Here is a 114874-nt window from a genome sequence, read left to right as displayed (position 1 = left end):
TCGGTCGGTACTCGGGCATGCCGGCACGCTACCGGCGGTCGGATTTCGTGGGGAAGTGGCTCGGAAACCGCGCAGCCGGCAGTCGACGTGCGTGTGGCCCGGGGACCGTCCCCGGGCCACACCTGCGGGCTACTCGGTCGGTGCCGCGACGTCGAGCGCCCAGATCACACCGAAGCGGTCACGGAGCTGGCCGGCCAGGGGTGCCCAGGCCGACGGACCGAGCGGCTGCCGGATCTCGGCCCCCTCGGACAGGGCGGCCCAGTACCGCTCGACCTCGGCCGCGTCGTCCCCGTGCACGTACACGTAGAAGGCGTTGGTGCCCTGGTCGTACGGCTGTCCCGGCCAGACGTCGAACGCCATGACGCGCAGACCGGCGTCGGTGGCCACCTGGCCCCACACGATGCGGTCGGCCCATGCCGGCTCGTCCGAGGCGCCCATCGCGCCGTAGGTCATGGACGCGACCTGGCCGCCGAAGACCGCGGCGTAGAAGTCGAGGGCCTCGCGGGCCTGTCCGTCGAAGTTGAGGTGGGTTGTCGTCTCGATGCTCATGGGACCAGCATCGACGGCATTGCGGTCAGATCGTGTCCGCTTCTCGATCGATACTGGAACCATGTCCGGACCGTCCTCGCGCATGCTCGCTCTGCTCTCGCTGCTGCAGGTGCACCGTGACTGGCCCGGCGACGAGTTGGCAGAGCGGCTCGAGGTCAGCCCGCGCACGCTCCGTCGCGACGTCGACCGGCTCCGCGGCCTCGGGTACCGCGTGGAGTCCCTGCGCGGCCCGGCCGGCGGGTACCGGCTCGGCGCGGGCGCGGACCTGCCGCCGCTGCTCTTCGACGACGACCAGGCGGTCGCCATCGCCATCGCGCTCGCCGTGGCCCCGGCGTCCGGAGCGGACATCGCCGAGTCGGCGGCCAGGGCCCTCGCGACCGTGCGACAGGTGATGCCGGCACCGCTGCGCGCACGGGTGGACGCCGTGGACGCTGTCACCTCGGCGGGTCGCGACGCGGTCGACCCCGAGGTCCTCGTCGCGGTGAGCGAGGCCGTCCACCTCGGCGAGGTCTTGCGCTTCGGCTACGGTCCCGACGAGACGCCGCGCCGGGTCGAGCCGCACGCCGTGGTCGCCCGGAACGGTCGCTGGTACCTCCTCGACTGGGACCTCGACCGCGAGGACTGGCGCACCCACCGCATCGACCGCATCACCCCGCGGATGCGGACGCGCCTGCCGTTCGTGCCCCGACCGGTCCCGGGCGGTGACCCGGCGGCGTTCGTGGCCGCACGGTTCAAGGGGTCGGGCCGTGACGACGTCTGGCCCTGCACTGGTACCGCGGTGCTCGAGGTGGCGGCGGAGACGATCGCGCCGTACCTGCCCGACGACGCCGTGCTCGAACCGCTCGGCCCCGACCGGTGCCGTCTGACGCGGGGGTCGTGGTCGTGGGAGGGTCTCGCGGCGGCCTTCGCCGCCGCGACCGTGGACTTCACGGTCGAGGGTCCCGACGAGCTCCGCTCGGCGACCGCGGTGCTCGCCGAGCGGCTGTGCGGGGCCTCCGCGCGTTAGTGACGCGCATGCGTGTGTCAGGAGCGCGTTAGGGAACCGTCAGGACGGGTCCGGAGGCGCGGTGCCGGATCCACCATCGGTTCGGCACCACACGTGGTGCCGGTCCGCACCGTCCGGTGCCGGGCCCGTGCAACCTACGGAGTCCCAAGTGTTCGACGTGTTCGTCGTCGCCGGTGTCCTCGCCGTGTTCGGCGTGGTCGCCCTCATCGCCAAGGGGGTCGAGCGGCTGTGATCGGCATCACCATCGCCGCCGCCGTCCTCGGCGTCGCCGCTGTCGTCTACCTGGTCTGGGCGCTCGTCCGGCCGGAGAAGTTCTGATGGGCTCCGCGGCCGACACCTGGGCCGGTATCGCCCAGGTCGCCACCCTCGTCCTGCTCCTCGTCGTCTGCTACCGCCCGGTCGGTGACTGGATGGCCCGCGTCTACGAGGGCAGGAAGCACGCCCGGATCGAGCGCGGCGTCTACCGGGTCATCGGCGTCGACCCCGACGCCGAGCAGTCCTGGGCCGTCTACCTCCGCGGTGTCCTGCTGTTCAGCGTCGTCGGGCTCCTCGTCGTCTACCTGCTGCAGCGCATCCAGGTCGTCCTGCCGGGTGACCTCGGGCTGCCGAACGTCGGGCCGTCGCTCGCGTTCAACACGGCGGCGTCCTTCGTCACGAACACGAACTGGCAGTCGTACTCGCCCGAGGCCACCATGGGCTTCACCGTGCAGATGGCCGGGCTCGCGGTGCAGAACTTCCTGTCCGCGGCCGTCGGGCTCGCCGTCGCCGTCGCGCTGGTCCGTGGGTTCGCCCGTCGCCGGACCGGGACGATCGGCAACGTCTGGGTCGACATCGTCCGCGGCACCGGCCGGCTGCTCCTGCCGGGTGCGTTCGTCTTCGCGATCGTCCTCGTCGCCGGTGGCGTCATCCAGTCCTGGGGCACCGGCGTCGACGTCACGACGCTCACCGGCGGCGCCCAGCACATCCCGGACGGCTTCGTCGCCTCGCAGGAGGCGATCAAGGAGCTCGGGACGAACGGTGGCGGCTACTTCAACGCGAACTCGGCCCACCCGTTCGAGAACCCGCAGGCGTGGACGAGCCTCGTCGAGGTCTTCCTCATGCTCGTCATCCCGTTCTCGCTGCCGCGCACCTTCGGCCGGATCCTCGGCGACGACCGCCAGGGCTACGCGATCCTCGCCGTCATGGGCGCCATCTTCCTCGTGTCGCTCTCGGTCATGTCGGCGTTCGAACTCGCCGGAGCCGGCACCGCCACGCACGCCGCCGGTGCGGCCATGGAGGGCAAGGAGGTCCGCTTCGGGATCCTCGGCACCACCCTGTTCGGCACGACCTCGACGGCCACCTCGACCGGCGCCGTGAACGGCATGTTCGACAGCTTCACGCCGATCGGCGGGATGATGGCGATGCTGAACATGATGCTCGGCGAGATCAGCCCCGGCGGTGTCGGCTCCGGGCTGTACGGCATGCTCGTGCTCGCCGTCATCACGGTGTTCATCGGCGGGCTCCTCGTCGGCCGCACCCCGGAGTACCTCGGCAAGAAGATCCGTGCCCGCGAGATGACCTTCGCCGCGCTGTACATCCTCGTCACCCCGACGCTCGTCCTCCTCGCGACCGGGCTGTCCCTCGTGATCCCGGGCGTCAAGGAGCAGGTCACCGGCACGAGCATCTTCAACCCGGGCAACCACGGCCTGTCCGAGCTGCTCTACGCCTACACGTCCGGCGCGAACAACAACGGCTCGGCGTTCGGCGGCATCACCGCGAACACGACGTGGATGAACTCGTCGCTCGGCGTCGTGATGCTCCTCGGCCGGTTCGTGCCGATGGTGTTCGTCCTGGCGCTCGCCGGGTCCCTCGCCCAGCAGGACAAGGTGCCCGCGACCGCCGGCACGCTGCCGACCCACCGGCCGCTGTTCATCGGCCTCCTCGGGGGCGTGGCCGTGATCGTCACCGCCCTCACCTACTTCCCGGTGCTCGCACTGGGACCCCTCGCAGAAGCGCTCGCACGATGAACGCACCGTCGACGTCCAAGGACACCCCCATGACCACCGCGACCTCCGCGCCCGAGGCGACCAGCGCCTCCAGGCCGACCACCTCGTCCGCGTTCGGACCCCGCCAGCTGGCGGCGGGCCTCCCGGGCGCCCTCCGCAAGCTCGACCCGCGTCTCATGTGGCGCAACCCCGTCATGTTCATCGTCGAGGTCGGCGCCGCACTGACGACCGTCTCGCTGTTCGTCGAGCCGTCGGCCTTCACCATCGCGATCGCCGTGTGGCTGTGGCTGACGGTCGTCTTCGCGAACCTCGCCGAGTCCGTGGCCGAAGGCCGCGGCAAGGCGCAGGCCGACACCCTCCGCAAGACCCGTTCGACCACGAGCGCGCGCCGGGTCCTCCGCTACGACCAGGCCGACCCGGCCGCCACCGACAACGAGACCGAGGAGGTCGCGTCGGTCGACCTCGCCAAGGGCGACGTCGTGGTGGTGGTCGCCGGTGAGGTGATCCCGGGTGACGGCGACGTCATCGACGGCATCGCGTCCGTCGACGAGTCCGCGGTGACGGGCGAGTCCGCGCCGGTGATCCGCGAGTCCGGCGGCGACCGCAGCGCCGTCACCGGTGGCACCCGGGTGCTCTCCGACCGGATCGTCGTGCGGATCACGTCGACTCCCGGCGAGACCTTCATCGACCGGATGATCCGCCTCGTCGAGGGCGCCGCCCGCCAGAAGACGCCGAACGAGATCGCGCTGAACATCCTGCTCGCCTCGCTGTCGATCGTGTTCGTGATCGTCTGCCTCACGATGCAGCCGATCGCCGGACTCGTCGGCGCGACCGTGAGCATCCCGGTGCTCATCGCCCTGCTCGTGTGCCTCATCCCGACCACCATCGGCGCACTGCTGTCCGCGATCGGCATCGCCGGCATGGACCGCCTCGTGCAGCACAACGTGCTCGCGATGTCCGGTCGCGCGGTCGAGGCCGCCGGCGACATCACGACCCTGCTGCTCGACAAGACCGGCACGATCACGTACGGCAACCGTCGCGCGTCCCGCGTCGTCCCGGTGCCCGGTGTCAGCGAGCCCGAGCTGATGGAGGCCGCAGCGCTCTCCAGCGCCGCGGACAGCACCCCCGAGGGTCGCTCGATCGTCGACCTGGCCGCCGAGGCCGGGATCGGCGCCGGGCTCCCGCTCGGCGCCGTCGAGGTGCCGTTCACCGCGCAGACCCGCATGTCCGGTCTCGACCTGACCGACGGCACCGAGGTGCGCAAGGGCGCAGCGGCCGCGGTGCTCGCCTGGGCCGCCGCGTCCTCGTCGGCACCCGAGGCGCACATCGTGTCCGCGATCGACGCGACGGTCGCCGAGGTCTCCGACCAGGGCGGCACCCCGCTCGTCGTCGCCCGTCGCTCGGCGGACGGGGCGGTCACCCTGCTCGGCGTCGTCCACCTCAAGGACGTCGTGAAGGACGGCATGTCCGCCCGGTTCGCGCAGCTCCGCGAGATGGGCATCCGCACGGTGATGATCACCGGCGACAACCCCCGCACCGCGAAGGCCATCGCGGCCGAGGCCGGCGTCGACGACTTCCTCGCCGAGGCCACCCCGGAGGACAAGCTCGCCCTGATCCGCAAGGAGCAGGAGGGCGGCAACCTCGTCGCGATGACGGGCGACGGCACGAACGACGCCCCGGCACTCGCGCAGGCGGACGTCGGCGTGGCGATGAACACCGGGACGACCGCGGCGAAGGAGGCCGGCAACATGGTCGACCTCGACTCCGACCCGACCAAGCTCATCGACGTCGTCCGGATCGGCAAGCAGCTGCTCATCACCCGCGGCGCGCTCACCACGTTCTCCATCGCCAACGACGTCGCGAAGTACTTCGCGATCATCCCCGCGATGTTCCAGGTGACGTTCCCGGGGCTGGCCGCGCTGAACGTGATGGGGCTGCACAGCCCCGCGTCGGCGATCCTGTCCGCGGTCGTCTTCAACGCGCTCGTCATCGTGGCGCTCATCCCGCTGTCCCTGCGTGGCGTCAAGTACCGCGCAGCGTCGGCGTCGTCGATCCTCGGCCGCAACCTGCTCCTCTACGGGCTCGGCGGCGTGATCGTCCCCTTCATCGGCATCAAGTTGATCGACCTCGTCGTCGGTCTCATCCCGGGGTTCTGACAATGGCTTCCTCCTCTCGCTCGTTCTTCCGCTCGACCGGCGTCGCGATCCGGCTCACCCTGCTCTCGACCGTCGTCCTCGGCGTCGCCTACCCGCTCGCGGTGTGGGGCGTCGGCCAGACGGCGTTCCACGACCAGGCGAACGGCTCGATGGTCACCTCGTCCGACGGGAAGGTCGTCGGTTCGTCCCTGATCGGCCAGGCGTCCTCGGGCTCCGCCACGGACGCCGCCCGGTGGTTCCAGTCCCGCCCGAGCGCCGCTGGTGAGAAGGGCTACGACGCGAACGCGTCCAGCGGCTCGAACCTCGGCCCGAACAACCCCGACCTGCTCACGGCGATCGAGGAGCGCAAGGCCGCGATCGCGAAGGCCGACGGGGTCCCCGAGTCGTCGATCCCGGCGGACGCCGTCACCGCGTCCGGGTCGGGCCTTGACCCGGACATCAGCCCCGAGTACGCGCTCCTGCAGGTGTCCCGCGTGGCGTCGGCCCGCGGCATGTCGGAGGCGGCCGTGCGGACGCTCGTGCACGAGCACACCGAGGCCCGGCAGCTCGGGTTCCTCGGCGAACCGGTGGTGAACGTCCTCGAGCTGAACCTGGCGCTGGCGAAGGCGTCCTGACACCACACACCCACCGGGACCACGGACGCGAGAGGATGAACACGTGAAGCGCGGGAAGCTGCGGGTCCTGCTCGGTGCGGCGCCCGGTGTCGGGAAGACGTTCACGATGCTCGAAGAGGGGCACCGGCTGCACGCCGAGGGCCGGGACGTGGTCGTCGCCGTCGTCGAGACGCACGGCCGCGCCGCCACCGCGACCCTCGTCGACGGGCTCGAGGTCGTCCCTCGTCGCATCGTGGAGCACCGCGGCGTCCAGCTCGACGACCTCGACCTCGACGCGGTGCTGGCCCGGCGGCCGGACATCGCCCTCGTCGACGAACTCGCCCACACGAACGCCCCCGGCAGCGCGAACGAGAAGCGCTGGCAGGACGTCGAGGCCATGCGGGACGCCGGCATCGACGTGATCTCGACCGTGAACGTGCAGCACATGCAGTCCCTCGGCGACGTCGTGCGCGAGATCACGGGCACCGTGCAACGCGAGACCGTCCCGGACGCCGTGGTGCGCGCGGCCGACCAGATCGAGGTGGTCGACCTCGCCCCTGCGGCGCTCCGCGAACGACTGTCGGACGGTCTGGTCTACCCGGCCGCCCGGATCGACGCCGCCCTGTCGAACTACTTCCGGCTCGGCAACCTGACCGCGCTGCGCGAGATCGCCCTGCTCTGGCTCGCCGACGAGGTCGACGACGCGCTCAAGGCCTACCGCGCCGAGCACGGCATCGACCACCGGTGGGAGACCCGCGAGCGCGTGCTCGTCGCGCTGACCGGCGGTCCGGAGGGCGAGACCCTGCTGCGCCGCGGTGCCCGGATCGCCGCACGGAGCGCCGGCGGCGAGCTCGCGGCCGTGCACGTGACGACGAACGACGGCCTGCGCGAGCGGCACCCGGGGGCGCTCGGCAAGCAGCGCGCGTTGCTCGAGCAGCTCGGCGGGACCTACCACCAGGTGGTCGGCGACGACGTGCCCACGACCCTGGTGCGGTTCGCGAAGTCGATCGACGCCACGCAGATCGTCATCGGCGTGAGCCGCCGCAGCCGGGTCGCGGCGGCGATCACCGGACCGGGCATCGGCAACACCGTGATCCGCGAGTCCGGCGACATCGACGTCCACGTCGTCACCCACGAGCGTGCCGGGGGCGGCTTCGCCCTGCCGCGGCTCGGCGGCAGCCTGTCCCGCGGCCGGATCGTCGCCGCGTTCGTGCTGTCCCTCGTGGCCGGTCCGCTCCTGACCTGGTTGCTCTCGCTCGGCAAGGACCCGGACGCGATCACCGTCGACGTGCTCGCCTACCAGCTGCTCGTGCTCGTGGTCGCGCTCGTCGGCGGCATGTGGCCGGCCGTGTTCGCCGCCGTGCTGTCCGGGCTGAGCCTCGACTTCTTCTTCGTGCAACCCCTCTACATGGTCACCGTCCAGCAGCCGTGGCACCTGGTGGCCCTCGTCATGTACGTCGTCAGTGCGGTGCTCGTGAGCTTCGTGGTCGACCGCTCGGCGCGGCGGTCCCGAGCCGCCCGGCGTGCGGCAGCCGAGTCGGGCCTGCTGATGGGGATCGCCGGCAGCGTGCTCCGCGGCGACGACGCCCTGCAGGCGCTGCTCGACCGGACCCGCGAGGCCTTCGGCTTCGCCGGCGTCCGGATCCGGCAGGGCGACGAGGTCCCGGCGACCTCGGGGGCGTTCGGCGAGACGCCGGACGCCGCCACGACCCTGGCGTCCGGCGCCGTCCTCGAGTTCGCGGGCGCCCCGGACGACCCGACCCAGCGGCGACTGCTGCGGGTCGTCGAGCAGCAGCTCGATGCCGCGGTCGAGCACCGCGACCTCACCCGGGCCGCGGTCGACGCCGAGCGCATCGCCGCGGTGGACCGGGTCCGCAGCGCGATCCTCGCCGCCGTCGGACACGACGTGCGACGGCCGATCGCGGCCGCCTCGGCGGCCGTGCAGACGCTCCGTGCGTCGGACATCGAGTTGTCGACGGACGACCGGGAGGCGCTGCTCGCCACCGCCGACGAGAGCCTCCGTCAGCTGGCGGTGCTGTTGGCCGACCTGCTGGACGTCAGCCGCGTGCAGGCCGGGGTGCTCGCCGTGGCCCCGGTGCCGCTCGCCCTCGAGACGGTGGTCGCCCCGGCACTCGACGAACTCGAGCTCGGTCCGGACGACGTCGACCTCGACCTCCCCGCCGACCTCCCGCCGGTCCTCGCCGACGCCGTGCTCCTGCAGCGCGTGGTGGTCAACCTCCTCGCGAACGCCGTGCGCTACGCACCCGAGGACACCCGGGTTCGCATCGCCGCGAGCGCGTTCGGCGGCGGGGTCGAACTGCGCGTCGCCGACCACGGCCCGGGGATCCCGTCGGACCGCGTCGACGAGGTGTTCCAGCCGTTCCAGCGCCTCGGCGACACCGACAACGACACCGGCCTCGGGCTCGGCCTGGCGCTCGCCCGCGGCTTCACCGAGGGCATGGGCGGCACGATCGAGGTCGACGACACCCCCGGCGGCGGGCTCACCGTCGTGGTGCGGTTGCCGATCGCCGGACACCTGGGAGTGGAGATCCGATGAAGGGCCGTGCGCGATGAAGGTCTTGATCGCCGACGACGACGCGCAGCTCGTCCGCGCGCTCGCCGTGACGCTCGCCGCACGCGGGTACGACGTCGTCACCGCCCGCGACGGCCGGGTCGCGATCGACGCGGTCATCACCGAGCGGCCGGACCTGGTGCTGCTCGACCTCGGCATGCCCCGGCTCGACGGCATCGGCGTGCTCGAGGGCATCCGGGCCTGGTCACAGGTGCCGGTGCTCGTGCTCTCGGGCCGGACCGACTCGTCCGACAAGGTCGACGCGCTCGACGCCGGTGCCGACGACTACGTGACGAAGCCCTTCCAGATGGACGAGCTGCTCGCCCGGCTCCGGGCGCTCGGCCGCCGGCAGGTCGCGGCGGCGACGGCCGCGGGGGCGACCCCGTCGGTGTCGATCGGCGACCTCGTGGTGGACCTCGTCGCGAAGCAGGTCACCCCGCCGTCCGGCCCCGCGATCCGGCTGACCCCGACCGAGTGGCGGCTGCTCGAGGTCCTCGTGACGAACCCCGATCGGCTGATGACCCGCGAGATGCTGCTCACCGAGGTGTGGGGTCCGTCGCACGGCAGCGACTCGGGCTACCTGCGCCTGTACATGGCGCAGCTGCGACGCAAGCTCGAACCCGACCCGGCGCACCCGCGGTACCTGGTGACCGAGTCGGGCATGGGCTACCGGTTCAGCCCGCGCGCGTGACGGGTCGCGTCGTGCACGTGACGGGTCGCTGTCGTGGACGTTACGGGTCCCTGTCGTGGTGGTCGGTGCCGCCCGGTTCATAGGCTCGGAGCATGAACGAGATGCGGATCGCTGCACTGCGGCGTGAACGGGGCTGAACGCAGGAACGACTCGCCGAGGCGAGCGGGGTCGCCGTCCGGACCGTCCAACGGCTCGAGGGCGGCAAGGACGCCAGCCTCGAGACGCTGAGTGCCCTCGCCCGTGCGCTGGGGGTCCCCGTCCGGGACCTGTTCGCCGGTGCGGAGACGTCCGGCCTGGACCCGGCGGTGCGTGGCCTTGACGAGCGGACGGCGGCCGACCAGGCTGCCCGTGACCGGGCGGTCGCGGGGTTCTGGTCGCTGTACTCCGCGATCGGTGTGGGGTTCGGTATCGCGACCACGCTGCTCGTCGTGCTCCGGGTCTGGTCCCCGCTCGTCTTCATCGCCGTCGGCGGGTACTGGGCCGTCGGGCGCCTGGGCGTGAGCTTCCTGCTCGACTCGGTCGTCGGGCCCCGACTCGACCGCCGGTACCCGCTCGCGAGGAGCACGACCGCGCCGGCACGCTGACGGCGTTCCTCAGGCCCGGGAACTGACCGCGGCGAGCTCCGCCCGGGTCCGGGCCCCGAGCTTCCGGAGCAGGTTCGCCACGTGGTACTTCACGGTGTTCGTGCTGATCCCGAGCCCGTCGGCGATCTCCCGGTTGCCGACCCCGGTGGCGACGAGTCGCAGCACGTCCTGTTCGCGGGGCGTCAGGTCGGACGCGTCCGAGGGCACCGGTGCGCCCGGCGGCGGATCGAGGGGGATCCGGATGTCGAGCACCGACCCCCAGCCTGCCGTGGACGCGACCCGCAGCTCCCCGTCGAGAGCCACCACCCGCTCGGCGATCGGCCGGACGCTGTCGTCGTGCGCGTCGAGTGTGCCGGCGCCGTCGTCGCGGAGCTGCATCAGGAGGTTCCGCCCGTCGCAGTCCCACTGGATCCGGACGCGTCGTGCGGCACCCTCGTCCACGAGGGCGAGCACCGCCGTCCGCACGATCGCCCGGGCGCTGTGGGCGACGTCGCCGGGGAGCGCCCGCCCGGTCGCCGGCGGCTCGACGAACTGCAGGTCGAGGTCCCCGAACCGGACGAGCGGCCGGAGGTCCGCGCGGAGCCGGGAGAACGCCCCGGTGACCGGTTCGAGCAGCGCGCCGCGCTGCCGGTCGGTCACCGTCCGGAGGTCCACGAGGGCCGCCGACGCGATCTCGACCGCCTCGGCGCGGGCGGCAGCGTCGCCGACGCGCGGCGACCGGAGCACCGCGAGCACCGACTCCAGGGTGAGGGCGTGGCGGTCCGCCTGCTCCGCGACGGTCCGCGCGTGGTCGGCGGCGGCGAGACGTCCCGCGGAGTCGCGCCGCGCCTCCTGGACGGTCGACGGAGCCGCCGTCCCGTCATCGCGCACGTTGTCGGTCACGGGACCAACCGTACGACTCCCACCCGAGCGGGTGGGGCCACCCGATCGGGCGGGGGCCCCGCCGTGTCGGGTAGCGGCGGCCGACCGGCGTCCCGACCACGATCGATGTCATGCCCGCCGCCACCGTCACCGACGCCCTCGCCCTGATCGTCCGCGAGTCCGCCGACCTCGCCGAAACGCTGCGGGGCGACACCGACGCCGCCCTCGACCTGCTCAGCGGCGCCGAGCGCGTGTTCGTCCACGGGGCCGGCCGCTCCGGTCTCGCCCTCCGGATGACGGCCATGCGGCTCATGCACCTCGGCCTCGACGTCCACGTCGTCGGCGAGGTGACGACCCCGGCCGTCCGGGCGGGCGACGTCCTGCTCGTCGCGAGCGGATCGGGGACCACGACCGGCATCGTCCAGGCCGCGCGCACCGCGGTCGACGTCGGTGCCGCGGTCCTCGCGATCTCGACGACCGACGACGCACCGCTCGGCGCGCTCGCCGCCGTCACCCTCGTCGTCCCCGCCGCGACGAAGACCGACCGGTCCGGCAGCGCCTCCGAGCAGTACGCGGGCAGCCGCTTCGAACAGGCCGTCGTCCTCGTCGGCGACGCGCTCTTCCACGCCCTCTGGACCCGGAGCGGACGCTCCGCCGACGACCTGTGGCCCAGCCACGCCAACCTCGAGTGAAAGGCACACCCATGCAGATCCAGTTCGCCATCGACACCCTCACCACCGAGGCCGCGCTCGACCTCGCCGCGAAGGCCGCCCCGAGCGTCGACGTCCTCGAGCTCGGCACCCCGCTCATCAAGGCCGAGGGACTCTCGGTCATCACCGCGATGAAGGAGGCGCACCCGGACAAGACCGTGTTCGCCGACCTCAAGACGATGGACGCCGGCGAGCTCGAGGCGGACATCGCCTTCGGCGCGGGTGCCGATCTCGTCACCGTGCTCGGTGTCGCCGGGGACTCCACCATCCGTGGGGCCGTCGCCGCCGCCGAGAAGCACGGCAAGGGCATCGTCGTCGACCTCATCGGGGTGGACGACAAGGCCGCCCGTGCCCGTGAGGTCGTGGCCCTCGGCGCGCAGTTCGTCGAGGTGCACGCCGGACTCGACGAGCAGGCCGAGGAGGGCTTCACCTTCTCCACCCTGCTCGAGGCCGGCGAGGCCTCCGGCGTCCCCTTCTCGATCGCCGGCGGCGTGAACGCCTCCTCGATCGCCGCGGTGCAGGCATCCGGCGCGATCATCGCCGTCGCCGGCAGCGCCATCTACAGCGCGGACGACGTCGCAGCCGCTGCGGCGGAGCTGCGTGCGGCCGTCACCGAGGACGCCTCGGTCTGACCCGGTCCAGGAGGCGCGGGTCGGCCCGACCGGGTCGGCGCGCGCCTGCGGGCGGTAGCGTCGAGGCGTGACGACGATCGCGCTGCGCCGGGTGACGGCGGACGACTGGGAGACCTGGCGTCCGGTCCGGCTCGCGGCGCTCGCCGACGCCCCGACGGCCTTCGGGTCGACACTCGCCGACTGGGCGGATGCCCGCGAGGACCGCTGGCGGACCCGGCTCTCGATCCCGGGTGCGCTCGACCTGCTCGCCCACACCGAGGACGGGGCCGCCGTGGGCATGGCCAGCGGCGTCCCGGGCGATGATCCCGGCACCGCCGAGCTCATCTCGATGTGGGTCGACCCCGCCGCACGCGGCCGGGGCGTCGCGGCAGCGCTCATCCGTGCGGTCGCGACCTGGGCGGCCCGCGCCGGTGCCCACACGCTCGAACTGTCCGTGATGCCGGACAACGCCGGGGCCCGGCGCGCGTACGAGCACTGCGGGTTCCGCGCCGTCGACGAGCTCGGCGACGCGCTGCCGGACGGTCGGCACGAGGTGGTGATGCGGCGCGACCTCGCGGCGGAACGCACCCTCGACGCGTACGAGCGTGCCGCCGACCGGTACGCCGAGCGGACGGACGACCACCGCGCCGGCCTCGTGGACGACCTGCTCGCGCTCGTCCCCGTCGGTGCCCATGTCCTCGAACTCGGATCCGGACCGGGACGCGACGCCCTCGCCCTCGAGGCTGCCGGGCTCGTCGTCGACCGCACCGACGGCGCGCGCTCCTTCGTGGACGCGCTGCGGTCCGCGGGGCACGAGGCGCGCCTCGTCGACGTGCGCTCGGACGCGTTCGGCGGTCCGTACGACGCCGTCTTCGCGAACGCCGTGCTCCTGCACGTCGGCCGGTCGGCACTCGAGGGCGTCCTCGCCCGGCTCCGCGACGCCGTCCACCCCGGCGGTGCGCTCGCCGCGACCCTGAAGCGCGGCGACGGCGAGGCCTGGAGCACCCGGAAGCTCGACCGTGCCCGCCACTTCACGTACTGGACGCCGGGACCCCTCGCCGAGGTCGTCGGGCGTTCCGGGTGGGCCGACGTCGACATCCGGGAGACCACGCGCCCCGGTGCCGACGAGCGATGGCTCACCGTCACCGCACGACGCCCGCAGGGAGCAGGAAGCGCATGAACCGAGTCCTCCGCTGGTCCGCCTGGGTCGTCACCGTGATCGTGCTGATCGCGGTGGTGTTCCTCGTCTGGGCGAACATCGTCATGCAGGGCACCCGGAGCGCGGCCCTGCAGGTCTGGCGGGACGACCGGGTGGCGGTCCGGGACGCGGGCGACTCCGTGGTGATGACCCCGACCGGCAGTGCGAACGGCGCCGGCATCGTCTTCATCCCCGGCGCGAAGGTCGATCCGTACGCCTACATGGCGACGTTCCGGCAGGTCGTGGCCGCCGGGACGACCGTCGTGATCACGAAGCCGACGCTGCACCTCGCCTTCTTCGACACCCGCGGGCTGTCGACGTTCGAGGCCCACGCCCCGGACGTGCGGTCCTGGGCGGTCGGCGGGCACTCGCTCGGCGGGGTGCGCGCGTGCCAGCTCGCCCCGGACGCCGACGGGCTGCTCCTGCTCGGGAGCTACTGCGCGAACGACATCAGCCGGTCGTACATCAGCGTGCTCAGCGTCTCCGGGTCGCGCGACGGGCTGTCGACGCCCGAGAAGGTCGACGCCGCGCGGCACCTGCTGCCGTCGAACGCCACGTTGGTCGAGGTGCAGGGCGCGAACCACGCCGACTTCGGCGCCTACGGTGCGCAGCCCGGCGACGACACGGCCACGATCTCGCGGACCGACGCCCGGCAGCAGATCGCCGCGGCGATCGAGGAGTGGGTCCGGACCCTGCCGTCCGGGTCGGCACTGCGCTGAGCGCCGTCCACGGTCGACGGCACGGACGCGTGCCGTTCCACCCGCCGGACGAGGCGGTCCGACCCCGACGGTCGTCACGTCGTGACGGCCGTCGGGGTCGGCGCCGGGGACTCACGCCACGGCGAGCCAGAACTCCACGTACTGGCCGTCGCCCTGCTGCGTGACGGTCGTGAGGAACTGACCACTGGCCGGGAGCGCGGACGGGCTCGCCGCCGACCAGTGACCGTCGGCACGGACGACCGCAGCGACCTCGACCGACAGGCCGGGGATCGCGACGACGACGCGGGCACCCGGGGTCCCCGTCCCGGCGAACGTGGGCTTCGCGCCGCGCGCGAACCGGGTCGGACCGTCCGATCGCAGGGTGGTCGGGGCGGTGTGGGCGGGGGCGGCGCCGCGTCGCAGGTCGAACTGGACGAGTTGCCCGTCCTGCTGCTGGTACGCGAGGTTCCCGAAGTAGTCCCCCGAGGAGAAGACCTCGGGGCTCGTCGCCGACCACCTGCCGTCGGCCGCGACCGTGGTGGAGAAGGTCACCGGCTTCCCGGGGAGCATGACGAGGACCTCGGCTCCCGGGGTGCCGGTGCCGGTGATCACGGGCCGGGTGTCGGGGACGTAGCGTTCCGGCGAGGTGACGGCGAACGCGTGTGTGGCGCGCTCGGACGACACGGCCGCGGAGGCGTGGGGTTCCGCGGCCTGCGCGGTGATCGCGGGGCCGGTGACGGTGACGGCGGCAGCGGCGACGAGGGCCGCCACGGTGAGGACGGGGATGCGGAGCACGGGGTTCCTTCCGGGGTCGGGGACGGGTCAGTTGAAGACGACGGGATCGGACCAGTGCCCACGGCTCTTCTGCGTGATGCTCAGGCCGCGTTCGAAGCCGACCGGGTAGGCGATCCAGCGTCCGGTGACGTTCGCGGTCGCGGTCACGACCTGGCCGTCGGCACCCTCGATGCGGATCTCGGCGTTCGCGACGCCGAGCCCGGTCACCATCCCCGACGGGCCGTTCGAGATCTGGCTCACGGCCGGGATGTCGACGTCGGAAGGTGTCCCGAACGTCACGGGAGCGGAGGTCCGGCCACCGATCGACTGGGTGATCGAGTACGTGGGCGTGAGCCCCTCGGCGGGGACGAAGAACCAGTTGCCGGACTGGACCACGGTGGAGCGGGTCTTCCCGGCGGCGTCGGTGAGGGTCACGGTCGCCCCCAGGACGCCGGAGCCGCCGATCAGGTCCTTCGGTCCCCAGTGGACCCTGTTGACCGGCGCGACGGTCGAAGCGGCGCTGGACCGCACGGCGGTCGTCGACTGCGCGGGCTCTGCGGACGCCACGGACGCGGTGCCCAGGACGGCCGCCGCGGTCAGGCAGCCGACCGTGACCAGGCGGGTGGTGATGAGGTGTGAACGCATGGATCCTCCAAGGATCGATATTGGAAGATGAAATATTACACGTTTCGAATGTGCAGTCGTCCACACGTCCGTCGCGGGTGAACTCTCTCCACAGATCGGTGATGCGTCAGGGTCCGCGGCGGAGGCCGGTCCTAGACTCGCCTGCATGACCGCACCGGACCGGCGCACCCCCGCGCGACTCGCTGACCAGCGCGCGCTCCTGTTCGACCTCGACGGTGTCCTCACCCCCACCGCCGACGTCCACATGCGCGCCTGGAGTCGGCTCTTCACGCCCTACCTGGCCCAGCACGGCGTCGCTCCGTACACGGAACAGGACTACTTCGCGTACGTCGACGGCAAGCCGCGGTACGACGGGGTCCGGTCCCTGCTCGAGTCACGCGGCATCGACCTGCCCCAGGGCACCCCGGACGACCCGCCGGACGCCGACACGGTGTGCGGGCTCGGCAACCGGAAGAACGCCGAGTTCACCGCCGAACTGACCGAGCACGGCGTCGAGCCCTACCCCGGTTCGCTCCGGTTCCTCGTCACGGCGATCGACGCCGGGCTGTCCGTCGCGGTCGTCTCGAGCTCCGCCAACGCCGTGCAGGTGCTCCGCACCGCGGGGATCCTCGAACGGTTCCCGGTGATCGTGGACGGCATGGTCGCCCGCGAAGACGGTCTCGCCGGCAAGCCTGCCCCCGACACCTACCTCGACGCCGCGAGCCGCTTCGGCCTGACCGCTGCCGAGTGCGTCGTGGTCGAGGACGCCACGAGCGGGGTCGAGGCCGGGCGCAACGGCGCCTTCGGGCTCGTCATCGGCGTGGACCGCGGCGCCGGGGCCGACGCGCTCCTGGAACACGGTGCCGACGTCGTCGTCACCGACCTCGACGAACTCGTCGACGAGCTGCCGGAACCGGCCACGAGCACGACGTAGGCGGTGCGGCCGGGGCGATCCGCGCCTCCAGGCCCTCCCGACCCTCCCCCCACGAAGACCTCCTTTCCCACGGAGCACCATGAACCCCATCACCTCCGACCCGCTCGACCGGGTCCGCTACCCGATCGACGAGTGGGCGCTCGTCGAGACCGAGTACGCCCCCGACGAGCAGGGCGTGGCCGAGACGAACTTCGCCGTCGGCAACGGGTACCTCGGCCTCCGCGGCAACCTCGACGAGGGCCGCGGCGGCTTGCAGTACGGCACGTACGTCAACGGCTTCCACGAGACCTGGCCGATCCGTCACGCCGAGGACGCCTTCGGCTTCGCGAAGACCGGTCAGACGATCATCAACGCACCCGACGCCAAGGTGATCCGGCTGTACGTCGACGACGAGCCGCTGGTGCTGGCCGAGGCGGACATCCTCCGGCACACCCGGCGGCTGGAGTTCCGGGGCGGGTACCTGTTCCGCGAGACCGAGTGGTCGACGCCGTCCGGCAAGCGGGTCCTCATCCGGTCGCGGCGGCTGGTGTCCTTCACCGACCGGCACCTCGCGGTCATCGACTACGAGGTGACCGTGCTCGACGCGGACGCCTCGATCCTGCTGTCGAGCCAGATCCTCAACCGCCAGGACGTGCAGGACGAGTACCACGCCGGCATGCGCGCGGCGGCGAACGCCTTCGACCCGCGCAAGGCCGAGGCGTTCACCGAGCGTGTCCTCGAGCCGAAGCTCAAGCGCAGCACCGGTGGCCGGTCCCTGCTCGGGTACCAGGCGGCGAGCTCCGGCATGACGATCTGCGTCGGCGTCGAGCACCACCTCGAGACCGAGAACAGCTGGGACGAGTCGTCGTCGATCGAGGACGACCTCGCGAAGCACGTCTACCGCGTGCAGGCCCGCGCCGGACAACCCATCCGGTTGACCAAGCACGTGGTCTACCACACGTCCCGCGGGGTCCCGGCGCGTGAGCTCGCCGACCGGTGCGAACGGACCCTCGACCGTTCGCGGGCCGAGTCCGTCGACGCGGCCTTCGCGCGGCAGGCCGAGTGGATGGACGACTTCTGGGCGCGCAGCGACGTCGAGATCGCCGGGCAGCCCGCGTTGCAGCAGGCCGTCCGGTGGAACCTCTTCATGCTCGCCCAGGCCACCGCGCGCACCGACGGGCACGGGATCGCCGCCAAGGGCGTCACCGGGTCCGGCTACGGCGGGCACTACTTCTGGGACATGGAGATCTACGTCCTGCCGTTCCTGTCGTACACGGCACCGATCGTGGCCCGGAACGCCCTGCGCTTCCGCTACAACATGCTCGACGCCGCGCGGTCCCGTGCCCGTGAGCTGAACCAGCACGGTGCGCTCTTCCCGTGGCGGACGATCAACGGCGAGGAGTCCAGCGCGTACTACGCGGCCGGCACGGCGCAGTACCACATCGACGCGGACATCGCGCACGCGCTGATGCAGTACGTCCGCGCCTCGGACGACCGTGAGTTCCTCAAGCGCGGCGCGATCGACATCCTCGTCGAGACTGCACGACTGTGGGAGGACCTCGGCTTCTGGCGGTCGAACGGCGACAAGAAGTTCCACATCGACGGCGTCACCGGCCCCGACGAGTACACGACGGTCGTCGACGACAACCTCTACACGAACGTGATGGCCCGGGCGAACCTGTGGTTCGCGGTGAACGCCTGCCGCGAGCTCGCCGCGGACGACCCCGAGGAGTACGACCGCATGGTGCGGCGGACCGGGCTCCAGGCGCAGGAGATCACCGACTGGGAGCACGCCGCCGAGTCGATGGAGATCCCCTTCGACCCGCACCGTGGGATCCACCCGCAGGACGCCCAGTTCCTCGACAAGGAACTCTGGGACCTCGACAACACCCCCGAGAGCAAGCGGCCGCTGCTGCTGCACTACCACCCGCTGGTGATCTACCGGTTCCAGGTGCTGAAGCAGGCGGACGTCGTGCTCGCGCTGTTCCTGCAGGGGCACGAGTTCACCGCTGCCGAGAAGCGTCGCGACTTCGACTACTACGACGCCCTCACGACCGGTGACTCCACCCTGTCCGCCGTCGTGCAGTCGATCATGGCGGCGGAGGTCGGCTACCACGACCTCGCGCTGCAGTACTTCCAGACGGCGCTCTACGTCGACCTCGCGGACCTGCACGGCAACACGAGCGACGGCGTCCACATCGCCTCGACCGGTGGCATCTGGGGTGCGGTCGTCAACGGGTTCGGCGGCATGCGAGACCACGGCGGCCGGATGACCTTCAACCCCCGGCTGCCGAAGGACTGGGAGCGGATCACCTACCGGCTCACGGTACGTGGGTCACGGGTGCGGGTCGACCTCGAGCAGGAGACCCTGACCTTCACGGTCGAGACGGGCGAGGGCTTCACGGCGTGGGTGCACAACCAGCAGTGGGACATCACCGCCGGTGAGCCGACCGTCGTGCCGCTGACGCACCAGGGCCCGCGGATGTCCGGTCGCGCACCGACGACGGCCGACATCCAGGGCACGCTCCGTGCCGACGGGTCGGTGATCACGGCCTCGATCCCGACGATCTCGCTCGACCGGGATCTCGAGCCCGACGAGGCGACCGCCTGACGGACCCCGTCCCGGAGGCGCGGTGCGGCCCCGGCGCGCACCGCGCCTCCGACTCGTGCCGCGTCTCCGGCGCGCACCGCGCCCGAAGCGCTCAGTCGGCGACGAGTTCGACCTTGAACCGCTCGGCGTCCTCGAGGAAGCCTGCGTGGTGGTCGGGGCCACCGGCGTGCGGGTGGCGGTCCTCGTAGAGTCGACGCCATCCGTGCGCAGGCGCGGCCGCCCAGATCTGGGCGACGTCGTCGATGCCTCCGGCGTGGAACGCGAGGTGGCTCAGCCCTGGTCGACGACGGTCGTTGGCGCCGTGCGCAGGGGCGGTCTCCAGCACGACGTACAGGGCGCCCGACCGCCAGCTCCGCCCGTCGGACCACTGCTGGAAGGGCTCGTAGCCGAGCTCGCCGAGGAGCCAGCCCCACGCAGCTGCGGATCGGTCGAGGTCGGCGGTGCGCAGTTCGACGTGGTGCAGGCCGCCGCGCGTCACAGGAGCTTCCGCAGCGTGTTCACGTTGCGGGTCGTCGTCGTCCGCTTGAAGCGCGCCGCGCCCGCCCGCTTCGCGAAGACGGTGTCCGTGCTCGAGCCCTTCGGACACGACCAGTACACGACCCCGGAGCCCCGCGCGACGCGTTCGACCGTCTCGTCGACGTCGAGGTCTGCCAGCAGGTCGTCGAGGGCGTCGTCGTCCGAGCCGAACACGACGTAGTCGTGGTGGTCCTCGGCGGCGGGGAACGGGAAGCCGTCCACGATGTCCGCCAGGTCGTCGTGCGGGACGAGCACGATCCACGCGTCGTAGCCGAACCGGTCACGGAGCAACTGCTCGATGTCCGTCTTCAGGGCCGCGGCCGTGCCGTCGGAGCCGAACACCACGTTGCCCGACGCCAGCACGGTCCGGACGTCCTGGTACCCGCGTTCCCGGAACAGCGCCGCGAGGTCGGCGCTCGTGATCGTGATCCCGTTAACGTTCACCCCGCGCAGCAGCGCGACCCACCTGGTCATGCCCGAACCGTACCCCGTCGCCCCGACACCGCTTGCTCGGAGCGGCGTGAGCAGCGGTCCGGTAGACGGGACCCATGACGAACGACGCACCGCACGACGACGCACAGGGCCCCGACGAGCAGCACCGCGTGCCCGAGGGGGTCTCGGACGCCACCGTCGAGGCGCTCGGGACGCTGTCCGCCGCCCTCGAGACGATGGAGCACGCCCGCGGGCTGCTGTACGGGTTCCACCGGCTGACGGGGAAGGCGGACCTCGACCTGGGGGAGGCGGTCGACCAACTCCGGGATGCCGGGCACGCCGAGCTGGCGGACCGGATCGACCGCGAGCTCGTCGGGCGCAACGTCATCGGCGGCCGCTGGACGTTCCAGATCGTCGAGGACTACGACGACGGGTACTACGCCCTCGCGAAGGAGCTGGAGCGGACCGCGCGCGACGAGCTCGTGCAGGGCCGCAAGCACCTGTTCGAGGCGGGCATGAAGGAGGACCGGCGCACCCAGGGTCGGCGTCACCACGAGGCGACGCCGACCGACCTGCCGGACTGAGGCCGCGCCTCCCGGCTGCCCCACCGCCGCACAACCACAACCGCCCCGGACCACGGCTGTCCGTGGTTCGAGGCGGCTTTCGTTGTGCGAACGCGGCGCGGCGCGGGGCGGGGCGGGCGGCGCGGCGCCGGGCGACGCAGGACGAACGCGCGCCGCGACGCGCCCCGCGCGCGGAGCCCCGCGTCAGCCGACGCCGAGCAGCGTCTCGATCGGCCCGCGCGCGAAGTACAGCAGGAAGCCCGCGGCCACGACGTACAGCAGCCACGACACCTGCCGACCGCGCCCGGACAGCAGCTTGATGAGCACCCAGCTGATGAAGCCCGCGCCGATGCCGTTCGCGATCGAGTAGGTCAGCGGCATGATCACGATCGTCAGGAACGCCGGCAGCGCCGCCCCGAAGTCGGTCCAGTCGATGTCCCTCACCTGCGCCACCATGAGCGCTCCGACGACGACGAGTCCGGCGGCGGCGACCTCGAGCGGGACGACCTGGGTGAGCGGCGTGAGGAACATCGAGGCCAGGAACAGCAGGCCGGTGACGACCGAGGCCATCCCGGTGCGGGCACCCTCGCCGATGCCGGCTGCGGAGTCGATGAACACGGTGTTCGACGACACCGAGGCGCCGCCACCGGCGATCGCGCCTGCACCCTCGACGACCAGCGCCGACTTCAGCCGCGGGAACGTGCCGTCGGCGTTCGCCACGCCGGCGGCCTTCGCGAGGCCGGTCATGGTGCCCATGGCGTCGAAGAAGTTCGTGAAGACCAGGGTGAAGACGAGCATCGACGCGGCGATCGGGCCGATGCGGGTGAAGGCGCCGAAGACGTCCGCGTGGCCGACGAGCGACAGGTCCGGCACCGCGAACAGGGCGCTGGGGAGGCCCGGGGCGTTGAGGTTCCAGCCGGTGGGGGAGTCGACCGAGGTCGGGACCTTGAAGATCGCCTGCAGGATGATCGCGATGACCGTGGTCGCCACGATGCCGATGAGCAGGGCGCCGCGGACCTTGCGGGCCATGAGCGTGCCGATGATGACGAGGCCGATCAGGAACACGATGGTCGGCAGGGCGGCGATCGAGCCGTCCTCGCCCAGCTGCAGCGGCGGCGAGGCGTTCTTCGTGGTGCGGACGAAGCCTGAGTCGACGAGCCCGATGAACGCGATGAACAGGCCGATGCCGACGGTGATCGCGGCCTTGAGCTGCGCGGGCACGGCCGTGAAGATCATCGTCCGGATGCCGGTCAACGCGAGGATCACGATCACGACGCCGTTGATGACGACGAGCCCCATCGCCTCCGCCCACGTCACCTGGTGCACGACGCTCACGGCGAGGAACGAGTTGATCCCGAGTCCCGCGGCGATGCCGAACGGCAGGTTCGCGATGAGGCCCATCGCGATCGTCATGAGGCCGGCCACGAGCCCCGTCGCAGCGGCGACCTGGGCGTTCTGCAGCCACCCGCCGACGACGTCCTGCGGCGCCTGGTCCTGGCTGAACCCGCCGAGGATGAGCGGGTTGAGGATGACGATGTACGCCATCGTCACGAAGGAGACGAGTCCACCGCGGATCTCGCGGGGGATCGTCGATCCGCGGTGCGTGATCGAGAAGAAGCGGTCGAGGCCGGTCGCGAAGCGGTTCCGGGGTGTGGTGTCGGTCTGCGGGGCGCTCACCGAACAAGCTTAAAGGGCGCTGGGTTTCCGGCACGTCACAGCTTCCTTACAGGGATTTCCGGGAGGCGCGGCGCGCCTGGACGGGGTACGTCTCGCCCGGCGGCCGCTCGCGTTCTGCGGCCAGGGCTGGTGTTGGATGGACGGGTGAACCAACGTCTCGACCGAGCGCGCATCGAGTCCGCCGTCCGCGAGCTGCTGCTCGCGATCGGCGACGACCCCGACCGCGCGGAACTCACACGGACGCCCGCCCGCGTCGCGGAGTCCTACGCCGAGTTCTTCTCCGGCATCGGCACCGACGCGGTGGCGATCGCGCGGGACGGCACCGTGCACGCCGAACCGGCGGACCGCGGCCAGCTCGTGATCGTCCGGGACGTGAAGTTCCGCTCCGTCTGCGAGCACCACCTCCTCCCGTTCCTCGGCGTGGCCCACCTGGCCTACGCGCCGGGGGAGCGGCTCATCGGACTCGGCACGCTCGCCCGCGTGCTCGACGCCGTCGCCTCCCGTCCGCAGCTGCAGGAGCGGCTCGGCGAGCAGGTCGCGACGACGATCGCGGACGGGCTCGCGGCGGCCGGTGTCCTCGTCGTGCTCGACGCGCAGCACCAGTGCGTGACGACCCGTGGCGAACGCCAGACCGGATCGACGACCGTCACCGTCGCGGCGACGGGGAGCCTCGCGGACGCCGCCGGCCGGGCCGAGGCGATCGCCCTGATCGGCGCCGGCGCCGCCGGGACCGGCCACGGGGCGGACGCATGACGACGGAACGTGCCGGGTTGCGCCTCCCGGCCCCCGCGACGGCACCCGGCTGGGTCGTGCCCGCCCTGCGCCAACCGGTGCGCACCATCGGACGCCGCACCTACGACTTCGACCACCGCGTCGCCGTGATGGCGATCGTGAACCGCACCCCCGACTCGTTCCACGACCGGGGTGCCACGTTCGCGCTCGACCGTGCCGTCGAGGCGGCGGTTCGGGCCGCCGAGCAGGGCGCGGACTGGGTCGACATCGGCGGCGTGAAGTTCGCCCCAGGGCCCGAGCTCCCGGCGGCCGACGAGATCGACCGCGTGGTGCCGGTGGTCCGGCAACTCGCGCAGGAGTCGGACGTGACGATCAGCGTCGACACGTTCCGCCCCGAGGTCGCGGCCGCCGCGATCGAGGCCGGCGCGAGCGTCGTCAACGACACGACCGGGCTGTCCGACCCGCGGATGGCGGCCGTCGTCGCCGACTCGGACGCGACCGTCGTCATCACGCACTCGCTGGCCGAGCCCCGTCGTCCGCTGCCCGCGCCGCCGCAGTACGGCGACGTCACGACCGAGGTGGTCGACTTCCTGCGGGAACGCGTCGACCGGGCCCTCGCCGCCGGCATCCCGGAGTCGCGGATCATCGTCGACCCGGGGCACGACCTGAACAAGAACACCCGGCACACGCTCGAGCTCACCCGGCGCCTGCCCGAGGTCGTGGCGCTCGGCTACCCGGTGCTCGCGGCGGTGTCGAACAAGGACTTCGTGGGGGAGTCGCTCGGGCGGCCCCGCGGTGAACGGCTGGCCGGGTCGCTCGCCGTCGCGACCGTGAGCGCGATGCTCGGCGCCCGGATCGTCCGGATGCACGACGTGCCCGAGAGCGTCGACGCGATGCGGATGCTCGAGGCGACGCTCGGCTGGCGCGAACCGGTGGAAGCGCGGCACAACACGTGACCGGCCTGCCGCAGTCGATCGGCGACCTGTCCGACGACGACCTGCTCGAGCTGTACACGGCCGACGCCGTCGCCCCCTGGCTGCGCGTGAACTTCGTGACGACGCTCGACGGGTCGGCGACCGCCGGGAGGGACGGCGTGTCCGGGTCGCTCGGCGGCCCGGACGACCTGCGCGTGTTCGACCTGCTGCGCCGGGTGGCCGACGTGGTGCTCGTCGCCGCCGGGACCGTCCGCGACGAGGGCTACGGGCCGATGGCGCTGCACGACGCCGACGTCGCCTGGCGGCGGTCGCACGGGCTGCCCGACCACCCGGTGTTCGCGATCGTGTCCGGGTCGCTGTCCCTCGAGCCCGCGTCCCGGATCTTCACCGAGGCCCCGGTACGACCGATCGTCCTCACCTCGGCGTCGGCGGCCGGGTCACCCGCGGCCTCGGCGCTCGCAGCGGTCGCGGACGTCGTGCCGTGCAGCGCCGACGACGACCCGGACACCGTCGACCCAGCGCGGCTCCGTGACGCCCTGGTGGCGCGCGGCCTCGGCACGGTCCACTGCGAGGGCGGACCGTCGTTCTTCGGCGTGCTCGTGGCGGCGGACCTCGTGGACGAACTCACCCTGACGATCGACCCGACGCTCGAGGGCGGTGCCGGCCCGCGCATCACGCACGGCGGCTCGAACGAGCTGCGGCGCTTCCGACCGGCCCACGTGCTGCTCGGGCGCGACGGCGTGCTGCTGACCCGGTACGTGCGGGCACACGATCCGGGCGAGTGACCGGCGCCGCGTGCCGGACCCCGGCGAGTGACCGGCGCCGCGTGCCGGACCCCGGCGAGTGACCGGGGCGGCAGGCTAGGGTCGGGCGCGTGATCGACATCGTGGCGTCCGGGGTCCTCTTCGACATGGACGGGACCCTCGTCGACTCGACCGCGGTGGTCGAGGCGACCTGGTCCCGGTTCGGCGAGCGGCACGGCATCGACCCGGCGGAGATCCTCGCGTTCTCGCACGGCCGCCAGGCGATCAGCACGATCGAGCGCTTCCTGCCCGACCTCGACCAGGACGAGCAGGTGCGGATCGCCGACTCGCTCGTCGCCGAGGAGAGCGCGAGCACCGAGGGCATCGCCGAGATCCCCGGCGCCGCGGCGTTCGTCGACCGGCTGCTCGCGGCCGGCGTCCCGGTGGCGCTCGTGACGAGTGCGCCGCGGGACCTCGCCGCCGGACGCATGGCTGCCGCAGGACTGGCCATGCCCGGGGCGTTCGTGCCGTCGGAGGACGTCGAGCACGGCAAGCCCCACCCGGACGGCTACCTGCGCGGCGCGGCGTTGCTCGGCGTCGACGCCGCCGACTGCGTGGCGTTCGAGGACGCCCCCGCCGGGCTCGAGGCCGCGATCGCCTCGGGCGCGACCACGGTGGTCGTCGGCACGCTCGACGCCGACGTCACGGCCGGGCTGTACCGGGTGACGGGGTACGACGGCATCACGGTCGAGCGCGAGGGGACCGCGTTCCGCATCCGCGGCTGAGCCCGACTCCACGGCTGAGCCGTCCTCCGAGGCTGGGCCCGCGGCCTCGGCTGTCCACCTGCGGACGCTTCCAGCCCCCGTGGACGAACGTGGTCGTGCGGCCGGAACGACCGGGCCGCGGAAGGAACGACCATGGCAGCACTCGACGGCAAGAAGATCCTCGTCATCGCGACGAACTCCGGTGTGGAGCAGGACGAGATCGTCGTCCCCATCGACCAGCTCCGCGAGCGCGGCGCGACCGTGACGGTGGCGGCGCAGGAGACCGACCCGATCACGACCCTCATCGGCGATGAGGACCCGGGCAGGTCGGTCGACCCGGACACCACCATCGCCGGTGTCAACGCGGGCTCCTTCGACGCGCTCGTCGTCCCCGGTGGCACCATCAACGCCGACACCCTCCGCACCGACCAGCAGGCGGTGTCCCTCGTGCAGGCGTTCGCGGAGGCCGGCAAGCCCGTCGCCGCGATCTGCCACGGCCCGTGGACCCTCATCGAGGCCGGCGTCGTGTCGGGGAAGACGATCACGTCGTTCCCGTCGCTGCAGACCGACGTGCGGAACGCCGGCGCCGAGTGGGTCGACCGGGAGGTCCAGGTCGACGGCGTCCTCATCACGTCGCGGAACCCGGACGACCTGCCGGCGTTCGTCGACGCGATCGAGTCGGCGCTCACGGCGTAGCCGGCGCTGCGCCCACTCGCCATCGAGTCGGCGCTCACGGCGGAGCCGGCTGGGCCGAGTCTCGGCTCGGCGGACGCAGCGCGGGCTGCGGCGCCGCGGAAGAGTCCGCGGAGCCGAGTCTCGGCACCGCGGCCGGCAGCGAGGCGCGCCGCGGCCGGTCAGCCGAGCGGGACGGGGCGGGTCGTGCGGAGCACCGCGGGCCCGAGGGCGAGGACGCCGTCGGACTCCGGGTCGCACCGCACCCCGCCCCGCCCGCGCATCGCCCGGAACGCCCCCGGGGCCACCTCGTGGTCCATCCAGGCGCACGGGTTCGCCGGCCGGTAGCCACGGAACAGCACGGGGGCGTGGCCGACGCTCTGCAGGGAGAACGGCTCGCCCCGGAGCGCCTCGACGTCCACCCCGCGCAGGAACACGTTGCGTCGGGTCGCGGCCGGGTCGACGTCCGCGCCGAGAGCGGTGCCGACGGCCTCGAGTCCCTCGAGACCGATCACGGTCACCGAGGCGTGCACGTGCGCCCGCGACGCGAAGTAGCGGTCGCCGACGATCCCGAGCCCCGCGCGCAGCTCGACGTGCCTGCGCAGGTCGTCCGGCTCGCCGTCGACCACCGGCAGCGCGCCGTCCGCCGGTCGCCCCTCGTACCGGTGCCGCCGGGACACCAGCAGCAGCGCGATCTCGACGTCGGTCCGGCAGGGCAGGTCGCCGGGGCCGGCCACGTCGTCCACCAGGGTCACGCACCCCACGCTAGCCGCGCCTCCCGGTCCCGTCCCGCGCCGACGGACGTCCGCTGCCGTGTCCGATTCCCGCCAGTCGATGTCGGTGACCCGTGTCAGGCTGGAGGCATGTCCACCGCACCAGACGCCCTGCACGCCGAGCGCCACCGCGCCGTCGCCTCGCGCGACGCCCGGTTCGACGGGCAGTTCGTCACCGCCGTGCACTCCACCGGCATCTACTGCCGACCCTCGTGTCCGGCCCGGACCCCCGGCGCGGCCGGCGTCACGTTCTACCGCACGAGCGCGGCGGCGCACCTCGCCGGCTACCGCGCGTGCAAGCGCTGCCTGCCCGAGGCGACCCCGGGCAGCCCCGAGTGGGACGTGCGCGAGGACGTCGCCGGACGGGCGATGCGGCTGGTCCTCGACGGCGTCGTCGAGCGCGACGGGGTCCCCGGCCTCGCGGCCCGCGTCGGCTACTCGGAACGGCAGCTGAACCGCATCATGACCGCCGAGCTGGGCGCCGGACCGAAGGCGCTCAGCCGGGCACACCGCGCGCAGACGGCACGGACCCTGCTCACGTCGTCCGACCTGCCCGTCGCGGACGTCGCGTTCGCCGCCGGGTTCGCGAGCGTCCGCCAGTTCAACGACACCGTGCGCGAGGTCTTCGCGGTCACCCCGACCGGGCTCCGCGCGCGGCGAACGTCGCAGCCGGTGGTGGACGGGGCGCTGCACGTGCACCTGCCGGCACGGGCGCCGTTCGACGCGCAGGGGCTCCTCGACTGGCACGCCCTCCACGCCCTGGCGGGCACGGAACAGGTCGAGGTCGACGACGCGGGGCGGGTCACGTCGTACGGACGGGTGCTCGACCTGCCAGGAGGCGCGGCCTGGTTCAGCGCGTCGGCCGCGGTCCCGAGCGCGGACGGGCGGGGCACCGGGATCGACCTGCGCGTGCGCGTCACGGACCTCTCCGACCTGCCGACGCTCGTGGCCCGGGTGCGGTCGTACTTCGACCTCGACGCCGACCCGGAGGCGGTCGACGCCGTCCTCGGCGCGGTGCCCGAGCTGACTGGCGCCGTCCGACGCGTGCCCGGCATCCGCTTGCCGGGCGCGGTCGACCCGCACGAGATCGTGTTCCGCACGCTCATCGGCCAGCAGGTGTCCGTCGCGGCGGCCCGGACGGCCCAGACCCGGCTGGTGGCGGCGCTCGGTGCGCCCGTGCCGTCCGCGATCGCGCCGGACGGCCTGCTCTTCCCGTCCGCCGCCGCGATCGCTTCGCGGGGGCACGAGGTCCTGCGGGGACCGGCGGCCCGCGTGGACACCATCCTGCGGGTGGCCGCCGCGCTCGCCGACGGATCGCTGGTGGTCGACGCCGGCCAGTCGCTCGACGAGCTGCGCGCCGGGCTCCTCGCGGTGAAGGGCATCGGTCCCTGGACCGCCGACTACGTGGCGCTCCGGGTCCGCCACCACCCGGACGTCTTCCTCCACAGCGACCTCGCCGTGCGGAACGGTGCACAGGAACTCGGTCTGCCCGGTTCGCCGCGCGAACTCTCCCTATGGTCTGAGCAGGTGGCGCCGTGGCGGAGCTACCTCACCATGCACTGCTGGCGACCGATCATCGACCGCGCGACGGCGACGACCGTGCCGACCAGCACGACGACCGCGGCTCCGGCCGCCCGGAAGGACGAACGATGACCGACGCGACGATCCAGACCCTGGACACCCCCGACGGCCCCTTCACCGTGCTCGAGGACACCGAGGGCCGTGTCCTCGCCTCGGGCTGGACCGACTCGGTCGAGCGCATCCTCGCGCGCCTCGCCGACCGACACCGACCCGACCGCATCGCCGACGGGCGGGTGGCCTCGGCCGATGCCGTCGACGCCTTCTACGCGGGCGAGGTCGACCACGCGATGCAGGTGCCCGTGCGGCAGTTCGGCACGGAGCTCTTCACCGAGGGGTGGCGGCAGCTCCGACTGGTCCCCGCGGGCGCGACGCTCACCTACACCGGCTTCGCGGCGGCGATGGGGCGACCCGACGCCGTCCGCGCCGCGGCGAGCGTCTGCGCCCGGAACGCCCCGGCGCTGTTCGTGCCGTGCCACCGGGTGCTGCGGACCGACGGCACCCTCGGCGGGTTCGCCTGGGGGCTCGACGTGAAGCGGTCGTTGCTCGAGCGGGAGTCGGTGGGGACGACCGCGCTCGTCTGAGCCCGGGCGGGCGCACGGGCGTCCTCCCCCTGGTTGCGGGTGTCGACGCGACGGCGCAGTGCTGTCATGCTCGACACAACCGACCCGCCACGGACCAGACCCGAAGGACCCACGCACACCTGCGGCACACCGCGGTCGAACCACCTTCGAGGACCCCCATGGACCAGCACGTCGACCGCACGGTCGTCTCCGCGGACGGCACGGTGCTCGCCGTGTCCGACGCCGGAGCGGGCCCCGCGCTCGTGGTCGTCGGCGGGGCGTTCGACCACCACGGCACCCCCTTCGTCACCGCACTGACCGCGGCGCTCCGCGACCGCTACCGAGTGCTCACCTACGACCGGCGCGGCCGCGGCTCGAGCGGCGACACCGAACCGTGGTCGATCGAGCGCGAGGTCGAGGACCTCGCGGCCGTCGTCGCCGACGTCGAGGGGCCGATCACCGCGGTCGGCCTGTGCGTCGGCGCCGGGGTGGTGCTGCACGCGATCGCGGGCGGGGTCCGACTCGACGCCGCCGTGCTGTGGGAACCGCCCTACCGCGCCACGGTCGACCCGCACGCCGACGACGTCGTGTTCGCCGATGCGCTCGACGAGCACGTCGCGAGCGGTCGTCGGGCCCAGGCTGTCCGGGCGTTCCTCGCGCACGTCCTCGGCGTCCCGATGGGCCAGATCACGGCGCTCCGGCTGAAGGGTTCGCTGTGGCGCTCCCTCGTCGTCGACGCGCACGTCCTGAGCCGCGACGTCCGGGTGCTCAACGGCCTCGCGATCCCCGAGCGGGTGGCCGCGGCCGTGGGCGTGCCGGTCCTCGTCGCGGCGGGTGGCGACGGGCTCGAGTGGATGCGGCAGGCGGCTCGCGCGGTCGTCGAAGCCGTCCCGGGGTCGGAGTACACCGAGGTGCCCGGACAGGGACACGTCCCCGCCCCCGAGGCGCTCGGCGAGCTGCTCGACCGCCTCACGGTGCGGACGAACGCACGGCGCTGACCACCGGGGCTGCAAGGATGGTCGTCGTGAACGCACCTCGTCTCGGCCTCCTGCTCGACGTCGACGGGCCCATCGCCAGCCCCGTCTCGCGCACCATCGCGATCCCGCGCATCGTCCAGGACCTCGTCGCGCTCGCCGCCGAGGGCATCCCGGTCGTCTTCAACACCGGCCGCAGCGACGCCTTCATCCGGCAGGAGGTCGTCGGACCGCTCCTCGAGGGGGGTCTCGCCGCCGGCGGCCGCGTGCACGCCGTGTGCGAGAAGGGCGCCGTCTGGTGCTCGATCGGGCCGCAGTACGAGGGCGGCATGGGCGAGCTGACCGTCGCCGAGGACCTCGCCCTGCCGAGGGACTACGCCGACGAGATGCGGGAGCTCGTCCGCGACGAGTACGCCGACCTGGTGTTCTTCGACGAGACCAAGCGCGCCATGGTGTCCATCGAGCAGCGCGTCGAGGTGCCGAACCAGACGTACCTCGCGCGCCAGCCGGAGTTCGACGCGAAGGCGATGGCGGCGCTCGAGCGCCGCGGACTCGGGGTCCGACGGCTCGACGACGTCCGCCCCGACGCCGCCGGGGTCGTGCAGTGGCGCATCGACCCGACGATCATCTCGACCGACGTCGAGTCCGACCGCAGCGGCAAGGACATGGGTGCCGAGCGGTCGCTCGAGCTCCTCGCGCAGGACGGCGAGCTGCCGCTCGCGTGGCGGACGATGGGCGACTCCCGGAGCGACTACGCGATGGCGGACTGGCTGCACGCGAACGGGCACGAGGTCGCGCACGTCGACGTCCGTCCGTCCGACGGGGTCCCAGCCACGCCGTACCCGGTCCTCACGGCACCGGACGGCGTGATCCACGACGAGGCCGGAGCCCGCTTCCTGTCGGGCTGGCGCCGATCCGCCTGAGCCGAGCCGCGCCTCCCGGCCCGGAACGGGACATCCCCGCCGTTTGCGTGCCGGGGTGGTACACCAGTACTCTCGCGGGGTCCGCCGCCAGCCGATGACGGGAACCACCCCATGGCACCGAAGCTCCGCATCAAGTCGATCGAGGCGTCCCTCGCTGACTCCGAGGAGAAGGGGCGCTCCCTCAAACGGTCGCTGAAGACCTTCGACATCGCGGCGATGGGCATCGCCGTCGCCGTCGGCGCCGGCATCTTCTCGGTCGGCGCGAACGCCGCCGCGAACTTCGCCGGTCCCGGCGTGATCATCTCGTTCCTGCTCGCCGCCGTCACGTGCGGCCTGGCGATCATGTGCTACGCCGAGTTCGCGTCGACGATCCCGGTCGCCGGCTCCGCCTACACGTTCACCTACGCCACGATGGGCGAGCTCCTCGCGTGGATCGTCGGTTGGGACCTCATCCTCGAGACGCTCACCGCCAGCGCCGTGATCGCGAAGTACTGGGGGATCTACCTCAGCGAGGCGTTCAACGTGTTCGGCGTGGCCCTGCCGAGCACGATCCAGCTCGGCCCGGTCCCGTTCACGTGGGGGCCGGTGCTCATCGTCGGCATCTTCACGGTCCTGCTCGCCTTCGGCACCCGCCTGTCGAGCCGGGTCTCGGCCGTCATCACGATCATCAAGGTCGCGATCGTCGTCTTCGTCATCGTCGCCGGTGCGTTCTTCGTCAAGGCCGCGAACTTCACCCCCTTCATCCCGCCGGCCGAACCCGCCAAGGGTGCCGAGGGGAGCGTCTGGACCCAGTCGCTCGTGTCCTGGTTCACCGGGTCCGAGCCCGCCCAGTACGGCGTCTTCGGTCTGCTCGCCGCGGCCTCCCTCGTGTTCTTCGCGTTCATCGGCTTCGACGTCGTGGCGACGAGCGCCGAGGAGACCGAGAACCCGCAGAAGACCCTGCCCCGCGGCATCTTCATCGGCCTCGGCATCGTGACGCTGCTCTACGTGGGCGTCAGCATCGTCATCACCGGCATGGTCTCGTACCAGCGTCTGGCGCAGGAGGACGCGCCGTCCCTCGCCTCGGCGTTCTCCATCGTCGGCCTGCCGTGGGCCGCCGGGATCATCGCGATCGGCTCCCTGATCGGTCTCACGACGGTCGTCATGGTGCTGCTGCTCGGTCTGTCCCGCATCGTGTTCTCGATGAGCCGCGACGGCCTGCTGCCGCGCTGGTTCTCGAAGACGAACGAGAGGACGCAGACCCCCGTGCGCGTGCAGGTCGTCGCGGGCGTCGTCGTGGCACTGCTGGCCGGCTTCACGGCGGTGGACAAGCTCGAGGGCATGATCAACATCGGCACGCTGTCGGCGTTCGTCCTGGTGTCGATCGGCATCGTCGTGCTGCGTCGCACGCGTCCGGACGCCCCGCGCGCCTTCCGGGTGCCGTGGTCGCCGGTGCTGCCGATCGTGTCGGCGGTGCTGTGCTTCTGGCTGATGCTGAACCTCGAGGTCGAGACGTGGCTGCGGTTCGTCATCTGGCTCGTGATCGGGTTCGCGATCTACTTCGGCTACAGCCGTCGCAACAGCCGGGTGGGCAAGGGCCTGCAGTAGGGCGCTGACGCGGGCGCTGGCGCGGGCGCGGGCGCTGGCGCGGGCGCTGGCGGACGGGTCGAACCAGGTTTCCGACACCGAACCACGCGCAGGGGCTGGTTCGGTGTCGGAAACCTGGTTCCACGCAGCCACGCGGCCCCACGTCGGCGCCGCGTCAGGCGCCGAGCGCGAGGGTCGCGCCGAAGCCCAGCATGACGAGCGCGACGAGACCGTCGAACACGCGCCACGTCAGCGGCTTCGCGAACAGCGGTCGCAGGAGCCGTCCGCCGAACCCGAGCGCACCGAACCACAGGCAGCTCGCGAGGACCGCCCCGGCCGTCCACCACCACCGGTCCGCCGGCCCCTGCTGGTTCGCGACCGAGCCGAGGAACACGAGCGTGTCCAGGTACACGTGCGGGTTCGCCCAGGTGAACAGGAGCATCGTCACGACGGCCGTCCGCACGGTCGCGGCCCGACCAGGAGGCGCGGTGCGCGTCCGCCCCGCTGCCACCGTCGTCGGGGCCGTCGCCGCGGCACCGGCCCCGGCCGGGTGGACGGCCGCACCGCGCCCCGCACCGGACACTGCGCCCGATCCTGACGGGGCGCGGTGTTCGTCCGCGGGCGCAGTCGCGGGCGCGATCGCCGCCGGGACGCCGTCGTCCGCCGCCTCGGACTCGACCCGCAGGGACTCGCCCGACGGCCACAGCGCACGACGGGCCGCGAGCACCCCGTAGGTCACGAGGAACGCCGCCCCGACGAAGCGGATGACGACGAGCGCGACCGGGAAGCGCTCGACCACGACCCCCACGCCGAGCACCCCCGCCAGGATGAGCACGGCGTCCGACAGGGCGCAGACGACGACCGCGGCCGCGACGACGCGCACGGACGAGGTCACCGCGAGGCGCAGCAGGTACGTGTTCTGCACGCCGATCGCGACGATGAGCGCGAGTCCGGTGCCGAGGCCGGCGAGCAGGGGGAGGAGGGCGGTCACGGCTCGAGCGTAGGAGCGCACCCCGATGCAGTACAGCTCACGTTCCTGATGCTGCGTAAGCTCAGCTGCATGCCAGGGCTGCAGCGCGAACACCTCGAGACCCTCCTCGCCGCGGTCGACCACGGCACCCTCGACGCCGCTGCCCGGGCACTGTCCATCACGCCGTCGGCGGTGTCGCAGCGGATCAAGTCGATGGAGCAGCAGGTCGGTCGGGTGCTCCTGCAGCGGACGACACCGGTCCGCCCGACGCCCGACGGCGAGGTCGTCCTCCGCCACGCACGACAGGCGCAGCTGCTCGACGAGGAGACCGCGCGGGCGCTCGGCGGCGGGGAGTCGGTCGTGCCGTTGATCCCGCTCGCGGTGAACGCCGACTCGCTCGGCACGTGGTTCCTCGACGCGCTCGCCCTCGTGCGCGCCGACACCGAGGTCGTGTTCGACCTCCACCGCGAGGACCAGGACCGCACCGCCGAACTCCTCCGCGCGGGCGCGGTGATGGCCGCCGTGACGGCCGAGGCCGAACCCGTGCAGGGCTGTTCCTCGGTGCCGCTTGGGATCGACCGGTACCGGGCGGTGGCCTCCCCGTCGTTCGTGGCGCGGTACCTGCCGGGTGTCGACAGCGAGCAGCGGATGACGCGACTCCTCGACCGCGTGCCCCTGGTGGACTACGACCGTGACGACGACCTGCAGCAGGGGTACCTGCGCCGGGTGCTCGGGCACGCCCCGTCCGGCCCCCGGCACTTCGTCCCGACCTCGGCGGACTTCGCCCGTGCGGTGTCGCTCGGCTTCGGCTGGGGGATGCTGCCGGAGGCCCAGTGCCTCGACGCCCTCGAGCACGGCGACCTCGTCGAACTCACCCCCGGGCGCCGCGCGGACGTGGCGCTGTGGTGGCAGCGCTGGAACCTGGCCTCGCCGCTGCTCGAACGCGTGGCCGAGGCCGTCCGGGCGACGGCGGCCGAGCGCCTCCACCCGGTCGGTCAGACGGTCGCGCGGTAGCGGAGGCCGTCCACGAGCAGTCCGACGAGCATCTGGCTCTGTTCGATCGACGCGGCCCCGTGGCACAGGTCCGCCACCGCGTGCAGGAGCTGCTGGGCGTCCACGTCGGGACGGATCGTCCCGGCTTCGGCCGCCGCCTCGAGGAGTCCGCCGAGCGCGCCGCCGAGTCGGCCGACGAAGTACTCGGGCAGGGCTGCGAACGCCGGATCCCCGGAGTGCAGGGCCGCGGCGAGTCCCCGCTTCGTCGCGACGAACTCGGTGAACCGCTGCAGCCAGCGGGCGAGCGCCTCGTCGGGAGCGTGCGCAGCCGCGAGCTCGTCCGCGGCGGCCGCCGTCGACTCGACCGCCCGCTGGAACACGGCGACGACGAGGTCCGAGCGCTGCGGGAACCGCCGGTAGAGCGTGCCGACGCCGACGCCGGCCCGGTCGGCGATCAGCTTCGCGGGGGCGTCCACCCCGTCGCTCGCGAAGACGGCCTTGGCGGCGTCGGTCAGGGCGTCGGCATTGCGTCGGGCGTCGGCGCGCACGGAGTCCTCCTCTTGCGTAAACGGAAAACCATTCCGTATAGTTCCGGAAGGGCGTTCCACTTCGGTCCACGATACGGCACCGTGCCCCGGGACGCCATCGACAGGAGGAACCGCACATGCAGTACCGCACCCTCGGCCGCACCGGCATCCAGGTCAGCCCCTTCGCGCTCGGCGCCATGATGCTCGGCACCGACGGCAGCATCGGCAACGGCGACGAACAGGACTCGATCCGCATCGTCCACCGTGCACTCGACGCCGGCATCAACCTCATCGACACCGCCGACCGCTACTCGCAGGGCGGCTCCGAGGAACTGCTCGGCAAGGCACTCGTCGGGCGACGCGACGACGTCGTCCTCGCCACGAAGTTCAACGGCCCGATGGGCGACGACCCGAACCGCCGGGGGAACTCGAGGCGGTGGATCATGCAGGCGGTGGAGGGGTCGCTCCGCCGTCTGCGGACCGACCACATCGACCTCTACCAGGCGCACCGACCCGACGACACGGTCGACCTCGAGGAGACCCTGTCCGCACTGACCGACCTGGTCCGCAGCGGCAAGGTCCGGGCGATCGGCAGCTCGGACTTCCCCGCGTCGATGCAGGTCGAGGCGCAGTGGACGTCCGAGCGCCGTGGCCTCGAACGATTCCGCACCGAACAGCCGACCTACTCGATCCTCAACCGCGGCATCGAGCGCGAGGTCCTCCCGACCGTCCAGCGCCACGGCATGGGAGCACTCGTCTGGAGCCCCCTCGCCGGTGGCATGCTGACCGGCCGGTTCCGGAAGGGGCAGGACACCGACCTCGCCCGCGCGACCATGTTCCGACACAACCGCGACGAGCGACGGATCGACGCCGTGGAACAGGTCGTCGCACTCTCCGAGGAGACCGGCATCCGGATGACCCACCTCGCGATGGCGTTCGCGATCGCGCACCCCGGCGTCACGAGCGCCCTGATCGGCCCACGCTCGATGGAGCAGCTCGACGACCTGCTCGCCGGCGCCGACGTGGCGCTCTCCGACGAGGTCCTCGACCGCATCGACGCGATCGTCCCACCCGGCACCGACGTCGGTCGGCTCGACCAGCAGTACAACCCGCCGGCGGTCCTCGACGCGGCTCTCCGCCGCCGCCCCGCCACGGACCGTTCGGCGGCCTGACACGCGGCCGGGCGGCCTGACACGCGGCAGGGCGGGCCGCCCGGCCGTCGGGGCTGTCCGCTTCCCGTCGCGTCCGTTGCGGGAAACCGCACGATCAGCCCGCCCGGGCCCGTGTTCACACGTTCGTCACGAAGCGGGCCCGTGGGCCGCCCTACGATCGCAGGACCGACGGCGACGGGCCGTCGGGAGCACGACCGCTCCACGACACGAAACACCGAACACCGCGACCGCACCCACGGTCGCGACCCCGCCGGCCGAGGATCCCTAGTCCTCGCCGGCCGGACCTCCCGAGGGTCCGGATCCATGTCGCCGCAGCCGCCGACGCCCGTCTCACGATGCGTCGGCGCCTGCGCTCGACGACGCGTGAGTCCTCTCCGAACCCGACAGGAGACCACGCCATGTCCGCACCGCCGGACGTCCGTCGTACCCCGACGCGACTCCAACCGCCCGCCCGCACGACCGACGAGCTGCAGTCCCCGGACTTCCAGCTCCCCGCCCCACTCACCCCGCGTGACCGCGAGCGGGCCCGCCGCCGCCGGCAGACCGAGCCGGTGCCCTACGTCCGACCCCGGGCGGAGAGCCGCGCGCACAGCCCCGTGATGGTCCTCATCGTGCTCGTCGCCACGCTCGGCGTGATGGCGTACGCGGTGTTCCTGCTCGATCCGGCCAACCGCGGCGACTTCCTGCCGTACGGGCTCGTGATCGTGGCCGAGAGCGTGCTCGTCGGACAGGCGCTCCTGTCGATGTGGACGATCCTGTCCGGCGGCTCCGACCCTCGGGACTTCGCGTTCCACCACACCCAGGACACCCTGTTCGACCGCGACACCATCGCCCGCAGCGGTGCCGCCGACCAGCCCCACCGCTGGCCGATGCACGTCCGCGGACGTCGGGTCGAGGTCGACGTCTTCATCACCGTCTACGGCGAGGAGCTCAGCAAGGTCGCCGCCACCGTGCAGGCGGCGGTCGCGATGCGCGGCGAGCACCGCACCTGGGTGCTCGACGACGGCCGGAGCGACGACGTCCGCGCGCTCGCCGAGGAGCTCGGCGCCCGGTACGTCCGACGGCTCTCGTCGCACGGCGCGAAGGCCGGCAACATCAACCACGCGCTGACCCTGGCGAAGGGCGACTACTTCGCGGTGTTCGACGCCGACTTCGTGCCGAAGCCGGACTTCCTGTTCGAGACCGTGCCGTTCTTCGCCGACGACGGCATCGCCTTCGTGCAGACGCCGCAGTCGTACGGCAACCTCCACAACCTGGTGTCCCGCGGCGCCGGGTACATGCAGACGGTGTTCTACCGGTTCATCCAGCCCGGACGGAACCGCTTCAACGCGGCGTTCTGCGTCGGGACGAACGTCATCTTCCGCCGCGAGGCGATCGACGAGATCGGCGGCATGTACACCGACTCGAAGTCCGAGGACGTCTGGACCAGCCTGATGCTCCACGAGCGCGGCTGGAAGACCGTCTTCATCCCGATGACCCTCGCCGTCGGCGATGCCCCGGAGACCATCGAGGGCTTCACGAAGCAGCAGCTCCGGTGGGCCACGGGCGGCTTCGAGATCCTGCTCACGCACTTCCCGTTCCGTCCGAAGCACCGGCTCACGATGGACCAGCGGCTGCAGTACCTCGTCACCGCGAGCTTCTACCTGACGGGCATCGTCCCCGGGCTCCTCCTGCTCGTGCCGCCACTCGAGATCTACTTCGACCTGCGCCCGATGAACCTGTCGATCGGTGCCGGCGAGTGGGTGCTGTTCTACCTCGGCTTCTACGGCGTGCAGGTGCTCCTCGCGTTCTACGCCCTCGGGTCGTTCCGGTACGAGACGCTCCTGCTCGCGGCGGTCTCGTTCCCGATCTACGCGAGCGCGCTCTGGAACGTCGTGTGCGGCAAGGAGCAGGCCTGGCACGTCACGGGAGCGGCCCGCGGTCGGACGCCGTCGCCGTTCAACTTCATCGTCCCGCAGGTGCTCGTGTTCGTGTTCCTGGCGTTGACGAGCGTCGTCGCCGTCTGGCGCGACCTCGACAACGGGCAACTGACACTCGCCACCGCGTGGAACATCACGAACACCCTCGTGTTCCTCGCCTTCGTCATCGCGGCGTTCCGCGAACAGGGCCGGAACCGTGTGACGGACCGGATCGCCGCCCAGCGGGAAGGGATCGCAGCATGACCTGGACGAACCGACTCCGGTTGTTCGCCGGACTCATCGTGGTGCTCGTCGTCGTGGCGGCGTGCACGCTCGTCTTCAACCAGCGCCAGAGCGCGGTGGCGAGCACGTCGGCCGCGATCGCCGCGCAGGAGTACGCCGTCGGCACCGACTACGGCGGCACCGTGACCGAGGAGTACGTCGAGGAGGGCGACACCGTCCAGAAGGGCGACGAGCTCCTGCAGGTGCAGAGCCTCCAGCTGGCGCAGGACATCCGCAAGGGCGTCGTGGGCGCGAACACGCAGACGAGCGCCTACGACATCGGCGCGGACGGCTTCATCACCTTCAAGGCCGAGGTCTCCGGCACCGTCGCGAAGGTCGACGTGAAGACGGGCGGCTACGTGCAGGCCGGTTCGGAGCTCGGCACCATCCACAAGGAGGACAGCCTCTTCGTGACGTCGAGCTTCATCGTCACCGCACGGGACTACGGGCGGATCCGCAACGGTGCCGCGGTCGACCTCGTGCTCCCGAACGACACGACGATCCGCGGGACCGTGAAGAGCGTCAGCGTCGAGACGAACGACCAGGGGCAGGCGAAGACCACGGTCGACGTCGAGAGCCCCGAGCTGTCCGCCTCGCCGACGACCGGCATCACGAGCCCCGGGACCCCGGTGGACGCCACCCTGCACCTGCGGGACGACGGCCGGCTCGCGGGCGTCACGGACCTCGTGCGCGACTTCGCGCGGCAGATCGGCCTGTGACCGTGCTCCGGCTGCCTCGGTCCGCCCGTCGCGACCAGGCGCCGGACGCGCGCCGGCGGGTCGGCGTGCGCCGCGCCTCCAGACCGGTCCTGGCCGTCACCGTCGTGACGACCGTCGCGGTGCTCCTCACCGCGTGCACCGGGACTGGAGGCGCGGACCACCCCCGCGAGACCACCGCACCCTCCGCGAGTGGTGCGGCACAGGCGCGTGCCGTCGCCCGTCTCGGCGACGTCGCGTCGTCGAAGGCGGGCGCGATGCGCCTCGCCGACGGCCTGCTGCCGCCGACGAACCGGTGGTTCTCCGGACTCGTGTTCGGCGACGCCCCACAGCCCGTGTTCCCCAGTCCGATCTCGTGGCAGGTGACCGACGACGGCTTCGCGGCCGGGCTCCCGGTCGTGTCGGCCACCGAGAAGACCATCGCCGGCGGCGCGACGCAGCAGGTCGGCCTCGACCTCGGCGCGACCTCGACCGAGGTCTCGGCGTACGACGCGGTGTCGGTGACCGTGGAGCACCGCCGCGGCGCGACCGTCCTCGGACACACCGTGCTCGCCGAGGGTTCGCCGCTCGTGACCTACACCGCCGCGCGTGCCGGCACCGTCACCACGACGGCGCCGATCGACGCGACCGGCACCCGGACCGGCACCGTGACGAGCGGTGGGCGCACCTGGCAGCTCGTGGTCCGCGACGGCACGATCGACGGTGACGCGGTCGCGCTCTCGGCCGGCGGCAGCATCGTCCTCCTGCCCGTGCCGGACGACGCGACCGCAGCACAGACCGACCGGCTCGTCGGGGCCGCCCGGCCGCTCACGGGCGTCGCGCTCGGGCGGAGCGCCTCGCCGGGGCAGCAGCACACCACGCTGACGTACGACTTCGGCTCCGACGACCCGGGCGTCCTCGTCCCGCAGCCGGGGCAGGGCACGACCGGGCTCGACTGCACGGGCCTGTACTACGACACCGTCCAGGGCGCCGCACCGGTCTGCACCGGCACGGCCCTCCGGCTCGCGGTCGACACCGTCGAGCCCTCTGACACCCTCGATGTGTCCGGACTGTCGTCCGCCGACCGGTCGACGCTCGTCGCCCAGGTGCGCGTCGACGCCTCGACCGTGAACGCGTCGTCCTACGCGGCGGACAGCTACGCCGGTGGGAAGGACCTGTCCCGCGTCGCGAACCTGTACCGACTCGCGACCGAGCTCGACCTGCCGTCGGTGGCGAGCACGCTGAAGACCTCGGTGGTGGACGAACTCGACCAGTGGTTCGACGCCGCCGGGTGCGGGGCGCGGACCGCCCGGTGCTTCGCGTACGACCCGACCGTGCACGGACTCGTCGGACAGGAGGCCTCGTTCGGCTCCGACGAGTTCAACGACCACCACTTCCACTACGGGTACATCCTGTCCGCCGCCGCGGTGCTGGCCGCCGACGACCCCGCGCTCGTCAGCCGCTGGCGCACCGTCGCCGACCTCGTCGCCGCGGACATCGCCTCGCCGGAGGCCACGGCCTCGTTCCCGCAGCTGCGCGTCTACGACCCGTACGCGCAGCACTCCTGGGCGTCCGGCTTCTCGCCGTTCGCCGACGGCAACAACCAGGAGTCGTCGTCCGAGGCCGTCTCGGCGTGGAACGGCGTCGCGCTCTGGGGTGCGGTCTCGGGGTCGTCGTCCCTCGAGTCGGTGGGCACGTGGCTGCTGTCGAACGAGGCCGCTTCGGCCCGCCGGGACGTGCTCGACCCCGACCTGTCCGCGTTCCCGGAGTTCCGGCACGAGGTGGTCTCGCTGACCTGGGGCGGGAAGCGCGACCACGCGACGTGGTTCAGCGCCGCCGCGGCCGCCCCCGCGGGGATCGAGCTCATCCCGATGCCGGCCGTCGCTCGGTCGTACGTCGCCGCCGGCGGAGCCGCGCAGATCCGCCGGGTACTCGCCGAGGCCGTGCCGGACGGCAGGTACGACGTCCAGTTCGGCGACTACCTGCTCATGTACCGGGCGTTGGCGTCGCGGTCGGAGGCGCGGGCGGCGCTCGGCGCGGCCCGGGACCTGCCGGACGCGGTGGTCGACTCCGCGAACTCGCGCTCGTACATGCTCGCGTGGATCATGGCGCGGGCGTAGGCGCGCGCTCCGCACCGTGCGTCGTTCGCGATCCGGTGCGAGGAAGGTGGCTCGGTGCGGCGCTGCAAGCTCGCACCGAGCGGTCGCCGGCGCATCGGCTGGACAACCTCGCACGGTGCGCGGCGCGCTGACCCCGCACCGGCCGGGCAACCTCACACCGCGCGGCCGACCATGCACGGTGCTGGGCGCCCCCGGGCGCCTCGCGCGGAGTCCCCGTCCGCCCCGCACCGTGCGTCGTTCGCGATCCGGTGCGAGGAAGGTGGCCCGGTGCGGCGTTGCATGCTCGCACCGAGCGGTCGCCGGCGCACCCGCCGAACAACCGCGCACGGTGCGCCGCCCGCTGACCTCGCACCGGCCGGGCAACCTCGCACCGTGCGGCCGACCACGCACGGTGCTGGGCGCCGCCGGGCGCCTCGAGCGGGGTCCCCGCCCGCCCCGCACCGTGCGTCGTTCGCGATCCGGTGCGAGGAAGGTCGCTCGGTGCGGCGCTGCATGCTTGCACCGAGCGGTTGCCGGCGCACCGGCCGGACAACCCCGCACGGTGCGCGGTGTGCCGATCAGGTCTGGCAGCGCGGGCACCAGTACGTGTCGCGCAGCGTGAGCTCCGAGTCGCCGAGTTCCCCGTGCCGGATCGGCGTCCCACACCGCAGGCACGGCTTCCCCGCTCGCCCGTACACCCAGAAGCGCCGCCCGGGCCGGTCGACACCGGTGGTCACCCGGGCGTTCCGGTCCCGGTTGGCGAGGATGAGTCGGCTCGCCAGGGCGATCACCCGCGCCGGGTCGTGCACCTCGCGCACCGGACGGGTCGGCAGCACGCCGCGCAGGAAGCACAGCTCGTTCCGGTACACGTTGCCGAGGCCAGCGAGCACCCGCTGGTCGAGCAGCGCCAGGCCGATCGGACGCTCCGGGTCGCGCTCGAGGTTCGCCAGGGCGAGGTCGGCGTCCCAGTCGGTACCGAGCAGATCGGGACCGAGGTACCCGACGACCTCGGACTCCTGGTCGCGAGGGACGACCTCGAGCACACCGAGGGTGAAGCCGACCGTGGAGACATCGGCGGCGCTGCCCGGTCCACCGCCGGTCGCGTCGAGGACCACTCTGGCCTGGTGCGCCGGGCGACGCCATCGGTCCCCGGGGGCGTAGACGTCCCACCGGCCCTCCATCTTGAGGTGCGAGTGGATGGTGAGGTCACCGATCCGGTGCAGCAGGTGCTTGCCACGGGGAACGACCTCGTCCACGGTGCGGCCGACGAGGTCGAGCGTCGCGAACGCCGGCACCCGGAAGTCGCTCCGGGTGAGGACCTTCCCCGCCAGGGCGGTGTGGAGCCGTCGCGCGGCCCGGAAGACGGTGTCGCCCTCAGGCACGGGCCACCCCCGTCGAGTCGTCAGACACGGAGACGCAACCCCTGCGGTGTGGCGGTGAACCCGGCCTCGCGGAGCGCCGAACCGAGCGGCGTCTCGAGGACGAAGTCCCCGTTCACCCGCTCGACCGAGAGCTTCCGCAGGCCGGTCCGCACGGTGGCCGCGATCGACGCCGCGGCCACGGCGAGGTCGGCCGGATCGTCGGTGAAGGTCAGCACCGACTTGCCGCCACGCTCGACGTACACCGCGAGGTGCCCGTCGACCGTCGTGACGAGCGCGCCCGCCTTGCGCCCGGGCCGGTGGCCTCTTCCCGTGGTCTTCGCAGGAGCCGGGTCCGCGGCCGCACCGGAACGATCAGCGGTGCTGTCGGCGCTGCCCGCAGCGTCGTCGGGGCCGGCGGAGTCCGACGGCCACGGCAGCGACGCCCCGAACGGGTTCGCCGGGTCGGTCGCCGCGAGGGTCAACGCTTCGCGGGCGCGGTCTGGATCGGCGCGTTCGTCGTCGTCGAGGTCTCGCGCGTACGTGCGGAGCCGGTCGACGGTGGGCCCGGTCGCGAACTGTGCGGCCCCGAGCCCCTCGACGAAGTACCCGCGGCGGGCCCGGCCGGACTCCTCGAAGCGGGAGAGCACCCGGTACACGCCGGCGAAGCCACCGCGGACACCCTCGACCTGCACGGCGCCGCGGGTGACGACGCCGTACCGTTCGAGCAGCTGTTCGGCGGTCGCCGCGGCCCGGACGGTCGAGTCGGACTCGGCCAGGGGCAGCAGGGACCACCGGCCACCGACGGACGGCGGACCGGACTGCGTCGGCAACGTCGGCCGTCGACGCCCGCGGTACGCCCGGGCGCGGGGCGCGCTGGAGCTCTTCGCCTTCCCGCCGAGCATCGCCCGCAGCGGCGCGAAGGTGTCGTTCGTGATCTGTCCCGCCCACACGAGGTCCCACAGCGCGGTCGACAGGGCGGTGTCGTCGGTGCTCCCCACCGCCTGTCCGAGCTGCCGGAAGAAGTACGCCCCGCCTCCGGCCAGTGCTCCGAGCACGTCCCGTTGCAGTTCGGTCGTCTCGTCACCGGAGGGCTCGGCCAAGGTGGTCGCGGCGGTGTCGGCCAGGTGCAGGCGGACCCAGCCGTCGTTGCCGGGCAGGGTGCCACCACCCGACCAGAGGACCTCGCCCGTGGCGGTGAGCTCGTCGAGCATGCTCGGCGCGTAGTCGCTGACACGGACCGGCAGGACCAGGGTCTCCCACGCGCTGGCGGGCAGGGCCACCCCGGCGAGTTGATCGACGACCTGGAGCACCCCGTCGATGCCGCGCAGGCCGCTGCGGGCCCCGCCCGTCCGGACGTGCTGCCACGCGGGCAGGAACCGCGCGAGGGCGTCCGGCGCGACCGGCTCGACCTCGTGCCGGAGCGCCGCGAGCGACTTCGTGCGGATGCGGCGCAGCACCTCGGCGTCGCACCACTCCGCACCCTGCCGGTCGGGACGGAACTCGCCCTCGACCACACGGCGGTCGGCGACGAGCCGCCGCAGGGTGTCCTGCACCACGGCGATCCCGAGGCCGAGTCGTCCGGCTGCGTCCTGCGCCGAGAACGGCCCGTGCGAGCGGGAGTACCGACCGACCAGGTCACCGAGCGGATCCGCGACCGGTTCGACGAACGCCGTCGGCACGCCGATCGGCAGGGGCACCCCGAGGGCGTCGCGCAGGCGCGAGGCGTCCTCGATCACGGCCCACCGGGTCGCACCGGCGTGCGAGAACGAGAGCACACGGCGGTCGCGTTCGAGCGCTGCGAGCGCGGTCTGCACCTCGGTCGCAGCGGCGGCGCGGTCTTCCGCTGCCGCCAGCCAGCTCCGGTCCACGATCTCGTCGAGGTCGAGTGCGCCGACGAGCCGCAGCACGTCGACGATCCCCTCGGTGTCGCGCGCCCGGCGATCCGGCGACAGGCGTTGCAGGTCGCGTTCGACCGAGGCGATGACGGCGGGGTCGAGGAGTTCCCGCAGCTCTGCCCGACCGAGCAGTTCGCCGAGCAGGGTCGAGTCGAGCGACAGCGCTGCGGCCCGACGTTCGGCCAGCGGCGAGTCGCCCTCGTACATGAACGCGGCCACGTACCCGAAGAGCAGCGAACGCGCGAACGGCGACGGGGTCTCCGTCTCGGTCTCGACCAACCGGATGCGGCGCCCCGCGATGTCGTCGGCGATCCCCAGCAGTGCGGGGACGTCGTACACGTCCTGCAGCACCTCGCGCACGGTCTCGAGCACGATCGGGAACGACGGGTACTTCTGGGCGACCTCGAGCAGCTGCGACGCCCGCTGCCGCTGCTGCCAGAGCGGCGACCGCTGCCCGGGGTTCCGTCGGGGCAGCAGGAGCGCCCGGGCGGCACATTCGCGGAACCGGGCGGCGAAGAGCGCCGACGCCCCGACCTCGTCGGTGACGAGCGCGTCGAGGTCGTCCCGCTCGAACACGAACAGGTCGGCACCGGGCGGCTCGGCGTCGGTCTCGGGGATGCGCACCACGATCCCGTCGTCGGCCGCCATCGCGTCGCCGTCGATCCCGTGGCGTTCCCGGAGCCGGGCGGCGACCGCCAGTGCCCACGGCGCGTGCACCTGCATGCCGTAGGGCGAGTGCAGGATGAGTCGCCAGTCGCCGAGCTCGTCGCGGAAGCGCTCCACGACGAGCGTCGTGTCGTTCGGCACGTGCCCGGTCGCAGCACGCTGGTCGCGCAGGAAGGTCAGCAGGTTCGTCACCGCGCGCTCGTCGAGTCCGCCGGCGGCGACCCGGGCGCGGGCGTCGTCGTCCGACGCTCCCTCGACCTCGCGCACGAAGGTCCCGGTGGCACGCCCGAGCTCGGCGGGGCGACCGATGCCGTCGCCCTTCCAGAACGGCACGCGACCCGGCTGTCCGAAGGCCGGACTGACCAGCACCCGGTCGTGGGTGATCTCCTCGATGCGCCAGCTCGTCGCGCCGAGGGCGAAGACGTCGCCCACGCGGGACTCGTACACCATCTCCTCGTCGAGCTCGCCGACGCGGGAGGCCTTCTCGCCCACCATGAAGACGCCGAACATGCCGCGGTCCGGGATCGTCCCGCCGCTGGTCACCGCGAGTCGCTGCGCGCCCGGTCGCCCGGTCAGCGTGCCGTGCACGCGGTCCCACACCAGGCGCGGGCGGAGCTCGGCGAACTCGTCGCTCGGGTAGCGGCCTGTGACGAGGTCGAGCGTGGCCTCGAACGCCGACCGGGGGAGTCCGCTGAACGGGGCGCTCCGCCGGACCAGCTCGAACCAGTGCTCGACGTCGACCGTGTCGATCGCACCCGCCGCCACCGTGTGCTGCGCCAGGACGTCGAGGGGGTTCGCCGGCACCGAGATCGACTCGATCTGCCCGGACACCATCCGCTCGACCGTCACGGCGCTGTTCACCAGGTCGGCCCGGTGCTTCGGGAACAGCACGCCGCGCGAGATCTCGCCGACCTGGTGCCCGGCGCGACCGACGCGCTGCAGGCCGCTGGCGACGGACGGCGGCGCCTCGACCTGCACGACGAGGTCGACCTCGCCCATGTCGATGCCGAGCTCGAGCGAACTCGTCGCGACGACGCAGCGCAGTCGACCAGACTTCAGGTCGTCCTCGATGATCGCGCGCTGGTCCTTCGAGACGGAACCGTGGTGGGCGCGGGCGAGCACGGGCACCGAGGCGTCGGACCCGCCGCCGCCGGTCTGCCCGGACGCGCCGATCACCTGCGCCGGGGGCCGCTTCGTCCCCTGGGGTGCGACCGCATGCGCCGACGTCCGCGCCGGCGACTGGGGACGTCCACGCGCGACCGGCAGCCCGTCGTCGGCGGGGGAGGCGCCTGCCGGCACGAGTGCACCGTCACCGACGGAGCCGGCCGCCGTCAGCACCCGTTCCTCGTGGATCTCGTTGAGCCGAGCCGTCAGCCGTTCGGCCAGACGTCGGGAGTTCGCGAAGACGATCGTCGACCGGTGTTCCTCGACAAGGTCGACCACCCGTTCCTCGACGTGGGGCCAGATCGAGCCGTTCGTCGGGGACTCCGTCGCGTCCGCTCCGACCGGCGGCGCACCGAGCTCGGTCATGTCGTCGACGGGGACGACCACGCGCAGGTCGAAGGTCTTCTGCGCCGGCGGCGCGATGATCGACACCGGGGCGCGTCCGCCGAGGAACCGCGCGACCTCTTCCGGTGGGCGCACCGTCGCCGAGAGGCCGATGCGCTGCACGGGCTTCTCGAGCAGGTCGTCGAGCCGCTCCAGTGACACCGCGAGGTGCGCTCCCCGCTTGGTGGACGCCACCGCGTGCACCTCGTCCACGATCACGGTGTCGACGTTGACGAGGGTCTCGCGCGCCTGCGAGGTGAGCATCAGGTAGAGCGACTCGGGCGTGGTGATGAGGATGTCCGGCGGCTGCCGCAGCAGCTTCTGCCGGTCGGACGACGGGGTGTCACCGCTGCGGACCCCGACCGTGACGTCTGGTGGTTCGAGCCCGAGGCGCCGGGCGGTCTGGGTGATGCCGACGAGCGGGCTGCGCAGGTTCCGTTCGACGTCGACGCCCAGTGCCTTCAACGGGGACACGTAGAGCACCCGGGTGCGCTGCTTCGCGGGTGGCCGGTCGGTCGAGCTGATGAGCCGGTCGATCGACCACAGGAACGAGGCCAGCGTCTTGCCGGAGCCCGTCGGGGCGATCACGAGCGCGTGCTGCCCGGTGGAGACGGCGTCCCACGCGCCGGCCTGTGCCGGGGTCGGTGCGGCGAAGGCGCCGCGGAACCACTCCGCGGTGGCGGGGGAGAAGCGCTCGAGCACGTCCGTCATGGTCCGTCCCATCCTGCCCGCCACCACCGACAGCGGCCCGAGCGGACGTACCCCTTGACAGAGCGATAGTTACCGATCTATCGTTGACCCATCGCGATACGACGAAGACGATTCCGGTCAGACCGATCGCGAGCCGACTCAGCACAACGGAAGGACGCATCATGCGACCCATGCACAACGACTTCGACACCACCCAGCACCCGCGCGGCCCCCGCTTCGGCGGCGCGCGGCAGCACCACGGCGCCGGCTTCCCCGGCCGCGACCGCGGTGACCACGACCACGGCGGACGCGGTGGCTTCGGCCCCGGCTTCGGTCGCGGGTTCGGACCCGGCTTCGGCGGCCCGATGGCCGGCGGTCCCGGCTTCGGGCGCGAACGCCGTCGCCGCGGCGACGTCCGCCTCGCGATCCTCGGCCTGCTGGCCGAGGGCCCCCAGAACGGCTACGCCGTCATCAAGACCATCGCCGAACGCACCGGCGGCGCCTGGAAGCCGAGCCCCGGTTCGGTCTACCCGACGTTCCAGCAGCTCGTGGACGAGGACCTCGTCGTCTCCACGGGTGACGGTCGCAAGACGCTCTTCGAACTGACCGACGCCGGCAGGGCCGAGGCCGAGGCGAAGGCGGACGAGATCGCCGCGGCCTTCGACGCGCCGGGCCTCCCGGACGCGTCGCGCGAGTTCATCGAGGCGCTCCGGAAGACCATGGGCGTCCTGCACATGTACCGCACCAGCGCGACCGAGGAGCAGGCGAAGGCGGCCACGGCCAAGATCGACCAGCTCCGCAAGGACCTCCTGCAGATCCTCGCCGACTGACGTCGGAACCCCGGACGGGGGGGGGGGGGGGGGCGCGGCCCCCCCCCCCCCCCCCCCCCCCCCGTCCACATCGTGAGCAGCAATGGTCGAGTCCGCACGTCGGACCCGACCATTTCTGCTCACCAAGCGGGGCGGGCGCGCCGAGCGCGCCGGGCGCGCCGAGCGGGGCGAGCGGGGCGGGCGCGGCTACGCGCCGATGAACGCGGCCACGTCCGCCAGCTCCGCTGCCGACACCGCGTGCGGCAGCCCCGCGTAGGTGCGATCGGTCACGGCGGTGTGCGCCGCAGCCCACGCCTGCGTCCGGGCGGTGGCCTCGCCGGGGATCACCGGGTCGAGGTCGCCGTGCCCGAGGAACACCCGGGGCCGGACGGCGGCGACGGCCTCGTCGCGCGGGTCCGTCACGCCTGGCTCGCCCGGCACGACGAACCCGGACAGCGACACGGCGAAGGCGAACGCAGCCGGCCGTGCACGCAGCAGCTGCAGCGCCATCGACCCACCCTGCGAGAACCCGAGCAGGCCGATCCGCGGGTGCTCGGCCGCCACCGAGTCGATCCAGGCGAGGACCTCGGCGGCGGACTCGTCGACGGGCCCCGGCGCGGGCGACCCCGGCGTGCCGAGGGGGTACCAGCTCCACCCCTGGCCGAACGGCATCGGTGCGCGGAGCGATGCGACGGTCCACGACGGCGGCAGCGCCGGCGCGAGCCCGAGCAGGTCGCGCTCGTTCGACCCGACCCCGTGCAGGGCGACGAGCAGCGGCGTCCCCACCCGCTCGGAGGGGTCCCGGGTCCACTGCACGGCGTCGCGATCGATCATGCGCCCGACTGTAGTTGCCGCACCGACGCGGCTCGATCCCCGCGCGTTCCGCCGAACTCGCCGCGACGACTGGTAGACACGGTGCATGGCCTCGCTGCGCACCCCCGACCCCGACTCCGGCTGGCTGTCCGACGAGGAGCTCGCGAACGTCCGCCGTCGACTGCCGATCTGCTACGTCGAGGCGGTCCCCGTCCGGACCGACGGCCTCGGCGTCGTCACCGAGGTGGGGGTGCTGCTGCGCGTCTCGCCGAGCGGCTCGATCGCCCGCACGCTCGTCTCCGGGCGGGTGATGTTCGGCGAGTCGATCCGGACCGCGCTGTTCCGGCACCTCGAGAAGGACCTCGGCCCGATGGCGTTCCCGCAGCTGCCGTCGAGCCCCACGCCGTTCACCGTCGCGGAGTACTTCCCGCTGCCGGGCGCCTCGGTCTACACCGACGAGCGGCAGCACGCCATCTCCCTCGCCTACGTCGTCCCCGTCACCGGGACGTGCGAGCCGCGCCAGGACGCGCTCGAGCTGACGTGGATGAGCCCCATGGAAGCGGCCTCCGACGCCGTCGCCGACGAGATGGAGGGCGGTCGCGGAGCACTCCTCCGCGCCGGCCTCGCATCGGTCGGCGCGCTCCTGTAGCGCGCGCCGCCACCCCCACGCACGACGAAGCCCCCGGATCCGAATCGGACCCGGGGGCTTCGCAGCGCGGTACTGGACCGGCTTACTTGTTGTCGTTCTTGAGGCTGTCGGCCACGCCTGAAGCGGCGTCCTTGACGTCCGTACCGGCCTGCTTGGTGTCGGCCTTGACCTGATCGGTCTTGCCCTCCGCCTTGAGGTGGTCGTTGTCCGTCACGTTCCCGACGGCTTCCTTGGCCTTGCCAGCTGCCTTCGCAGCGGCGTTCTTGACGTCTTCGATCCCAGCCATAGGCTCTCCTTCCGACAGCGGACAAATCCCCGTCAGTCGCTCGCGCGGCATCCGGTGAAAGAGAACCTACGCCGCCTGCGATGCTGGCTCGCAGGGAGCGTCAAGGTTCGGATCAGCGCGCGGAACCGGCGGGTCGCGGTCGGGTCAGCGCTGTGCGCGGCGCGAGCCGTCAGCGCGCGGAACCGGCGGGTCGGGAGGCACGGCGCGAGCCACCACGACGGTTGCCGCCCGACTCGGTGCCGGTCCCACGACCGGCGGCGTAGCCGCCCTCGGACGACCAGACCGGAGCGGACCCGCCACGGACGGTGTCGCTCGACGCACGGCGGCTGCCGCCGCTGCGGCGCCCACCGGACGCGGCACCGGAGCGCTGCCCACCGGCGGAGCCGGTCGACGCGCCGGCACCGGCCTCGGCGGGGCGACCGCCGCGACGCCCTGCACCGGACGACCCGGAAGCCGAGCCGGTGCGCGCGGGCTGCGCCGCGCCTCCCGTGCGACCGCCGCGACCACGGCGACGACCGCCGCCAGCGGTGTCGGACTCGGCGGTGCGCTGCTTCGGCTGACGCTGCTGCTGGGGCTGCTCGGGTGCGACGTGGCGGACCGGGGCGACCTCGCCGACGAGCGTGGTGACCGCCGGGGAGTTCGCGGTGACCTGCTGCGGCGTGACCTTGATCGCGGCCGCGCGCATCATCTGCGCGACGTCACGACGCTCGGCGGGCATCGTCACGGTGACGACGTCGCCGGAGGAACCGGCACGGGCGGTGCGGCCCGAACGGTGCAGGTACGCCTTGTGCTCGGTCGGCGGGTCGACGTGCACGACGAGCTCGACGTGGTCGACGTGCACGCCGCGGGCGGCGACGTCGGTGGCGACGAGCACGAGGGCCTCGCCGGAGGAGAACTTGGCGAGGTTCCGCTCACGGGCGCCCTGCGACAGGTTGCCCTGCAGGTCGACGGCCGGGATGCCCTGGCTGCTGAGCTGCTTGGCGAGGCGCTTCGCGTGGTGCTTCGTGCGCATGAAGAGGATGCGACGACCGGTGCCGCTCGCGAGCGTCCGGACCAGGTCCTTCTTCGCGTCGGCGTCGGCGACCTCGAAGAGGTGGTGGGTCATCGCCTCGACGGGGCTGTTCGCCTCGTCGACCGAGTGCATGACCGGGTTGTGCAGGAACTTCTTGACGAGCTTGTCCACGCCGTTGTCGAGCGTGGCGGAGAACAGCAGGCGCTGCCCCTGCTCGGGCGTGGCCTGCATGATCTTGGTCACGCCGGGGAGGAAGCCCATGTCGGCCATGTGGTCTGCTTCGTCGAGGACGGTCACCTCGATGTCGCCGAGGTTGACGTGGCCCTGCTGCATGAGGTCGGCGAGACGGCCGGGGCACGCCACGACGACGTCCACGCCGCCGCGCAGGGCGTCGACCTGACGACCCTGTCCGACGCCGCCGAAGACGGTCGTGGTGTTCAGGCCCATGGCCTTGGCGAGCGGGGAGAGGGCGACGTCGATCTGGGTCGCGAGCTCACGGGTAGGGGCGAGCACCAGGGCACGGGGCCGACCGGCGCGGCGCTTGCGGCCACTGGCGGCGAGGCGCGCGACGAGCGGGATCGCGAACGCGATCGTCTTGCCGGAGCCGGTGCGGCCGCGGCCGAGCACGTCCTTGCCCTGCAGGGAGTCGGGGAGCGTGTCCTCCTGGATGGGGAACGCGGTCTCCTTGCCCTGGTCGGCGAGGACGGCGACCATCGGCGCGGGGACGCCGAGGTCGGAGAAACGGATGTCTTCGTTGGTCATGGTGACCTTTCGAGCCGGATGAGACCGGCTGTGGGCGCGCTTGCGAGGCAGCACGCGGGCGGGATGCGCGCCAACAGAGGTGGCTGGCGCAGTCGCCGCAGCAGAGAAGCCTGGCACCTTCACAGAGGTGATCGATCCTCGGTCCGTGGACCGGGAGTTCGGGGGCGTCCGTACGACGCACGAGGCGATCGGCGCCTCGAGTACGACCAGCATAGCGTGCTCCGCCCCGATCCCCCCAGACCCGGCCGTGCACCGGCCCGTGCGAGGATGCAGCGGTGCGCACACGATCCGTCCTGCTGACCATCGCGATGACCATGGTGGCGGTCCTCGGCACGGCGGGCTGTGCGTCGGCCGCTCCGTCCGGCGGGAGCGCCGCGTCGTACACGAACCTGCCGACGTCGGGGCGTCCGGACTACCAGCTCGGGGGGTCGTACACGCCGCCGTCCGGCGTGACGATCGTCGAGCGGGACAGCACCGACCGGCCCGCTGCCGGCACGTACTCGATCTGCTACGTGAACGGCTTCCAGACCCAGCCCGATGCCGCGAGCACGTGGAAGCGGTCGTACCCGTCGGCGATCCTCCGCGACCGCGCGGGCAAGCCGGTCTCCGACCCGGGGTGGCCGGACGAGATGCTGCTCGACACCCGGACCGCTGCGAAGCGGGCACTCATCACGAAGGTGCTCGCGAAGACCGTCGCCCGGTGCGCCGACCGCGGGTTCGACGCCGTCGAGTTCGACAACCTCGACTCGTGGACCCGGTCGCACGGCGCGCTGACCCGGGCGGGCAACCTCGCGCTCGCGGCCGCGCTCGTCCGCCTCGGACACCGTGCGGGTCTCGCGGTCGGGCAGAAGAACACCCCGCAGCTCGGGGTCGCCGGTCGGAAGAGCACCGGGTTCGACTTCGTGGTCGCCGAGGAGTGCTTCGTCTACGACGAGTGCGGCGCGTACACGAAGGTGTACGGCGGACGGGTCATCGACATCGAGTACTCCGACAACAGCGAGCGGCCGTGGTCGTCGGTGTGTGCGTCGTCGAAGCGGCCGGCGATGACGATCCTGCGCGACCGGGACCTCGTGACGCCGTCGAGCGACGAGTACGTGTACGAGCACTGCTGACGGGACCCCGGGGCGCGGGTTCTTCCCAGGACGGCCGCGATGGAAGGTCGAACCGGGCGTACCTGGCCCGAACTTCCGACCGGGTACGCCCGGAAGCGCCAGGTACGCCCGAAAGCGCCAGGTACGCGCGAAAGCCCCTGGAGCGCCCCGCGCGCGTCAGGCGGGCCAGGCGTCCCGGAGCGCTGCCGCAGCCTGATCGGCCGACAGCCCGGCTGCCCGGGCGGCCGCGGCGAGGGCACGGGCGGCGTCCGTCACCGCCGACGGGACCTCTGCGGGGCGGATGACCCGGGTGCCGGCGCCCCGGGCGGTGTGCACGAGTCCGGCCTCCTCGAGGAGCTGGTAGGCGCGTGCCACGGTGCCGGCGGCGAGGCCGAGCTCGTCCGCGAGTCCCCGGACGCTGGGCAGCCGCTCACCGTCCACGAGGTACCCGGCGCTGATCTGCGCGGCGATCTGGGACCTGACCTGCTCGAACGGCGGGATGCGCCCACCGGCGTCGATCGCGACGAGACCCGACATGTGCTCCACCCTAGAAGTCGTACTGCTCGCCGACGGGGATCGGGACCGCGACGGTGTTGCCGGGCGGCGCGAGCGGGCACGCCCACGCCGGGTCGTACGCGCACGACGGGTTGTAGGCGAAGTTGAAGTCGAGGACGAGCTCGCCGCCGTCGCCCCCGAGGTCCGCGCCCTTGATCGTGTCGAGCAGGTAGCGGCCACCGCCGTAGGTCCCGCGGGCCTTGCCGGCACTGGCGTCCTTCACCGGGACGAACACACCGCCCGCGTAGCCGCCGTGCGACCAGACGTCGAGCGAGCCGATGCCGGCGAGGGTCACGACCCCGAGCCGGTCGAAGTGCACGATGCCGTCGGTGCCCGTCTCGACGTCCATGGCGAGGGCCTCGGCGGGCTCGATGCGGGCCCGGAACCGCCACGACGGGTCGTAGTCCGGGACGGGCAGGGACTCGAAGTCGCGGGCGTCCTCGTCGAGGAGCGGACTCGCCGGGTGCTCGCCGAACATCGCGTCGCGGGTCTCGCGCCACATCGCGTGGGCGGTCTCGGGATCGCTGGTCGCCCGTACTCGTCGGTACAGGTCGAAGGTCATCCGCCGCCAGTCCACGGTGGCGAGCGTGCTGTGCACGCGGTCGTCGGTTGCCGGCTCATGCGTCTGGCTCACGGTGCGAGCGTACGCCCCTCGGGCCGTGCCGGGAGGAACGGCGCGGGCCCGGCGGTCAGGCCGCGGCTCGTCGAGCGCGTCGCCACCCGGGCGCGAGGGCGCGCATCCGCAGCGCGCGCCACTGCCAGATCACCCACATCCCCGGCCACAGCAGGACGCCGAGCGCCGCGGGGCGCATCCGGTAGGACAGCCGGTCGACGAGCTCGGTCCGTCCGTCCCCGAGGTCGACGGTCGCCATCCGGTGCTGCATGGTCATCCGTCCGAACAGCCCGCTCGTGCCGCCGCCGTTGTCGCGTTGCACGGGCACGCCGCGCACCTCGTACAGGTCGAGGTCGACGTGCGTGTCGCCGCTCGGGAACACCCCGAAAGCGCTCGCCGTGATCGGGTGCGGGGTGCCGGGGACCCACCGCACCGGGAACCCCTCGGGGTCGCGCGAGCGGTAGACCAGGAACGGCTTCGTCACCGCCACCATGACCGACGGGGAGAGCAGGGCGTCGCGCACGGCCTCGGCCGGTGCGTCGAGGGTGATGCGGAGGCCCACGTGCATGGGGCGAACGCTACTCGCCGACGGTGGGCACCCGGTGGGGTGCTGCGCGGGTCGGGTCAGGCGTGCCGTGCCGCGCGACGACGGGCCCCTTCGGCCCGGTCGTGCCGGCGGAGCCGTTCGGCGAGCGAGAGCCGGACGGTCGGCCACTCCGACGCGATGACAGAGAACACCACGGTGTCGCGCAGGGTGCCGTCACGGCCGATCGAGTGGTTGCGGAGCACGCCGTCCTGCTTCGCACCGAGTGCCGCGATGGCCGTGCGGGACTGGAGGTTGTGCCAGTGCGTGCGGAACTCGACCGCGATGCACTGCCAGACGTCGAACGCGTGCGAGAGCATGAGCAGCTTCGCCTCGGTGTTGATGCCGGACCGCTGGGTGGACCGCGACAGGAACGTCGCGCCGATCTCGACCCGGCGGTTGCCGGTGTCGGGGTTGAGGAACGTCGTCGACCCCACCACCCGGCCGGTCGGGCGGTCGCGGACGGCGAACGGCACCATCCGCCCGGCGGCGTGCTCGGACAGGCGCCGCTCGATCTCGTCGTCGACCTGCGCCGGAGCGGGGATCGACGTGTACCAGGTGCGCCACAGGTCACCGTCCGCGACCGCCGCCCGCAGGTCGTCCGCGTGCTCCGGCCCGAGGGGTTCGAGCGTCACGCGGTCGCCGGTCAGGGTGGGTGCGGGGGCGATCTCCATGGCAACAGATCCTACGGTCGACGACCGTGACGAACCCCGGGCGGCGGGGCACCTGTGGAAAGGATCAGGGACCGCGGACGGCTATCGTGTCGCGGGTGGCAGCACGCACGCAGGAGAAGTACCAGGTCCGCTTCGCATGGGGCACCGGCGGGGCGGCGCGGATCGCCCACGGGACGCACCTGCTCGTCTGGGTCGACGTCCTCCCGGCGTCCGCCGGGCACGACGGCCCCGGTCGTCGACGCGCGCTCGCCGCGCAGCTGCCCGAGGGTCCGGAGGTCGTGCTCGGCCACCTCGGCAACGCGACGGCCGTCGCGGAACGCGTGACGCGCCTCCAGGCCGACCGTGGCGACCGCTGCGTCGTCGCGATCGTCGCCGCCGGACGCCACCACGCACCGGCGGACGACGCCGCACAGGCGGCGGGCGAAGCGGCCGACGTGCCGGACGCGCCGGACTTCGCGGTCGAGGACCTGCTCGCGGCCGGGGCCGTCGTCGACGCGCTCGCCGAGGTCGGGATCGACCACACCTCACCCGAGGCGGCGGCCGCGTGCGCCGCGTACACGGGGCTGCGGCGTGCGGTGAAGCACCTCGTGAGCGCCTCCGAGTCGGCCGCGGCGCTGGCCCCGAGTGCCGTGCACGATGCCTTCGCGGTCGACGGTGGACTGGAGACCCTGCGGGAATCGAGTTCCCGCGCGTAGCGTTCCCACTCGACATCCGGTACCTCGCCGGACCGCAGAGCGAAGGAGCACGCCGTGAAGGCAGTCGTCGGAGACACCGTGATCGCCGAGGCCCCCAAGGAGGACCTCATCCAGATCGAGGGCAACTGGTACTTCCCGCCGTCGAGCGTCAAGTCCGAGCTCTTCACCGAGAGCCCCACGCAGTACCACTGCCCGTGGAAGGGCGACACGCAGTACTACACGGTGAACGTGGACGGGCAGGCGCTGCAGGACAACGCATGGTCGTACCCGACGCCGATCCCGTCGTCGTTCGACCGCGTCGGCAAGGACTACTCGGGCTACGTGGCGTTCTGGAAGGGCGTCAAGGTCGTCGACTGATCCGCGCCGACCCGGTCAGCCCGCCAGCGTGAGCGCGACGAGCGCCACGTTCAGCGCGACGATCACCAGCGCGATGACCCCCGCCACGACGCGGGTGGTCATCGCGTTGACGTCTTCGCCCATCACGCTGCGCCGCGAGGTGTAGACCACCAGCGGCACGATCGCGAACGCGATCCCGAAGCTCAGCACGACCTGGCTCACCACGAGCAGCATCGTCGCGTCGACGTTCACGGCGAGCAGCACGATCGCCGGCACCAGCGTCACGAGCCGCCGCACCACGAGCGGGATCCGCACGTGCAGCAGACCCTTCATGATCTCGGCGCCGGCCATGCACCCCACCGAGGTCGAGGCGAGGCCCGACGCGAGCAGGCCCACCGCGAACAGCACGCCCACGACCGGGCCGACGTTCGACACGATCGCGGCCTGCGCGCCCGGGATCGTGTCCGTCCCCTCGACCCCCGGCAGCGTCGCCGCCGCGAGGACGAGCATGCAGACGTTCACCCCGCCGGCCACGAGGAGCGCGAGCCCCACGTCCCACCGCGTCGCGACGAGCACCCGACGACGCTCCGGACCGGCGGGGACGTCACCGTGCCGGTCACGGGCCAGCGCCGAGTGCAGGTACACCGCGTGCGGCATGACCGTCGCGCCGAGCATCGAGGCGGCGAGCATGACGGACTCGGACCCCTCGAACCGCGGGACGAGCCCGGCCACCAGCGCCGCCGGAGAGACCTGCGCGAACAGCAGCCCGGCGCAGAAGCCCACCGTGAGGATCGCGAGCATCGCCGTCACCACGGCCTCGAACGCGCGGGTCCCGCGGTGGCTCTGCAGCGTGAGGATCGCCATCGAGACCACGCCCGTGATCAGCCCACCGGCGACGAGGGGCAGGCCGAACAGCAGGTGCAGTGCCAGTGCGCCGCCGATGACCTCGGCGATGTCGGTCGCCGCGGCCACGACCTCGGCCTGCGCCCAGAACAACAGCCGGGGGGTGCGCCGCATCCGCAGGCCGAGGTGTTCCGGCAGGGACTTGCCCGTGACCACGCCGAGCTTGGCGGACAGGTACTGGACCACGACCGCGCTCGCGTTCGCGGCGACGAGCACCCACAGCAGCAGGTAGCCGTACCTCGCCCCCGCGGTGAGGTTCGCGGCGACGTTGCCGGGGTCGACGTAGGCGATGGCGGCGACGAACGCGGGGCCGAGGAGCGTCAGGCCGGCGGCGCGCTTCCGGGGCGTCGTCGCCTCGGCAGGGCGGGTCGCGGTGTCGGTCATGGGGACCAGTGTGCCAGAGGATTCGGCACGCCGAATCCTTGTTTTCGAAGTGCCTGCGGATCGATGCGGATCGGTGCGGACCGGCGCCGAGCAGACCGGGAGGCGCGGGTCTCGTCAGATCGCCGCGCGCCGCGCCCGGTGCGCCCGCACCTTCGCCCGGTTCCCGCACCGCTGCATCGAGCACCACCGTCGGGTGCCGCCGCGGGACGAGTCGTAGAACACCAGCGCGCAGTCGTCGGCCGAGCACCGGCTCAACCGCGTCGGCTGTCCGTCCGCGGCGACGTCGTCGAAGCCGACCTCGGTGAACAGCGCCACCGCGTCACGTGCGACGCTCGACAGCGCCTGGGCCAGTCGCACCCGGTTCGCTCCGGCGCGACGCCGCCCGCCGGGGAGGCTCGGCGGCACGTCGGGCAATGCCGCGAACAGGTTGACGGTGTCGATGTCGTCGGGCGCCGGTCGGGTGCGGCCGGTACCGGCTCGGAGTCCCGCGGCCACCGCCGTGCGCTCCGCCGCGGTCGACGCGGGACCCGGAGCGGCTGCGACGGCCAGCCGGGCGATCGCCGCGCGGAGGGCACGGGCGTCCTGCAGCTCGCGGGCCGTCGCCCCGACGTCGATGGGCTCGGTGTGGTCGCTCAGCCACTCGTCGAGGTCGGCCGGGGTCACCAGCAGCTCGCCGAGCTGCGCGCGCGGGCGACGGTCGTCCGGGTCGTCCGCGAAACCGCCGGTGTGCGCGAAGTCGAGGGCGATCCGTCCGGCGTCGAAGAACCAGGTGGAACCGGTGTCCGTGCGGATGTGCTGCCCCGTGTGCATCCAGCCAGGCTAACGGGTTACCGGCGCGCCTCCACCAGCGATCGGCATCATGCGGTAGCCCGGCGCTCCTCGGGGGCGCGACGGTTCCACGAGATCACGTTGCGGGCGTCGAAGCGTCGGGAGCACCTCGCGCACGCCAGCGGTCGCGTCGGGGTGCGGTAGCGGAAGTGCTCGTGGCCGGCGGGACAGGTGCCGATCCACGGCGCGAGTTCGCTCGCCACGGGACCGTCGTACAGGCGTGATCCCGTGTACCCGATGGCCTTCGCGGTGCGGCGCCAGGTCGGCCCGTGCCCGGCGCGGGCCCCGGCAAGTGCGTGCGCGATCTCGTGCAGGAGCACCTGGTCGACGTCGTCGTCAGAGAACCGCACGGCCAGGTGCCGACTCACCGTGATGCGCCGGCGGGCGAAGTCGCACTGCCCCGCCCGGGTCTTCGCGTGGTCGAAGCCGAACGACCAGCTGCCCGTTCCGAGGTGCGCGGTCATCAGCCGCTCCGCGCGGGACCGGACGGCCTCGAGCGTCGTCACCGGTCGTCGTCGGGTTCGTCGCGTCCGGCCTGGCCCTTCTGCGCCGCTCGTGCGGCGATGCGGCCCCAGAGTTCGTCGGCCTCGGTCCGGGCGGCGTCGGGCGCGCCGAGCACACGACGTCGGACCGGCGGGGTCTGCTGCGCCGGCTCCGGGGCGCGGGGTGCCACCGGCTCGTCCTCCTCCGCGCGGCGCGCGGCGACGTCGCGGGCGGTACGGGGCTTGTCCTCGACGCGCGGCTGCGCGACCGAGGCCCGGAGCGCCGCCTCGACCGCCGTGCGCAGCGCCTCGGTGCGCTCCGACGGGGCACCGGCCTGACGGAAGGCCTGGTACGCCCGGGACAGCGCGGCACGGGCCTCGTCGAACCGGGAGAGCTCGAACAGCGACCAGCCCTCGAGCTCGGCCGCCGCGCCCTCGAGCTCCGGCCACTCCTCGGTCCGTGCGGTGTCCCGCGCCATGGCGGACTCGGCCGCAGCGCGCTCGTACCGACCGAGGTCGTGGAGCACGTGGGCGCGACGGATCCGCGCGGACACCTTGTCGGAGCGCTCGCCGGTGAACATCGTCAACCGGAAGACCTCTTCAGCGATGACGAGGGACTCGTCGAGCCGACCGAGCAGGCGGAGGAGTTCGGCGCGTTCGGCCAGGGCGTCGGTGCTGCGGCTCTGCCCGAGGTCGCGCAGCCGCTGCTGCACGGCGTCGGCGTCGACCGCGGGGCGCAGGCTGATCGGAGCGAAGGTGCTGCCGGGGCTGACGCCGGCCGTCACGGGCGCCGCATGACGCGGTTCCCGGGCGCGGTCGGTGCGGTCGGGCTGCTGGCGGTCGTCGGGCGGGAGGGACATCGGTTCGAGGGTAGCCGCGCTGTCCCGAGAGCGAGCGGTGCCACGCGCACGGGGGGCACGGACGTGTCCTCGGTCGAACGGCGACGGCCCGCCGTGCGGGTGCACGACGGGCCGTTCCGGGACCACGCTCGGATCAGGGCGCGACGCCCGAGTTCGCGACCGAGACGGCGGCGACCGCTCCGTAGGTGACGAAGAAGGCGATGGGACCGAGCACGGCGAGGATGAGCCCGAAGACGCCCCACGCGCGACCGCGCTTGGTGACGATCGCGATGATGCCCTGCACGATCGCCCAGATGCCGAGGACCGAACCGATCACCGCGATCACGCCGCTGATCAGGATCGTCGGGGAGCTCGTGACGTCGTCGAACGCCTGCGGGTCCGTCGTCGACCCGCCGTTCTGGATCATGTCCTCGAACGCCCGGCTGTCGACGATCGCGGAGCCGAAGAAGTACCCGCCGACGATCCCGAGGGCGAGGGCGATCAGCCCGAGCAAGAACGCCACGACACCGACGGTCTTCTTCTTGGCCTTCGGCTCCTCGTAGCCCTGCCACGACGGGGCACCGGCGCTCGCCGGAGCCGCCGCGTACGGCTGCTGGCCGTACTGATCGTGCCCGTGCTGGGGCTGGCCGTACTGCGTCGACCCGTACTGCGGGGTGTCGCCGTGGCGCGGCTCGCCCTGCTGGTCGTGGTCGCCCCAGCGTGGAGCGTCGGCCTGCGGTGCCTGCTCGCCGTACCGCGGTGCCTGCTCGCCGTACTGCGGTGTCGAGGCGGGCGCGGGATCGACGCGCTCGCCGTAGCGGGGCGCGTCGTGCGCGGGCTGCTGCGGCGCTCCGCCCCAGCTCGGCGCCTGGCCGTCGCCCGTCCGGTCCTCGTTGCTCCGGTCGTCGTTCGTCATCAGGGTTCCCCTTGCTCGGTCGCGCACCTGCGCGGTCGTTCAGACCCATCCTGGCAGGGACACCCTCCGCGTGTGCGGGACCGGCCCGATCGCGCCCGGAGCGCCCGGAGTGCCCAGGGCCGAGCGCCCAGCACCCAGCGCCCAGCGCCGCCAGTGCGCCCGCTGCGGGGGCCGACCCGGCTCAGCCGCCGAACACGCTCCGGTTCGGCTCCGGCGACGCCACCGCGGTCTGGTCGGTGACGATCGGCGCCCCGGCGACGAACGCGCGCAGCTCGGCCCCGTGCACGACCTTCGCCGGCATCGGGTCCGACGAGTACCGCCGCGGCATGTCCGCCACGGGCAGGTCCGTCGGCGACCCGAGGAGCACGATGTTCCCGAACCGCCGCCCCTTGAGCATCCCGGTGTCCGCGACGGCGGCGACCGACGGCAGCACCGCCTGCAGGGTCGATGCCTGCCCGCGGGCGAACGCCAGCCCGGCACCGTCCGCCACGTTCACGGCGACGATGCCGGTGGGCGACAGGAAGGCCGCGACCTCGCGGTAGAACTCGATGCTCGTCACGTGCGCGGGGATCTGCGAGCCGCCGAACACGTCGACGACGGCGAGGTCCACCGTGCCGCGCAGCCCGGCGGGGAGCTTGCCGAGCACCTCGCGGGCGTCGCCGTACCGCACCCGGATCGAGGCCCCACGGGGGAAGGGGAGCGCGTCCCGGACGTGGTCGACGAGGTCCCGCTCGAGCTCGATGACCTGCTGTCGGGACCCCGGCCGCGTCACCGCGACGTACCGGGGGAGCGTCAGGGCACCGGCGCCGAGGTGCAGGGCCGTGACCGGGCCGTCCGGCAGCAGGTCGATCGCGTGCCCGATCCGCCGGATGTACTCGAACGCCAGGTGCGTCGGGTCCTCGAGGTCGACGTGCGACTGCGGCGTCCCGTCGACCACGAGCGTGAAGGACCCCGGCCGGTGCCGGTCCGGCTCGACCACCGCGTACCCCGCACCGATCCGGAACCCGTCGAACGCATCAGCCATGGCACCAATCGAACACCACCTGGATCCCCACCCGGGTCCCCACCCCTGGTTGGTGGGCGGGCGGCCGCTCGCGGACGAGGCTGGTCCCACCGGTCGGGAACGGCCCGCCGGACCCCACCGGAAGGACGATCATGTCGGTCCAGCTCCTCGCGAACATCCTCATCGGGATCGCCCTGGTCGCGTTCCTCGGCTACCGCCAGGCGACCTGGCAGTACCTCGACCCGACCCGCATCTGGCGCACACCGCTGGTCATGGCGATCGTCGGCGTGGTTGTCCTCACCCAGACCCGATCGACGATCACGACCACCGACGTCGTGTTCCTCGCGATCGAGGCGCTCGTCACCATCGGCGTCGGCCTCACCATGGGCAGCATCACCCGCTTCCGCACGGTCGGCACCCCGGACCGCAAGGGCCGCACGATCCAGTCCCGCACGGGTGCGCTCGGAGCCGCGCTGTGGATCGTGCTCATCGCGGTGCGCATCGGGCTCGACGTGCTCGGCGCCCACCTCGGCGCCCACCTCCTCACCTCGACCGGGACGATCCTGCTCGTCCTCGCCCTGAACCGCGCCGCCCGTGCCCTCGTCATCGACGGGCGGATCCCCCGCGGCGACCGCCGACCGAGCGGCATGATGGTCCGGTGACCCTGCTGACCGGCAAGGACGAGACCGACCTCCCCGGGGGCCGGTCCCGTTCCGGTGCCGCCTGGGGGCTGAACGGCCTCGGCATCGCGATCGTCGCGTTCTGGTTCGTCCGGAACGGCGTCCTGCTGCACCACCCGGCGTGGGTGTGGATCCTCGGTGCCGTCGCGCTCGCCGCATGGGCCCTCCGCGAGTTCAGTCGGACGCCCCGGGTGCTCCTCGTCGCCGGCGTGGTCATGATCGCCGCGGGGTCGGTCGTCGTGGTGCCGACGGACTCGCTCATGATCGTCCCCGTGATCGTCGGGATCGTGCTCCTCGGCGCGAACCTCCGCATCCCGGTCTGGACGAGCGCCGTGGCCGCGCTCGCCGCGATCGTCGTCATCGCCGTCTCCGCGTCGATCGCGCACGCCTCGGTCCAGTTCGTCCTCGGGACGAGCGGCGGCCTGCTCCTCGGGGTCCTCATCGGCTTCAGCCGCCGACAGTTCCGGATCGCGGCGGACCGGGCACGGGCTGCCGAACGGGAGCAGCAGCGCGCCGAGCTCCTCGCCGACCGGTCCCGCGCGGCCCGCGACATCCACGACGTGCTGGCGCACTCGCTCGGCGGCCTGGTGCTCCAGCTCGACGCGGTGGAGGCCCTGCTCGAGGCCGGCCGGGTCGACGACGCCACCCGGCGCGCGGCCGAGGCGCGGGCGCTCGCCGCGGACGGCCTGGCCGAGGCGCGACGCGCGGTCCACGCCCTCCGCGACGATGCCGGGGCGGATGCGGGGACGGACGCCGCGACGGACGTGCCGTCCTCTGCCGAGCCGAGCCGCGCCTCCCGTCCGGCGACCGGGGACGCACCCGACCTGGACGCGCTCGTCGCGGCTCACCGCTCGTTCGGCGGCGAGATCGTGACGCAGGGGGACACGGCGCTCACGGCCCTCGACGCGGCGCACCGCGCCGCGGTGGTCCAGGTGGTCCGGGAGGCGCTCAGCAACGCGCGCAGGCACGCACCCGGCCGTCCCGTGTCCCTGTCCGTCATCCGGGACGGCGACGCCGTGGACGTCGTGGTCGCGAACCCGCTGTCCGGCGGCGGGCACGGGCTGCTCGGGATGCGGGAGCGCTTCGCCGAGCTCGGCAGCGGTGCCGCGGTCGAGGCGGACCGGTCGGACGACGAGTTCGTCGTGGCGATGCACCTGCCCGTCGACCGGCTCGCCGCCCGAGGGGACCGGTCGTGACCATCCGCGTGCTCGTCGTCGACGACCAGGCCATCGTGCGCGACGGCCTGGTGACGGTGCTCTCGCTCGTGGACGACCTCGAGGTGGTCGGCCAGGCGTCCGACGGGGCCGAGGCGATCGACCAGGTGGCGCGGCACGCGCCGGACGTCGTGCTCATGGACCTGCGGATGCCCGGCGTCGACGGCCCCGCCGCGACGGCGCGCATCACCGCGGAGCACCCCGGGGTCGCCGTGCTGGTCCTCACGACCTTCGCCGACGACGCCTCGATCCTGACCGCGCTGCATGCCGGTGCGCGCGGGTACCTGACGAAGGACGCCGGCCGCGCGGAGATCGCGACCGCGATCCGCGCGGTGGCCTCGGGGCAGTCGACCTTCGACGCCGCCGTGGGTGCGCGGCTCGTGGCGCAGCTCGCGGGCGGCGGCGGCTCGCTCGCGGCGGCGCCGGGTCCGGGGCCGGCGTCGTCGCCGGACGCCGGGCTCCGTGACCGGTTCCCGGAGCTCACCCCGCGCGAGGCCGACGTCCTCGAGCGCATCGCCGAGGGCCGGTCGAACCCGCAGATCGCCGCCGAGCTGTTCCTCACCGTGCCGACCGTGAAGTCCTACGTGAACCAGGTCTTCACGAAGCTCGGCGTCCGCACCCGCGCGGAGGCCGTGGCCCGCGTCCTGCGCTGACCCGGGTCTGCGTTCCCGGCTCGTCCGCAGCCCGGACCCGGCACCTCCCGGGGCATGCGGGTGGATGCGTGCACATGGACGACCAGCGGACGCCAAGGGTCGTCGCCTACCGTTCACCGGGTCGTCACCTCGGTGCGTCGAACCGTGCAGTGCCCCACACCCCACGGTTCCGCACCCCGCTCGTGACCGCGGCGTGACCGTCGGGCAACCCCACTGCCCGTGGTGTGCGCGCCGTCGGCGTGCGCCGGGCTCCCCGCTCTCCTGCGCGCCGCCCGTGGCCTGCCCGCCGTCGCGCGACCACCGATCACACAGCGTGCGTCATGGAGTCCATGGGCACGCACGGACCCGATCCCGCGAGGAGCCGACCCCATGACCGACACCGTGAGCGTCCCCACGTCCCGGCTGACCACGACCCACCGACCCACGCCGACGACCCGCGCCCTGCGACCGTCCGCCCACGCCGAGCGCGAGTACGCGCCGACCTGGATGCGTGCGGTGGGGGCGGTCCTGCTGGTCGGCGGACTCGGGCTGACCGCGGCGGTGCTCGGCTGGCCGGGGGACGCGCCGGAGGCGTCGCTCCTGGTGCCGGCGCTCGTCGGGGTCGCGGCCGGCTTCCTCCTGCTGGTCGCACGCTCGGGCTACGACGTCACGGACACCCACGTCGTCCTGCACTTCCGGCCGCTCCCGGCCCGTCGGATCCCGCGCGACCGGATCGCCGACGTGCGACTCGTCGAGGCGGACGCGTCGACGTACGGCGGCATCGGCCTCCGGATCGGCCGCGGCGTCCGCGCGCTCATCCTCACGCCGGGCCTCGGGATCGAGTTCACCGACGACCGTGGACGCGTGACGTTCGTGCGGACCCGGCAGCCCGAGCGAGCCTTCCGCGCGCTCCGCTGACGGGCGCTCGGGCGGGAATGCCGAGGTCGTCCACCGGCTTATACACGGCACTGCCGAATTCGGTCAAGCCAGGACTGGACATCCGCGACGAGGCCGACCTATGATGGCAGTTCGCGCTCCCTGGCATCCGTGTCGTCATATTGCGGTCGACGCAGCGTTCTTCCAGAACGTGCCCTGGTGGTGCCGGTCCCGTATATGTCGGCGGGTCCCGTCCACCCAGATCATCGCACACGTGCACAGCTCACCGGCCGTCGCGTGATCGCGTGTCTTCGAGGGGTGCGCCGAAGCGTCAATCCACTCACCTACGTGCTGCTCGTCAGTACCGGCCCGACGGGGCCTACCGGAGGTCAAACCCTTGGCTGCTGCGCCCAACGCATCCACCAACCCCAAGAACGGTCGCAACCACTCGCGACTCTCGTTCGCCAAGATCACGGACACCCTCACGGTTCCTGATCTGCTCGCACTCCAGACGGAGAGCTTCGACTGGCTCGTCGGCAACGACGTCTGGAAGGCCCGCCTGGCCGAAGGTCAGGAGCAGGGTCGCACCGACCTCGCGCTGCACTCCGGCCTCGAGGAGATCTTCGAGGAGATCTCCCCGATCGAGGACCTCGGCGAGACGATGCAGCTCGGCTTCACGTCGCCCGAGCTCGAGGACCCGAAGTACTCCATCGACGAGTGCAAGGAGCGTGGCAAGACCTACGCCGCCCCGCTCTACGTCAACGCCGAGTTCATGAACCACATGACCGGTGAGATCAAGACGCAGACGGTCTTCATGGGCGACTTCCCGCTCATGACCGAGCGCGGCACGTTCATCATCAACGGCACCGAGCGCGTCGTCGTCTCGCAGCTCGTCCGCTCGCCGGGCGTGTACTTCGAGCGCCAGCAGGAGAAGACGTCCGACAAGGACATCTACTCCGCTCGCGTGATCCCGTCGCGCGGTGCGTGGCTCGAGTTCGAGATCGACAAGCGCGACCAGGTGGGCGTGCGCATCGACCGCAAGCGCAAGCAGTCGGTCACGGTCTTCCTCAAGGCGCTCGGCATGACGAGCGAGGAGATCCTCGACGAGTTCAAGGGCTTCGCCTCGATCGAGTCGACCCTCGAGAAGGACGCCATCCTCACCAAGGAAGAGGCGCTCAAGGACATCTACCGCAAGCTGCGTCCGGGCGAGCAGGTCGCCGCCGAGGCCGCGCGTGCGCTCCTCGACAACTTCTACTTCAACCCGAAGCGCTACGACCTCGCCAAGGTCGGCCGCTACAAGGTCAACCGCAAGCTCGGCATCGACGCGCCGCTCAGCGACTCGGTCCTGACCGTGCAGGACATCGTCCGCACGATCAAGTACCTCGTCTCGCTGCACGCCGAGAAGACGAACCTCGACGGCGTCCGCGACGGCGAGCCGGTGCAGCTGCGCCTCGACGTGGACGACATCGACCACTTCGGCAACCGTCGCATCCGCGCGGTCGGCGAGCTCATCCAGAACCAGGTCCGCACCGGTCTGTCCCGCATGGAGCGCGTCGTCCGCGAGCGCATGACCACGCAGGACATCGAGGCGATCACGCCGCAGACCCTGATCAACGTGCGCCCCGTCGTCGCCGCGATCAAGGAGTTCTTCGGGACGTCGCAGCTGTCGCAGTTCATGGACCAGAACAACCCGCTCGCGGGCCTGACGCACAAGCGTCGTCTCTCGGCCCTCGGCCCGGGTGGTCTGTCCCGTGAGCGTGCCGGCGTCGAGGTCCGTGACGTCCACCCGTCGCACTACGGCCGCATGTGCCCGATCGAGACCCCGGAAGGCCCGAACATCGGCCTGATCGGCTCGCTCGCGTCCTTCGGTCGGATCAACTCCTTCGGCTTCATCGAGACGCCGTACCGCCGCGTCGTGAACGGTCAGGTCACCACGACCATCGACTACCTCACGGCCTCGGAAGAGGACGACTTCGTCGTCGCCCAGGCGAACGCGCCGCTCACCGACTCCTTCCACTTCCAGGACGACAAGGTGCTCGTCCGGAAGAAGGGCGGCGAGGTCGAGCTCGTCGGCAAGGACGAGGTCGACTACATGGACGTCTCGCCGCGCCAGATGGTGTCGGTCGCGACCTCGCTCATCCCGTTCCTCGAGCACGACGACGCGAACCGCGCCCTCATGGGTGCGAACATGCAGCGCCAGGCCGTGCCGCTCCTCCGTTCCGAGTCGCCGCTCGTCGGCACCGGCATGGAGGGCTACACCGCCATCGACGCCGGTGACGTCGTCACCGCCGACAAGGCCGGCGTCGTCTCCGAGGTCTCGGCCGACGCCGTGACCCTGCAGCTCGACGAGGGCGGCACGCAGACCTACTACCTGCGCAAGTTCGACCGCTCGAACCAGGGCACGAGCTACAACCACCGTGTGGTCGTCTCGGCCGGCGAGCGCGTGGAGCAGGGCGAGGTCATCGCCGACGGCCCCGCGACGGAGAACGGCGAGCTCGCGCTCGGCAAGAACCTCCTCGTCGCGTTCATGCCGTGGGAGGGCTACAACTACGAGGACGCGATGATCCTGTCGCAGAACCTCGTGAAGGACGACACGCTCTCCTCGATCCACATCGAGGAGTACGAGGTCGACGCCCGCGACACGAAGCTCGGCAAGGAAGAGATCACCCGCGACCTCCCGAACGTCAGCCCGGACCTCCTGGCCGACCTCGACGAGCGCGGCATCATCCGCATCGGTGCCGAGGTCCGCCCCGGCGACATCCTCGTCGGCAAGGTCACGCCGAAGGGCGAGACCGAGCTGAGCGCCGAAGAGCGCCTCCTCCGCGCCATCTTCAACGAGAAGTCGCGCGAAGTCCGCGACACCTCGCTGAAGGTGCCCCACGGTGAAGAGGGCACGATCATCGGCGTCAAGGTGTTCGACGCGCAGGACGGTGACGACGAGCTCGGCTCCGGTGTCAACCAGCGCGTGGTCGTCTACATCGCCCAGAAGCGCAAGATCACCGCGGGTGACAAGCTCGCCGGTCGTCACGGCAACAAGGGCGTCATCTCGACGATCCTGCCGGTCGAGGACATGCCGTTCCTCGCCGACGGCACTCCCGTCGACATCGTGCTCAACCCGCTCGGCGTCCCCGGCCGCATGAACTTCGGCCAGGTCCTCGAGATCCACCTCGGGTGGCTCGCGAAGCAGGGCTGGAACGTCGAGGGCATCCAGGAGTGGGCGTCCGCCCTCCCCGAGGCCGCCCGCAGCGCCGAGCCCGGCACGAAGGTCGCCACCCCGGTGTTCGACGGTGCGTACGAGCGTGAGATCGAGGGCCTCCTCGACTCGACCCTCCCGAACCGCGACGGCGAGCGCCTGATCGGTTCGTCCGGCAAGGCGCAGCTCTTCGACGGCCGCTCCGGCGAGCCGTTCCCGGAGCCCGTCTCGGTCGGCTACATGTACATCCTCAAGCTGCACCACCTGGTCGACGACAAGATCCACGCCCGTTCGACCGGTCCGTACTCGATGATCACGCAGCAGCCGCTGGGTGGTAAGGCGCAGTTCGGTGGACAGCGCTTCGGTGAGATGGAGGTGTGGGCGCTCGAGGCGTACGGCGCCGCCTACGCCCTCCAGGAGCTCCTGACGATCAAGTCCGACGACATCCTCGGCCGCGTGAAGGTCTACGAGGCGATCGTCAAGGGCGAGAACATCCAGGAGCCCGGCATCCCGGAGTCGTTCAAGGTCCTCATGAAGGAGATGCAGTCGCTCTGCCTGAACGTCGAGGTCCTCTCGGCCGACGGCCAGGCGGTCAGCCTCCGCGACACGGACGACGAGGTCTTCCGTGCCGCTGAAGAGCTCGGCATCAACATCTCCTCGCGGTTCGAGTCGTCGTCCGTCGACGACATCTGATCCCGCCCGTACTCGTAACGAATCCAGCTAGAGAGAAGAACATTGCTCGAAGCAACTTCATTTGACGCACTGCGGATCGGTCTCGCCACGGCCGAGGACATCCGCCAGTGGTCGTACGGCGAGGTCAAGAAGCCGGAGACCATCAACTACCGCACCCTCAAGCCCGAGAAGGACGGTCTGTTCGGCGAGCAGATCTTCGGTCCGTCCCGCGACTGGGAGTGCGCCTGCGGCAAGTACAAGCGTGTCCGGTTCAAGGGCATCGTCTGCGAGCGCTGCGGCGTCGAGGTCACCAAGTCCTCGGTCCGCCGTGAGCGCATGGGCCACATCGAGCTCGCCGCGCCCGTCACGCACATCTGGTACTTCAAGGGCGTCCCGTCGCGCCTCGGGTACCTCCTCGACATGGCGCCGAAGGACCTCGAGAAGGTCATCTACTTCGCGGCGTACATGATCATCGACATCGATGAAGAGGGCCGTCACGCGGACATGCCGGGTCTCGAGAACGAGATGCGTCTCGAGATCAAGAACCTCGAGGGCCAGCGCGACTCGATCATCGCCGACCGCCTCAAGAAGCTCGAGGACGACCTCGCAGCGCTCGAGGAAGAGGGCGCCAAGGCCGACGTCAAGCGCCGCACCAAGGACACCGCCGAGAAGGAGATGTCCCAGGTCCGCAAGTCGTTCGACGAGGACATCACCCGTCTCGAGCGCGTGTGGGAGGACTTCCGCAACCTCAAGGTGGGCGACCTCAAGCCCGAGGACGCCGTCTTCCACGAGCTCCAGGACCGCTTCGGGATCTACTTCGACGCCTACATGGGCGCCGAGGCGATCAAGCTGCGGCTCGAGGCGTTCGACCTGGCCGCCGAGGCCGAGGCGCTGCGCCTGCAGATCGCCGAGGGCAAGGGCCAGAAGAAGATCCGCGCGATCAAGCGTCTGCGCGTCGTCAGCTCCTTCCTCGCCACCGGCAACTCGCCGGCCGCGATGGTGCTCGACGTCGTGCCGGTCATCCCGCCGGAGCTGCGCCCGATGGTGCAGCTCGACGGTGGCCGCTTCGCCACGAGTGACCTCAACGACCTCTACCGTCGTGTGATCAACCGCAACAACCGTCTCCGCCGCCTGCTCGACCTCGGTGCCCCCGAGATCATCGTGAACAACGAGAAGCGCATGCTGCAGGAAGCGGTCGACGCGCTGTTCGACAACGGTCGTCGTGGTCGTCCGGTCACGGGTACCGGCAACCGCGCCCTGAAGTCCCTGAGCGACATGCTCAAGGGCAAGCAGGGTCGTTTCCGCCAGAACCTGCTCGGCAAGCGCGTCGACTACTCGGGCCGTTCGGTCATCATCGTCGGCCCGCAGCTGAAGCTGCACCAGTGCGGTCTGCCCAAGCAGATGGCGCTCGAGCTCTTCAAGCCGTTCGTGATCAAGCGCCTGATCGACCTGTCGCACGCGCAGAACATCAAGTCGGCCAAGCGCATGGTCGAGCGTTCGCGTCCGCAGGTGTGGGACGTGCTCGAGGAGATCATCCGCGAGCGCCCCGTGCTGCTGAACCGTGCGCCGACGCTGCACCGTCTGGGCATCCAGGCGTTCGAGCCGCAGCTCGTCGAGGGCAAGGCCATCCAGCTCCACCCGCTCGTGTGTGCTGCGTTCAACGCGGACTTCGACGGTGACCAGATGGCCGTGCACCTGCCGCTGTCGGTCGAGGCCCAGGCCGAGGCCCGCATCCTGATGCTCGCCTCGAACAACATCCTCAAGCCGTCCGACGGCCGCCCGGTGACCCTGCCCGCACAGGACATGATCATCGGTCTGCACCACCTCACGACCGTCCGCGAGGGCGCCGTGGGTGAGGGCCGTGCGTTCTCGTCCGTCGCCGAGGCGATCCTCGCGAAGGACCAGGGCACGCTGCACCTCAACGCGCTGGTGAAGATCCGCATGGCGGACGTCCACTTCGCCGAGGGTGAAGCACCCGAGGGCTACGAGCAGGGCGACACCGTGCTGCTCGAGACGACCCTGGGCCGTGCGCTCTTCAACGAGACCCTCCCGGCGAACTACCCGTTCGTCCAGAAGGTCACCGACAAGGGCGTGCTCTCCGCGATCGTCAACGACCTCGCCGAGCGCTACTCCAAGACCGAGACGGCCGCAGCGCTCGACCGGATCAAGGACGCGGGCTTCTACTGGGGCACGCGCTCCGGTGTGACCGTGGCGCTCTCGGACGTCGTGACGCCTCCTCGCAAGAAGGAGATCATCGCGGGCTACGAGGTCCAGGCCGCCAAGGTGCAGGGCGAGTTCGACAAGGGTCTGATCACCGACTCCGAGCGTCGCGCCGACCTGATCAAGATCTGGACCGAGGCCACGAACGAGATCGCGCAGGAGATGCGCGACAACTTCCCGGTCGACAACACCATCAACCGCATGGTGTCGTCCGGTGCTCGTGGTAACTGGCTCCAGGTCCGCAACATCGCCGGTATGCGTGGTCTGGTGAACAACCCGAAGGGCGAGATCATCGCCCGCCCGATCATCAACTCGTACCGCGAGGGCCTGACCGTGGCGGAGTACTTCATCGCCACGCACGGTGCTCGCAAGGGTCTTGCCGACACCGCGCTCCGGACCGCGGACTCCGGGTACCTCACCCGTCGTCTCGTGGACGTCTCGCAGGACGTCATCATCCGCGAGGACGACTGCGGCACGACGCGGGGCCTCGAGCTCCCGATCGCGACCGTGGGCGCCGACGGCAAGCTGGTCCGCGACCCGCGCGTCGAGAACACCGTGTACTCGCGCACCCTGGCCACCGAGGCCGTGGACGCCGAGGGCACGGTCGTCGCCGAGGCTCGGGAGGACGTCGGTGACGTGCTCCTCGAGAAGCTGCTGGCAGCCGGTGTCGAGAGCATCAAGGTGCGCTCGGTCCTGACCTGCGAGTCGAGCGTCGGTGTCTGCGCGAAGTGCTACGGCCGTTCGCTCGCCACGGGCAACCTCGTCGACATCGGCGAGGCGGTCGGCATCATCGCCGCCCAGTCCATCGGTGAGCCCGGTACCCAGCTGACGATGCGTACCTTCCACACGGGTGGTTCGGCGTCCGCCGACGACATCACCCAGGGTCTGCCGCGTGTCACGGAGCTCTTCGAGGCGCGTACCCCCAAGGGTGCGTCCCCGATCGCCGAGGCCCCCGGCCGCGCCACGATCGAGGACACCGACAAGGGTCGTCGCATCATCCTCACGCCGGACAACGGCGACGAGCCGTTCATCTACCCGGTGCTGAAGCGTGCGACGCTCCTCATCGAGGACGGGCAGCACGTCGAGCTCGGCGAGCAGTTCATCGCCGGCACCGTCGACCCGAAGGAAGTCCTTCGCGTCAAGGGTGTGCGTGAGGTCCAGAAGCACCTCGTCAACGGTGTGCAGGACGTGTACGGCTCGCAGGGCGTGCCGATCCACGACAAGCACATCGAGGTCATCGTGCGCCAGATGCTCCGCAAGGTCACCGTCGTCGACCACGGCGACACCGACCTGCTCCCGGGCGAGCTCGTGGACCGTTCGCGGTACAACGAGCTCAACCGTGCGGCGCTGCAGGAGGGTCGCAAGACCGCTTCCGCTCGCCAGGAGGTCATGGGCATCACGAAGGCGTCCCTCGCGACCGAGTCGTGGCTGTCCGCCGCGTCCTTCCAGGAGACCACCCGCGTCCTCACGCAGGCGGCCATGGAGGGCAAGCAGGACCACCTCGTCGGCCTCAAGGAGAACGTCATCATCGGTAAGCTCATCCCCGCCGGGACGGGCCTCAGCCGGTACCGTGACGTGGACGTGAACGCGACGGAAGAAGCGAAGGCGGAGCGGTACCCCAACCGCATCTTCGCGGACGACTCGTCGTTCTCGGACGCCGACCTGAGCTTCGTCGACTTCGACAGCTTCTCGTCGGACGACTTCACGCCGGGCACCTACAACTGAGCCTGAGCTCCACCGGAACGGCCCCCGCATCCTCGGATGCGGGGGCCGTTCCCGTCGGTGGCGGTCCGTCGTGACCCGTCGTCGGACGGGAGGCGCGGTGCGGGCCGGCACCGCGCCTCCCGTCCGTCAGGTGGTGGCGTGACGGTTCAGACCGCGCGGTCCGCCCCGTTGTCGCGACCGGAACCGCGGCCGGTCTCGTCGACGAGGGAGAACAGGCTGAGGACGTTGCCGTCGGGGTCGCGGACGTCGAACCAGTCCACGGCACCGTCGACGCACTCCACCGGGCCGATGTCGATGCCGAGCGCGCCGATGCGCGCGTGCTGTGCGGCGACGTCGTCGACGCCGAAGCGGACGCTGACCGGGTTCTCCTCGGCGTCGGGGTCCTCGTAGAGCTGGATCCAGATGCCGCCGACCTCGTACTCGGCGATGCCCTCGTCGGGCTCGAGGTCCGGTTCGGCGCGTTCGAACACGGCGCCGTACCAGAGGCAGGACGCCTCGATGTCGGTGACGGGCAGCCCCACGGTCACACTCGTGATGTCCATGACTCATCTTGTCCCGCACGGGGCCGCACGTCGAGGACTTTCCGCCGCCGGTTCCGCGACTCCTGGCAGGCTGGGCGGATGGCAACGCTGCGCGAACGGATCACCGCCCCGGCCCACCTCGAGCTCCCGGTCCCGATCGCCGGGCTGACCTTCCGAGCGGCGACCCGTGACGACCTGCCCGCGGTGCACGGTGTCGCGGTGGCGGCGGCTGCGGTCGACGACCCCCACGCTCGTCCCTCCACAGCGAGCCTCGAGCGGACGTTCTCCACGGAGGGGCTCGACCTCGAGCGCGACACGCTCGTCGGCATCGATCCTGGTGGGCATGTGCAGGCCTACGGCATCGTCATCGACGTCCCCTCCCGGGTCACCGCTGCTCGGGTGGTGCTCGAGGGTGCGGTCCATCCGGTGCTCCGCGACCGGGGGATCGGCCGACGGGTGCTCGCGTGGCTCGTCGGACGCGCCCGGCAGCACCTCGCCGCGCTCGATCTCGACCTGCCGGCGACGATCTCGATCGGCGCGCCGCAGGGGTCCGGCGCCCTCCGGCTGGCGGCCCGCGCAGGGCTCGAGCCGGTCCGGCACTGGGTCGACATGCAGGTCGTGTTCGACGAGCGCGGCGACGTGGAGCTCCCGTCGATGCCCGTCGGGTACTGGCTCCGCCCGATCACGCCCGACGACATCGAGCCGCTCCGGCACGCGAAGAACGACGCCTTCCGCGACCACTGGGGATCGCAGCCGATGGTCGCGTCCGACTGGCACGGGTTCCTCACGGCACCGATCGCCCGGCTCGACCTCGGCCGGGTCGTCGTCGACCCCGTCGGCACGATCGTGGCGTTCGCCCTCGTCGAGGTGGACCCGGACGGGTTCGCAGCGCGCGGCCGGTCGTACGGCTACGTGCACTGGGTCGGCGTCGTCCGCGGCGCCCGGGGCACGGGGCTGGCGCCGATCGTCCTCGACGCCGCGCTGCGGGGCATGCAGGGCGACGGACTCGACGCCGCGGTCCTGCACGTCGACGCCGAGAACCCGAGCGGCGCGGGCCGGATCTACGAGCGGCTCGGCTTCGTCGCCGGACCCGTGCACGTCACCGCGTCGACGTCCCTCTGACGGGGGTCGCCCGCGCCGACCGTCCGATGCGGTGCATGCATCTCGATACCCGCGGGTACCCCTGCACTGGGGCCACGGGAAACCCCCTCGCCCCCTCGTTGTGGGACTGCGGCGGCCGATCCGTGCCGACGTAGCGTGGTCGGGCGCCGAACCCCACCGGCGCTCGTCCCCACGACCCGCGCGCGACCCGAAGGAGGCTCCGCAGCTCATGGCCACGCTGTCCGAGATCCTCATCCTCAACGGAGCCCTCCCGATCGAGCACCTCGACTCGATGACCGGCGACGAGGAGATCGACGACCGGTCGATCCGCTCGCTCGTCGACCAGGGCCTCGTCAGCGAGGCGCAGTACATCACCGCCCGTGCCGCGTCGAACAACTCCAAGACCGTCCCGCTGACGGACTACCCCGTCGACGGCACCGCGGTGTCGATGCTCCCCGCGGCGCTCTGCCGTCGGCACGGGGTGCTCGGCGTCGGGTTCGAGGGCGAGGTCCTCGTGCTCGCGATGGTGAACCCGACGAACGTCCTCGCGATCGACGACGCCCGGACCGCCTCCGGTCGCCCCGTGAAGCCGCTGCAGGTCGAGGAACGCGACCTCGCCGCCGCGCTCGACCGCTACCTGCGTGCCGACGACGAGCTGAACGACCTGACCTCCTCGCTCGAGGAAGAGGCGTCGGCGCAGACGCAGCAGCAGGTCGACCTGACCGACGGCGCCCTCGACGACGTCCCGATCGTCCGGTTCGTGAACCTCCTCGTCTCCCAGGCCATCCAGGACCACGCGTCCGACATCCACATCGAGCCCGGCGAGCACGAGGTCCGCGTCCGGTACCGCATCGACGGTGTGCTCCACGAGATGGCGCCGGCGCCGAAGAACATCCAGAACGGCGTCATCAGCCGGCTCAAGATCATGAGCGACATCGACATCGCCGAGCGTCGGAAGCCGCAGGACGGCCGCATGTCGGTGCGGCACGGCGGTCGGCAGATCGACCTCCGCGTCGCGACCCTCCCCACCGTCTGGGGCGAGAAGGTCGTCATGCGGATCCTCGACAACACGAACACGTCGATGTCCCTCAAGGACCTCAACCTGCTCGAGCAGAACTTCCAGGCGTACCAGCGGTCCTACTCGAAGCCCTACGGGATGATCCTCGTCACCGGGCCGACCGGGTCCGGCAAGTCGACGACGCTCTACACGACCCTGAACGCCGTCGCTCGTCCCGAGATCAACGTCATCACCGTCGAGGACCCGGTCGAGTACCGGATGGCCGGCATCAACCAGGTGCAGGTCAACCCGAAGGCGGGCCTGACGTTCGCGTCGGCCCTGCGGTCGATCCTCCGGTCGGACCCCGACGTCGTGCTCCTCGGCGAGATCCGTGACCACGAGACCGCGCAGATCGCGATCGAGGCCTCGCTCACCGGCCACCTCGTGCTGTCCACGCTGCACACGAACGACGCCCCGTCCGCGGTGACACGGCTCACCGAGATGGACATCGAGCCGTTCCTCGTCGGGTCCGCCCTCGACTCCGTGGTCGCCCAGCGTCTGGCGCGCCGGCTCTGCGACCGCTGCAAGGCGCCCGCGCAGTACACGACGGCACAGCTCGTGGCGCTCGGTTTCGTCGCGGACCAGGACGCCGCCGTGCCGGAGTTCTTCGGCCCGGTCGGCTGCGCCGTCTGCTCGAACACCGGGTACCGCGGCCGCATCGCCCTGCACGAGGTCATGACGGTGACCGAGGAGATCGAGCGCCTCGCCGTGTCGCGCGCCTCGAGCGCCGAGATCGGCCGCGTCGCCCAGCAGCAGGGCATGCTCACCCTCCGCCAGGACGGGTGGGAGAAGGTCAAGCTCGGCATGACGAGCATCGACGAGATCCTGCGCGTGGTCGCGTAGGCGTGGGAGTGGGACGATGACCGATTCCGTCTACGACATCTCCGTGCCCGGCGACGAGCCGGTCGCCGGATGGCACCCGGGACGCCCCGGCACCGAGGTCGGCGGGCGCCGGGCCGCACGGCTCGCGGCCGCAGCGGCCCAGCAGCCGACGTCGCCGGCCGTGGAGGCGCAGCCCGCCCCCGCCGCGGCCGCGCCGGTCTACGACCTGTCGGGTGACACCGCGTGGCCGGCGCCGTCCGCGACCGCGCCGGGCACCGCGTCCGGACCGCAGCCGTCCGTCGCGAGCGGGTCCTGGCCGGCGCCGTCCGGCGACCCCGTCGCCGTGCCGGTCGCGCAGCCGCACACCCGGCCCGCGACGCCGTCCGCAGCCGTCCCGCCGTCGACCGCGTCCTACGGGTACGCCGACGCGGCGACGCAGCACCTGCCGGTCGTGCCCGCCGAACCGACCACGATCCTCCCGACCGTCGCCACCACGGCCACCCGCGTGCCGGCGCCCGCCGGGCACGACGAGATCAACTTCACCCGCCACGCGCGCGAGGTCGCAGACCCCGACCTCATCACCGCGCTCGCCCAGGTCGTCTACCAGGGCGCGTCGGACCTGCACCTCACCGCCGACGCCGCACCCACCGTGCGCGTCGACGGCTCCCTGCGTCCCGCCGTCCCGGGTGGCCCCTGGGCCCGGAACAAGGTGATCGCCGCACTCAAGACCCTGCTCTCGGTCGAGCAGGCCGGACAGTTCGACCACGAGCAGGAACTCGACTTCGCCTACTCGCTGTCCCCCGAGTACCGCTTCCGCGTGAACTACTACCAGCAGCGCGGCAACTGGGGCGCGGCGTTCCGCATCATCCCTACGAAGATCAAGACCCTCAAGCAGCTCGGGATCCCCGAGCACGTGGGGGAGTTCGCCAAGCTGCCGCGCGGACTCGTGCTCGTCACCGGGCCGACCGGATCCGGCAAGTCGACCACCCTCGCCGCGCTCATCGACCTCGTCAACGAGACCCGTGCCGACCACATCGTCACGGTCGAGGACCCGATCGAGTTCATGCACGACCACAAGAAGGCGATCATCAACCAGCGCGAGGTCGGCGCGGACACCCACTCGTTCGCCGCCGCCCTGAAGCACGTGCTGCGGCAGGACCCCGACGTCATCCTCATCGGCGAGCTCCGCGACCTCGAGACGATCTCCGTCGCCCTCACCGCCGCCGAGACCGGACACCTCGTCTTCGCCACCCTGCACACCCAGAGCGCACCGGGCACGATCGACCGTGTCATCGACGTCTTCCCGCCGCACCAGCAGGGACAGATCCGGACCCAGCTCGCCTCGACGCTCGAAGGCGTCGTCTGCCAGACCCTCGTGCCGAAGGCCAACGGCGCCGGCCGGGTCGTCGCCACCGAGATCATGAAGACCACCCCGGCCATCGGGAACCTCGTGCGCGAGGGCAAGACCTACCAGATCACCTCCGCCATGCAGGCCGGACGCGACATGGGCATGCACACGATGGACCAGGACCTCGCCGAACTCGTCAACGTCGGCACCGTCACGCGTGCCGCCGCGATGGAGAAGGTCCACGACCACGAGGGCTTCGACCGCCTCGTGCAGCGCGTCGAGTCCCCGTCCGACTCCTCCGCCGCCGCGATCGCCGCATCCGAGATCGACTTCGGCGACAAGTACTCAGGAGGCCACTGATGTCGCTCGCCTACGACTACCGGGGGCGCGACGGCGCCGGCAAGCTCGTGAAGGGGCGGCTCGACGCGTCCTCCGAAGGAGCGGTCGTCCAGCGCCTGCGGGGCATGGGGGTCTCGCCGATCGCCATCACCGAGGCGAAGCCCGGCACCGGGTTGCAGACCGAGATCAAGATCCCCGGGTTCGAGAAGGGCGTGGGGCTGAAGGACCTGGCGATCATGTCGCGGCAGGCGTCGACCATGCTGACCTCGGGCCTCTCGCTGCTCCGGGCGCTGTCGATCCTGGCCGACCAGACGGAGAACAAGAAGCTGAAGGTCATCCTCGGCAAGGTCCGCGACGACGTCGAGCGCGGTGTCTCGTTCTCGGAGGCCGTGGCGAAGTACCCGGTCGACTTCCCGCCGATCATGATCAACATGATCCGGGCCGGCGAGACCGGTGGCTTCCTCGACCAGGCGATGGACTCCATCGCCACGAACTTCGAGAAGGAGCACAAGCTCCGGTCCACCATCAAGTCGGCGATGACCTACCCCGTGGTCGTGCTCGTGATGTCGCTGCTCGCGGTCGTCATCATGCTCATCTTCATCGTGCCGATCTTCCAGGACATGTTCTCGAGCCTCGGTGGGAAGCTGCCCGTGCCGACGCAGATCCTCGTGTCGATGTCCCACGCGATGCGCTGGCTCGGCCCGGTCCTCGCCGTCGCCGTCGTGGTGGGGTGGCTCTGGTACCGCGCGAACAAGAACACCGATCGCTTCCGGGCGTTCCGCGACCCGTTGATGATGCGGCTACCCGTCTTCGGTCCGCTCACGAAGAAGATCGTCATCGCCCGGTTCGCGCGCAATTTCTCGAACATGATCGGTGCCGGCGTGCCCATTCTTCAGGCATTGCAGATCGTCGGTGAAGTGTCGAACAACTTCGTCGTGCAGAAAGCCCTCGAGCGCGTTGGTGAAAGCGTTCGAAAAGGTGAGTCGATTTCTGCTCCACTCGCGAAGGAAAAAGTGTTCCCGAGCATGGTCTCGCAGATGATGGCCGTCGGCGAGGATGCCGGATCCCTCGAGGTCATGCTCGAGAAGATCGCGATCTTCTACGACGCCGAGGTCGAGGCGACGACCGAGTCCCTGACTGCGCTGATCGAGCCGTTGCTCATCGCGTTCCTGGGCGTCGTGGTCGGCGGGATGATCATCGCGCTCTACCTGCCGATCTTCGAGATCACGTCCCTGGTCAAGTAGGAACCAGTTTCCGCTACCCCTCGTGCGGGGGCGGGAATGCCCTCGCTGCCCCCGGGAGTGGGGGTATTTCCTTGCCCCCTTGCCCCCCGTTCTCGGGATTATGCCCGGAATTGGCCCTGAATACTCTTGTCAGCGGCGGCCGAGCAAGCCCCGAACAATCTTCCGATCGCATTCCCGAAAGAATGGAACAACCATGTACTTCGCGCTCATGGGCAAGCTCGACGCTCGCCGCAAGGGACTCCTCGCCGAGGACGAGAAGGGCTTCACGCTCATCGAGCTCCTCGTCGTCGTGATCATCATCGGCATCCTCGCCGCGATCGCCATCCCGGTCTACCTGAACGTCCAGAACAACGCGAAGGACTCTGCGGCGAAGAGCGACCTCGCGAACGCGAAGACCGCGGTCATCGCCTACCAGACCGAGAAGGGCGCGCTGCCGGACGGTTCCACGACCGGCCAGAAGTTCCTCGCCTCGACGACCGAGCTCGGCAAGTACGGCCTCACGGTCAGCGACGGCACGTCGGGCCTCGGGTACAAGACGGCGCCTGCAGCGGGCGCTTCAACCTTCTGCATCCAGGAGACGTCGTCCGCGAGCAACACCTTCAGCATCACGGAGTCGGCGTCGGTCAAGACCGGCGGTTGCTGATCCAGCTGATCGTCTGAAGGGCGGTCCGTCGAAGGACGGACCGCCCTTTCGCTCACCCGAACACCGACCAGGAGGTGACCATGATCCAACGACTGCGGAACGTCCTCAGCCCGCGCGACGAGCGCGACGCCGAGGCCGGCTTCTCGATCATCGAGGTCATGGTCGCGATGATGGTGTTCGCGGTGATGTCGGTGGGCATCGCCTACGGCATCGCCAACACCCTGCAGCTCACCCAGACGACACGTGGTCGAGAGACCGCGGTCGCACTCGCGTCGCAGGACATCGACACCCTCCGGCAGACCGCTGCGGCGTCGACCGGGGGGATCTTCAACGTGGTCAGCAAGGCGGGGGCCGACAACACGAAGACGGTCGGCAACGTCGAGTACAAGATCGACCGGTCGGTCTCGTGGGTGCAGAGCGACGGTGCGACCGGTGCGTGCGGGTCGTCGACCGGAAAGCTCGCGTACAAGAGCGTCGTCGAGACCGTGAGCTGGCCCAGCCCGCGCAGCGGCGGGACGAGCTCCACCTCGGTGACCTCGGCCATCGCGCCGAGCGACGCCGTGACCGATCCCGGCTACGGCACGCTCATCATCTCGGTCGCCACGGCGTCCGGCGCCCCGAACCCGGGCGTCGGGATCACCGTCACCCCGGTGTCCGGCGGCGGCGGTGCGGCGCTCACGACGCCGGTCCAGCCGACCGACGCGCAGGGCTGCTCCTACGCGGTCAACGTCGCCCCCGGGGACTACACCGTCTCGGCGAACACCACCGGCGGCATCGACACGGGCCAGGCGCAGCCGTCATCGCAGTCGCCGATCACCGTCTCCGCCGGCGCGAGCTCGCCGGTCCCGTTCGTCTACGACCGTGCGAGCCAGCTGACGCTGCAGTACGCCAAGGACTACAACGCAACGCTCCCCACGAACATGGTGACGGTGCTGTCCTCGACGGTCGGCGGTCTCGACACGATGAAGCCGTGGGACGTCACGAGCACTTCCCTCGTCGTCACGTCGGCGTCCACGCCGAGCATGCCCGTGTTCCCCTTCACCTCGGGCTACACGGTGTACGCGGGCCCCTACTCGAACAGCCCGGCGTCGTCGTCGAGCTGCCTCAGCCCGAACCCGGCGGCCTGGTCCACCCCGAACCCCTCGGGAGCGATCGGTGTGGCACCCCGATCGGTCGCGACCTCACCGGGGACGGCATCCTCCGCCTCCGTGATGATGGGCGTCGCGACGGTGAAGGGCGTCAAGGGTCGCTACGTCACCGCGGTGTCGTCCTCGAGTCCCGCGGCCGGCGACCCGGGGTGCTCCGCCGGAATGACGATGAAGTTCCCGGTGTCGGCGGCCGACACGGCGACCATCGCCCTGCCGTTCGGCACGTGGACCCTCTACTCCGGGACGACGTTCGGCGCGACGACCAAGAACGAGATCGCCTCGAACGCCTCGAACGTGAAGGCCGTCACGAGCGGCAGCGTCAACCAGAAGACCGCGCTCGTGGTCATCAGCTACGACAACACCCTCACGCTCGATCCGAGAGGACAGACGTCGTGACCCGGGTCCTCCGCCGACTGCACTCCGACGAGTCCGGCGTCTCGCTGTCCGAGCTGCTCGTCGCGATGAGCGTGGCGATGATCATCCTCGTCGCCGTCGGCGGCTTCTTCACCGCCACGCTCCGGGCCGGTTCGACGAACACGACGTCCGACCAGAACGCACGGTCGGCCTCCATCGTGATGAACTCGATGACCCGCTACGTCCATGCCGCGAGCCTGCTGCCGAAGTCGGACGGCAGCTACGCGGCGGCGTTGACCGAAGCCGGGCCGACCCGGACGACCTTCTTCGCCTACATCAACCTCGACGGCAACAGCACCGACAAACCCGTGCAGATCCGCTACTCGCTGAACGCGGCGAAACGGATCGTCCTCGACCAGTGGGACGGCACCGCCAACAACGGCTTCTGGACCTTCCCCGCGACCACCCAGACGCCCACCCGCAGCACCGTCGTCGGCGGTCCGATCGCATCGCCCACGGTCGACGGTGATCCGCTGTTCGAGTACCTGGGTGCCAACGGCGGACCGATCGCGACGCAGGCCGACGGCACGCTCGCCACCACCCAGCTCGGCAACGTGCGGGCCGTCCGTGTGAACCTCGAGCTCGGCTCGTCGACGGCGGGTCTGTCCGGCAACACCCACATCCAGAACACCCTCTACCTCTTCAACGTGGTCTACGGGACGAGCACCGGAGGGACCCCGTGAGGCGCATCCGTGCACTGCTGGACCGGGCGGATCGTGACGAACGCGGGATGATCCTCGGCAACGTGCTCATCTTCGGCACCGTCATGATGCTGCTGGTCGCGACGATGATCGCCGTCTCGACGTCCGGCGCCGTGAAGTCCGCGACCGACCGCAACTTCCAGAACGCCATCGCTGCCGCGTACGCGGGGCTGGCGGACTACCAGTCGAAGCTCTCGAACGACAACGGGTACGCGCTCTACGGCAACGGCGATGCGCAGTTCAGCAAGGACAGCGGCTCGAGCTTCACCGGTCTGAACGGCAACGACGCGTTCTCGACGTGGGCGAAGGTGGTCGGCTCGACGGACCAGTGGTACCGGTACGAGGTCGACAACTCGAACTACTCGGCGAAGGGCGTCCTCAAGGTCCGGGTGACCGGCAAGTCCGGCGGCAGCGTGCGGTCCCTGGTGGCCAACCTCAAGGGCGACGGGTTCATCAACTACCTGTACTTCACCAACTACGAGTCGTCGAACCCGGCGATCACCGGCAGCACCTGCACCACGATGTACCAGTGGCAGAGCGGATCGAAGTGCCAGGCCGTCCAGTTCGCCGGGACCGACGTCCTGAACGGGCCGATCCGCACGAACGACGTGTTCACCGCCGCGTGCTCCACCGTGTTCAACGGGACCGTCGAACAGCACGACACGACCGTCCGCCCGTCCAGCGGTTCGTGCAGCGGTGTCTTCAACGGCGGTGCGGCGACGGCGGTGCCGTACCTCGGCCTCCCCGCGCTGAACTCGAACATGTCCCAGGAGACCCGGACGGACCTCCCGACCTCCGTGCCGCGTCCGGGGTGCCTGTACACGGGCCCCACCAGGGTGTCGTTCCTCGGCAACGGCAAGATGACCGTCTGGTCGCCGTGGTCCAAGGCGACCCAGATCCGGGTGATCGCATCGACCGGTGAGGTCAAGGAGACGACCGACGTCGCGAAGGCCGCCGCACTGTGCGGGACCGTGTCGGACCTGCAGAGCGCCGCCGGGGCGACCATCCCGACCCTGCCGGCGAACCTCATGTACGTGCAGGACGTGCCGACGGCCAGCAACGACGTCAACTCCTGGGCCGCGAACACGTACCCCTCGAAGTACACGAACACGTACTGCACGACGACGGTCACCGTGCGCTCGAACGGGACGTCGACGACCACGGCGAACCAGCCCTTCAGCAACGGGCAGGGCTTCCCGGCAGCGGGCGAGTGGATCAACGGCGGGTCCACCGGCTCGTACTCGCAGACGGGTTCGGCGTCCGACACCTACAGCTGCTCGGCGGGGGACGTGTTCGTCAGCGGAGCGTTCAGCGGTGCGATGACCATCGCGTCGTCCGGCACCATCTGGGTCACGGACGACGTCACCTACGTCAGTGCGACGAACGACATCCTCGGTCTGGTGGGTCAGAACGCCGTCGAGGTGTACAACCCCGCGCGCTGCACCTCGTACCCGACCGTCTACCAGCGCGGTGTCGGCTACGTCACCGACACCACGCGCTGCAACTCGAGCGGGGTCGGACTTCTCAACCGCTCCGGTGGGAACTCGCTCACGATCAGTGCGGCGATCGCGAGCAACGCCGGGACCTTCTGGAACCAGAACTACGACATCGGGTCGAAGTTGGGCGTGCTCAAGGTCATCGGCTCGATCGCGCAGAACTGGCGCGGGCCCGTCGCGACCACGGGCGGCACGGGCTTCTCGAAGAACTACGTCTACGACCAGCGCCTGCTGACCACGGCGCCGCCGAAGTTCCTGCAGCCCGTCTCGACCTCCTACGGGGTCACCACGCAGGTCGAAGTGCAGGCGGCGTTCAAGCCGGACGGCTCGTGCGCGACCACCAGCACAGGGGCGTGCAGGTGAACGGCGTGCGCGAGCTGCTGCCGGTCGTCGTCGTCCTCGCCGGTGTCCTCGGGCTGCTCGTCGGCTCGTTCCTGAACGTCGTCGTCCACCGCGTCCCCGCGGGTCTCTCCGTGGTGTCCCCGCCGAGCGCGTGCCCCGGGTGCGGACACGGGATCCGTCGTCGGGACAACGTGCCGGTGCTGTCCTGGCTGCTCCTCCGCGGCCGGTGCCGTGACTGCGCGGAGCCGATCTCGCCCCGGTACCCGATCGTCGAGCTCGCGACCGCACTCCTGTTCGTGGTCGTCGCGGCGGTCGCGGTGTCCGGCCCGGTGGTGATCGGCACGATCCCCGTCCCGGCCGCCCAGGCGGTGCTCCTCGCGGCGCTGCTGTACCTCATGGCGATCTCCGTCGCCCTCGCACTGATCGACATCGAGACGCACACCCTGCCGAACGCGATCGTCTACCCGTCCGCCGTGGTCCTCGCCGCCCTGCTGGTCGTCGCCTCCGTGCTGAGCGGTGACTTCGGCGCCCTCGGCCGGGCCGGCATCGGGGCGGTCGTCCTGGGCGGTGCGTACCTCACGCTGGCGCTCGCCGTCCCGGGCGGGATGGGACTCGGCGACGTCAAACTCGCGGTCGTCCTCGGACTCGTCCTCGCGTACCTCGGATGGGGACCCCTCGCAGTGGGTGCTTTCGGTGCCTTCGTCGTCGGAGGTACCGTCGCGATCGCGCTGGTCCTCACCCGGCGCGCCAGGTGGCGTGGCGGCGTGCCGTTCGGCCCGGCGATGTTGGCCGGTGCCTGGATCGGCATCGTCTTCGGCCACGGCGTCTGGACCGCCTACCTCGGGGTCCTCGGACTCGCCTGACACCTCCTCCGACCACTCCTCGACGAAAGCAGCATCATGGGCAAGAGCATCGTGGGCATCGACATCGCGGGATCCTCGATCCGCGCGGTCGAGGTCGCGAACGCCGACCGCGCACGCCCGACCGTCCTGCGGTTCGCCGAGGTCCCGACGCCGCCCGACGCCGTCAGCCGCGGGGAGGTGCTCGAGCCGAACACGGTCGCGTCGGCGCTGCGCTCGCTGTGGTCGATCGGGCGGTTCCGTTCGCGTGACGTCGTGCTCGGCATGGGCAACCAACGCGTCCTGTCCCGCGACCTCACCGTCCCCGCGGCGCCGCTCGCCCAGATCCGCGAGAGCCTGCCGTTCCAGGTCCAGGACATGCTCCCGGTCCCGGTCGGTGACGCGATCCTCGACTTCTACCCGACCGCCGAGGCGACGGGCGAGAACGGACCCGTCGTGCACGGTCTGCTCGTCGCGGCGATCAAGGACGCCGTCCTCGCGAACGTCAAGGCCGCACAGCTGGCGGGCCTGAACCCGGTCGGCGTCGACCTCATCCCGTTCGCCCTGACCCGGGTGCTCGTCGGACGACCCGGGCTGCTCGGCACCACGGCGCTCGTCCAGCTCGGGGCGGACACCACGACCGTGGTCCTCGTGACCGACGGCGTCCCCCAGTTCGTGCGGATCATCCCGACGGGCGGGAACGACGTCACGAAGACGCTCGCCGCCGCGCTCGACATCGAGTTCGGACAGGCCGAGGTCGTGAAGCGGCACCTGGGCATCGGTGGGGACGCGCGCACGCCTGACGACGTGCGTGCCGTGACGGTGATCACCGACGCCGTCACCGAGCTCATCTCGAGCCTGCGCAACACCATCAGCTACTTCGTCAACACGCGCCCTGGTGACCGCGTCGAGCGCATCGTCCTGGTCGGTGGTGGGGCTCGCCTCGCCGGACTGCCGGAGGCGCTCGCCGCACACACGCACCTCCCCGTCCAACGCGGCTCCGCGTTCACCGGCGCCGACCTCGCGCGGTCGATCCCGGTGCAGGACGTGACCGACCACGAAGACGCGATCGCCGTCGCCTACGGGCTGGCAGTGGGGAGCCGAGCAGCATGACCGCCACGGACATCCGGGCCACGGTGCCCGACGAGGCCGGCGGAGCCGGACGCGGCAGCACCGCACGCGGTGGTCGGCCTTCGGTCGCCTCGATCGCGGGCCGCGAGCCTCGGGTCGACCTCCTGCCGCCCGAGGTGCACGCCGAACGGCGCGAGCGGGCGATCGCCCGGCGGGCCTGGCTCGGCGTGATCGTCGCCGCCGCGGTCGCCGCCCTGGCCACGGGGGGTGCCTACGTCCACCAGCTCGAGACCGCGCAGTCGTACCTGTCCGCCCAGAACGAGACGACCTCGCTCCTGCAGCAGCAGCAGCGCTACTCCGAGGTCCGCTCGGTCGAGAACGACACGGCCCTGCTCGAAGCTGCACAGTCGGTCGGTGGCTCCACCGAGATCGACTGGAGCTCGACGCTCGCGCAGCTGAAGTCGGTGCTCCCCGCCGGCGTCTCGATCACGGCGATGACGATCGACTCCGCCGACGCCACCGAGTCGTTCGCGCAGTCCACGGTCCCGTTGCAGGGATCGCGCGCGGCGACGATGCAGTTGACGATCCAGAGCCCGGGCATCCCGTCGGTCCCCGACTGGACCGCACGGCTCTCGCAACTCCGCGGGTACGTCGACTCGACGATCACCTCGGTCTCGCTCGAAGAGGACACCGGCCAGTACTCGGCGACCATCCAGGCACACCTCGGCGCGAAGGCGTTCGACGGCAAGTACACGAAGGACGGATCGAAGTGAACAAGAACCGTCTCTCCTTCATCATCGCCCTCGCAGCGACGCTGGTCGTCCTCGCGGGTGGGTGGTTCCTCGGCGCGCAGCCACAGCTGGCGCAGGCGTCCGACAACACCGCGCAGCAAGCCGACATCGACGCGACGAACGCGAAGAACCGCGCCGAGCTCCGCCGACTCGAGACGGCGTACACCTCGCTCGACGCGACCAAGGCCGAACTCGCCGATCTGCGCGCCTCGGTCCCTGCATCGACCGACACCGCCTCGCTCCTCGACCAGTTCAACGGTGCCGGCGCCGCGAGTGGGGTCACGGTCACGTCGATCACCATCGGGGACCCGAAGGCGTACACGCCGGTGACCTCGGCTGCGTCGGCGACGGCGTCCGCGACCGCCGCTCCGTCGGCCTCCCCCTCGGCGTCGTCCACGGCTTCGCCCGCGTCCGCACCGACGGCAGCGGCGACGCCCGACGCTCCCGCCCCGCACAGCGACGCACAGATCACGGCTTCGAACTTCGTGGTCGTGCCCGTGACCGTGGCGGTCAAGGGTTCCTACGACCAGGCGATCGGCTTCACGAAGGCCGTGCAGAACGGCGATCGGCTGTTCCTCGTGAACGGTCTCGCCGCGACGAGCTCGGAGTCCGGCGGCGATCCGATGACGGACCAGTCGTGGTCGCTGTCGGGCTACGTCTACGTGCTCGCAGACCCCGCCGCGACCAACTGAACCGACCCCCACCAACTGGGGTCCGACGCGCCACGCCGAACCCTCTTCCGTCCGGCCTCCGGCTGTGCCTACGATGCTCCCGAGCCCGCATTCGCGGCAGCTCGTCCCTCTCTCGAACGGCCGCTCGAAATGGCCGTTCCTCGTCGTGCCCGGAGTCGCGCGTGTTGGCTGGAATCGTGGAGTTCCTCGGTTGGTTCGGAGCTGTAACCGTTCTTGCAGGTTACTTACTCTTCTCGATGGGCAAGCTCCCGAACGGCCCGGTCTACCAGCTGTTCAACCTCGTGGGCGGGCTCGCCGTGGCGATCAACGTCGCCGCCCACCACGCGATCCCGTCCACGATCGTCAACGGCATCTGGGCGATCGTCGCCGTCGTCGTCCTGGTCAAGATGGCGCGGGCCGAGCGGGCTGCGAAGCGCGGCGCTCCGGCGACCGAGGCGCCGGTGCTCCGCACCGAACCGCCGGCGACCACGGCGGTCCTGCCGATCGTCGGGCCGGCACTGCGTGGCCACGAGGCGGAGGCGACGCTCCCCGTGACACCCGCGCCGCGCCTCCAGGACGCCCCGCCGGCGACTGCCGACACGACCACGACCGCCGACCGGACCGCGGTGACGGCCTTCGCGGCCACCGAGCCCGCGGCGCCGACCGCCGCCGCACCGATGACGGAGTCCATCCCGGTGATCACCGCGACCATCGCGCTGGCCCTGGTCGCTGCGGCGCAGGACCACGCGGAGCAGCAGGACCCGGCGGCGCAGGACCACGCGGAGCAACGGGACCCGGCGGCGCAGGGTCACGCGGACCACGCGGACCACGCCGCGCTCCCGCACGTCGACGAGCCGCAGCACGCAGCCAGCGCCAGCATCTGAGGCCCGCCAGCGATACGATCACCGCATGTCCCGGTGGTTGATCGCGACGATGACGTCGATCCTGTTCATCGCGCTCGTCATCGCGGTGACCGGCTTCGAGGCGCTCCTCGCCGACGTCGAGGTCATCTCCCAGCCCGACGCCACGCCGTACCTCGGCCCCGCGATGGTGCTCGGCGGTGCGGTGGTGGTGTTCCTCGCCACGGCGGTCGGCTCCCGCGAGGGCAACCCGGGCGTCACGGGCCTCGTGGCCGCGGCGACGAGCTACCTCGTGATGCTCGGCGTCGGTGCGGTCGGGTACAGCCTGATCCGCTCCGACCTCACCGAGCTGGTGGTCTTCCCCGCGGGGTACGCGCTCGGTCCGTTCGTCGTCGGATCGGTCGTGGTGGCGCTGGTGTGCGTCGTCGGCGGGATCGCCGTGACACGGCACCAGTCGCGCTCGTCGGGGGTCCGCCCCGAGCCCGGCGATGACGGTGCCCGCCGGTAGTCTTCCAGCAGCACCAGAGGACGACGGGGGACCGATGACCGACCAGCAGCAGGCCGACGGATGGGGATCCGTCCCGGCAGTGGACTCGATCCGCGGCACGCAGGACGCACCGCCGGTGGGCGCGAGCGGACCGCAGCCGTTCCGGCGGGGCACGCCTCGGCGCCGACTCGATCGCGGACCGCTCATCGGCATCATCGCCGGCGGCGCCGCCGTCGTGCTCCTCCTCGTCGCCGGCGTGGTCGGCTACTCGGTCGGCACGTCGACGCACGCGCCCGACCGGCCGGTCCGCGCCTTCCTCGACGACCTCACCGCAGGCCGTGTCTCCGACGCGCTGGACGCCGCGGGCATCGACCACGACGAGCGCGACCTGCTCCTCACCGACGCCGCCTACGCGAAGGCGAAGGACCGCATCACCGGGTACCGGATCGCGGCCACGCGTGACGACGGCGACACCGCGACGGTCACGGCGTACCTGCGGCAGGCGGGCCGTGACGTGTCGTCCACCTTCACGCTCGACAAGACGGGTACCGAATGGGGCGTCTTCCCCGTCTGGGAGCTCGAGCCACCCCGTCTCGGCGCGGTGGACGTGAGCCTGCGCGGACCCACCGGGACGAAGGTCTCGGTCGCCGGGCAGTCCGTCGTGACGTCGAAGGACGGCACGGTGACCCTCACGGCGCTCCCCGGTTCGTACGACGTCGCGGTCGACGGCGGCAAGTGGTTCTCGGCGAAGGCGTCGACGGCGACGGTCACGGGCTTCGGGGGCACCGCCTCGAGTCCCGTCTCGATGACGACGGAGCTCACCTCGGCCGGCAAGCAGTCCGCCCAGGCAGCGGTCGACGCCTGGGTCGACGGCTGCATCGCGTCGACCGACGCCGCACCCGCCGGCTGCAGCTTCTACGCCTACGGTCAGGACGCCGCGTACACCTACTCGAACCAGAAGTGGACGCTGGACACCCGCCCGACGGTGTCGATCGGTGCGTGGGCGGCGAACGGGTGGCTCGTCACCACGACCAGCTTCGGCCGCGCGACGTTCACGGCGGACATCTCCGGCCCGGGTGGGGTCGGCACGGCCTCGGCCGGCCCGATGAACGTCAACGCCAGCGGGTACGTCACCGAGTTCACGGACGCGGGTGCGACGTTCCGGTCGGCGGTCGGCAACGGGTCGTCGGACACCGGTTCCTGACGCGCGCCCGGACGACGACGCGGTCCCGGCCCGTCCAGGAGGCGCGGTGCGGCCCCGCTGCGCCGGTCGCGGATGCCCGGGTGCACGTCACCGACCACCGCCACCGGTCCCGCCGGACCGGGCCGGCCGGAGCGCCCCGCGCCCAGCGTGACCACCCGCGTGACGGCTGTTCGCCCAGGGCACTCGTCACGCGCCTCCAGGGCGACGCGCCCGGATTGATTTCGCCGGGTTACGCGGGTAATCTCTTCCGGGTGTGCGCCTTCGGGCGTGCCCGAAAAGTCCGGTCCGACCAACGGTCGGCCGGGACACTCCGTCCCCCACTCGTCATCCGCCGTCAGGCGGTGATCAGCGTGGGACGAGGAAGCCGGCGGTCCGCGCCGGCCGGAGAACACGAGCGAAGAACCAGGAGAACAGTTGCCTACTATTCAGCAGCTGGTTCGCAAGGGTCGTACGCCCAAGGTCACCAAGACCAAGGCGCCCGCCCTGAAGGCGAACCCCCAGCAGCGTGGTGTGTGCACCCGCGTCTACACCACCACCCCGAAGAAGCCGAACTCGGCACTGCGCAAGGTCGCTCGTGTCAAGCTCTCGAACGGCACCGAGGTCACGGCCTACATCCCCGGTGAGGGCCACAACCTCCAGGAGCACTCGATGGTGCTCGTGCGCGGCGGTCGTGTGAAGGACCTCCCCGGTGTCCGCTACAAGATCATCCGCGGTGCGCTCGACACGCAGGCCGTGAAGAACCGTAAGCAGGCACGTAGCCGCTACGGCGCGAAGAAGGGTTGAGCCAATGCCTCGTAAGGGTCCCGCCCCCAAGCGTCCCGTCGTCGCAGACCCGGTCTACGGCGCACCGATCGTCTCGCAGCTCGTGAACAAGATCCTGCTCGACGGCAAGAAGGGCCTCGCCGAGCGCATCGTCTACGGTGCACTCGAAGGCGTTTCCGCCAAGAACCAGCAGGACGCCGTCGCGACGCTCAAGAAGGCGCTCGACAACGTCCGTCCGACCCTCGAGGTCCGCAGCCGCCGCGTCGGTGGCTCGACCTACCAGGTCCCGGTCGAGGTCAAGCCGCACCGCGCGAACACCCTCGCGCTCCGCTGGCTGACCTCGTACGCCAAGGCCCGTCGCGAGAAGACGATGACCGAGCGTCTCATGAACGAGATCCTCGACGCGTCGAACGGTCTCGGTGCCGCGGTCAAGCGCCGCGAGGACACGCACAAGATGGCCGAGTCGAACAAGGCCTTCGCCCACTACCGCTGGTAGTCCCGGCACCGTCCGTGCGCCGGTGGTCATGAACCCCGGCGCCCGGACGGACGCCAACCTCTCCTACAACTCTTCCGGAGGAACCCTGTGGCACAGGACGTGCTCACCGACCTGAACAAGGTCCGCAACATCGGCATCATGGCGCACATCGATGCCGGCAAGACCACGACGACCGAGCGCATCCTGTTCTACACGGGCATCACGCACAAGATCGGTGAGGTCCACGACGGCGCAGCCACGATGGACTGGATGGCGCAGGAGCAGGAGCGCGGCATCACGATCACGTCGGCCGCGACGACCTGCTTCTGGGACAACAACCAGATCAACATCATCGACACCCCCGGTCACGTGGACTTCACGGTCGAGGTGGAGCGTTCGCTCCGCGTCCTCGACGGTGCGGTCGCCGTGTTCGACGGCAAGGAGGGCGTCGAGCCCCAGTCCGAGACCGTGTGGCGTCAGGCCGACAAGTACGACGTCCCGCGCATCTGCTTCGTCAACAAGATGGACAAGCTGGGCGCCGACTTCTACTTCACGGTCGACACCATCGTCAACCGCCTCGGCGCGGAGCCCCTCGTGCTCCAGCTCCCGATCGGTGCCGAGAACGACTTCGTCGGCATCATCGACCTCATCGAGATGCACGCCAAGGTCTGGCCGGGCGACGCCAAGGGTGATGTCACCATGGGCGCCCAGTACGAGGTCCAGGAGATCCCCGCGGACCTCAAGGACCGCGCGGAGGAGTACCGCGCGAAGCTGATCGAGCGCGTCGCCGAGACCGACGACGCCCTGCTCGAGAAGTTCTTCGGTGGCGAGGAGCTCACCAAGGACGAGATCAAGGGCGCGATCCGCAAGCTCACGATCGCTTCCGAGGTCTACCCCGTCCTGTGCGGCTCGGCCTTCAAGAACCGCGGTGTCCAGCCGATGCTCGACGCCGTCATCGACTACCTCCCGTCCCCGCTCGACGTGCCGCCGATGATCGGCCACGACGTCAAGGACGAGGAGAAGGAGATCATCCGCAAGCCCGACGCGTCGGAGCCGTTCTCGGCCCTCGCGTTCAAGGTCGCGGTGCACCCCTTCTTCGGTCGTCTCACCTACGTCCGCGTCTACTCGGGCTCGATCGAGTCGGGTGCCCAGGTCATCAACTCGACCAAGGGCAAGAAGGAGCGCATCGGGAAGATCTTCCAGATGCACTCCAACAAGGAGAACCCGGTCGACAACGTGACCGCCGGCCACATCTACGCGGTCATCGGCCTCAAGGACACCACCACCGGTGACACCCTGTGCGACCCGACCAACCAGGTCGTCCTCGAGTCGATGACGTTCCCGGAGCCGGTCATCGAGGTCGCCATCGAGCCGAACACGAAGGCTGACCAGGAGAAGCTCTCCACGGCCATCCAGAAGCTCGCCGAAGAGGACCCGACGTTCCGCGTCGAGCTCAACGCCGAGACCGGTCAGACGACGATCAAGGGCATGGGCGAGCTCCACCTCGACATCCTCGTCGACCGCATGAAGCGCGAGTTCAAGGTCGAGGCGTCCGTCGGCAAGCCCCAGGTGGCCTACCGCGAAACCCTGACCAAGGTCGTCGAGCGCTACGACTACACGCACAAGAAGCAGACCGGTGGTTCCGGCCAGTTCGCGAAGGTGCAGATCGCCCTCGAGCCGATGGAAGTCACGGCCGAGAAGGTCTACGAGTTCGAGAACGCCGTCACCGGTGGTCGCGTCCCGCGTGAGTACATCCCGTCGGTCGACGCCGGTATCCAGGACGCCATGCAGGTCGGCATCCTGGCCGGGTACCCGACCGTCGGCGTGAAGGCCATCCTCAAGGACGGCGCGGCGCACGACGTCGACTCGTCCGAGATGGCGTTCAAGATCGCCGGTTCGATCGCCTACAAGGAAGCGGCCCGCAAGGCCGGTCCGGCGATCCTCGAGCCGATCATGGCCGTCGAGGTCCGCACTCCGGAGGAGTACATGGGCGACGTCATCGGTGACCTGAACTCCCGTCGTGGCCAGATCGCCTCGATGGAGGACGCCTCGGGCGTCAAGGTGGTCCGCGCGAGCGTGCCGCTGTCCGAGATGTTCGGCTACGTCGGCGACCTGCGGTCGAAGACCTCTGGTCGTGCGGTCTACTCGATGACCTTCGAGACCTACAGCCAGGTCCCGGCCAAGGTCGCCGAGGAGATCATCGCGAAGAACGCGGGGGAGTGACGCTCCAGCGTCACTCCACAGGCGGGGGTGCCCGGCGACGGGCCCCTCGCCACCAAGTACAGTAAAGACACACACTGCACGCCAACGGTTTCGAACCGGGGGCATGCTCTCCGAGTCCTGAGGAGGACCCACAGTGGCCAAGGCCAAGTTCGAGCGGACCAAGCCGCACGTCAACATCGGAACCATCGGTCACGTCGACCACGGCAAGACCACGCTCACGGCGGCGATCACCAAGGTTCTGCACGACCAGTACCCGGACCTCAACGAGGCCCGTGACTTCGCTCAGATCGACAACGCTCCCGAGGAGCGCGAGCGCGGCATCACGATCAACATCTCGCACGTCGAGTACCAGACCGACAAGCGCCACTACGCGCACGTCGACGCTCCGGGCCACGCCGACTACGTGAAGAACATGATCACGGGTGCGGCGCAGATGGACGGCGCGATCCTCGTGGTCGCCGCCACCGACGGTCCGATGCCCCAGACGCGTGAGCACGTGCTGCTCGCCCGCCAGGTCGGCGTCCCCTACATCGTCGTCGCGCTGAACAAGTCCGACATGGTGGACGACGAGGAGATCCTGGAGCTCGTCGAGCTCGAGGTCCGTGAGCTCCTCGGCTCGCAGGAGTTCGACGAGGACGCCCCCGTCGTGCAGGTCTCGGCGCTCAAGGCGCTCGAGGGCGACGACAAGTGGGTCAAGTCCGTCCAGGACCTGATGGCCGCCGTCGACGAGTCCGTTCCGGACCCGGTGCGCGCGACCGACCAGCCCTTCCTCATGCCGATCGAGGACGTCTTCACGATCACCGGTCGTGGCACGGTCGTCACCGGTCGTGTCGAGCGTGGCACGCTCGACCTGAACTCCGAGGTCGAGATCGTCGGCATCCGCCCGACGCAGAAGACCACGGTCACGGGCATCGAGATGTTCCGCAAGCTGCTCGACAAGGCCGAGGCTGGTGACAACACCGGTCTGCTCATCCGTGGCCTCAAGCGCGAGGACGTGGAGCGCGGCCAGGTCGTCGTGAAGCCGGGTTCGGTCACGCCGCACACCGAGTTCAAGGCGAACGCCTACATCCTGACCAAGGAAGAGGGCGGGCGTCACAACCCGTTCTACGCGAACTACCGTCCGCAGTTCTACTTCCGCACCACGGACGTCACCGGCGTCATCACGCTGCCCGAGGGCACCGAGATGGTCATGCCCGGCGACACCGTGTCGATGGCCGTCGAGCTGATCCAGCCGATCGCCATGGAGCCGGGTCTCCGTTTCGCCATCCGTGAGGGTGGTCGTACGGTCGGCGCCGGTACGGTCGAGGAGATCGTCAAGTAACTCCGGTTACCTGCGTCGAGCGGGGTCGGGCCTTCGGGCCCGGCCCCGCTCTGCTGTTCGCCGGGCGGCATCCGGCGGACAGACGGCCCGATTCGGAGCACGATGTGGGCCAAGCGGCCGGATCGACCGGCCACCGAGCGGCCGGGTCACCTCCGGTCGGCAGGGAGGCAGCATGGCCGGCTTCGACGACATCCAGAAGAACGTCTCCGCCAAGGCGGAGGAGGTCACCGATCGCGCGAAGGCGTTCGTGGACCAGAACAAGGACAAGATCGAGGAAGCCCTGAAGAGCGACAAGGCCGAGGAGGTCTCGGACAAGCTCATCCACGGGCTCGCCGACGGCCTGAAGAAGTTCACCGGCGGCAAGTTCGACGAGCAGATCGACAAGACCGCCGCGGACCTCGACGGCAAGATCGGCAACGACGGCGCGTAGGTCCGACGCTCCGGTCGGGACGGGAGGCGCGGCGCACGTCGTGCGCGGCGCCTCCGTCCACCTCAGGCCGGCTGCACCGCCCGCGTCACGACCCAGCGGTGCTTGCCGATCGCGCGGTCGCGGGTGAACCCGAAGCGCTCGAAGGTGGACAGCGCGCCGTGGAACAGGAACCCGGCCGGCACCGCCCCCGCGGGCTCCGGGTAGCCCTCCACGACACCCCCACCGGCGGCGGCGATGAGGTCGATCGCGCCACCGAGCGCCGCGGTCGCGACCCCCTGTCGTCGGTGCCCCGCTCGGACGTAGTTGCAGCCGATGCGCCAGTCGGGTCCCGCCCCGACGTGCGACCGTTCGTACTCGCGACGGTTCTTGATGCGCACGACCTCGGTGACCGGACCGAACTGGCACCACCCGACGCACCGGTCGTCGGCGAAGACCAACGCTGCGTGCGTGGTGCCGGCGAGGACCCGGGCGTACTTGCGCGCCCGGTTGCGGCCGGCGTCGCGTTCCGGCCCCTCGTCGTGGAAGCCGATGCAGAAGCACCCGCTCGGGAAGCCGTCGCTCGTGCTGCAGAGCTCCTCGAAGGCATCCCACGTCGACGGGTCGAGCGCACGCACGGTGTACGACGCCGGGGGTCGGGCAACGGTGGCCATGGCCGAAGCGTAGGCGCCCGGACGACTTCTCGGACTGGGCGGCACAGATGTCCCCACAAGGTGGGACGCCTTGTACCCCGGTCGGGGTGTTGTTGCGGTTTCCCGCAGCTCGATACCGTCGAGTCGCGGGACCGCACCGGTCCCGTGTGGTGACCCGAACACCCGCCTTCCCCGTCGCAGCGCCCCCTGCCTGCGCGGATGCTGTCGCGCGCGCCTTCCGGGTCTCCGATCGTCGACCCGAAGGATCAGCGTGTCTGCACAGCACCGTGCCCCCGCGCGCCGCCGCCCCGCCCGCCTGCTCGCGGGAGCTGCCGTCACCGCGCTGGTCGCGGGGAGCGCAGTCCTCCTGACCCCGCAGCTGGCATCGGCCGCCGCACCGTTCCCCGCGACGACGCTCTACGCGACCGTCTCCGGTTCCTCGACGGTCTACGCCGTGGACCGGACGAGCGGCGCCGCGACCCCCGCCGTGACGGCGCCGGGCAACGCGACCGGTCTCAACCAGATCGGCATCTCCGGCGACGGTGACGAGCTGTTCATGACCAACAGCACCACGGTCTTCGAGTACACCGCGTCGACGGACTCCTGGGAGACCGCCGCCCGGCCGAACCCGCCGTTGGTCCCGAACCAGATGGGCGGGGTGGACCCGAAGAGCGGCAAGTTCTTCTTCGGCGGGCTGTCGAACGGCTCGACGTTCAGCTTCACGTCCTACGACCCGGACACGAACACCATCTCGTCGAACGTCACCTCGGTGACGGCGGCGAACCCTCCCGGCGGCAACGGCGACCTCGCCTTCGACCGGCAGGGCAACCTCTACTTCATGTCGAGCAGTGACACCGCGGCGCAGCTGTACCGCGTCGACGCGGCCGACCTCGGTGGTGGGTCCACGACGGCGGTCGCCGTCGGGCCGGTGATCACGCCGGCGTCCCGCCTGACGTCCCTCGCCTTCGGCGACGACGGGTACCTGTACATCGCGGGCTCGACCGCGAACACGTTCCTGCAGGTCAACCCGGTCACCGGGGCCACCGTCGCGCAGCGCAGCATCAACCAGGGCGGCACCGCGCTGGCCGTCACCGACCTCGGCTCCCGGGCCGTCCCGTCGACCGGCGCCGCATCCGGTGGGTTCACGGACGGCAAGGCGAAGCCGAGCGACCAGCTGACCATCAGCGTCGGCGGCGGTGATGTCCCCAAGCCGGCGACCGCCACGACGTCCGACGGCAACGACCAGGTGACGGCGGGTCCGATCATCCTGCTCCCGGGCCAGTCGTACACGGTGACGCAGTCGCCCGGCAACACCTCCACCGACCCGGCGGACTACGACACGTCCTACGTCTGCACGAACCTGACGGACAAGTCCGTCGTCTCCTCGGGGAAGGGCATCGAGGCACCGTTCACGGTCCCGACCTCCGGCGGTGACGTGAGCTGCGCGTTCTCGAACCCGCTGAAGCCGAAGGTCGAGAACAGCTCGTCCACCGCCAACACCCCGGGCCAGCCCGCGACCGTCGACGTGCTGCAGGGCGCGACGGGCGACATCGACCCGACCACCGTGCAGCTGACCGCACCGGACGTCGCCGGCTCGACCGTGCGCGACGGCGGCAAGACCCTCACGGTCCCCGGCCAGGGCGTCTGGACCGTCGACCCGACGAGCGGTGCCGTGACCTTCACCCCGGAGGACGGCTTCACGAAGAACCCGACCCCGGTCACGTACACCGTCGCGGACACCCGCGGGAACCAGACCCAGGGGCAGGTGTCGGTCACCTACCGAGGTGCGGCGCAGGACGACGTGGCGACCACCGACCAGGGCGAGGCCGTCACCATCGACGTCCTCGACAACGACCAGGGGGGCACCGTCGCCACGTCGGTCGTGTTCCCCACCGCCGGTCAGCCCGACGGTGCCACGGTCTCCGACGACGCTCGCACGCTGAGCGTCCCCGGAGTGGGCACCTGGACGGCCGGCCCGACGACCGGTGCGGTGACCTTCACCCCGGAACCGACGTTCCGCGGGGACGCCTCGCCCGTGACGTACCGCGTGGCGGACGCCGACGGCGGCACGTCGACGGCGCAGATCGCGGTCTCCGTCGCGCCAGTCCGTCCCCGGGCAGCCGACGACACCACGACCACGCAGCAGAACACCCCGGTCACGGTCGACGTCGCCGGGGACGCCGCTTCCGGCGTCGAGCGCGGCACACCGATCGACCCGACGTCCGTCGTGTTCCCCACCTCCGGGCAACCGGACGGCGCGACGGTGTCGGACGGTGGGAAAGCGCTCACGGTCCCCGGCGAGGGTGTGTACACGGTCGACCCGGACAGCGGGAAGGTGACGTTCACCCCGGCGCAGGGCTCCACGGGCACCACCGCCCCGGTGACGTACCAGGTCAGTGACACCGGCGGTCAGTCGGCGACCGGCACCATCGTGGTGCGCGTCACCGCGGTCGCACCGACGGCGGCACCGGACAGCGCGACGACCTCGCAGGGCGAGGCGACCACGATCGACGTCCTCCGCGACGACACCGCCGGGAACGCCGGCACGCCGCTCGACCCCGCCACCGTGGTGTTCCCCGCGACGGGGCAGCCCGCCGGTGCGACCGTCTCGGACAGCGGCAAGGCGCTCACCGTCCCCGGTCAGGGCGTGTACACGGTGCACCCCGACGGCACGGTGACGTTCACGCCGGAGCCGACCTTCCGCGGACCCGGTTCGGCCGTCACCTACCAGGTCGCCGACGTGGACGGGACCACCACCTCCTCGACCGTCGCGGTCACCGTCACGCCGGTCGGCCCGGTCGCCGAGGACGACACCGCCGCCACCGCGCAGAACACCCCCGTGACGGTCGTCGCCCCGGGGAACGACCGGCCCGGTGTCCGCGGCGGTACCCCGATCGACCCGACCTTGGTCGTGTTCCCCACCGCCGGGCAGCCCGCGGGCGCGGTCGTCTCCGCGGACGGGCGCGCCCTGACCGTCACCGGCGAGGGCGTGTACACGGCGGACCCGACCACGGGTTCGGTGCTGTTCACCCCGGTGCGGGGCTGGGCCGGCACGGCGTCGACCGTGACCTACCGGATCGGTGACACCGGTGGGCAGACGGCCACCGCCACCATCAGCGTCACCGTCACCCCCGTGGCGCCCACGGCCCGTCCCGACACCGCCCGGACGGCCGCGGACACCGCGGTGACCGTCGCGGTGCTCGGCAACGACGGTGCCGGCAACGCCCGCACGCCGATCGTGCCCGGGTCGGTCCGTCTGGTGGACGCAGACGGCGCACCGATCACCTCGCTCGCGGTGCCCGGGAAGGGGACCTTCACGGTGGACACCACCACCGGTGCGGTCACCTTCGCACCGGTGGCGGGCTTCACCGGCACGCTCGAGGTCCCGTACACGATCACCGACCGGGACGGCGGCACGGCCTCGTCGACGATCACCGTGACGGTGGGTGCGGCCCCGGTGGCGACGAACGACACCCGGACCGGCACGCCCGGCGAGCCGCTGACGGTGGACGTCCTCGGCAACGACGTGGCCGGCTCGACCCCGATCGACCCCGCGTCCGTGCGCCTGGTCGACCCGGAGACGGGCGAGCTCGTCACCACGGTGACGATCCCGGAGCACGGGACCTTCACGGTGGGCGAGGACGGCACGGTCACGTTCACCCCGGTCCCCGGCTTCAGCGGCACCGTGGCGGTCCCGTACTCCGTCGCGGGTGAGGACGGGAGCCGCACCGCCGCGACCCTGACCATCACCTACCCGGCGGCGCCGGTCGTGCCGGGCATCGCGGTGAACCCCGCAGCCGGTGGCGGCGTCGTCGTGACCGGCCCGGACGGCGGGCGGCTCGCCTTCACGGGCACCGACGTCGTCTGGCAGGGCTCCGTCGCGGCGCTCCTGCTCCTGGCGGCCGGTGGCACGGTCCTCGTGCTCCGTCGTCGTCGGCTGACGGGGCGGTAGCCGACCGGACGACGGACAGGAGGCGCGGTGCCGGCTGGCACCGCGCCTCCCGTCCGTCACCGGGTCCGGTCACAGGCGGTGGCGAGTTGCATCGGGGACGTGACACGTCTCCGCCGCTCCGCGACCAACGGTCGCGGCTACCACCGCGTCCGCAGCGGGCGTGGGTTCTCGTACCGTGCCCCGGACGGCACTACCGTGACCGACCCCGCGGTCCGACAGCGCCTCGAGGACCTCGTCATCCCGCCGGCGTGGGACGACGTCTGGATCTCGCCGTACGAGAACGGCCACATCCTCGCGACCGGCATCGACGGGGCCGGGCGGCGCCAGTACATGTACCACCCCTCCTGGCGGGAGCGGATGGACCGGATCAAGTACGACCGTGCCCTCGCACTCGCCGAGTCCCTGCCGGTGGCCCGCCGCGGTGTCACCATCGACCTGCGGCGTCCGGAGCCGGACAAGCAGCGTGCGCTGGCCGCGGCCTTCCGGATGCTCGACCAGGGCTCGCTCCGGGTCGGTTCGGAGCGCTACGCCACCGAGCACGGCAGCCGGGGCCTGTCGACCCTGCTCTGCGCCCACGCGCACGTCTCCGGCAACGACATCGAGCTGGACTTCCCGGGCAAGAGCGGCCAGGAGTGGTCCTCGTCGATCCACGACCCGGACCTCGCGACGGTGATCGCCGGCATGAAGCGACGGGGCCCGAACGCCCGGCTCCTGTCGTTCCGCGAGCGGCGCGGCGCCGAGTGGGAGCCCCTCTCCGCCGAGGACATCAACGAGTACGTCAAGGACCGGGCGGGCGAGGAGTTCACCGCGAAGGACTTCCGCACGCTGCACGGCACCGTCGCCGCGGCGGTCGACCTGGCGGTCACCGGCCCGCAGCCGTCCGACGCGAAGCGGAAGAAGGCCGTGTCGCACGCGGTCAAGGTCGCGAGCGAGGAACTCGGCAACACCCCGACGGTGTGTCGACAGAGCTACATCGACCCTCGCCTCATCGACGCCTACCACCACGGCGAGACCATCGACCCGGCACGGACCCACGCCGCCGAGTCCGAGGTCCGCGCACTGCTCTACCGACAGTGACCGGGAAGGGGCTGCGATGACGTACCGTTGGACCTCGTGCCCGAACACCCCCACCCGGGCACGGAAGGACCCCACCAGTCGTGACTGACGAGTGCATCCACGGATTCCCCACCGAACTCTGCGACATCTGCGCGCCACGCCAGCGCGAGGCGGCAGAGACCCCCACCACCCCGACCCCGCGCCGCACCCGGATCACCACCTCGCTCCGGACCGTCCCCGGTCAGGCGGCGGCCCCGGCGTCCTCGCTGCGGTCCCCGGTGCCCGACCTGCCGGAGGCGCGTGACTTCGCCTCGCTCCGCGCGCACCACGTGACCCACGTGGACAACCTCGACGACATCGTGGGGTCCGGTGCGATCCTCGCGTCGGACGCCGTGACGCCCGTCGTCGACGTCGCCTCCGCCGAGGCCCGGGCCGCCCGCGCCGCCGCGACGGCCCCCGACGGCTCGCCGGTCGCCGCGCACGTGCCCTTCACCCTGTCGCCCGACGCGACGCGCTGGGACGAGCTCCGCACCGGCGCCGAGGGGGAGCGGTGGTCCGACGCGGCCCGCCGGACCCGCGCGACGGAGTACATCATGCTCGTCGTGCCGGTGTCGGCCTTCGGGGCGTCGGTCATCGTCGCCGACCAGGACGCCGACGCCGACGACGTCCGGTTCGCCGTCGGACCCGAGGCCGCGACCAACCTCATCCGTCGCACGGACTTCACCGACCCGGAGATGCACGGCCTCGAGCTGCTCGCCGGCCCGAGCGTGCCGTTCTCCGCCGTCGCGGTGATCGGCGTCCCGAACGACCGCGTCCGCCAGAGCGTCAAGGCGGTCCTCAAGGACCACGGCGGACACGCACCGCGCGTCGCGGTCTTCCCGCCGTGGTTCGTCCCCCCGGTCGTCGCCGAGTAGTCCGGAACGACCGTTCGCCACCTGCCCTCCGGACCCGCTCCGGAGGGCATGCTGCGTGACGGGGCGAGCCGCGCCTCCTGGCCGTCGATCCGCATGGATCCGCGGGAACCGGCCCGTTCCGACACGCCCGTGAATCGCGACACGCCCGGGTTGCACGGATGCCGTGCCTATGCGAGACTTGTCCGGTTCCGAATTCCGCGCGCGTTCGCGTGCGCAGGATCACTGCTCTGGCAGTGCACAACCCCCCTGTCCAGCAGGGCTGGGTTGGGCCGCAGGCAGCAGAACACGATCGACTCCCCACCAAGCGTGACGGGCACTGCTGTGCCCGGACCGTGCGGGAGACGACATGCCCACGCTGAACGGCCCAGGTCGCTCCGCGCGGTTGACACGAGAACAGCGGTCATCCCCAGCGGATGCGGCCGGTTGGTTCACAGAAAACAGCCAAGCCCTGCAGGAATGCACGGTGACGGCGGCGTCAGGCGGCCCGAGGGTGCGCGGCGCAGAGAGGACAAAGAGACACATGGCGGGACAGAAGATCCGCATCCGGCTCAAGTCGTACGACCACGAGGTCATCGACACGTCGGCCCGGAAGATCGTCGACACGGTGACCCGTGCCGGTGCGACCGTGGTCGGCCCGGTGCCGCTCCCCACCGAGAAGAACGTGGTCACCGTGATCCGTTCTCCCCACAAGTACAAGGACTCGCGCGAGCACTTCGAGAAGCGCACGCACAAGCGGGTCATCGACATCGTCGACCCGACGCCGAAGGCCGTCGACTCGCTCATGCGACTCGACCTCCCGGCCGACGTCAACATCGAGATCAAGCTGTAAGGGGGCTGGACTGATGGCGAACTCAACCAAGACCGTCAAGGGCCTCCTCGGCAAGAAGCTCGGGATGACCCAGGTGTGGGACGAGAACAACAAGTTCATCCCCGTCACCGTGATCGAGGTCGGCCCCAACGTGGTCACCCAGATCCGCAACGTCGAGCGCGACGGCTACGAGGCGATCCAGATCGCCGCCGGCGCCATCGACCCGCGCAAGGTCAACAAGCCGGCCGCCGGCCACTTCGAGGCCGCCGGGGTCACCCCGCGCCGCACCCTCACGGAGATCCGCACCAACGACTCCGCTGAGTACTCGCTCGGCCAGGAGCTCACCGTCGACACGTTCGAGGCGGGCCAGAAGGTCGACGTCGTCGGCACCTCCAAGGGCAAGGGCTTCGCCGGTGTCATGAAGCGCCACGGCTTCGCCGGTGTGTCCGCTTCGCACGGTGCCCACCGCAACCACCGCAAGCCCGGTTCCATCGGTGCTTCGTCGACCCCGTCGCGTGTCTTCAAGGGCATGCGCATGGCCGGTCGCATGGGTGGCGAGCGTGTGACCGTCCTCAACCTCACGGTGCACGCCGTCGACGCCGAGAAGGGTCTGCTGCTCGTCAAGGGCGCCGTCCCCGGTGCTCGCGGTCGCTCCGTCTTCGTCCGCACCGCCGTGAAGGGTAAGTGATCATGGCCACCACGACCGCAACCACGATCGACGTCCTCGACGCATCGGGCGTCAAGTCCGGCTCCGTCGAGCTCCCCGCCGAGCTCTTCGACGTCGAGACCAACGTCCCGCTGATCCACCAGGTCGTCACCGCGCAGCTCGCAGCCGCGCGTCAGGGCACCCACAAGACCAAGAACCGCGGCGAGGTCCGCGGTGCTGGTCGCAAGCCGTTCAAGCAGAAGGGCACCGGCCGCTCCCGTCAGGGTTCGGTCCGCGCACCGGAGCACACCGGCGGTGGCGTCGTCCACGGACCGACCCCGCGCGACTACTCGCAGCGCACCCCGAAGAAGATGATCGCCGCTGCTCTGCTCGGCTCGCTCTCGGACCGCGCCCGCGGTGGCCGCATCTCCGCTGTGGAGGGCTTCGTCGCGGCCGATGTGCCGTCGACCAAGACCGCCCGCACGCTCCTCGAGAAGGTCGCGCCCGTCAAGCACGTGCTGATCGTGCTCGAGCAGGACGACGAGCTCACGCTCAAGTCGATCCGCAACCTGCCGAACGTCCACGCGCTCTCGTACGGCCAGCTCAACGCCTACGACGTGCTCAAGGCCGACGCGCTCGTCTTCAGCAAGAGCGCACTCGACGCCTTCATCGCGTCGAAGACCGCGAAGGAGATCTCCGCATGAGCGGCTTCAACAAGGACCCGCGCGACATCATCATCTCGCCGGTCGTCTCGGAGAAGAGCTACGGCCTGATCGACCAGGGCAAGTACACGTTCATCGTGGACCCCCGCTCGAACAAGACCGAGATCAAGCTCGCCATCGAGAAGATCTTCGACGTCAAGGTCGCGAGCATCAACACGCTGAACCGTCCGGGCAAGACCCGTCGCACGCGCTTCGGCATGGGCAAGCGCAAGGACACCAAGCGTGCCATCGTGACGCTCAAGTCCGGTTCGATCGACATCTTCACGGCTGTCGGCTGAGGACCTTAAGGGATTAATCATGGCTATTCGTAACTACAAGCCGACGACCCCCGGTCGTCGCGGCTCGTCGGTCGCCGACTTCGCTGAGATCACCCGGTCGACGCCGGAGAAGTCGCTGCTCCGCCCGCTGCCGAAGACCGGTGGCCGCAACAGCTCCGGTCGCATCACGACCCGTCACATCGGTGGTGGCCACAAGCGCCAGTACCGCGTGATCGACTTCCGTCGTCACGACAAGGACGGCGTCGACGCCAAGGTCGCACACATCGAGTACGACCCGAACCGCACCGCGCGCATCGCGCTCCTGCACTACGTGGACGGCACGAAGCGCTACATCATCGCGCCGAACAAGCTCAAGCAGGGCGACGTCATCGAGCAGGGCCCCGGCGCCGACATCAAGCCCGGCAACAACCTGCCGCTCCGCAACATCCCGGTGGGTACGGTCGTGCACGCGATCGAGCTCCGCCCCGGTGGCGGCGCGAAGATGGCCCGCTCGGCCGGCGCCTCGGTGCGTCTCGTCGCCAAGGACGGCCCCTACGCGCAGCTCCGTCTGCCGTCGGGCGAGGTCCGCAACGTCGACGCCCGCTGCCGCGCCACGATCGGCGAGGTCGGCAACGCCGAGCAGTCGAACATCAACTGGGGCAAGGCCGGCCGCATGCGCTGGAAGGGCGTCCGCCCGACCGTCCGTGGTGTCGCGATGAACCCGGTCGACCACCCGCACGGTGGTGGCGAGGGCAAGACCTCCGGTGGCCGTCACCCGGTCAGCCCGTGGGGTCAGGCCGAGGGTCGCACGCGCAAGCCGAACAAGCCGAGCGACAAGCTCATCGTCCGTCGCCGTAACGCCGGCAAGAAGCGCAAGTAGGAGTTCAGAAGATGCCACGCAGTCTGAAGAAGGGCCCCTTCGTCGACGAGCACCTGCTCCGCAAGGTCGTCACGCAGAACGAGGCCAACACCAAGAACGTGATCCGTACCTGGTCGCGTCGCTCGATGATCATCCCGAACATGCTCGGGCACACGATCGCCGTGCACGACGGCCGCAAGCACATCCCGGTGTTCGTCACCGAGTCGATGGTCGGTCACAAGCTCGGCGAGTTCGCGCCGACCCGCACCTTCCGTGGTCACGTGAAGGACGACAAGAAGGGCCGTCGCCGCTAAGGCGGCGACGCAGAGGAGGAACGAAATGGTGGAGTCGATCGCACGCGTGCGACACATCCGCGTCACGCCTCAGAAGGCCCGTCGCGTCATCGAGCTGATCCGCGGCAAGCAGGCCCACGAGGCCCTCGCCATCCTGAAGTTCGCCCCCCAGGGCGCTTCGGAGCCCGTGTACAAGCTGGTCGCCTCGGCGATCGCGAACGCCCGGGTGAAGGCGGACTCGACGAACAGCTTCCTCGACGAGCGCGACCTCTACGTGAGCCGCGTCTTCGTCGACGAAGGCACGACCCTGAAGCGGTTCCAGCCGCGCGCCCAGGGCCGCGCCTTCCGCATCAACAAGCGCACCAGCCACATCACGGTCGTCCTCGCGACGCCGGATGAGGTCGAGGCTGCCGCGACGAGCAAGAAGGCGAGCAAGTAATGGGCCAGAAGGTCAACCCGTACGGCTTCCGTCTCGGGATCACGACGGACCACGTCTCGCACTGGTTCACCGACAGCACGAAGCCGGGTCAGCGCTACGCCGACTACGTGGCCGAGGACATCAAGGTGCGCGAGTACCTGAAGAAGACCCTCGACCGTGCCGGCGTCGCCCGCATCGAGCTCGAGCGCACCCGTGACCGCGTCCGCGTGGACATCCACACCGCGCGTCCGGGCATCGTCATCGGTCGCCGTGGCGCCGAGGCGGAGCGCGTCCGTGGGGAGCTCGAGAAGCTCACCAAGAAGCAGATCCAGCTGAACATCCTCGAGGTCAAGAACCCCGAGACCGAGGCTCAGCTCGTCGCGCAGGGCATCGCCGAGCAGCTCTCCGCTCGTGTCGCGTTCCGTCGCGCCATGCGCAAGGGCCTGCAGGGTGCACAGCGCGCCGGCGCCAAGGGTGTCCGCATCCAGGTGTCGGGTCGTCTCGGCGGCGCCGAGATGTCGCGCTCGGAGTTCTACCGCGAGGGCCGCGTGCCCCTGCACACGCTCCGCGCGAACATCGACTACGGCTTCTACGAGGCCCGGACCACGTTCGGCCGCATCGGCGTGAAGGTCTGGATCTACAAGGGCGACATCACGAACAAGGAGCTCGCTCGCGAGCAGGCGAACCAGCGTTCGTCGCGCCCCGAGCGTCGTGGCGGCCCCCGTGGCGAGCGCGGCGACCGCCGTGGCGGCGACCGCGGTGGACGCCAGCAGCAGGCTCCGCAGGACGCGCCGGCCGGCGCAGGAGTTGAGGCGTAACCATGCTTATTCCCCGTCGAGTCAAGCACCGCAAGCAGCACCACCCGAAGCGTTCGGGCCAGGCCACCGGTGGCACCAAGGTGTCGTTCGGTGACTACGGCATCCAGGCGCTCACGCCCGCTTACGTGACCAACCGTCAGATCGAGTCCGCTCGTATCGCCATGACGCGTCACATCAAGCGTGGCGGCAAGGTGTGGATCAACATCTACCCGGACCGTCCGCTCACGAAGAAGCCGGCCGAGACCCGCATGGGTTCCGGTAAGGGTTCCCCCGAGTGGTGGGTCGCCAACGTCAAGCCGGGCCGTGTGCTCTTCGAGCTCTCCGGCGTCAACGAGGACATCGCCCGCGAGGCGCTGACCCGTGCAATCCACAAGCTGCCCCTCAAGGCACGCATCATCAAGCGCGAGGAGGGCGACGCATAATGGCGATCGGTTCCAAGGAGCTCCGTCCGACGGAGCTCGACACGTTCGAGAACGAGCGTCTTGCTGACGAACTGAAGAAGGCCAAGGAGGAGCTCTTCAACCTCCGCTTCCAGTCGGCCACCGGCCAGCTGGAGAGCCACGGTCGTCTCCGTGCCGTCAAGCGCGACATCGCTCGCATCTACACCGTCCTCCGCGAGCGCGAGCTCGGCATCCGTGCCACCCCCGCGCCCGTCGAGACCGCCCCCAAGGCCAAGAAGACGACCAAGAAGGCTGAGAAGCCGGCTGAGTCGGCCGAGGCCGAGACCGCCGAGGAGAAGTAATGGCGAACGAAGAGAAGACCTCCGCCGCCTCCGCTCGCGGCTACCGCAAGACGCGTCGTGGCTACGTCACGAGCGACAAGATGGACAAGACCATCGTGGTCGAGGTCGAGGACCGCGTGAAGCACGCGCTCTACGGCAAGATCATCCGTCGGACGTCCAAGGTGAAGGCCCACGACGAGCTCGGCACCGCTGGTGTCGGCGACCTCGTCGTGATCAGCGAGACCCGTCCCCTCAGCGCTTCCAAGCGCTGGCGCCTGGTCGAGATCCTCGAGAAGGCCAAGTAGGCCCAGGCCTACTTCGGAATAGGAGACAGCAGTGATTCAGCAGGAATCCCGCCTCAAGGTCGCCGACAACACGGGTGCCAAGGAGATCTTGACCATCCGCGTGCTCGGTGGCTCGGGTCGTCGCTACGCCGGTCTCGGTGACGTCATCGTCGCCACGGTGAAGGACGCCATCCCCGGCGGCAACGTGAAGAAGGGTGACGTCGTCAAGGCGGTCATCGTTCGCACCAAGAAGGAGACCCGTCGTCAGGACGGCTCCTACATCAAGTTCGACGAGAACGCGGCAGTGATCCTCAAGGCCGACGGCGACCCGCGCGGTACGCGCATCTTCGGTCCGGTCGGTCGCGAGCTCCGTGACAAGAAGTTCATGAAGATCATCTCGCTCGCGCCGGAGGTGCTGTAAGCCATGGCGAACATCAAGAAGGGTGACCTGGTCCAGGTCATCACGGGTGCCAAGCAGGAGCGCGGCGGTGACCGTGGCAAGCAGGGCAAGGTCATCGAGGTCCTCAAGGACAAGAACCGCGTCGTCGTCGAGGGCGTGAACTTCGTCACGAAGCACGTCCGCGTCGGCCAGACGCAGCGCGGCTCGAAGACCGGTGGCATCGAGCAGCACGAGGCTCCGATCCACGTGTCGAACGTCGCCATCGTCGACCCGAAGACCAAGAAGCCGACCCGCGTCGGTTTCCGCAACGAAGAGGTGGAGAAGGACGGCGTCAAGAAGACCGTCCGAGTCCGCTACGCCAAGAAGTCGGGTGAGAAGCTCTGATGACCGACACGACTGCCGCGCCGGCGACCAAGGTCGAGCCGCGCCTCAAGCAGAAGTACAAGAACGAGATCAAGGCTGCCCTCACCGAGCAGTTCGGGTACGCGAACGTCAACCAGGTCCCCGGCCTGGTCAAGGTCGTCGTGAACACCGGTGTCGGTGAGGCCGCTCGCGACTCGAAGATCATCGAGGGGGCCATCAAGGACCTCACGGCGATCACGGGTCAGAAGCCCCAGGTCACGAAGGCCCGCAAGTCCATCGCGCAGTTCAAGCTGCGTGAGGGCCAGGCCATCGGCGCGCACGTCACCCTCCGTGGTGACCGCGCGTGGGAGTTCATCGACCGTCTCGTGACCCTCGCACTGCCCCGCATCCGCGACTTCCGCGGTCTCAGCGACAAGCAGTTCGACGGCAACGGCAACTACACGTTCGGTCTCACGGAGCAGTCCGTGTTCCACGAGATCGACCAGGACCGCATCGACCGCGTGCGTGGCTTCGACATCACCGTCGTGACCACCGCGAAGTCGGACGACGAGGGCCGCGCGCTGCTCCGCCAGCTCGGGTTCCCGTTCCGTTCTGCCGAGCAGACGGTCTAAGATACTTCGGGCGGTGCGGGCCGGAGGATTCACGTCCTCCGGCCCGCACGCACGAACACACCGATCAAGGGGAACCGCCCCGGGATCACCCGATCGCTCAGGTCGGCATTCGTGGAACGGGTGTCGAAACCAGGCGAAGAATGGACGACCATCATGACGATGACCGATCCGGTCGCAGACATGCTGACCAGATTGCGGAACGCGAACTCGGCGCACCACGACGCCGTCTCGCTTCCCAGCTCCAAGCTGAAGAAGAACATCGCTGAGATCCTCAAGCGCGAGGGCTACATCAGCGAGTGGAAGATCGAAGACGCCCGCGTGGGCGAGACCCTCACGATCGACCTGAAGTACGGCCCCGAGCGCGAGCGTTCGATCGCCGGCATCAAGCGCGTCTCGAAGCCCGGTCTCCGGGTGTACGCGAAGTCGACGGAGATCCCCCAGGTCCTCGGTGGCCTCGGCGTGGCGATCCTCTCGACCTCGTCGGGACTGCTCACCGACCGCGAAGCCGAGCAGAAGGGCGTGGGTGGGGAAGTCCTCGCCTACGTGTGGTGACCGACAATGTCTCGTATCGGACGTCTTCCCATTGACATCCCCGCTGGCGTGACCGTCTCCATCGACGGTCAGAACGTCGCGGTCAAGGGCCCGAAGGGCGAGCTCGCGCTCGTCGTCGCGGAGCCCATCCAGGCCAAGGTCGAGGAGAACCAGGTCCTCGTCACCCGACCGGACGACGAGCGCAGCTCGCGTGCGCTCCACGGCCTGACCCGCACCCTCATCGCGAACAACATCGTCGGCGTGACCCAGGGCTACTCCAAGGGCCTCGAGGTCGTCGGCACCGGTTACCGCGTGCAGGCGAAGGGCAACAACGTCGAGTTCGCGCTCGGCTACTCCCACCCGATCACGGTCGAGCCGCCCGCGGGCATCAGCTTCGCCGTCGAGGGCAACAACAAGCTGACCGTCAACGGCATCGACAAGCAGTCCGTCGGCGAGGTCGCTGCAAACATCCGCAAGCTGCGCAAGCCCGAGCCCTACAAGGGCAAGGGTGTCCGCTACGCCGGCGAGATCGTGCGCCGCAAGGCCGGAAAGTCAGGTAAGTGATCATGGGTCTCCTCAAGACACGAGGGAAGAGCAAGTCGGCCGCCAAGGCGCGCCGTCACAACCGCCTCCGCAAGAAGATCACCGGCACCGAGGCCCGTCCGCGTCTCGCTGTCACCCGTTCGGCGCGTCACGTGTTCGTCCAGGTCATCGACGACGCCAAGGGCCACACGCTGGCCAGCGCGTCGACGATGGAGGCCGACCTCCGTACGTTCGACGGCGACAAGACCGCCAAGGCCCGTCGTGTCGGCGAACTCCTCGCCGAGCGCGCGAAGGCCGCTGGCGTCGAGGCCGTGGTCTTCGACCGCGGTGGTAGCAAGTACGCCGGTCGCGTCGCCGCGATCGCCGACGGTGCCCGTGAAGGAGGGCTGAACCTGTGAGCGACATCGCGAACACGAACGAAGACGCCAACGTCGAGACGACCGAGGCCGCTGAGGCGACCGAGGCCGAGGCCACGAGCACCACGGCCCCCGCGGCCAAGGAGCCCGAGGTCCCCGTCGTCGAGCGCCCCGTCGAGACCGCAGCCGGTTCGGCATCGAACAACCGCGACTCCGCCGACAACCGTGGCCGCCGTGGTGGCGGTCGTGACCGTCAGCAGGGTGGCGGCCGTGGCAACGACCGCAACGGTCGGGGTGGCGACAGCCAGTTCCTCGAGCGCGTCGTGACCATCAACCGCGTCTCCAAGGTCGTCAAGGGTGGTCGTCGCTTCAGCTTCACCGCGCTCGTCGTCGTCGGTGACGGCAACGGTCTCGTGGGTGTCGGCTACGGCAAGGCCCGCGAGGTCCCGACCGCCATCTCGAAGGGCGTCGAGGAAGCGAAGAAGAACTTCTTCCGCGTCCCGCGCGTCGGCAACACGATCCCGCACCCGGTGCAGGGCGAGGCCGCTGCCGGCGTCGTGCTCCTCCGTCCGGCCGCTGCCGGTACCGGTGTCATCGCCGGTGGTCCGGTCCGCGCCGTCCTCGAGTGCGCTGGCATCCACGACGTCCTGAGCAAGTCGCTCGGTTCGTCGAACACCATCAACATCGTGCACGCGACCGTCGAGGCGCTGCAGCAGCTCGAGGAGCCCCGTGCGGTCGCAAGCCGTCGCGGTCTCCCCGTCGACCGGGTCGTCCCGGACCGTCTGCTCCAGGCCGAGGCCGCTGCTCTGCGTGCCGCGTCCGAGAAGGCAGGTGCGTGATGGCGATGCTGAAGATCACGCAGACGAAGTCCGTTATCAGCGAGAAGCAGTACCAGCGCGACACGCTCCGCAGCCTGGGTCTCAAGCGCATCGGCCGTACGGTCCTGCGTGAGGACAACGCCCAGAACCGCGGGTACGTCGCAACGGTCGCGCACCTCGTGAAGGTCGAGGAGGTCGACGCATGAGCGACGAGAAGAACGAGCGCGTGCAGGTCCTGAAGCTGCACCACCTCCGTCCGGCAGAGGGCGCCAAGAAGGCGCGCACCCGCGTCGGTCGTGGTGAGGGCTCCAAGGGCAAGACCGCCGGCCGTGGTACCAAGGGCCAGAAGGCTCGTTACCAGGTCAAGGTCGGCTTCGAGGGTGGGCAGATGCCGCTGCACATGCGCACCCCGAAGCTCCGCGGGTTCAAGAACCCGTTCCGTGTCGAGTACCAGGTCGTGAACCTGGACAAGATCGCGGAGCTCTACCCCAACGGTGGCGACGTCACCGTCGCGGACCTGGTCGCCAAGGGCGCCGTCCGCAAGAACGAGAAGGTCAAGGTTCTCGGTCAGGGTGACATCAGCGTGAAGCTGACGGTCTCGGTCGACAAGGTCTCGGCGTCCGCCGCCGAGAAGATCGCGGCTGCTGGCGGCACCGTCTCCCAGTAACCCCCGTCGGCGGCCCGTGCGTGTGCGCCCGGGCCGCCGTTACGGTGTCCTTGACAGTGGTCGGCGTCCGCCGGCCAGGTCGGTCCTGCCGACCGCACCGGTGACGGCCCTTCGACGGGCCGCCGGTCCCAGAAGTTCGGAGTCCTCGTGTTCAGAGCGGTCGCGCGCATCATGCGCACCCCAGATCTTCGCAAGAAGATCGGCTTCACCCTCGCGATCATCGCGCTGTTCCGCCTGGGGTCGTACATCCCCGCGCCGTTCGTCGACTACGCATCCGTGCAGACCTGTCTCGCCAGCGCATCGTCGCAGCAGGGTCTCTACGACCTGATCAACCTCTTCTCCGGCGGCGCGCTGCTGAAGCTGTCGGTCTTCGCGCTCGGCATCATGCCGTACATCACGTCGTCGATCATCGTGCAGCTGCTCCGCGTGGTCATCCCGCACTTCGACGCCCTCTACAAGGAGGGGCAGTCCGGTCAGGCGAAGCTGACGCAGTACACGCGCTACCTCACCATCGCGCTCGGCGTGCTGCAGTCCACCACCCTGATCACGGTCGCCCGTTCCGGCGCCCTGTTCGGCACCAACGCCTCGGCCTCCTGCTCGTCGATCATCTCGAACGACAGCTGGTACGCGATCATGCTCATGGTCGTCACGCTGACCGCCGGTACCGGCCTCATCATGTGGATGGGCGAGCTCGTCACCGAGCGCGGCATCGGCAACGGCATGTCGCTCCTGATCTTCACGTCCATCGCGGCGCAGTTCCCCTCGGCGCTCTGGGCGATCGAGCAGTCGAACGGCTTCGAGCTCTTCCTGTTCGTCATCCTCGTCGGCCTGGTCATCATGATGGCCGTCGTGTTCGTCGAGCAGTCGCAGCGACGGATCCCGGTGCAGTACGCCAAGCGGATGGTCGGTCGTCGCACCTACGGTGGCAACAACACGTACATCCCGATCAAGGTGAACATGGCCGGCGTCGTGCCCGTCATCTTCGCCTCGTCGCTGCTCTACCTGCCGGCCCTGGTCGCGCAGTTCAACCAGCCTTCCGACGGCAGCGAGCCGGCGGCCTGGGTGACCTGGATCCAGAACAACCTGACCTCGGGTGACAACTGGTTCTACATGGTCCTGTACTTCCTGCTCATCGTCGGGTTCACGTACTTCTACGTCGCGATCACCTTCAACCCCGAAGAGGTCGCCGACAACATGAAGAAGTACGGCGGCTTCATCCCGGGCATCCGGGCCGGCCGTCCGACGGCCGAGTACCTCGACTACGTCCTGACCCGGGTGACGTTGCCCGGCTCCCTGTACCTCGGTCTCATCGCACTGATCCCGCTGGCGGCGCTTGCGTTCTTCGGTGCGAACCAGAACTTCCCGTTCGGTGGCGCGAGCATCCTCATCATCGTGGGTGTCGGCCTCGAGACCGTGAAGCAGATCGACTCGCAGCTGCAGCAGCGTCACTACGAAGGGCTTCTCCGTTGAGCGCACGTCTCATCATCGTCGGACCTCCCGGAGCCGGGAAGGGCACCCAGGCCGGTCGCATCGCCGACGCGTTCGGGATCCCCGCCGTCTCGACGGGTGACATCTTCCGCAAGAACGTCGCAGAGGGCACCCCGCTCGGCGTCCAGGCGAAGGCGATCATGGACGCGGGCGACTACGTCCCCGACTCGCTCACGAACGAACTCGTGAAGTCCCGCCTGCACGAGGCGGACGCCGAGCACGGCTTCCTGCTCGACGGGTACCCCCGCACGGTCGGACAGGTCGAGTACCTCGACGCGCTGCTCGCCGAGCAGGGCACCGGCATCGACGCGGTCATCCAGCTCGTCGCCGACCAGGACGAGCTCGTCGGCCGGCTGCTGAAGCGTGCCGAGGAGCAGGGCCGGAGCGACGACAACGAGGAGACCATCCGTCGTCGTCAGCAGGTGTACACGGAGCAGACCGCACCGATCGTCGGCGCGTACGGCGAGCGTGGGCTCGTCCTCGACGTGGACGGCCTCGGCAGCATCGACGAGGTCGGGGACCGGATCCAGGCCGCGCTGTCCGCACGTGGGCTGACCGCGGGCGTCTGACACGAGCGTGGTGCGCTTCCGCAAGCCGTCGATCTACAAGACGCCGGACGAGCTCCGCGCGATGGTGCGCCCGGGGCTGCTCACGCACGACGCGCTGACGGCCGTCCGTGCGGCGATCCGTCCCGGTGTCACGACGCTGGAGCTGGACACGATCGCCGAGCGGACCATCCGTGAGGGCGGCGGGATCCCGAACTTCCAGCTGGTACCGGGCTACCGGCACACGCTGTGCGTGTCCGTGAACGACGAGATCGTGCACGGCATCCCCGGGGAGCGCGTGCTCCAGCCGGGCGACGTCGTGTCGGTCGACGCCGGAGCCGAGGTCGACGGCTGGAACGGTGACAGTGCGTTCACGGTCGTCGTACCGGGCGGTGACGCCGGGGTCACCGCGGCTCGGCAGACGCTCTGCGACACCACCGAGCGTGCGCTCTGGCACGGCATCGCCGCGCTCGCGCACGCGAAGCACCTGCACGAGGTCGGCGCCGTCATCGAGGACGCCATCGACGAGACCGGTGCGTGGGGCATCGTCGAGGACTACACCGGCCACGGCATCGGACGTTCGATGCACGAGGGCCCGCCGGTGTTCAACTACCGCGTGCGCGGCGCCGGCCCGGTGGTCAAGCCCGGGCTCGTCGTGGCGATCGAACCGATGGTCACGGCCGGCGCGATCGACAGCTCGACGGACGACGACGACTGGACGGTCCGTACCCTCGACGGTTCGGACGCGGCGCACTGGGAGCACAGCATCGCGGTGCACGCCGACGGCATCTGGGTGCTGACCGCCGCCGACGGCGGCGCGGCGGGCCTGGCCCCACTGGGTGTGACGCCCGTCCCGATCCCGTAGGTCGCGCCCGTCGAGCGGTGCCCGTCCGTGGTCCTGGAGGCGCGGGTCGGCCCGGTCACGCGCCTCCCGGCCGCCGTGCGCGTCCGTCCACGGCATGCGTCCGTCGGCTCGGCACGTCACGCCCGCGACGCTCGCCGCCGGACGGCGCGGTCGTCGCCGGCCGTGCCCGAGTTCGCCCGAGGTGCCCGCGCTCGCGCCCGCGGGACCGCGCC

General features: G+C 71.0%; 115 protein-coding genes and 1 pseudogene (1 of these 116 cut by a window edge). 88 read left to right on the top strand and 28 right to left on the bottom strand.

Translation table 11 applies throughout. From position 1 onward, the window contains the following. Positions 1–19, bottom strand: the beginning of a protein-coding gene (locus ACNQOV_RS07295; protein ID WP_416393971.1) for a hypothetical protein. The gene continues 485 nt to the left of window position 1, outside the view; the window shows 19 of its 504 coding nt (coding positions 1–19); the start codon lies at positions 17–19; the stop codon falls past the left edge of the window. Positions 20–129: 110 nt separating this feature from the next. Next, a complete protein-coding gene (locus ACNQOV_RS07290) occupies positions 130–549 on the bottom strand; it encodes a VOC family protein (protein ID WP_022908486.1) in 420 nt (139 codons plus the stop codon). Positions 550–610: 61 nt separating this feature from the next. Here ACNQOV_RS07290 and ACNQOV_RS07285 point away from each other — a divergent pair, with 61 nt between their 5' ends. The 9 genes and pseudogenes from ACNQOV_RS07285 (at position 611) to ACNQOV_RS07245 (ending at position 10136) form a co-directional block, all read left to right on the top strand. Further along, entirely contained in the window at positions 611–1555 is a 945-nt protein-coding gene (locus ACNQOV_RS07285) for a helix-turn-helix transcriptional regulator (RefSeq protein ID WP_416393970.1), read from the top strand. 228 nt (positions 1556–1783) lie between these two features. Next, positions 1784–1873, top strand: a complete 90-nt coding sequence (kdpF, locus tag ACNQOV_RS07280; protein WP_042724093.1) for a K(+)-transporting ATPase subunit F — start codon at positions 1784–1786, stop codon at positions 1871–1873. Further along, the gene (kdpA, locus tag ACNQOV_RS07275; RefSeq protein ID WP_416393969.1) at positions 1873–3561 is read left to right on the top strand and encodes a potassium-transporting ATPase subunit KdpA; all 1689 of its coding nucleotides are present in this window, start codon (positions 1873–1875) and stop codon (positions 3559–3561) included. Before kdpF ends, kdpA begins: the two co-directional genes overlap by 1 nt. 29 nt (positions 3562–3590) lie before the next feature. Further along, positions 3591–5696, top strand: coding sequence for a potassium-transporting ATPase subunit KdpB (gene kdpB / locus ACNQOV_RS07270; protein ID WP_416393968.1), 2106 nt, complete (start codon positions 3591–3593; stop codon positions 5694–5696). Between the two features lie 2 nt (positions 5697–5698). Further along, positions 5699–6310, top strand: a complete 612-nt coding sequence (gene kdpC / locus ACNQOV_RS07265) for a potassium-transporting ATPase subunit KdpC (protein ID WP_022905947.1) — start codon at positions 5699–5701, stop codon at positions 6308–6310. A 43-nt stretch (positions 6311–6353) separates the two neighbouring features. Further along, the gene (locus ACNQOV_RS07260; protein ID WP_416393967.1) at positions 6354–8846 is read left to right on the top strand and encodes an ATP-binding protein; all 2493 of its coding nucleotides are present in this window, start codon (positions 6354–6356) and stop codon (positions 8844–8846) included. Positions 8847–8859: 13 nt separating this feature from the next. After that, on the top strand, positions 8860–9552 hold the full coding sequence (locus ACNQOV_RS07255; RefSeq protein WP_022906439.1) for a response regulator: 693 nt from the start codon (positions 8860–8862) through the stop codon (positions 9550–9552). Between the two features lie 149 nt (positions 9553–9701). Next, positions 9702–9812 (top strand): annotated as a pseudogene (locus ACNQOV_RS07250) (helix-turn-helix transcriptional regulator); the annotation flags it as partial. Positions 9813–9857: 45 nt separating this feature from the next. Beyond that, entirely contained in the window at positions 9858–10136 is a 279-nt protein-coding gene (locus ACNQOV_RS07245) for a hypothetical protein (protein WP_416393966.1), read from the top strand. 9 nt (positions 10137–10145) lie between these two features. On the opposite strand, the gene ACNQOV_RS07240 is transcribed toward ACNQOV_RS07245, so the two are convergent. Beyond that, positions 10146–11018: a helix-turn-helix transcriptional regulator gene (locus ACNQOV_RS07240; protein ID WP_416393965.1), complete on the bottom strand. Its 873-nt coding sequence runs from the start codon at positions 11016–11018 to the stop codon at positions 10146–10148. Positions 11019–11128: 110 nt separating this feature from the next. On the opposite strand from ACNQOV_RS07240, the gene hxlB reads away from it, so the two are divergent. The 4 genes from hxlB to ACNQOV_RS07220 all read left to right on the top strand — a co-directional run bounded on the left by hxlB (position 11129) and on the right by ACNQOV_RS07220 (position 14235). Beyond that, the gene (hxlB, locus tag ACNQOV_RS07235) at positions 11129–11689 is read left to right on the top strand and encodes a 6-phospho-3-hexuloisomerase (protein ID WP_022906437.1); all 561 of its coding nucleotides are present in this window, start codon (positions 11129–11131) and stop codon (positions 11687–11689) included. 11 nt (positions 11690–11700) lie between these two features. Further along, the gene (gene hxlA, locus ACNQOV_RS07230; RefSeq protein ID WP_416393963.1) at positions 11701–12339 is read left to right on the top strand and encodes a 3-hexulose-6-phosphate synthase; all 639 of its coding nucleotides are present in this window, start codon (positions 11701–11703) and stop codon (positions 12337–12339) included. Positions 12340–12406: 67 nt separating this feature from the next. Next, positions 12407–13498: a GNAT family N-acetyltransferase gene (locus ACNQOV_RS07225; RefSeq protein ID WP_416393962.1), complete on the top strand. Its 1092-nt coding sequence runs from the start codon at positions 12407–12409 to the stop codon at positions 13496–13498. Next, entirely contained in the window at positions 13495–14235 is a 741-nt protein-coding gene (locus tag ACNQOV_RS07220; protein WP_416393961.1) for an alpha/beta hydrolase, read from the top strand. Before ACNQOV_RS07225 ends, ACNQOV_RS07220 begins: the two co-directional genes overlap by 4 nt. Before the next feature lie 111 nt (positions 14236–14346). Here the strand turns inward: ACNQOV_RS07220 and ACNQOV_RS07215 are convergent, their stop codons facing one another. Continuing rightward, positions 14347–15009 (bottom strand): hypothetical protein, encoded by a 663-nt coding sequence (locus ACNQOV_RS07215; protein WP_402266554.1) that lies wholly within the window; start codon positions 15007–15009, stop codon positions 14347–14349. Positions 15010–15036: 27 nt separating this feature from the next. After that, the gene (locus ACNQOV_RS07210) at positions 15037–15633 is read right to left on the bottom strand and encodes a hypothetical protein (protein ID WP_416393960.1); all 597 of its coding nucleotides are present in this window, start codon (positions 15631–15633) and stop codon (positions 15037–15039) included. Positions 15634–15778: 145 nt separating this feature from the next. On the opposite strand from ACNQOV_RS07210, the gene ACNQOV_RS07205 reads away from it, so the two are divergent. Both ACNQOV_RS07205 and ACNQOV_RS07200 read left to right on the top strand, forming a co-directional pair. After that, complete coding sequence (locus ACNQOV_RS07205; RefSeq protein ID WP_402266560.1) at positions 15779–16546, top strand: HAD family hydrolase; 768 nt, start codon at positions 15779–15781, stop codon at positions 16544–16546. A 79-nt stretch (positions 16547–16625) separates the two neighbouring features. Then, positions 16626–19136, top strand: coding sequence for a glycoside hydrolase family 65 protein (locus tag ACNQOV_RS07200; RefSeq protein WP_416393959.1), 2511 nt, complete (start codon positions 16626–16628; stop codon positions 19134–19136). A 91-nt stretch (positions 19137–19227) separates the two neighbouring features. On the opposite strand, the gene ACNQOV_RS07195 is transcribed toward ACNQOV_RS07200, so the two are convergent. Further along, the gene (locus ACNQOV_RS07195) at positions 19228–19614 is read right to left on the bottom strand and encodes a VOC family protein (RefSeq protein ID WP_416393958.1); all 387 of its coding nucleotides are present in this window, start codon (positions 19612–19614) and stop codon (positions 19228–19230) included. Next, the gene (locus ACNQOV_RS07190; RefSeq protein WP_416393957.1) at positions 19611–20126 is read right to left on the bottom strand and encodes a DUF1697 domain-containing protein; all 516 of its coding nucleotides are present in this window, start codon (positions 20124–20126) and stop codon (positions 19611–19613) included. Before ACNQOV_RS07190 ends, ACNQOV_RS07195 begins: the two co-directional genes overlap by 4 nt. Positions 20127–20200: 74 nt before the next feature. Here ACNQOV_RS07190 and ACNQOV_RS07185 point away from each other — a divergent pair, with 74 nt between their 5' ends. Continuing rightward, the gene (locus tag ACNQOV_RS07185; RefSeq protein ID WP_022906427.1) at positions 20201–20668 is read left to right on the top strand and encodes a hypothetical protein; all 468 of its coding nucleotides are present in this window, start codon (positions 20201–20203) and stop codon (positions 20666–20668) included. Between the two features lie 183 nt (positions 20669–20851). Here ACNQOV_RS07185 and ACNQOV_RS07180 read toward each other — a convergent pair whose 3' ends face one another. Continuing rightward, positions 20852–22324, bottom strand: a complete 1473-nt coding sequence (locus tag ACNQOV_RS07180) for an NCS2 family permease (protein ID WP_416393956.1) — start codon at positions 22322–22324, stop codon at positions 20852–20854. 144 nt (positions 22325–22468) lie between these two features. Here ACNQOV_RS07180 and folE point away from each other — a divergent pair, with 144 nt between their 5' ends. The 5 genes from folE to ACNQOV_RS07155 all read left to right on the top strand — a co-directional run bounded on the left by folE (position 22469) and on the right by ACNQOV_RS07155 (position 26194). After that, a complete protein-coding gene (folE, locus tag ACNQOV_RS07175; protein WP_022906425.1) occupies positions 22469–23077 on the top strand; it encodes a GTP cyclohydrolase I in 609 nt (202 codons plus the stop codon). Beyond that, positions 23074–24012, top strand: coding sequence for a dihydropteroate synthase (folP, locus tag ACNQOV_RS07170; protein ID WP_416393955.1), 939 nt, complete (start codon positions 23074–23076; stop codon positions 24010–24012). The genes folE and folP overlap by 4 nt, the downstream gene beginning before the upstream one ends. After that, complete coding sequence (locus tag ACNQOV_RS07165) at positions 24009–24776, top strand: pyrimidine reductase family protein (RefSeq protein WP_416393954.1); 768 nt, start codon at positions 24009–24011, stop codon at positions 24774–24776. The genes folP and ACNQOV_RS07165 overlap by 4 nt, the downstream gene beginning before the upstream one ends. 89 nt (positions 24777–24865) lie before the next feature. Further along, a complete protein-coding gene (locus ACNQOV_RS07160) occupies positions 24866–25519 on the top strand; it encodes an HAD-IA family hydrolase (protein ID WP_416393953.1) in 654 nt (217 codons plus the stop codon). Positions 25520–25651: 132 nt separating this feature from the next. Continuing rightward, positions 25652–26194 carry a type 1 glutamine amidotransferase domain-containing protein gene (locus tag ACNQOV_RS07155; RefSeq protein WP_416393952.1) on the top strand — a complete coding sequence of 181 codons (543 nt, stop codon included), beginning with the start codon at positions 25652–25654 and terminating at the stop codon, positions 26192–26194. A 158-nt stretch (positions 26195–26352) separates the two neighbouring features. Here ACNQOV_RS07155 and ACNQOV_RS07150 read toward each other — a convergent pair whose 3' ends face one another. Beyond that, positions 26353–26925: a molybdenum cofactor biosysynthesis protein gene (locus ACNQOV_RS07150; protein ID WP_416393951.1), complete on the bottom strand. Its 573-nt coding sequence runs from the start codon at positions 26923–26925 to the stop codon at positions 26353–26355. Between the two features lie 108 nt (positions 26926–27033). On the opposite strand from ACNQOV_RS07150, the gene ACNQOV_RS07145 reads away from it, so the two are divergent. From ACNQOV_RS07145 to ACNQOV_RS07125, 5 genes are all read left to right on the top strand, one after another. Beyond that, entirely contained in the window at positions 27034–28596 is a 1563-nt protein-coding gene (locus tag ACNQOV_RS07145) for an AlkA N-terminal domain-containing protein (RefSeq protein ID WP_416393950.1), read from the top strand. Next, positions 28593–29105, top strand: coding sequence for a methylated-DNA--[protein]-cysteine S-methyltransferase (locus ACNQOV_RS07140; RefSeq protein WP_416393949.1), 513 nt, complete (start codon positions 28593–28595; stop codon positions 29103–29105). The genes ACNQOV_RS07145 and ACNQOV_RS07140 overlap by 4 nt, the downstream gene beginning before the upstream one ends. A 158-nt stretch (positions 29106–29263) precedes the next feature. Then, positions 29264–30082, top strand: coding sequence for an alpha/beta fold hydrolase (locus ACNQOV_RS07135; RefSeq protein ID WP_022906417.1), 819 nt, complete (start codon positions 29264–29266; stop codon positions 30080–30082). A 17-nt stretch (positions 30083–30099) separates the two neighbouring features. Further along, positions 30100–30981, top strand: a complete 882-nt coding sequence (locus ACNQOV_RS07130) for a hypothetical protein (protein ID WP_416393948.1) — start codon at positions 30100–30102, stop codon at positions 30979–30981. 111 nt (positions 30982–31092) lie between these two features. Then, positions 31093–32568, top strand: coding sequence for an APC family permease (locus ACNQOV_RS07125; protein WP_416393947.1), 1476 nt, complete (start codon positions 31093–31095; stop codon positions 32566–32568). Between the two features lie 154 nt (positions 32569–32722). Here the strand turns inward: ACNQOV_RS07125 and ACNQOV_RS07120 are convergent, their stop codons facing one another. Continuing rightward, on the bottom strand, positions 32723–33538 hold the full coding sequence (locus tag ACNQOV_RS07120; protein WP_416393946.1) for a LysE/ArgO family amino acid transporter: 816 nt from the start codon (positions 33536–33538) through the stop codon (positions 32723–32725). Between the two features lie 69 nt (positions 33539–33607). On the opposite strand from ACNQOV_RS07120, the gene ACNQOV_RS07115 reads away from it, so the two are divergent. Next, complete coding sequence (locus ACNQOV_RS07115; RefSeq protein ID WP_416393945.1) at positions 33608–34531, top strand: LysR family transcriptional regulator ArgP; 924 nt, start codon at positions 33608–33610, stop codon at positions 34529–34531. Here the strand turns inward: ACNQOV_RS07115 and ACNQOV_RS07110 are convergent. Continuing rightward, on the bottom strand, positions 34513–35058 hold the full coding sequence (locus ACNQOV_RS07110) for a TetR/AcrR family transcriptional regulator (protein ID WP_022906412.1): 546 nt from the start codon (positions 35056–35058) through the stop codon (positions 34513–34515). The genes ACNQOV_RS07115 and ACNQOV_RS07110 overlap by 19 nt on opposite strands. Before the next feature lie 116 nt (positions 35059–35174). Here ACNQOV_RS07110 and ACNQOV_RS07105 point away from each other — a divergent pair, with 116 nt between their 5' ends. The 4 genes from ACNQOV_RS07105 to ACNQOV_RS07090 all read left to right on the top strand — a co-directional run bounded on the left by ACNQOV_RS07105 (position 35175) and on the right by ACNQOV_RS07090 (position 41204). After that, the gene (locus ACNQOV_RS07105; protein WP_416393944.1) at positions 35175–36209 is read left to right on the top strand and encodes an aldo/keto reductase; all 1035 of its coding nucleotides are present in this window, start codon (positions 35175–35177) and stop codon (positions 36207–36209) included. A 398-nt stretch (positions 36210–36607) separates the two neighbouring features. Next, positions 36608–38371: a glycosyltransferase gene (locus tag ACNQOV_RS07100; RefSeq protein WP_022906410.1), complete on the top strand. Its 1764-nt coding sequence runs from the start codon at positions 36608–36610 to the stop codon at positions 38369–38371. Further along, entirely contained in the window at positions 38368–39108 is a 741-nt protein-coding gene (locus tag ACNQOV_RS07095) for an HlyD family efflux transporter periplasmic adaptor subunit (RefSeq protein ID WP_022906409.1), read from the top strand. Before ACNQOV_RS07100 ends, ACNQOV_RS07095 begins: the two co-directional genes overlap by 4 nt. Continuing rightward, positions 39105–41204, top strand: a complete 2100-nt coding sequence (locus ACNQOV_RS07090; protein ID WP_416405900.1) for a glycosyl hydrolase — start codon at positions 39105–39107, stop codon at positions 41202–41204. The genes ACNQOV_RS07095 and ACNQOV_RS07090 overlap by 4 nt, the downstream gene beginning before the upstream one ends. Positions 41205–41761: 557 nt before the next feature. Here the strand turns inward: ACNQOV_RS07090 and ACNQOV_RS07085 are convergent. Further along, the gene (locus ACNQOV_RS07085; RefSeq protein ID WP_416393942.1) at positions 41762–42565 is read right to left on the bottom strand and encodes an Fpg/Nei family DNA glycosylase; all 804 of its coding nucleotides are present in this window, start codon (positions 42563–42565) and stop codon (positions 41762–41764) included. Between the two features lie 20 nt (positions 42566–42585). Then, entirely contained in the window at positions 42586–47364 is a 4779-nt protein-coding gene (locus ACNQOV_RS07080; protein ID WP_416393941.1) for a DEAD/DEAH box helicase, read from the bottom strand. Between the two features lie 170 nt (positions 47365–47534). On the opposite strand from ACNQOV_RS07080, the gene ACNQOV_RS07075 reads away from it, so the two are divergent. After that, entirely contained in the window at positions 47535–48173 is a 639-nt protein-coding gene (locus tag ACNQOV_RS07075; RefSeq protein WP_416393940.1) for a PadR family transcriptional regulator, read from the top strand. 186 nt (positions 48174–48359) lie between these two features. On the opposite strand, the gene ACNQOV_RS07070 is transcribed toward ACNQOV_RS07075, so the two are convergent. Then, positions 48360–48986, bottom strand: coding sequence for an alpha/beta hydrolase (locus tag ACNQOV_RS07070; RefSeq protein ID WP_416393939.1), 627 nt, complete (start codon positions 48984–48986; stop codon positions 48360–48362). 85 nt (positions 48987–49071) lie between these two features. On the opposite strand from ACNQOV_RS07070, the gene ACNQOV_RS07065 reads away from it, so the two are divergent. Then, the gene (locus ACNQOV_RS07065) at positions 49072–49614 is read left to right on the top strand and encodes an NUDIX hydrolase family protein (protein WP_022906920.1); all 543 of its coding nucleotides are present in this window, start codon (positions 49072–49074) and stop codon (positions 49612–49614) included. A gap of 82 nt (positions 49615–49696) precedes the next feature. Here ACNQOV_RS07065 and ACNQOV_RS07060 read toward each other — a convergent pair whose 3' ends face one another. Together ACNQOV_RS07060 and ACNQOV_RS07055 are read right to left on the bottom strand one after the other, a co-directional pair. Continuing rightward, entirely contained in the window at positions 49697–49900 is a 204-nt protein-coding gene (locus tag ACNQOV_RS07060; RefSeq protein WP_022906919.1) for a CsbD family protein, read from the bottom strand. Positions 49901–50069: 169 nt separating this feature from the next. Then, a complete protein-coding gene (locus tag ACNQOV_RS07055) occupies positions 50070–51674 on the bottom strand; it encodes a DEAD/DEAH box helicase (RefSeq protein ID WP_416393938.1) in 1605 nt (534 codons plus the stop codon). A 275-nt stretch (positions 51675–51949) separates the two neighbouring features. Here ACNQOV_RS07055 and ACNQOV_RS07050 point away from each other — a divergent pair, with 275 nt between their 5' ends. Next, positions 51950–52786 carry an endo alpha-1,4 polygalactosaminidase gene (locus ACNQOV_RS07050; protein ID WP_416393937.1) on the top strand — a complete coding sequence of 279 codons (837 nt, stop codon included), beginning with the start codon at positions 51950–51952 and terminating at the stop codon, positions 52784–52786. 156 nt (positions 52787–52942) lie between these two features. On the opposite strand, the gene ACNQOV_RS07045 is transcribed toward ACNQOV_RS07050, so the two are convergent. The 4 genes from ACNQOV_RS07045 to ACNQOV_RS07030 form a co-directional block, all read right to left on the bottom strand. Next, entirely contained in the window at positions 52943–53302 is a 360-nt protein-coding gene (locus tag ACNQOV_RS07045; protein WP_031262164.1) for a GntR family transcriptional regulator, read from the bottom strand. 10 nt (positions 53303–53312) lie between these two features. Further along, the gene (locus ACNQOV_RS07040) at positions 53313–53882 is read right to left on the bottom strand and encodes a DUF1684 domain-containing protein (protein WP_416393981.1); all 570 of its coding nucleotides are present in this window, start codon (positions 53880–53882) and stop codon (positions 53313–53315) included. Positions 53883–54009: 127 nt separating this feature from the next. Then, positions 54010–54501: a hypothetical protein gene (locus ACNQOV_RS07035; RefSeq protein WP_022906915.1), complete on the bottom strand. Its 492-nt coding sequence runs from the start codon at positions 54499–54501 to the stop codon at positions 54010–54012. Positions 54502–54557: 56 nt separating this feature from the next. Next, a complete protein-coding gene (locus tag ACNQOV_RS07030; protein WP_022906914.1) occupies positions 54558–55190 on the bottom strand; it encodes a GNAT family N-acetyltransferase in 633 nt (210 codons plus the stop codon). A gap of 95 nt (positions 55191–55285) precedes the next feature. Between ACNQOV_RS07030 and ACNQOV_RS07025 the strand changes: the two genes are divergently transcribed. Continuing rightward, positions 55286–55885, top strand: a complete 600-nt coding sequence (locus ACNQOV_RS07025) for a 2-phosphosulfolactate phosphatase (protein ID WP_416393936.1) — start codon at positions 55286–55288, stop codon at positions 55883–55885. Between the two features lie 54 nt (positions 55886–55939). Further along, positions 55940–56242, top strand: coding sequence for a DUF427 domain-containing protein (locus ACNQOV_RS07020; protein WP_402266635.1), 303 nt, complete (start codon positions 55940–55942; stop codon positions 56240–56242). A 15-nt stretch (positions 56243–56257) separates the two neighbouring features. Here the strand turns inward: ACNQOV_RS07020 and ACNQOV_RS07015 are convergent, their stop codons facing one another. The 6 genes from ACNQOV_RS07015 to ACNQOV_RS06990 all read right to left on the bottom strand — a co-directional run bounded on the left by ACNQOV_RS07015 (position 56258) and on the right by ACNQOV_RS06990 (position 61597). Next, positions 56258–57508, bottom strand: a complete 1251-nt coding sequence (locus ACNQOV_RS07015; RefSeq protein WP_416393935.1) for an Nramp family divalent metal transporter — start codon at positions 57506–57508, stop codon at positions 56258–56260. Positions 57509–57622: 114 nt separating this feature from the next. Beyond that, a complete protein-coding gene (locus ACNQOV_RS07010) occupies positions 57623–58318 on the bottom strand; it encodes a CGNR zinc finger domain-containing protein (protein ID WP_416393934.1) in 696 nt (231 codons plus the stop codon). A gap of 47 nt (positions 58319–58365) precedes the next feature. Continuing rightward, complete coding sequence (locus ACNQOV_RS07005; protein WP_416393933.1) at positions 58366–58842, bottom strand: SprT-like domain-containing protein; 477 nt, start codon at positions 58840–58842, stop codon at positions 58366–58368. Then, entirely contained in the window at positions 58839–59678 is an 840-nt protein-coding gene (locus ACNQOV_RS07000; RefSeq protein WP_022906909.1) for a hypothetical protein, read from the bottom strand. The genes ACNQOV_RS07005 and ACNQOV_RS07000 overlap by 4 nt, the downstream gene beginning before the upstream one ends. A 133-nt stretch (positions 59679–59811) precedes the next feature. Continuing rightward, positions 59812–60573 carry a DUF4064 domain-containing protein gene (locus ACNQOV_RS06995; protein ID WP_022906908.1) on the bottom strand — a complete coding sequence of 254 codons (762 nt, stop codon included), beginning with the start codon at positions 60571–60573 and terminating at the stop codon, positions 59812–59814. A 181-nt stretch (positions 60574–60754) separates the two neighbouring features. Next, positions 60755–61597 carry a spermidine synthase gene (locus ACNQOV_RS06990; RefSeq protein ID WP_402266653.1) on the bottom strand — a complete coding sequence of 281 codons (843 nt, stop codon included), beginning with the start codon at positions 61595–61597 and terminating at the stop codon, positions 60755–60757. Between the two features lie 131 nt (positions 61598–61728). Between ACNQOV_RS06990 and ACNQOV_RS06985 the strand changes: the two genes are divergently transcribed. The 6 genes from ACNQOV_RS06985 to rpoC all read left to right on the top strand — a co-directional run bounded on the left by ACNQOV_RS06985 (position 61729) and on the right by rpoC (position 72788). Continuing rightward, positions 61729–62238, top strand: a complete 510-nt coding sequence (locus ACNQOV_RS06985; RefSeq protein WP_416393932.1) for a hypothetical protein — start codon at positions 61729–61731, stop codon at positions 62236–62238. Then, on the top strand, positions 62235–63452 hold the full coding sequence (locus ACNQOV_RS06980; RefSeq protein WP_416393930.1) for a sensor histidine kinase: 1218 nt from the start codon (positions 62235–62237) through the stop codon (positions 63450–63452). Before ACNQOV_RS06985 ends, ACNQOV_RS06980 begins: the two co-directional genes overlap by 4 nt. Next, positions 63449–64123 carry a response regulator transcription factor gene (locus ACNQOV_RS06975; RefSeq protein ID WP_416393929.1) on the top strand — a complete coding sequence of 225 codons (675 nt, stop codon included), beginning with the start codon at positions 63449–63451 and terminating at the stop codon, positions 64121–64123. The genes ACNQOV_RS06980 and ACNQOV_RS06975 overlap by 4 nt, the downstream gene beginning before the upstream one ends. Before the next feature lie 369 nt (positions 64124–64492). Continuing rightward, on the top strand, positions 64493–65020 hold the full coding sequence (locus tag ACNQOV_RS06970) for a hypothetical protein (RefSeq protein WP_416393928.1): 528 nt from the start codon (positions 64493–64495) through the stop codon (positions 65018–65020). A gap of 355 nt (positions 65021–65375) precedes the next feature. Then, the gene (gene rpoB / locus ACNQOV_RS06965; RefSeq protein WP_402266665.1) at positions 65376–68864 is read left to right on the top strand and encodes a DNA-directed RNA polymerase subunit beta; all 3489 of its coding nucleotides are present in this window, start codon (positions 65376–65378) and stop codon (positions 68862–68864) included. A gap of 42 nt (positions 68865–68906) precedes the next feature. After that, positions 68907–72788 (top strand): DNA-directed RNA polymerase subunit beta', encoded by a 3882-nt coding sequence (gene rpoC / locus ACNQOV_RS06960; RefSeq protein WP_416393926.1) that lies wholly within the window; start codon positions 68907–68909, stop codon positions 72786–72788. A gap of 146 nt (positions 72789–72934) precedes the next feature. Here rpoC and ACNQOV_RS06955 read toward each other — a convergent pair whose 3' ends face one another. Further along, complete coding sequence (locus ACNQOV_RS06955) at positions 72935–73330, bottom strand: VOC family protein (RefSeq protein WP_022906901.1); 396 nt, start codon at positions 73328–73330, stop codon at positions 72935–72937. 78 nt (positions 73331–73408) lie between these two features. On the opposite strand from ACNQOV_RS06955, the gene ACNQOV_RS06950 reads away from it, so the two are divergent. From ACNQOV_RS06950 to ACNQOV_RS06855, 20 genes are all read left to right on the top strand, one after another. Next, a complete protein-coding gene (locus ACNQOV_RS06950; protein ID WP_416393924.1) occupies positions 73409–74431 on the top strand; it encodes a GNAT family N-acetyltransferase in 1023 nt (340 codons plus the stop codon). A gap of 208 nt (positions 74432–74639) precedes the next feature. After that, the gene (locus ACNQOV_RS06945; RefSeq protein ID WP_416393923.1) at positions 74640–76310 is read left to right on the top strand and encodes a GspE/PulE family protein; all 1671 of its coding nucleotides are present in this window, start codon (positions 74640–74642) and stop codon (positions 76308–76310) included. Between the two features lie 16 nt (positions 76311–76326). Beyond that, positions 76327–77997, top strand: coding sequence for a PilT/PilU family type 4a pilus ATPase (locus ACNQOV_RS06940; protein WP_416393922.1), 1671 nt, complete (start codon positions 76327–76329; stop codon positions 77995–77997). Beyond that, positions 77997–79220 carry a type II secretion system F family protein gene (locus tag ACNQOV_RS06935; RefSeq protein ID WP_022906897.1) on the top strand — a complete coding sequence of 408 codons (1224 nt, stop codon included), beginning with the start codon at positions 77997–77999 and terminating at the stop codon, positions 79218–79220. Before ACNQOV_RS06940 ends, ACNQOV_RS06935 begins: the two co-directional genes overlap by 1 nt. Positions 79221–79413: 193 nt before the next feature. Then, positions 79414–79863 carry a type II secretion system protein gene (locus ACNQOV_RS06930; protein ID WP_416393921.1) on the top strand — a complete coding sequence of 150 codons (450 nt, stop codon included), beginning with the start codon at positions 79414–79416 and terminating at the stop codon, positions 79861–79863. 80 nt (positions 79864–79943) lie between these two features. Continuing rightward, positions 79944–81407, top strand: a complete 1464-nt coding sequence (locus tag ACNQOV_RS06925) for a prepilin-type N-terminal cleavage/methylation domain-containing protein (protein WP_416393919.1) — start codon at positions 79944–79946, stop codon at positions 81405–81407. Next, positions 81404–82108: a PulJ/GspJ family protein gene (locus tag ACNQOV_RS06920; protein WP_022906894.1), complete on the top strand. Its 705-nt coding sequence runs from the start codon at positions 81404–81406 to the stop codon at positions 82106–82108. The genes ACNQOV_RS06925 and ACNQOV_RS06920 overlap by 4 nt, the downstream gene beginning before the upstream one ends. A gap of 47 nt (positions 82109–82155) precedes the next feature. Next, positions 82156–83985 carry a hypothetical protein gene (locus tag ACNQOV_RS06915; RefSeq protein ID WP_416393918.1) on the top strand — a complete coding sequence of 610 codons (1830 nt, stop codon included), beginning with the start codon at positions 82156–82158 and terminating at the stop codon, positions 83983–83985. Beyond that, the gene (locus ACNQOV_RS06910) at positions 83976–84827 is read left to right on the top strand and encodes a prepilin peptidase (protein ID WP_416393917.1); all 852 of its coding nucleotides are present in this window, start codon (positions 83976–83978) and stop codon (positions 84825–84827) included. The genes ACNQOV_RS06915 and ACNQOV_RS06910 overlap by 10 nt, the downstream gene beginning before the upstream one ends. A 36-nt stretch (positions 84828–84863) precedes the next feature. Beyond that, positions 84864–85916 carry a type IV pilus assembly protein PilM gene (gene pilM, locus ACNQOV_RS06905; RefSeq protein ID WP_416393916.1) on the top strand — a complete coding sequence of 351 codons (1053 nt, stop codon included), beginning with the start codon at positions 84864–84866 and terminating at the stop codon, positions 85914–85916. Beyond that, positions 85913–86647 carry a hypothetical protein gene (locus ACNQOV_RS06900; protein ID WP_416393915.1) on the top strand — a complete coding sequence of 245 codons (735 nt, stop codon included), beginning with the start codon at positions 85913–85915 and terminating at the stop codon, positions 86645–86647. Before pilM ends, ACNQOV_RS06900 begins: the two co-directional genes overlap by 4 nt. After that, positions 86644–87357 (top strand): hypothetical protein, encoded by a 714-nt coding sequence (locus tag ACNQOV_RS06895; RefSeq protein WP_416393913.1) that lies wholly within the window; start codon positions 86644–86646, stop codon positions 87355–87357. Before ACNQOV_RS06900 ends, ACNQOV_RS06895 begins: the two co-directional genes overlap by 4 nt. Further along, on the top strand, positions 87303–88220 hold the full coding sequence (locus tag ACNQOV_RS06890; RefSeq protein WP_416393911.1) for a CBU_0592 family membrane protein: 918 nt from the start codon (positions 87303–87305) through the stop codon (positions 88218–88220). Before ACNQOV_RS06895 ends, ACNQOV_RS06890 begins: the two co-directional genes overlap by 55 nt. Before the next feature lie 25 nt (positions 88221–88245). Beyond that, positions 88246–88704, top strand: coding sequence for a DUF6121 family protein (locus tag ACNQOV_RS06885; RefSeq protein ID WP_022906887.1), 459 nt, complete (start codon positions 88246–88248; stop codon positions 88702–88704). Positions 88705–88738: 34 nt separating this feature from the next. Further along, a complete protein-coding gene (locus ACNQOV_RS06880) occupies positions 88739–89887 on the top strand; it encodes a hypothetical protein (protein ID WP_416393909.1) in 1149 nt (382 codons plus the stop codon). A 414-nt stretch (positions 89888–90301) separates the two neighbouring features. After that, on the top strand, positions 90302–90670 hold the full coding sequence (gene rpsL, locus ACNQOV_RS06875; RefSeq protein ID WP_017885540.1) for a 30S ribosomal protein S12: 369 nt from the start codon (positions 90302–90304) through the stop codon (positions 90668–90670). 4 nt (positions 90671–90674) lie between these two features. Then, on the top strand, positions 90675–91145 hold the full coding sequence (rpsG, locus tag ACNQOV_RS06870) for a 30S ribosomal protein S7 (RefSeq protein WP_022903294.1): 471 nt from the start codon (positions 90675–90677) through the stop codon (positions 91143–91145). An 87-nt stretch (positions 91146–91232) separates the two neighbouring features. Then, complete coding sequence (gene fusA / locus ACNQOV_RS06865) at positions 91233–93347, top strand: elongation factor G (protein ID WP_022906885.1); 2115 nt, start codon at positions 91233–91235, stop codon at positions 93345–93347. Positions 93348–93480: 133 nt separating this feature from the next. Further along, entirely contained in the window at positions 93481–94668 is a 1188-nt protein-coding gene (gene tuf / locus ACNQOV_RS06860; RefSeq protein ID WP_022906884.1) for an elongation factor Tu, read from the top strand. Between the two features lie 172 nt (positions 94669–94840). Then, complete coding sequence (locus tag ACNQOV_RS06855; protein ID WP_416393906.1) at positions 94841–95098, top strand: antitoxin; 258 nt, start codon at positions 94841–94843, stop codon at positions 95096–95098. Positions 95099–95160: 62 nt separating this feature from the next. Here the strand turns inward: ACNQOV_RS06855 and ACNQOV_RS06850 are convergent, their stop codons facing one another. Then, a complete protein-coding gene (locus ACNQOV_RS06850; protein ID WP_416393904.1) occupies positions 95161–95748 on the bottom strand; it encodes a GNAT family N-acetyltransferase in 588 nt (195 codons plus the stop codon). A 250-nt stretch (positions 95749–95998) separates the two neighbouring features. On the opposite strand from ACNQOV_RS06850, the gene ACNQOV_RS06845 reads away from it, so the two are divergent. The 26 genes from ACNQOV_RS06845 to map all read left to right on the top strand — a co-directional run bounded on the left by ACNQOV_RS06845 (position 95999) and on the right by map (position 114662). Next, on the top strand, positions 95999–99679 hold the full coding sequence (locus tag ACNQOV_RS06845; RefSeq protein ID WP_416393902.1) for an Ig-like domain-containing protein: 3681 nt from the start codon (positions 95999–96001) through the stop codon (positions 99677–99679). 99 nt (positions 99680–99778) lie between these two features. Then, on the top strand, positions 99779–100756 hold the full coding sequence (locus tag ACNQOV_RS06840) for a DNA topoisomerase IB (protein ID WP_022906338.1): 978 nt from the start codon (positions 99779–99781) through the stop codon (positions 100754–100756). Positions 100757–100836: 80 nt separating this feature from the next. Continuing rightward, positions 100837–101649 carry a DarT ssDNA thymidine ADP-ribosyltransferase family protein gene (locus tag ACNQOV_RS06835; protein ID WP_402266715.1) on the top strand — a complete coding sequence of 271 codons (813 nt, stop codon included), beginning with the start codon at positions 100837–100839 and terminating at the stop codon, positions 101647–101649. A gap of 520 nt (positions 101650–102169) precedes the next feature. Beyond that, positions 102170–102478, top strand: coding sequence for a 30S ribosomal protein S10 (rpsJ, locus tag ACNQOV_RS06830; RefSeq protein ID WP_022903286.1), 309 nt, complete (start codon positions 102170–102172; stop codon positions 102476–102478). Positions 102479–102491: 13 nt separating this feature from the next. Continuing rightward, positions 102492–103145: a 50S ribosomal protein L3 gene (rplC, locus tag ACNQOV_RS06825; protein WP_022906340.1), complete on the top strand. Its 654-nt coding sequence runs from the start codon at positions 102492–102494 to the stop codon at positions 103143–103145. A gap of 2 nt (positions 103146–103147) precedes the next feature. After that, entirely contained in the window at positions 103148–103807 is a 660-nt protein-coding gene (rplD, locus tag ACNQOV_RS06820; protein WP_031261771.1) for a 50S ribosomal protein L4, read from the top strand. Further along, positions 103804–104103, top strand: coding sequence for a 50S ribosomal protein L23 (rplW, locus tag ACNQOV_RS06815; protein ID WP_022903283.1), 300 nt, complete (start codon positions 103804–103806; stop codon positions 104101–104103). The genes rplD and rplW overlap by 4 nt, the downstream gene beginning before the upstream one ends. Positions 104104–104122: 19 nt before the next feature. Then, on the top strand, positions 104123–104962 hold the full coding sequence (gene rplB / locus ACNQOV_RS06810; RefSeq protein ID WP_022906342.1) for a 50S ribosomal protein L2: 840 nt from the start codon (positions 104123–104125) through the stop codon (positions 104960–104962). 11 nt (positions 104963–104973) lie between these two features. Beyond that, positions 104974–105255, top strand: a complete 282-nt coding sequence (gene rpsS, locus ACNQOV_RS06805) for a 30S ribosomal protein S19 (RefSeq protein WP_022906343.1) — start codon at positions 104974–104976, stop codon at positions 105253–105255. Positions 105256–105280: 25 nt separating this feature from the next. Continuing rightward, positions 105281–105673: a 50S ribosomal protein L22 gene (gene rplV / locus ACNQOV_RS06800; protein ID WP_022906344.1), complete on the top strand. Its 393-nt coding sequence runs from the start codon at positions 105281–105283 to the stop codon at positions 105671–105673. Next, on the top strand, positions 105673–106470 hold the full coding sequence (gene rpsC / locus ACNQOV_RS06795) for a 30S ribosomal protein S3 (RefSeq protein ID WP_022906345.1): 798 nt from the start codon (positions 105673–105675) through the stop codon (positions 106468–106470). The genes rplV and rpsC overlap by 1 nt, the downstream gene beginning before the upstream one ends. A gap of 2 nt (positions 106471–106472) precedes the next feature. Continuing rightward, entirely contained in the window at positions 106473–106892 is a 420-nt protein-coding gene (gene rplP, locus ACNQOV_RS06790; protein WP_022906346.1) for a 50S ribosomal protein L16, read from the top strand. Then, positions 106892–107212 (top strand): 50S ribosomal protein L29, encoded by a 321-nt coding sequence (gene rpmC, locus ACNQOV_RS06785; RefSeq protein WP_022906347.1) that lies wholly within the window; start codon positions 106892–106894, stop codon positions 107210–107212. Before rplP ends, rpmC begins: the two co-directional genes overlap by 1 nt. Beyond that, on the top strand, positions 107212–107496 hold the full coding sequence (rpsQ, locus tag ACNQOV_RS06780) for a 30S ribosomal protein S17 (RefSeq protein WP_022906348.1): 285 nt from the start codon (positions 107212–107214) through the stop codon (positions 107494–107496). Before rpmC ends, rpsQ begins: the two co-directional genes overlap by 1 nt. A 31-nt stretch (positions 107497–107527) precedes the next feature. Then, entirely contained in the window at positions 107528–107896 is a 369-nt protein-coding gene (rplN, locus tag ACNQOV_RS06775) for a 50S ribosomal protein L14 (protein ID WP_017885523.1), read from the top strand. 3 nt (positions 107897–107899) lie between these two features. Beyond that, entirely contained in the window at positions 107900–108259 is a 360-nt protein-coding gene (gene rplX, locus ACNQOV_RS06770; protein WP_022906349.1) for a 50S ribosomal protein L24, read from the top strand. Further along, the gene (rplE, locus tag ACNQOV_RS06765; RefSeq protein ID WP_022906350.1) at positions 108259–108849 is read left to right on the top strand and encodes a 50S ribosomal protein L5; all 591 of its coding nucleotides are present in this window, start codon (positions 108259–108261) and stop codon (positions 108847–108849) included. The genes rplX and rplE overlap by 1 nt, the downstream gene beginning before the upstream one ends. A 153-nt stretch (positions 108850–109002) precedes the next feature. After that, positions 109003–109401 carry a 30S ribosomal protein S8 gene (rpsH, locus tag ACNQOV_RS06760; RefSeq protein ID WP_022906351.1) on the top strand — a complete coding sequence of 133 codons (399 nt, stop codon included), beginning with the start codon at positions 109003–109005 and terminating at the stop codon, positions 109399–109401. Positions 109402–109407: 6 nt separating this feature from the next. After that, positions 109408–109944, top strand: a complete 537-nt coding sequence (rplF, locus tag ACNQOV_RS06755) for a 50S ribosomal protein L6 (protein WP_031261772.1) — start codon at positions 109408–109410, stop codon at positions 109942–109944. Positions 109945–109946: 2 nt separating this feature from the next. Beyond that, positions 109947–110321 carry a 50S ribosomal protein L18 gene (rplR, locus tag ACNQOV_RS06750; protein WP_031261773.1) on the top strand — a complete coding sequence of 125 codons (375 nt, stop codon included), beginning with the start codon at positions 109947–109949 and terminating at the stop codon, positions 110319–110321. Beyond that, positions 110318–111118 carry a 30S ribosomal protein S5 gene (rpsE, locus tag ACNQOV_RS06745; RefSeq protein ID WP_022906354.1) on the top strand — a complete coding sequence of 267 codons (801 nt, stop codon included), beginning with the start codon at positions 110318–110320 and terminating at the stop codon, positions 111116–111118. Before rplR ends, rpsE begins: the two co-directional genes overlap by 4 nt. Then, complete coding sequence (rpmD, locus tag ACNQOV_RS06740; RefSeq protein WP_022906355.1) at positions 111118–111303, top strand: 50S ribosomal protein L30; 186 nt, start codon at positions 111118–111120, stop codon at positions 111301–111303. The genes rpsE and rpmD overlap by 1 nt, the downstream gene beginning before the upstream one ends. Continuing rightward, entirely contained in the window at positions 111300–111764 is a 465-nt protein-coding gene (rplO, locus tag ACNQOV_RS06735; RefSeq protein ID WP_022906356.1) for a 50S ribosomal protein L15, read from the top strand. Before rpmD ends, rplO begins: the two co-directional genes overlap by 4 nt. Before the next feature lie 147 nt (positions 111765–111911). Further along, a complete protein-coding gene (gene secY, locus ACNQOV_RS06730; protein WP_022906357.1) occupies positions 111912–113234 on the top strand; it encodes a preprotein translocase subunit SecY in 1323 nt (440 codons plus the stop codon). After that, a complete protein-coding gene (locus ACNQOV_RS06725) occupies positions 113231–113821 on the top strand; it encodes an adenylate kinase (RefSeq protein WP_416393897.1) in 591 nt (196 codons plus the stop codon). The genes secY and ACNQOV_RS06725 overlap by 4 nt, the downstream gene beginning before the upstream one ends. Before the next feature lie 61 nt (positions 113822–113882). Continuing rightward, positions 113883–114662, top strand: a complete 780-nt coding sequence (gene map / locus ACNQOV_RS06720) for a type I methionyl aminopeptidase (RefSeq protein ID WP_416393980.1) — start codon at positions 113883–113885, stop codon at positions 114660–114662. The last annotated feature ends 212 nt before the right edge of the window (positions 114663–114874 follow it).

The sequence above is a fragment of the Curtobacterium sp. LFS084 genome, assembly GCF_047977705.1.
GTDB lineage: Bacteria > Actinomycetota > Actinomycetes > Actinomycetales > Microbacteriaceae > Curtobacterium.
The sequence above is the reverse complement of the archived record's forward strand: the minus strand, read 5'-3'. Positions and strand labels throughout refer to the sequence as shown.

Coding starts and splice junctions, on each gene's coding strand:
- ACNQOV_RS07140 (WP_416393949.1), top strand. CDS start 28,593: ATGACCGACGCGACGATCCAGACCCTGGACACCCCCGACGGCCCCTTC.
- ACNQOV_RS06930 (WP_416393921.1), top strand. CDS start 79,414: ATGTACTTCGCGCTCATGGGCAAGCTCGACGCTCGCCGCAAGGGACTC.
- ACNQOV_RS07130 (WP_416393948.1), top strand. CDS start 30,100: ATGGTCGTCGTGAACGCACCTCGTCTCGGCCTCCTGCTCGACGTCGAC.
- kdpB (WP_416393968.1), top strand. CDS start 3,591: ATGACCACCGCGACCTCCGCGCCCGAGGCGACCAGCGCCTCCAGGCCG.
- hxlA (WP_416393963.1), top strand. CDS start 11,701: ATGCAGATCCAGTTCGCCATCGACACCCTCACCACCGAGGCCGCGCTC.
- rplE (WP_022906350.1), top strand. CDS start 108,259: ATGACCGACACGACTGCCGCGCCGGCGACCAAGGTCGAGCCGCGCCTC.
- ACNQOV_RS07145 (WP_416393950.1), top strand. CDS start 27,034: ATGTCCACCGCACCAGACGCCCTGCACGCCGAGCGCCACCGCGCCGTC.
- ACNQOV_RS07015 (WP_416393935.1), bottom strand. CDS start 57,508: ATGACCGACACCGCGACCCGCCCTGCCGAGGCGACGACGCCCCGGAAG.
- rpsH (WP_022906351.1), top strand. CDS start 109,003: ATGACGATGACCGATCCGGTCGCAGACATGCTGACCAGATTGCGGAAC.
- rpmC (WP_022906347.1), top strand. CDS start 106,892: ATGGCGATCGGTTCCAAGGAGCTCCGTCCGACGGAGCTCGACACGTTC.
- ACNQOV_RS06950 (WP_416393924.1), top strand. CDS start 73,409: ATGGCAACGCTGCGCGAACGGATCACCGCCCCGGCCCACCTCGAGCTC.
- rplR (WP_031261773.1), top strand. CDS start 109,947: ATGGGTCTCCTCAAGACACGAGGGAAGAGCAAGTCGGCCGCCAAGGCG.
- pilM (WP_416393916.1), top strand. CDS start 84,864: ATGGGCAAGAGCATCGTGGGCATCGACATCGCGGGATCCTCGATCCGC.
- rplD (WP_031261771.1), top strand. CDS start 103,148: ATGGCCACCACGACCGCAACCACGATCGACGTCCTCGACGCATCGGGC.
- ACNQOV_RS07255 (WP_022906439.1), top strand. CDS start 8,860: ATGAAGGTCTTGATCGCCGACGACGACGCGCAGCTCGTCCGCGCGCTC.
- map (WP_416393980.1), top strand. CDS start 113,883: ATGGTGCGCCCGGGGCTGCTCACGCACGACGCGCTGACGGCCGTCCGT.
- ACNQOV_RS06970 (WP_416393928.1), top strand. CDS start 64,493: ATGACCGACACCGTGAGCGTCCCCACGTCCCGGCTGACCACGACCCAC.
- ACNQOV_RS07080 (WP_416393941.1), bottom strand. CDS start 47,364: ATGACGGACGTGCTCGAGCGCTTCTCCCCCGCCACCGCGGAGTGGTTC.
- ACNQOV_RS06955 (WP_022906901.1), bottom strand. CDS start 73,330: ATGGACATCACGAGTGTGACCGTGGGGCTGCCCGTCACCGACATCGAG.
- ACNQOV_RS06985 (WP_416393932.1), top strand. CDS start 61,729: ATGTCGGTCCAGCTCCTCGCGAACATCCTCATCGGGATCGCCCTGGTC.
- ACNQOV_RS07210 (WP_416393960.1), bottom strand. CDS start 15,633: ATGCGTTCACACCTCATCACCACCCGCCTGGTCACGGTCGGCTGCCTG.
- ACNQOV_RS06935 (WP_022906897.1), top strand. CDS start 77,997: ATGTCGCTCGCCTACGACTACCGGGGGCGCGACGGCGCCGGCAAGCTC.
- ACNQOV_RS07030 (WP_022906914.1), bottom strand. CDS start 55,190: ATGGAGATCGCCCCCGCACCCACCCTGACCGGCGACCGCGTGACGCTC.
- ACNQOV_RS06885 (WP_022906887.1), top strand. CDS start 88,246: ATGTCCCGGTGGTTGATCGCGACGATGACGTCGATCCTGTTCATCGCG.
- ACNQOV_RS07190 (WP_416393957.1), bottom strand. CDS start 20,126: ATGACCAGGTGGGTCGCGCTGCTGCGCGGGGTGAACGTTAACGGGATC.
- hxlB (WP_022906437.1), top strand. CDS start 11,129: ATGCCCGCCGCCACCGTCACCGACGCCCTCGCCCTGATCGTCCGCGAG.
- rpsQ (WP_022906348.1), top strand. CDS start 107,212: ATGGCGAACGAAGAGAAGACCTCCGCCGCCTCCGCTCGCGGCTACCGC.
- ACNQOV_RS06915 (WP_416393918.1), top strand. CDS start 82,156: ATGATCCTCGGCAACGTGCTCATCTTCGGCACCGTCATGATGCTGCTG.
- ACNQOV_RS07285 (WP_416393970.1), top strand. CDS start 611: ATGTCCGGACCGTCCTCGCGCATGCTCGCTCTGCTCTCGCTGCTGCAG.
- ACNQOV_RS06945 (WP_416393923.1), top strand. CDS start 74,640: ATGGCCACGCTGTCCGAGATCCTCATCCTCAACGGAGCCCTCCCGATC.
- ACNQOV_RS07010 (WP_416393934.1), bottom strand. CDS start 58,318: ATGCACACGGGGCAGCACATCCGCACGGACACCGGTTCCACCTGGTTC.
- folP (WP_416393955.1), top strand. CDS start 23,074: ATGACGACGGAACGTGCCGGGTTGCGCCTCCCGGCCCCCGCGACGGCA.
- ACNQOV_RS07105 (WP_416393944.1), top strand. CDS start 35,175: ATGCAGTACCGCACCCTCGGCCGCACCGGCATCCAGGTCAGCCCCTTC.
- ACNQOV_RS07135 (WP_022906417.1), top strand. CDS start 29,264: ATGGACCAGCACGTCGACCGCACGGTCGTCTCCGCGGACGGCACGGTG.
- ACNQOV_RS06940 (WP_416393922.1), top strand. CDS start 76,327: ATGACCGATTCCGTCTACGACATCTCCGTGCCCGGCGACGAGCCGGTC.
- ACNQOV_RS07065 (WP_022906920.1), top strand. CDS start 49,072: ATGGCCTCGCTGCGCACCCCCGACCCCGACTCCGGCTGGCTGTCCGAC.
- ACNQOV_RS07060 (WP_022906919.1), bottom strand. CDS start 49,900: ATGGCTGGGATCGAAGACGTCAAGAACGCCGCTGCGAAGGCAGCTGGC.
- rplF (WP_031261772.1), top strand. CDS start 109,408: ATGTCTCGTATCGGACGTCTTCCCATTGACATCCCCGCTGGCGTGACC.
- ACNQOV_RS07125 (WP_416393947.1), top strand. CDS start 31,093: ATGGCACCGAAGCTCCGCATCAAGTCGATCGAGGCGTCCCTCGCTGAC.
- rplB (WP_022906342.1), top strand. CDS start 104,123: ATGGCTATTCGTAACTACAAGCCGACGACCCCCGGTCGTCGCGGCTCG.
- rplV (WP_022906344.1), top strand. CDS start 105,281: ATGGTGGAGTCGATCGCACGCGTGCGACACATCCGCGTCACGCCTCAG.
- rpsG (WP_022903294.1), top strand. CDS start 90,675: ATGCCTCGTAAGGGTCCCGCCCCCAAGCGTCCCGTCGTCGCAGACCCG.
- ACNQOV_RS06850 (WP_416393904.1), bottom strand. CDS start 95,748: ATGGCCACCGTTGCCCGACCCCCGGCGTCGTACACCGTGCGTGCGCTC.
- rpsC (WP_022906345.1), top strand. CDS start 105,673: ATGGGCCAGAAGGTCAACCCGTACGGCTTCCGTCTCGGGATCACGACG.
- ACNQOV_RS07220 (WP_416393961.1), top strand. CDS start 13,495: ATGAACCGAGTCCTCCGCTGGTCCGCCTGGGTCGTCACCGTGATCGTG.
- ACNQOV_RS07045 (WP_031262164.1), bottom strand. CDS start 53,302: ATGTCGGGTCTCGTCGCGATCGACGCCGGTGGGCGCATCCCGCCGTTC.
- ACNQOV_RS07070 (WP_416393939.1), bottom strand. CDS start 48,986: ATGATCGATCGCGACGCCGTGCAGTGGACCCGGGACCCCTCCGAGCGG.
- ACNQOV_RS06995 (WP_022906908.1), bottom strand. CDS start 60,573: ATGACGAACGACGACCGGAGCAACGAGGACCGGACGGGCGACGGCCAG.
- ACNQOV_RS07205 (WP_402266560.1), top strand. CDS start 15,779: ATGACCGCACCGGACCGGCGCACCCCCGCGCGACTCGCTGACCAGCGC.
- ACNQOV_RS06880 (WP_416393909.1), top strand. CDS start 88,739: ATGACCGACCAGCAGCAGGCCGACGGATGGGGATCCGTCCCGGCAGTG.
- ACNQOV_RS07035 (WP_022906915.1), bottom strand. CDS start 54,501: ATGCACGTGGGCCTCCGCATCACCCTCGACGCACCGGCCGAGGCCGTG.
- ACNQOV_RS07040 (WP_416393981.1), bottom strand. CDS start 53,882: ATGACCTTCGACCTGTACCGACGAGTACGGGCGACCAGCGATCCCGAG.
- rplO (WP_022906356.1), top strand. CDS start 111,300: ATGAGCGACGAGAAGAACGAGCGCGTGCAGGTCCTGAAGCTGCACCAC.
- ACNQOV_RS07075 (WP_416393940.1), top strand. CDS start 47,535: ATGCACAACGACTTCGACACCACCCAGCACCCGCGCGGCCCCCGCTTC.
- ACNQOV_RS07000 (WP_022906909.1), bottom strand. CDS start 59,678: ATGTCCCTCCCGCCCGACGACCGCCAGCAGCCCGACCGCACCGACCGC.
- rplP (WP_022906346.1), top strand. CDS start 106,473: ATGCTTATTCCCCGTCGAGTCAAGCACCGCAAGCAGCACCACCCGAAG.
- ACNQOV_RS06990 (WP_402266653.1), bottom strand. CDS start 61,597: ATGGCTGATGCGTTCGACGGGTTCCGGATCGGTGCGGGGTACGCGGTG.
- ACNQOV_RS06925 (WP_416393919.1), top strand. CDS start 79,944: ATGATCCAACGACTGCGGAACGTCCTCAGCCCGCGCGACGAGCGCGAC.
- rpsS (WP_022906343.1), top strand. CDS start 104,974: ATGCCACGCAGTCTGAAGAAGGGCCCCTTCGTCGACGAGCACCTGCTC.
- kdpA (WP_416393969.1), top strand. CDS start 1,873: ATGGGCTCCGCGGCCGACACCTGGGCCGGTATCGCCCAGGTCGCCACC.
- ACNQOV_RS07095 (WP_022906409.1), top strand. CDS start 38,368: ATGACCTGGACGAACCGACTCCGGTTGTTCGCCGGACTCATCGTGGTG.
- ACNQOV_RS06900 (WP_416393915.1), top strand. CDS start 85,913: ATGACCGCCACGGACATCCGGGCCACGGTGCCCGACGAGGCCGGCGGA.
- rpmD (WP_022906355.1), top strand. CDS start 111,118: ATGGCGATGCTGAAGATCACGCAGACGAAGTCCGTTATCAGCGAGAAG.
- rplC (WP_022906340.1), top strand. CDS start 102,492: ATGGCGAACTCAACCAAGACCGTCAAGGGCCTCCTCGGCAAGAAGCTC.
- ACNQOV_RS07055 (WP_416393938.1), bottom strand. CDS start 51,674: ATGACCAACGAAGACATCCGTTTCTCCGACCTCGGCGTCCCCGCGCCG.
- ACNQOV_RS07200 (WP_416393959.1), top strand. CDS start 16,626: ATGAACCCCATCACCTCCGACCCGCTCGACCGGGTCCGCTACCCGATC.
- ACNQOV_RS06855 (WP_416393906.1), top strand. CDS start 94,841: ATGGCCGGCTTCGACGACATCCAGAAGAACGTCTCCGCCAAGGCGGAG.
- rplX (WP_022906349.1), top strand. CDS start 107,900: ATGGCGAACATCAAGAAGGGTGACCTGGTCCAGGTCATCACGGGTGCC.
- ACNQOV_RS07185 (WP_022906427.1), top strand. CDS start 20,201: ATGACGAACGACGCACCGCACGACGACGCACAGGGCCCCGACGAGCAG.
- rpsJ (WP_022903286.1), top strand. CDS start 102,170: ATGGCGGGACAGAAGATCCGCATCCGGCTCAAGTCGTACGACCACGAG.
- ACNQOV_RS07155 (WP_416393952.1), top strand. CDS start 25,652: ATGGCAGCACTCGACGGCAAGAAGATCCTCGTCATCGCGACGAACTCC.
- rplW (WP_022903283.1), top strand. CDS start 103,804: ATGAGCGGCTTCAACAAGGACCCGCGCGACATCATCATCTCGCCGGTC.
- kdpC (WP_022905947.1), top strand. CDS start 5,699: ATGGCTTCCTCCTCTCGCTCGTTCTTCCGCTCGACCGGCGTCGCGATC.
- ACNQOV_RS07100 (WP_022906410.1), top strand. CDS start 36,608: ATGTCCGCACCGCCGGACGTCCGTCGTACCCCGACGCGACTCCAACCG.
- ACNQOV_RS07115 (WP_416393945.1), top strand. CDS start 33,608: ATGCCAGGGCTGCAGCGCGAACACCTCGAGACCCTCCTCGCCGCGGTC.
- ACNQOV_RS07290 (WP_022908486.1), bottom strand. CDS start 549: ATGAGCATCGAGACGACAACCCACCTCAACTTCGACGGACAGGCCCGC.